This is a genomic window from Pseudomonas sp. GW821-FHT12A04, from assembly GCF_058807755.1.
Window position 1 is genome coordinate 508,184 of record NZ_JBXAQZ010000001.1, and the last position, 115,343, is coordinate 623,526.

Here is a 115,343-nt window from a genome sequence, read left to right on the forward strand (position 1 = left end):
CGACAGCCCGCTATCACCCGCTCAAGAGCCGCTACAGCGAAACCCCAGTGCTGGTCATCGATACCGAGGCCGACCCCTACGAGATCCTCGACGCCGCCCGACAACGCATACGCGCCGCCAGCGACCTGCTCGAAACCCTTTATTGCACGTGCTTCAAACAGGCCGAAGCGAGCGACATCCCCAAAATCGTCGGCGCCCTGTACCTGCTGACCCAGGACGGCAACGACCTGCTCGACATCGCCCGGCAGCGCCTGCCGAAATTCACCGGCTGAAGCCCCACCACAACCTCCTGTGGGAGCGAGCTTGCTCGCGATGAACGATAACGCGGTGAGCCTGATGAAAAACAAAATACCCGATACCCAAGAACAGCTCGAACAAGCAGCCTACGACGCATGGTTCAAAGCCCAAGTACAAGCCGGCCTAGACGATTCCCGTCCCTGCATTCCAAATGAAGAAGCCAAACGCTTGATGGCAAACAAACGCGAAAATTTGCGCAAGAGATAAGCCCGTCAGCAACGCCCTATCAAAGCTTCGGCAAGGTCCTACAAAACAAGACACCTTGTCGCCTATCGCATCTAACAACGAAATTTTACTGTCTCCCCATCGCTGCAAAATCAGCGATCAGGTTTGGTCACCTGAGAACAACGCACACATGTGTGCCATCATTCGCGCCGCGGACATCTATGTCCTCGTAGTGCATTGCTATGGCGGCTGTGTGCGGGACGCCTTCGGGCGAGCCGAGTTGTTGTTCTCGGTTGACCAAGCCTGCGCACAGTCCGCCTCCCATCGTTTGGTCACGGTGCTGGCGGTTACTTAACAACAAACCGAGTAATTCATATGCAAACTCTGAATCCGTTTCCAAATCGCTACCGTCCACTCCAATCCAACCTCACCGATTCCCCGGCCCTGATCATCGACACAGAGGCCAACCCGCAAGACATCCTCGAAGCCGCCCTCCAGCGTATCCGGGCCTCTAGTGACCTGCTGCAAACCCTGCACTGCCAATGCTTCAAACACGGCGACCTCAAAGACATCCCGCACATCACCCACGCCCTCTACCTGCTGACCCAGGACGGCTGCGACCTGCTCAAAGTCGCCCAGCAACGCATGCTGAACTGGAAAGCCCCGGCCTGACATCGAGTGAAGATCAGTTCCCATGTTCTGCATGGGAACGATGAAGTCAGTCGCTCCTTCCTCTCGCGATCGGCAACCAATAAGATCCGACCAAGCCCAACCGGACACCCCGCAATGAACCTCGCCCCCAACTTCCCGGACGATCACGCCATGCAACTGCTCATGCAGTTGCTGCACGAAGCAATCGGTCTGCCCGACCGCAAAACCATTAGCCTCAACACCTCGATCAACTTTGATCTGGGCTGCGAAGGCGCTGATGCTCGGCACCTGATGGAAGCACTGGAAGAACAGTTCGCCATCGACTTCTTCGACTACGACACCTATCGCTACTTCCAGCCTGAAGGCTTTGATGTGTTTCTCAAGCGACGGGCGAAGGGGCGTGGCGATAAGGTTCCACTGACTATCGAAATGCTTTACCAAGCGATAAAAGCGCAACGCTGGGATACGCGAAAACTGGAAGGGATCAGCTGAACGCGTAAGTGTCATTATTCTGGCCGTTTGAAGCCTTTTCAGCCGGAATAATGGTAGCTGCGCATCACATCGTCCGAATCGCACCCACAAAAAAACCGCCCCGAAGGGCGGTTTTTTCATTAGCTCAATCCAACACTTACAGCTTTGGACCAGCAGCCTTGATCGCGTCGCTCACTTCGAACTTCTTGAAGTTCTCGATGAACAGGCCGGCCAGTGCTTTGGCGGCTTCGTCGTAGGATGGCTTGTCGGCCCAGGTGTTGCGTGGGTTCAGCAGGCCAGTCTCAACGCCCGGTACGGCCACTGGCACGTCGAGGTTGATGGTGTCCAGGTGCTCGGTCTCGGTACCGATCAGCGCGCCGCTCTGGATCGCTGCGATCACGGCACGGGTGGTCGGGATGTTGAAGCGTTTGCCGACGCCGTAGCCACCGCCAGTCCAGCCGGTGTTGACCAGGTAGACCTTGGAGCCGAAGCCGCGGATGCGCTTGATCAGCAGCTCAGCGTATTCGCCGGCCGGACGCGGGAAGAACGGCGCACCGAAGCAGGTGGAGAAGGTCGACTTGATGCCGCTGCCCGAACCCATTTCGGTCGAACCGACCAGCGCGGTGTAACCGGACAGGAAGTGGTAAGCCGCTTGTTCTTCGTTGAGGATCGACACTGGCGGCAGTACGCCGGTCAGGTCGCAGGTCAGGAAGATCACAGCGTTCGGCTCGCCACCGAGGTTCTTCTCGGAGCGCTTGGCAACGTGCTCCAGCGGGTAGGCGGCGCGGCTGTTCTGGGTCAGGCTGACATCGGCGTAGTCGGCGTGCTTGGCGTCGTCGATAACGACGTTTTCCAATACCGCGCCGTGCTTGATGGCTTTCCAGATAACCGGCTCGTTCTTCTCGGACAGGTCGATGCACTTGGCATAGCAACCGCCTTCGATGTTGAACACAACGCCTTCGCCCCAGCCGTGCTCGTCGTCACCGATCAGGTAACGGCTTTCGTCGGCCGACAGGGTGGTTTTACCAGTGCCGGACAGACCGAAGAACAGGGTCACGTCGCCTTCTTCGCCGATGTTGGCGGCGCAGTGCATTGGCAGTACGTCGGCAGCCGGCAGCAGGAAGTTCTGCACCGAGAACATGGCTTTCTTCATTTCACCGGCGTAACGCATGCCGGCGATCAGCACTTTCTTCTGTGCGAAGTTGATGATCACGCAGCCGTCGGAGTTGGTGCCGTCACGCTCTGGCACGCACTCGAAGTTGGCAACGTTGAGGACCTGCCACTCGTCACGACCCGCCGGGTTGTACTGAGCCGGGTTGATGAACAGGCAACGGCCGAACAGGTTCTGCCAGGCAGTCTGGGTGGTCATCTTCACGGCCAGGTAGTGCTCGGAAGCCGCACCTACATGCACGTGGGAAACGAAATGCTCTTGCGCGTTGTTGAATGCCTCAACGCGAGCCCACAGGGCGTCGAACTTGTCGGCCGGGAACTTGCGGTTGATCGGGCCCCAGGCGATGGCAGCCTGGGTGCTTGGCTCTTCAACGATGAAACGGTCGACTGGCGAACGGCCGGTACGGTGACCGGTACGAACAACCAGTGCGCCGGTATCGGCAAGCTCGCCTTCACCGCGATTGAGGGCTTCTTTAACCAGATCATCAACACTCAGATCGGTGTACACGGCATTGTTGGCTTGCGTCATGAGGTTCCCCGTCGGCCAGTGGCCGAGTGCTCCAAACGTTTTTGTAGTAGAAAGTCGTGCACTACTACCGCGAAAAAAGTGGGCCGGATTATGCCAGAAAAGCCCAAAAAGAGTAGGCCCCTCCTGTCGTAACGGCGTTAATCCGGCGCAAGGCAGTGAATTTACCTGCGCTGAACCGTTTTAGTGACGGGTATCTGACGGCGTCTCGATACCCGCGCCTGCGAACAATTGAGTGACATCGGCCGCGTCAAACAGGTAGCGCTGGTTGCAGAACTGGCAATCGATTTCGATGTTGCCACCGTGTTCGTCCACCAATTGCTGCGCGTCTTCCATACCCAGACTGACCAGCGCATTGGCCGAACGTTCGCGCGAGCAACTGCAACGGAAGCGCAGCTTCTGCACATCGAACAGACGCACCTGCTCGTCGTGGTACAGGCGATGCAGCACGGTTTCGTTGTCCAGGCTCAACAGCTCATCGGCGGTCAGCGTACCGCCCAGGGTGGTGATGTGCTGCCAGCTGGCAGCGCGTTCGTCTTCGTCTTTCAAACGATCGGCCGGCAGTTGTTGCAGCAACAGGCCACGGGCACGACGACCATCGGCGTACAGCCAGAAACGCGTGCCGACTTGCTGGGACATGACGAAATAGTTGGTGAAGCATTCGGACAGGGTGGCGCCGTCGAGGTCGACGATGCCCTGGTAGCGCTGGCCCTGTTCCGGGTCGATGGTCAATGCCAGGACGCCTTCAGGCATCAGGTCGGCCAGGGTGGCATCGGCAGCGATGCGATCCGCGTCGTAACGGGCCAGGCCACGGATGTCGCGCTCGCTGGAGCACTCGATCATCAGCAGCGGGATCGGGCCTTCGGAGCGGGCTTGCAGAATCAGCAAGCCATCGAACTTCATCGTGCCGACCAGCAACGATGCGGCCGCCATCAGCTCGCCGAGCAGTTGCGCGACCGGCTGCGGGTAGGCGTGTTTGGCCAGGACTTCGGCGTAGCTGAGCTCCAACGAAACCAGCTCGCCACGGGTGTCGCTGTCATCGAAGATGAAGCGTTGTGTGAAGTCGTTATCCGCGTGATCGGTCATAGGTCTGGGTATCTGAAGTAGTGAAAATGGTTACAGGAAACAAGAAATTTACCTTGCGCGACCACTCGGGTGCGCAACGTTCAGCCATGAAAGGCATTTTATGAACAATCCGGGCCTGATCCAAGCAGGTGGAACAAGCGCTGATGGGTTCCGGGTCGTTTCCCGCCCTGCACTGCTGGCAATGTGGTTATGGCCTACAGATCAGAGACTGTGTGTGATTTTCGACGAGCGGCGATATCGTCCATGCGATGCACTGCTGGCGAAGCACAGATATGGATGCGCACCGGGTCAATTGCAAGTCTTGGCCTGAAGGCGCCGTGAAACCTGGCGAGTGTCGCGCACTCGACCGCGGGCAATCCACGCTCCCACAGAAATGACACAAACCCTTGTGGGAACGGGCTTGTCCGCGATAGCGGCCTGGCAGTCGCCCGAGAAATATCTGTATTAGTCGTCGTTACTGCTGCCACGAAACTTGAACAAATCCCGCCGCTGTTTCTTGCTTGGCTTACCGTCGGTGCTCACGCCCAGGGCTCCGGCCTTTCTTTGCGCTGCGGCCTCTTCGCGCTTGGCGATGCTGGTCAGGGTCTCGGCATACAAGGTCTGCGCCTGCGGCGCGCCGCGGCGAACGATCGATAACGCCTGGACCACCACTGTGCGCTCCTCGAAACCGGTGCGAATCACAAACTCATCGCCGACCCGTGGCTCTTTACCCGGCTTGCAGCGCTCGCCCCGGCAATGCACCTTGCCGCTTTCAATCGCTGCCTTGGCCAGGGCGCGGGTTTTGTAGAATCGTGCAGCCCACAACCATTTATCGAGGCGGACTTTGTCGTCCTCTTCGTTTTTTTGTGCCATGGAATTTCCTCATTCTGAAATATTGGTGAACTGTACTACCGTTTCTGACGTACCAAGAATTTCACCGTCTCGGATTACAATGCTGACATTCCATAACCTCCTTGCGAGGCTGGAAATCCGGGCCGTAGATATCTGTCGCCTTTTAATCATTATTCTGCGTGAATACCGCGAATCCGGCCGCGTGCGGCCCGAGCGGTTTCTACCGGTTGAGCACTATTGAAGACATTTGACCATTTGACCGTTGTCGGTCTGCGCGAGTGGGTGGCGCTCCCGGATTTGGGAGTCGCCGGCCTTCGGGCAAAAATCGACACCGGTGCCAGCACCTCAAGCCTCCACGCCACCGAAATCGAGCCGTTCGAGCGCGATGGTGAGCAGTGGGTGCGTTTTACCGCCCACCTGGGTTCCGTCGTACAACTGCGCCACCGACGCTGCGAAGCACCGCTGGTGACGATGAAAACCATTAAAAGCTCAAACGGTCACGCGCAGGTGCGATACGTGATCAGCACTACCCTGGCCCTTGGTGATCGGGTCTGGCGGGTCGAGTTCACGCTCGCCTGCCGCAAGTCCATGCGTTATCGCCTGCTGCTCGGCTCCAAAGCCCTGATTCACGGCCAGTTGGTGGTCAATCCGGGCATCAAGTACGTACAAGACAAGCCGGTGTTCCCGGTATCTACCTCCTCCACAGGTGTTGCATGAAGATCGCTGTGCTGTCGCGGAATCCGCGTCTGTATTCCACCCGTCGTCTGGTCGAAGCCGGTACCGAGCGTGGCCATGAAATGGTGGTGGTCGACACTTTGCGCGCCTACATGAACATCGCCAGCCACAAGCCACAGATCCACTACCGCGGCAAACCGCTGGAGGGTTTCGATGCGGTGATTCCACGGATCGGTGCATCCGTGACCTTTTATGGCTGTGCAGTGCTGCGCCAGTTCGAAATGATGGGGGTATTTCCGCTCAACGAATCGGTGGCCATTGCCCGTTCCCGGGACAAGCTGCGTTCGCTGCAATTGTTGTCCCGTCGCGGGATCGGCTTGCCGGTGACCGGGTTTGCCCACTCCCCCGATGACATTCCCGACCTGATCGAAATGGTCAACGGTGCGCCGTTGGTGATCAAGGTGCTGGAAGGCACCCAGGGCATCGGCGTGGTGCTGTGCGAAACCGCCACGGCCGCGGAATCGGTGATCGAGGCGTTCATGGGCCTCAAGCAGAACATCATGGTTCAGGAGTACATCAAGGAAGCCGGTGGTGCGGACATTCGCTGCTTCGTCGTCGGCGACAAGGTGATTGCAGCGATGAAGCGCCAGGCCAAACCCGGCGAATTTCGCTCCAACCTGCATCGCGGTGGCAGCGCGAGCCTGATCAAGATCACCCCGGAAGAACGCATGACGGCGTTGCGCGCAGCGAAGGTCATGGGGCTGGCGGTTGCAGGCGTCGACATCCTGCGCTCCAATCACGGGCCGTTGGTGATGGAAGTTAACTCGTCGCCGGGCCTGGAGGGAATTGAGACCACCACCGGGAAGAATGTGGCGGGGATCATCATTGAGCATCTGGAGAAGAATGGCGGGCCGAATATGACTCGGACCAAAGGGAAGGGTTAAACCTCAAGCCTTGTGGCGGCAGGGATGCCGCCATCGCGAGCAAGCTCGCTCCCACAGGGTTTTAGCCAAAATCACTGTGGAAGCGGGCTTGCCCGCGAAGGGGCCGTCAGCTCCACTGAAAAATCAGGCCTTAAACGGCATCCCGCGGCAGCAGCAACCCCAACGGCAACCGCACCCGAGCTTCCAGCCCACCGCCCGAGCGGTTACGCAGCTCAACGTTACCGCCATGCATCGAGGCAATCCGCTTCACGATCGCCAATCCCAACCCGGTGCCCTTGCCACCCCGGGCACGGTCACCGCGGGTGAACGGGTTGAAAATCGCCTCCAGCTCCGAAGGATCGATCCCGGCACCACGGTCCATGACACTCAGCACTACATATGGTGCGCTGGTGTCCCCGGACACATACGCCGCCACCTCCACACCGCTGCCGGCATGATGCAGCGCGTTGCCGATCAGGTTGTTCAGCAGTCGCTTCATCGATACCCGACGCAGCGGAAACGGCTGGATAGGCTCCAGGCGCAGCCGCACTTTTTCTTCGCTCTGGTTATACGGCGCGGCAACTTCACGGACCAGGTCGCTCAGGTCGACCTCTTCCACCGACTCGTCGCGCCCGTCACGAATGAACGCCAGGAACTGATCGAGAATCGCATCCATGTCTTCGATGTCACGCACCATGTCGTCGGTCAGGTCCGTGTGATCGCCCATCAACTCCAGGGACAGACGCAATCGCGTCAACGGCGTGCGTAAATCATGGGAAACCCCGGCCAGCATCAGTTCACGCTCGCGACCGGCCTGTTCGACGTCTTCAGCCATCTGGTTGAAGGCGCGGTACACCTCGGTCATCTCGCTCGGCGTATCGCTGATTGGCAGGCGCACACTGCGGCCCTGGCCAAGTTGCCGCGCGGCATACACCAGACGCTTCAAAGGTTGGTTGAGCTGGCTGACGAAGATCCAGGCCGAAGCGGTGGACAGCAGGCCAATAGCGAGGAACCAGCCCAGCACGTTCCAGATTTTCTGGCCGCGCAACGGATGAGGATAAAGCGGTACTTTCAGCCAGCCATCACCCAGGCTTGGCGCCCGGACCCACAGCGCCGGTGGCGAATGCATGCGCAGCCGGACTTCAGTGTCGGCACCCAACTCCGCCTGCATCTGCCGCTGGTAGATCTCGCTGTAAGGCCAGTGCTGTTCGCCTTCTGGCACGCCGGCACCCACCACCCGGATCAAGGTCGCGGCCTCGGCGATCTTGCCGCGGTTTTCTTCATCGGCAGCCCAATAGGCGCGCAGCGTCAGGGCGACACCGTGGCTGTACTGGCGGTCCACCAGCACGTCTTCGTTCATCAGCAGATAAACCAGGGTCAGCGCCTTGGAGAAGAGTACGACGATGAGCACCAGCCAAAGGGTGCGGGAGAAGAAGCTCTGGGGAAACCAAACGGGGGTTTTCATGGATAACCGTTAAACACTTGCAGGAGCGAGCGATGCTCGCATATTGCGGATCGCGAGTCTGCGGACAGGATCGATTGATCCGATGTCCGCGTGACCCGCTCCTACAAATCGCCAATCACTTGGTGGCGGTACCATCCGGTACAAACACGTAACCCACGCCCCAGACAGTCTGGATGTAACGCGGTTTGGACGGATCGGGCTCGATCATCCGGCGCAGACGGGAAATCTGCACATCGATGGAACGCTCCAGGGCATCCCACTCGCGGCCACGGGCCAGGTTCATCAATTTGTCGCGGGTCAGCGGTTGACGCGCGTTCATCACCAGGGCCTTGAGTACAGCGAACTCACCGGTGGTGAGCATGTGCACTTCTTCGCCGCGCTTGAGCTCGCGGGTAGCCAGGGACAATTCATAGTCACCGAAGGTCACGCTTTCGTCTTCGCTGCCTGGCGCGCCCGGCACCGGAGCCGACTGGCGACGCAGGACCGCTTTGACGCGAGCCATCAGCTCATCGGGGTTGAACGGCTTGGCCAGGTAATCGTCGGCACCCAGCTCCAGGCCCTTGATGCGGCTCAGCTCATCGCCCTTGGCGGTCAGCATGATGATCGGAATCTGGTTGTTCGCGCCGCGCAGACGGCGGCAGGCGGTCAAGCCGTCTTCACCGGGCAGCATCAGGTCGAGTACGACCAGGTTGAACACTTCGCGCGCCAGCAGGCGATCCATTTGCTCAGTGTTCGGTACGGCGCGGGCGCGGTAGCCCTTGCTGACGAAAAAACGCTCCAGCAGGCTGCTGAGCCCAGGATCGTCGTCAACAATAAGAATTTTTTCGCCTTCAGCAGTTTGTGCAGTGCTGCTCATTGGATGCTCCTTTGATCTCGGCGCGCATTATGGCGTAGCTGCCGTTATACGCACCGTGTGCATTGTTAGCAGATTTTTCCTTTAGTGCCAGAAAACCGGCCATTTCACCTGCAACCCGCGATGTCCCCGAATGCCGGAACGCTGGTTATAATGCGCGGCCTTTTGTGTCAGGCAACATCAGACAGGTACTACAGACGGACACCATTTTTTTTCATGGCGCCGGCAGTAATTGTTCGATTTCACGGGTCAACGGGATACCTTTTGATCCAGGTAGCGGCGCAGGCCAGGCCGCTCAACCAGACTCGCCCAGGCCCTATCTCTGCGCCTGCGAGCCTGCTTTCACAATTTGTCAGGTGGTTTTATGGACAGCATCAACAGCCGCATCGCCGAGGAACTCGGTGTACGCCCACAACAGGTCGAAGCGGCCGTCGCGCTACTCGATGAAGGCTCTACCGTTCCCTTCATCGCCCGTTACCGGAAAGAAGTGACCGGCAGCCTCGACGATACGCAATTGCGTCATCTGGAAGAGCGCCTGCGCTACCTGCGAGAACTCGACGAACGGCGTATCAGCATCCTCGCCAGCATCCAGGAGCAGGGCAAGCTGACCCCGCAACTTGAACGCGACATCAAGCTCGCCGACACCAAGACCCGTCTCGAAGACTTGTACCTGCCGTACAAGCAGAAGCGCCGCACCAAGGGCCAGATCGCCCTGGAAGCAGGCCTGGGCGAGCTGGCCGACGGCCTGTTCAACGACCCGTCCCTGAGCCCGGAAACCGAAGCCGCACGTTTCATCGACGCGGAAAAAGGCGTGGCCGATGTGAAGGCTGCCCTCGAAGGCGCCAAGTACATCCTGATGGAACGCTTCGCCGAAGACGCCGGCCTGCTGGACAAGCTGCGCAGCTACCTCAAGCAGGAAGCCACCCTCAGTGCCCGCGTGATTGCCGGCAAGGAAGAGGAAGGCGCCAAGTTCCGCGATTACTTCGAACACGACGAACCGCTCAAAAGCATGCCGTCGCACCGCGCGCTGGCGATTTTCCGTGGCCGTAACGAAGGCATCCTCAGCTCCGTGCTGAAAGTCGGCGACGAACTGCCGGGCACCATGCACCCGTGCGAAGGCATGATCGGCCAGCAATTCGGCATCCAGAACCAGAACCGCGCTGCCGACAAATGGCTGGGCGAAGTAGTGCGCTGGACCTGGAAGGTCAAGCTCTACACCCACCTGGAGACTGACCTGTTGGGTGAGCTGCGCGATGGCGCGGAAACCGAAGCGATCAACGTATTCGCCCACAACCTGCACGACCTGCTGCTGTCGGCCCCGGCCGGCCCGCGCGCCACCTTGGGCCTCGACCCGGGCCTGCGTACCGGTTGCAAGGTCGCCGTGGTCGACTCCACCGGCAAGCTGCTGGATCACGCCACGGTTTACCCGCACGTGCCGCACAACAAGTGGGACCAGACCCTCGCCGTGCTCGCCGCCCTGTGCGCCAAGCACTCGGTGGACCTGATCGCCATCGGCAACGGTACCGCCAGCCGCGAAACCGACAAGCTGGCCGCTGAACTGATCAAAAAATACCCGGCCATGAAAATGACCAAGGTCATGGTTTCCGAGGCCGGCGCATCGGTTTACTCCGCCTCGGAACTGGCTTCCAAGGAATTCCCGGACCTGGACGTGTCGATCCGTGGCGCCGTGTCGATTGCCCGTCGCCTGCAAGACCCGTTGGCCGAGCTGGTGAAGATCGATCCGAAATCCATCGGTGTCGGCCAGTACCAGCACGACGTGTCGCAGCTGAAACTGGCCCGCGGCCTGGATGCGGTGGTCGAGGACTGCGTGAACGCCGTCGGCGTCGACGTGAACACGGCTTCCGTGGCACTGCTGGCGCGGATCTCCGGCCTCAACGCGACCCTGGCGCAGAACATCGTCAGCCACCGCGATGAGCACGGCGCATTCAAGACTCGCGCAGCCTTGAAGAAAGTCGCGCGCCTGGGTGAAAAAACCTTCGAACAGGCCGCAGGATTCCTGCGCGTCATGAACGGCGAAAACCCGTTGGACTCGTCGGCAGTTCACCCGGAAGCCTATCCGCTGGTTCAGCGCATCGCCGCCGAAACCGACCGTGACATCCGCTCGCTCATTGGCGATGCCGCGTTCCTCAAGCGTCTCGATCCGAAGAAGTACACCGATGAAACCTTCGGTTTGCCGACCGTGACCGACATCCTCCAGGAACTGGAAAAACCCGGTCGCGACCCGCGCCCCGAGTTCAAGACCGCCGAGTTCCAGGAAGGCGTCGAAGACCTCAAGGACCTGCAACTGGGCATGATCCTCGAAGGCGTGGTGACCAACGTGACCAACTTCGGCGCCTTCGTCGATATCGGTGTGCATCAGGACGGTTTGGTGCACATCTCTGCGCTTTCGGAGAAGTTCATCAAGGATCCTCGCGAAGCGGTGAAGGCCGGTGACGTGGTGAAAGTGAAGGTCATGGAAGTCGACATCCCGCGCAAACGCGTAGGCCTGTCGATGCGCATGAGCGACACCCCGGGCGAGAAAATCGACGGTGCCCGCGGCGCACGTCCGGGTTCGGCGCCACGCCAATCCCAGAACACCGCACCGCGCAAGGAAACCACGGCAGCGGCCCCGAGCAACAACGCCATGGCTTCGCTGTTCGCCAATGCCAAGCAGCTGAAGAAACGTTGATGGACATTCCCGCCGGGCTGACCGAAAGCGCGTTTTTCAAGCTGCTGGGCTGCCGCTTGCACAGCCTGGAAACCGGGGTGGCGCAAGTCGCCCTGGGGCTGGAGCCCGAGCTGCGCAATCGCGGTGGCAAGCTGCACGGCGGGGCCTTGTTCAGCCTGGTGGACATTGCCATGGGGCTGGCCTGTTCCAGCACCCACGGCTTTGACCAGCAGAGCGCGACCATCGAGTGCAAGATCAACTACATTCGCGCCGTCTCTGACGGCGAGGTGATGTGCACGGCACGGGTGATTCATCCGGGCCGCCGCACGTTGGTGGTCGAGGCTGATGTGACGCAGGGCGACAAACTGGTCGCAAAAGCACAAGGCACGTTCGCTGTCCTGTAGCTAGTCGTCATCAAATTGAGTTAATTTCGGCGCTGTGACCACAGTGTCGGAATTTCCTGTGGGAGCGGGCTTGTGGCGAGGGGGCTTGCCCCCGTTTGAGTGCGTAGCACTCACAATATCTTGGAACATCAGAGGTTTTGGGGCTGCTTCGCAGCCCAACGGGGGCAAGCCCCCTCGCCACAGGTCCACTCCCACATCGATTGCGGCGAGATCCAAAACCAGGCGAAAACGCCAGTTTTAACTTCACCCTTGTAGACCGTCTTGCCCACCCCCATATTGGGGCGACTGACGCGTGAAGGAATCCAACTTGAGCGAACTTCTCAACCGCCGCCTGGCCCTGCTCGGCGAGCGCGCTAACCTCTCTCTGCTCGAACAGTGCCTTCACGGCATCGAACGTGAATGCCTGCGCGTGACCGATGAAGGTCGCCTGGCGCAAACGCCGCACCCGGAAGAATTGGGTTCCGCGCTGACCAATGAACAGATCACCACCGACTATTCCGAGTCGCTGCTGGAGTTCATCACCCCGGCCCTGCCCGATCCTGCCGATACGTTGGCGAGCCTGGACAGCATTCACCGCTTTGCCTACAGCAAGCTCGGCAACGAGTATCTGTGGAGCCCATCGATGCCGTGCCCGTTGCCGGCCGAGGAAGATATCCCGATCGCCTATTACGGCACGTCCAATATCGGGCAGCTCAAGTACGTCTACCGCAAGGGTCTGGCCCTGCGTTACGGCAAGACCATGCAATGCATTGCCGGCATCCACTACAACTTTTCCCTGCCGGAAAAACTCTGGCCTTTGCTCAAGCAGGCCGAAGGCTTTGTCGGCACCGACCGCGACTTCCAGTCATCGTCCTATATCGCGCTGATCCGTAACTTCCGCCGCTACAGCTGGCTGCTGATGTACCTGTTCGGCGCCTCGCCGGCACTGGACGCCGGCTTCTTGCGCGGTCGTTCGCACCAGTTGGAACAACTGGACCCGCAGACCTTGTACCTGCCGTACGCCACCAGCCTGCGCATGAGCGACCTGGGTTACCAGAGCAACGCCCAGGCCGGCCTGACGCCGTGCTACAACGATCTGAACAGCTACACCGACAGCCTGCGCAAAGCGGTGGCCACGCCGTATGCGCCATACGTCGAAGTCGGCACCCACCAGGATGGCGAGTGGGTGCAGCTCAACACCAACATCCTGCAGATCGAAAACGAGTACTACTCCAACATCCGCCCCAAACGCGTGACCTACACCGGCGAGCGCCCTATCCAGGCACTGATGGCCCGTGGCATCCAGTACGTCGAAGTACGCTGCCTGGACATCAACCCGTTCCTGCCGATGGGCATCGACCTTACCGAGTCACGCTTCCTCGATGCGTTCCTGCTGTACTGCGCGCTCAACGATAGCCCGCTGCTCACCAGCACCAGTTGTGGCAACGCGACTTCGAACTTCCTCAGCGTGGTCAAGGAAGGTCGTCGTCCGGGCCTGCAACTGCAACGGGATGGCCAGCCGGTCGACCTGAAGGAATGGGCCGGCGAGCTGCTGGAAAAAATCGCCCCTCTGGCGGCGATGCTCGACCAGAGCCATGGCGGCGATGCCCACAGCAAGGCGCTGGACGCCCAGATGGCCAAGGTCCAGGACCCGTCCCTGACGCCGTCGGCCCAGGTATTGGCGGCGATGGCCGAACACAAGGAAAGCTTTGCCCAGTTCTCCCTGCGCCAGAGCCAGGCCCATGCCGAGTTCTTCCGCAGCGAGCCGTTGCCGGCTGAGGAACAGGCGCAGTTTGAAGAGCGGGCGCGTTCGTCGCTGGCTCAGCAGGCTGAGCTGGAGCAGAACGAAGTCGGTGATTTCGATGTGTTCGTCGGAGCGTACCAAGCGAGCATTCTGGCGATCAGTAACTAACCTTCGAAGGTCCTGCGGACCTTATCGCGAGCAAGCTCGCTCCCACAGTGGATTCTCGGTGTGACCACAATCGTGCAAACACCATTAAACCCTGTGGGAGCGAGCTTGCTCGCGATGACCGCGTAGCGGTCGCTCCTCAAGTTGTCCTCTCATAAGCTAATTCGAAAAAGTTATTTATTTTCGAATTCTTAGATCATTTAGTCTCTTTCTCACGCCGACACTCGGTCGCCTGACAAGGAGCTTTCTGATGAAACTGACTTTCCCTCTACGCTTGCTGGCGGCCGCGTCCTTGGCTACCGCGAGTTTTTTTGCCCAGGCGGCCGACTTCACCGTCGCCTACCAGACCACCGTTGATCCGGCGAAAGTCGCCCAGGCTGACGGCGCCTACGAAAAGGCCACCAAGGCCGATATCAGCTGGCGCAAATTCGACAACGGTGCCGATATCATCGCCGCCATCGCCTCCGGCGACGTGCAGATCGGCTACCTCGGTTCAAGCCCCCTGACCGCCGCCATCACTCGCAAAGTCCCGGTAGAAACCTTCCTCATCGCTACCCAGATCGGCGCCGCCGAAGCCTTGGTCGCCCGCGACGGTTCCGGGATCAAGACCCCGCAAGACCTGATCGGCAAGAAAATCGCCGTGCCGTTTGTATCCACCGGCCACTACAGCCTGCTCGCCGCGCTGAAGCACTGGAACATCGATCCGTCGAAAGTCACCGTTCTCAACCTGGCTCCACCCGCGATCATTGCCGCCTGGAAACGCGGTGACATCGACGCCACGTACGTTTGGGATCCGGCCCTCGGTGTCGCCAAGGAAAACGGCAAAGTGCTGATCACTTCCGGCGAGCTGGCCAAGTTCGGCGCACCGACTTTCGATGCCTGGATCGTGCGCAAGGATTTCGCCGAGAAGCACCCAGAGATCGTCACCGCGTTCGCCAAAGTGACTCTGGACGCCTACGCCGATTACCGCAAAGACCCGCAAGCCTGGCTCGCCAATCAGGGCAACGTCGACAAGCTGGTAAAGCTGTCTGGAGCCAAGGCCAGTGACATTCCATTGCTGCTGCAAGGCAACGTCTACCCGCTGGCGGCTGACCAGGTGCTCACCCTCGGCGCGCCGACCACCAAAGCCATCACCGACACCGCGGCGTTCCTCAAGGAACAAGGCAAGGTCGAGGCCGTGCTGCCGGACTACGCGCCGTACGTCAGCGCCAAGTTCATCACCAACTGATCGGGAGTCAACGCGATGGCCTTGCTACAGCTGGAGCGCATCAGCGCACAGTACCCCGGCAACCCGGAACCGGTGTTGGCGGATATCTCCCTGAGCCTGGGGCCCCGGCAATTGCTGGTCGCCATCGGCCCGTCCGGCAGCGGCAAGACTTCGCTGTTGAACCTGATTGCCGGTTTCGTCGAACCCAGCGCCGGGCGCATCACCCTCGACGGCGCGCCCGTCAAAGGCCCGAGTGCCGAGCGCGGCGTAGTGTTCCAGGACGACGCGCTGCTGCCATGGCAAGACGTGCTGGCCAACGTCGGGTTCGGCCTGGAGCTGGCCGGTATCGCCCGGGAAAAACGCGAAGCTCGCGCCAGGGAAATGCTCGCCCTGGTCGATCTGTCCGGTTTTGAACAGCGCCGCATCTGGCAGCTTTCGGGCGGCCAGAAGCAGCGTGTCGGCCTGGCTCGCGCCCTCGCCGCCGACCCGCGCGTGTTGCTGATGGACGAACCTTTCGGCGCCCTCGACGCCTTTACCCGCGAGCAGATGCAGGAACTGTTGCTGCAAGTCTGGCAACGCACCGCCAAGCCGGTGTTCCTGATCACCCACGACATCGAAGAAGCCGTGTTCCTCGCCACCGACCTGATTTTGTTGGCGCCCAACCCGGGGCAAATCGTCGAACGCCTGAGCCTCGATTTTGGTCAGCGTTATGCCGCCGGTGAGTCGGCCCGCTCAATCAAGTCCGACCCGCGTTTTATCGAAACCCGCGAACACGTACTCGCCAAAGTGTTCTCCCAACGCAGCGCCGCCCAGCGGCAGGAGCGCGCATGAGCAGTTACGAAATTCCCGTCGCGGCGATAACGCCAGGCTCAGCCGTAATTCCGGCAAGTCGCCGTTTGAGCACTCGCTGGATCAGTGTGCTGACGCTGGTCGTTCTCGTTGCTATTTGGTGGGCCGTGACGGCGACCGGCTTGATCGAGCCGCTGTTCCTGCCACCACCTTCCGCCGTGCTGCAAAAAGGCTGGCTACTGGCGACCTCGGGTTATATGGATTCAACCCTGTGGCAGCACCTGGGCGCGAGTCTGAGCCGCATCGGCCTGGGCCTCGGCTTTGCGATTCTCACCGCCGTGCCGGTGGGAATCGCCATCGGCGCCAACCGTATCGCCCGTGGTGTGCTCGACCCGCTGATCGAGTTCTACCGGCCGATTCCACCGCTGGCCTACCTGCCACTGATCGTGATCTGGTGCGGTATCGGTGAATTGTCGAAAGTGCTGCTGATCTACCTGGCAATCTTCGCCCCGATTGCCATTGCCACCGCCACCGGTGTGCGCACGGTCGACCCGGCCAAACTGCGTGCCGCACAGTCGCTCGGCGCAACGCGCGTACAGTTGATTCGCCACGTCATTTTGCCGAGTGCCTTGCCGGACATCCTGACCGGTGTGCGCATTGGCCTCGGCGTGGGTTGGTCGACGCTGGTCGCCGCCGAACTGATCGCCGCCACCAGCGGACTGGGCTTCATGGTGCAATCGGCCGCACAGTTTTTGGTCACCGATGTGGTGGTACTCGGGATTCTGGTGATCGCACTGATCGCCTTCGCGATGGAGATGGGCCTGCGTGCCCTGCAACGCAAACTGGTGCCGTGGCATGGTCAGGCCCACTGATTACTGAATAAACCTGTGGGAGCGGGCTTGCTCGCGAAAGCGGTGTATCAAGTGACATAAATGTTGAATGACACGCCCTCTTCGCGAGCAAGCCCGCTCCCACAAAAAGCACGGCCCCCCGGATTTAAGAGAACCACCATGAGCCACCTGACCATCGTCTCCCTAAGCTCCGCCCTCGGTGCACAGATCAGCGGCATCGATATCAGTCAGCCGCTGAACGTTGAACAGCGCGATGCCATCGAACAGGCCCTGCTCAAGCATCAGGTGCTGTTCTTCCGTGACCAACCGATCACGCCACAGCAACAGGCGCGATTCGCCGCGAATTTCGGCGACCTGCACATTCACCCGATCTACCCCAATGTGCCGGAACAACCGGAAGTGCTGATCCTCGACACCGCCGTCACCGACGTGCGCGACAACGCGATCTGGCACACCGACGTGACCTTCCTGCCGACCCCGGCCATGGGCGCGGTGCTCAGTGCCAAGCTGCTGCCGGAGTTTGGTGGCGACACGTTATGGGCCAGCGGGATTGCCGCCTATGAAGCCCTGTCGACGCCGCTGAAAACCTTGCTCGAAGGTCTGACCGCCACCCATGACTTCACCCGTTCGTTTCCGCTGGAGCGCTATGGCAACACGCCCCAGGCACTGGCCCAGTGGGAAGAAGCACGGCGCAAGAATCCGCCGCTGTCGCACCCGGTGATCCGCACGCACCCGGTAAGCGGGCGCCGCTCGCTGTTCGTCAACGAAGGTTTCACTTCGAAGATCAACGAGCTGTCGGAAACCGAGAACGAGGCGATTCTGAAGTTCCTGTTCGCCCATTCAACGCGGCCGGAATTCACCATTCGCTGGCGCTGGCAGAGAGACGACATCGCATTCTGGGATAACCGCGTGACCCAGCATTACGCGGTGGATGACTACCGGCCGGCGCGGCGGGTGATGCAGCGGGCGACGGTGTTGGGGGATGTACCTTTCTTTCGGTGAACAGCCAGTTTTTGTACTGACCTTGATGGCCCCATCGCGAGCAAGCTCGCTCCCACAGGTTCGGCGGTGTTCACAGGCTTTGTGTACGACACGGACACTGTGGGAGCGAGCTTGCTCGCGATGGGGACGGAACTGACGCCGACAAGTTACTCCGCCGTCGAAGGCTTCTCCCAAAGATTGATCCCGCCCTCCTGGGCAAACCGGTCAATCTCCGCCAGTTCCTCTGCACTAAAGCTCAGGTTCTTCAACGCCCCGACGTTCTCGATGATTTGCTCCGGCCGGCTCGCGCCAATCAAGGCCGAAGTGATCCGAGGATCGCGCAGGGTCCAGGCCAGCGCCAGTTGCGCCAGGCTCTGGCCACGACGCCTGGCGATTTCGTTGAGTGCCCGCACTTGGGCGATGTTGGCCTCGGACAAGTGCGACGCCTGCAACGAACCACCCCCCGGACGATTGACCCGTGCATCCGTCGGCACGCCGTTGAGGTATTTGTCGGTCAGCAATCCCTGCGCCAGCGGCGTGAAGGCAATCACGCCAGTGCCGAGTTCGTCGGTGGTATCGAGCAGGTCTTTTTCCACCCAGCGATTGAGCAGGTTGTAGGCCGGCTGGTGAATCAGCAGCGGCACTTTCCACTCTTTGAGCAACGTCGCCATTTCGCGGGTTTTCACCCCGGAATAAGACGAAATGCCGATGTACAGCGCCTTGCCCTGCTGCACCGCAGTGGCCAGTGCGCTGGCGGTTTCTTCCAGCGGGGTGTCCGGATCGAAGCGGTGGGAATAAAAGATGTCGACGTAGTCCACGCCAAGGCGTTGCAGGCTCTGGTCGAGGCTGGCCAGCACGTACTTGCGCGAACCGCCGCCCTGACCGTAAGGGCCGGGCCACATGTCCCAACCGGCCTTGCTGGAAATGATCAGCTCGTCGCGGTACTGCTTGAAGTCTTCGCGCAGTAAACGGCCGAAGTTGATCTCGGCGCTGCCATACGGCGGGCCGTAGTTGTTGGCCAGGTCGAAATGGTTGATGCCCAGATCGAATGCCGTGCGCAACAACGCGCGCTGGGTATCGATCGGCGTGCTGTCGCCGAAGTTGTGCCACAGGCCCAACGACAGCGCCGGCAGCACCAGGCCGCTGTGGCCCACGCGGCGGTAAGGGATAGAGTCGTAGCGGTTTTCGGCAGCGGTGTAAGTCATCGAATCCTCTCTTGTCTGTCTTGAATCTGGTATCGACTGCTTTGCCAGTCGCCCAGCATACGCCCGGACAGACGCCAGAAAACCCCGGATTCGACTAATGGCTGAAACGTTTCACATGCTCCCCATTTACCAGCTACCGGGCCTGCGCAAACACCTCTCCCAACCAATCCACAAATACCCGAACCCGTGGCGACATGTGTCGATTGTGTGGATAAAGCACTGACACCGGCATTGGCGGCGGCGGTGTCTCGGTGAGGATTTCCTTCACCAGCCCCTGGGCGATCTGCGTTTCCATCCGGTAATGCGGGCACTGGATCAAGCCCAGTCCGGCGATGGCCGAGGCTGCGTAGATTTCGGCGCCGAACACCGAAACGGCGCCATCGATGGTCACTTCCCTGAGTTCGCCGTCCACCATGAATTCGAACGGGAACAACTTGGCGGTGGTGCGTGAGACGTAGTTCACCGCGCGGTGGTTCTTCAGGTCGTCGAGGCTTTTTGGCTCGCCGTTTTTACGCAGATAGGCAGGGCTGGCGCAGGTGATCTGGCGTAGGTTGGCGACACGTTTTCCGATCAGCGCGGAGTCGCTCAAAGTGCCGGCGCGCAGCACACAGTCGACGCCTTCGGCGATCAGGTCGACAAAGCGGTCAGCCTCGCTGATGGACAGCTCGATGTCGGGATAACGCGCCATGAATTGTGGCAAAGCCGGGATCACGAAGTGCTTGGCCAATGTCCCGTGCAAGTCCACCCGCAACCGCCCCTTCGGTGCCACACCGCGAAACGCCAATTCCGCTTCTTCCAGCTCTGCCAGCAGTTGCACGCAACGCAGGTAGTACGCCTCGCCATCCAGCGTCGGACGAACTTTACGCGTGCTGCGCTCCAACAAACGCGTACCCAGCCAGGCCTCAAACTGATTCAAGGTGTGGGTCAGCGTCGCGCGAGGCAGGTTCAGGTCATCGGCAGCCTGCGTGAAGCTGCTGCGCTCGTAGATCCGCACAAAAACCTTCATCGCTTTGACTTGATCCACAGCTCACTCCAGGTACTCGATTGTTGGCGATTATTGAACAGTCAAGGCAACTCTCGTGCATTTATCGCCCTGAGTAAACATGTGAAATTGGCTTCACACCCCATCAACAGGAACACCAACATGGCTCATCAGACTCCGAAAGTTGCCATCGTGACCGGCGCCTCCCGCGGCATTGGCGCGGTCATCGCCAAACAACTGGCCAGCGAAGGTTTCGCCGTTGCCATCAACTACGCCAGCAGCGCCACCGAAGCGTCGAAACTGGTGGTGGAGCTGCGTCAGGCCGGTTGCCAGGCCCTGGCGATCAAGGCCGATGTAGCCAACGCCGACGACGTACGCCGGATGTTCGACGAGGTTGAAACCCAGTTCGGCAAGGTCGATGTGTTGGTGAACAACGCCGGCATCCTCAAAGTGCTGCCGCTGGCGCAACACAGCGACGAACTGTTCGAGCAGAACTTCAACATCCACGCTCGCGGTACCTTCAATACCCTGCGTGAAGCGGCGACCCGCCTGAACAGCGGTGGCCGGATCATCAACTTCTCCAGCAGCACCGTCGGCATGAACCTGCCGGGCTACGCGGTGTACATCGCCAGCAAAGCGGCAGTGGAATCTCTGACTCGAGTGTTCGCCAAAGAGATGCGCGGCCGCAACATCACCGTCAACGCCGTGGCCCCTGGGCCCGTGGCCACCGACTTGTTCCTGCATGGCAAGAGCGAAGAACAGATCCAGACCTTCGCCAAAATGGCGCCGCTGGAGCGTCTGGGGCAGCCGGAGGACATTTCCCGTGTCGTGTCGTTTCTGGCGGGGCCGGATTCGGGTTGGGTCAATGGGCAGATTTTGCGGGTGAATGGCGGGTTGGTTTAACTGAGTTCACACTGAGACCGCAGCGTCCCCAATCGCGAGCAAGCTCGCTCCCACAGGGGATCTCCTTTGAGCACAAATTTTGTGAGCAACCAAGATCAATGTGGGAGCGAGCTTGCTCGCGATGGCTGCCTCCAAAGCAATGCACATCTGAAGGGCGGGACAGTTCATGCACACCACCATCATCATCACCTTCGGCCTGATTCTCCTGGCGCTGATGCTCTACATCGGCGAGAAAGTCGGCTTCACCCGCCAGACCCTGGCCTACGGTTTTATCCTGCTGTGGCTGGCGCTGACGCTGATCAATGGCGCAGTCGGCATAGTGCATGCCGGCCAGCCATTGAGCAGCGAACTGGTGGTCGGTAGCGCCGTGTTCGGTGTCCCGGTGGCGGCGCTGGTGTTGTTCATGGTGTTGACCACCGAAACGTGAAGGCCTTGATCAACGCACCAGATGCAGGAACTGCATGTGCCGTTCGTACTGGTCGAGGATGTCGTTGATGATCTGTTCCTTGGAGTAGCCCACCAGATCGTAATCCTGACTGCCCTCGCTCAAATGCACTTCGGCCCGGTAGTAGCGGCGATTGTTGAGTTGCTTGGAACCCATGCCGCCACGGGCAAACGATGGCGTGAAATAGCCGCGCATCTGCACCTGATAAACGAACGGATGCTGGTCGCCATGGCCGATTTCCAGGCTGACGCTGTCATTGGCCGGGTCCGGGTGTGTCGCTACGTGCAAACCCTTTTCGGTGAACACGGCAGACACTTCTTCAATCGCCGGACGCACCGTCGTATCGAGGAAACGGTAGACCTCATCCCGCGACGGGAAATGCACCGCCTGACTCAGGCGCTGGCGCCAACCGCCCCGCCGTGAACCGGACACCGGTGCCAAGGAATGCATCTGCGCAATCTGCTTCTGCGATTCCAGATAAAACGCCTTGTGCAGCCCCCACATCATCAACAGCAAGATCAGCGAGAACGGCAACGAGGTCAGGACCACCGCCGACTTCAACGCATCGATACTGCCAGAAAACAGCAGCGCGCTGGTCACCAATGCGGTCATCGCGCCCCAGAAAACCCGCAGCCATTTCGGCCCGTCTTCATCAGGATTGCCGCCCTTGGCGGACAGCGTCGACAGCACCACGGTGCCGGAGTCGGCGGAGGTGACGAAGAACACGAAGCTGATGAACACCGTGACCGCAATGACGGTTTTGCTCCACGGGTAGGTTTCCAGCAACAGGTAGAGCGTCATCGACGGATTGTCGATGGCCGACATGCCGAGCGCGCTCATGCCGTGGTTGAGCACTTGATCGATGGCGCTGTTGCCGAAGATCGACATCCACGCCAGGGTGAAGCCGAGCGGAATCAGCAGCACGCCGAAGACGAACTCGCGGATGGTGCGACCACGGGAAATCCGAGCGATGAACAGGCCCACGAACGGTGACCATGCTATCCACCAGGCCCAGTAGAACACTGTCCAGCCGCCCAGCCAGTCGCTGGGTTTGTCGTAGGCGTAGAGGTCGAAACTCTTCATCGGCAAGGCGCCGAGGTAATCGCCAAGGTTCTGGATCAGGGTGTTGAGCAGGTGCTGCGTGGGGCCGGCGAACAGCACGAACAGCAGCAGCGCACAGGCCAGCAGCATGTTGATGTCGGACATGACTCGCACACCCTTGTCGACGCCGGACACGGCAACGATGATCGCAGCGCCCATCATCAAGGTGATCAGGCCGACCTGAACCCATTGGGTGTGGGCGATGCCGAACAGGTAGTCCAGGCCCGAGTTGAGGTGCAACACACCGAAGCCCATATCGGCACCGAGGCCGAACACCGTGGCGATGATGCCGAAGCCATCCACCGCGTAGCCGATGGGGCCATTGATGCGCTTGCCGATCAGCGGATACAGCGCCGAGCGCAGGGCCAGTGGCAGGTTATGCCGGTAGGCAAAGTAGGCCAGCGCCATGCCGACAAAGGCGAACACGCCCCAGCCATGCAGGCCCCAGTGCAGAAACAGAATCTGCATCGCCTGGCGCGCAGCATCTGCCGTACCGGCCTCACCCTGGGGCGGTTGCAGCATGTGGGTCAGCGGCTCGGACACACAGAAGAAAAACAGGGTGATGCTGATCCCGGCGGCGAACAGCATGCCGGCCCAGGACAAATAACTGAATTCGGGTTCGTCGTGGTCGGCACCGAGCTTGATCTTGCCGTAGCCGGACAAGGCGGTGACCACCACGAAGACCAGATACAGGGTCATCGCCAGCAGGTAATACCAGCCAACCGTGTTGGCCGCCCAGTTTTGCGCCGCCAGCAACCAGGCACCGGCCTGCTCAGGCATGGCGATGACAACGACACCAAACAACAGAATAAAGCTTGCCGAGAACCAGAACACCGGCGGATTCATGCGGATCAGGCCGCTTGGAGGGATGGACGATGCACTCATGTTCGGTGCACCTCGAAGGGGTAAAACGTGGCTGTAGAAATCGGACTCAGCAAAGGCAAGCCTCCTGTTGTGAGCGGGCAGCGAACCGCCGGTTTAACTTGAATGAACGTTCAAGTTAAACATGGATAGGGGGCTAAGGACTAATCGCAGGGCTCGGCGGTACTGGTATTACGCTAGCTCAAGGGAGGGTTCGGCGCAGGATCAGATCAGGGCCACTGGCTCGATTCGGCTTGAAATCCAATCGCGAGCACGCTCGCTCCCACAGTTGACCGCGTCCCCCTGTGGGAGCGAGCTTGCTCGCGATGAGGCCTGAGAAATCAGTGGAGATTTAGAGGCCTACTTCTGCGCCCCATCATCATGCTGCAGATTTGCCTGGGTCAGGTTGCTGCCCGCCGGCACGCTGCGGGTCAGCCAGACGTTGCCGCCAATGGTCGAACCCTGGCCGATGGTGATCCGCCCCAGAATCGTCGCCCCGGCATAAATCACCACGTCATCCTCGACTATCGGGTGTCGTGGCTGGCCTTTCTGCAACTGACCGTCTTCGTCCGCCGGGAAGCGCTTGGCGCCCAAAGTCACCGCCTGATAGATCCGCACGCGCTCGCCGATGATCGCGGTTTCGCCAATCACCACACCCGTCCCGTGGTCGATGAAGAAACTGCGGCCGATCTGCGCTCCAGGGTGAATGTCGATGCCGGTGGCCGAGTGAGCGATTTCCGCGCTGATCCGCGCCAACAGCGGCAACCCGGCGCGATACAAATGGTGGGCCAGACGATGGTGAATCACCGCCAGAATCCCCGGGTAGCACAACAGCACTTCATCGACACTGCGCGCCGCCGGGTCACCGTGATAGGCAGCCAACACGTCAGTGTCCAACAGGCTGCGCAACCCTGGCAACGCGAGGGCGAAGTCCTGAATGATCTGGATGGTTTTGGCTTCGACTTCAGTCTCGGCCTGGGCACTGTGGCGCGCGGCGTAGCGCAATTCGAGCCGCGCTTGGGCCAACAGCGCATTCAGCGCCACATCGAGGGTGTGGCCGACGTAGAAATCTTCGCTCTCTTCGCGCAGGTCAACCGGCCCCAGGCGCATCGGGAACAACGCACCGCACAGCGCTTCGAGAATCTCCGCCATGGCTGCGCGGGACGGCAATTCGCGACCGCCCTGCTCGCCGCTGGCCCGGCCGTTTTGTGCACGCCACTGTTCACGTGCCGTGCGCAGCTGGCTGACGATGGTCTGCAATTGCCAATGGCTGGAACGCTCACTCACGGTAAAAACTCCTCACGGGCGGCCGGACTGTCTGGCCGCACTGACGGCGATTACTTTACGGCAAGGGTCGCAAGGCAAATTAAGAACCAATAGTGCTGTGCTCAGTTCGATTGGCTATAAGCGATTGACGGTTGCCCCGGCTTTTGGGCGTGCCTATAGTCCTGAGATCTTCAACCGCCAGTACGGACTCATGATCAAACAACAGCTCGCCCGCTTTAACCGCCTCGACCTGCTCGGTCAGCCCACCGCCCTGGAAAAACTCGAACGCCTGTCGACCTGGCTGGGCCGCGACCTGTACGTCAAGCGCGATGACCTGACGCCGCTGGCGATGGGCGGCAACAAGCTGCGCAAACTCGAATACCTGGCCGCCGATGCCTTGGCCCAGGGTGCCGACACCTTGATCACGGCGGGCGCGCTGCAATCGAACCACGTGCGCCAGACCGCCGCCATTGCCGCAAAGTTGGGGCTGGGCTGCGTAGCCCTTCTGGAAAATCCTCTGGGCACTGACGACAGCAATTACACCGGCAACGGCAACCGCCTGCTGCTCGACCTGTTCGATGCCAAGGTCGAATTGGTGGAAAACCTCGACAACGCCGACGAGCAACTGCAAGCCCTGGCCAACCGACTGTGCAGCAACGGCAAGAAGCCGTACCTGGTGCCGATCGGTGGTTCCAATGCCTTGGGCGCCCTGGGTTACGTGCGCGCCGGGCTGGAACTGGCCGAGCAGATCAAGGACACCGGCCTGACCTTCGCCGCCGTGGTCCTGGCCTCGGGCAGCGCCGGTACCCACAGCGGCCTGGCACTGGCCTTGAGTGAAGCGCTGCCGGATCTGCCAGTGATTGGCGTGACGGTTTCGCGCAGCGATGAAGATCAGCGACCAAAGGTTCAAGGTCTGGCCGAACGCACCGCCGAGTTGCTGGGCGTCAGCCTGCCGGAGGCTTTCAAGGTCGAGTTGTGGGATGAGTATTTCGCCCCGCGTTATGGCGAGCCGAATGCCGGCACACTGGCAGCGGTGAAACTGCTGGCGAGTCAGGAAGGCTTGCTGCTGGACCCGGTCTACACTGGCAAGGCCATGGCGGGCTTGCTGGACGGGATCGGCCGTCAGCGTTTCAACGAGGGGCCGATTATCTTCCTGCACACCGGCGGGGCACCGGCGCTGTTTGCCTACAAGGATTTCCTGTAGGAGCGAGCTTGCTCGCGATGGACGACAGGGCACCGCGGGGTGTCAGGTTGCCAGCGTTATCGTTGACGTCCATCGCGTGCAAGCACGCTCCTACAGTAAAAACGAAATCCATTCCAAAATGGAATAACCAGAAGATTAATTATTATTTTCCAATCTAAAAACGCCATCATATAGTCATGCTACAGGCGAATTTCCCGAGAGACGCATACGCTGCTTTAAGGCAGGATAGCGCTGTCGCTTAATTCCCGATTTCGCCAAATTTTCGCAAAAGCGTCTTCCATAAGAAAACACAGGGGCTTGTCATGAATTTTTCCGCACTACGTCGCAATCTGCTGGTGGGTTCGCTGGGCCTGGCACTGAGCGCCGGCCTGATTGGCCAGGCGGTTGCCGGTGAGCAACTGCAACAAATCAAGGACAAAGGCGTGATCAACGTCGGCCTGGAAGGCACCTACCCACCGTTCAGTTTCGTCGACGCCGACGGCAAACTGGCCGGCTTCGAAGTCGAGTTCTCCGAAGCCCTGGCCAAAGAGCTGGGCGTGAAGGTCAAGCTGCAACCGACCAAATGGGACGGCATCCTCGCGGCCCTGGAATCCAAGCGTCTGGACGCAGTGATCAACCAGGTGACCATCTCCGAAGAGCGCAAGAAGAAGTATGACTTCTCCGAGCCGTACACCGTTTCCGGTATTCAGGCGCTGGTGCTGACGAAGAAGGCCGCCGAGCTGAACATCAAGTCCGCCGCCGACCTGTCTGGCAAGAAAGTCGGCGTAGGCCTGGGCACCAACTACGAGCAGTGGGTGAAAGAAAATGTGCCTAAGGCTGACGTCCGCACCTACGAAGATGATCCAACCAAGTTCCAGGACCTGCGTGTCGGCCGCATCGACGCCATTCTGATCGACCGCCTGGCCGCGCTCGAATACGCCAAGAAAGCCAAGGACACCACCGCCGCCGGTGATGCGTTCTCCCGTCAGGAAGCCGGTATTGCCCTGCGCAAAGGCGAGCCTGAGCTGCTGGCAGCTGTGAACAAAGCCATCGACAAGCTGCGCGCCGACGGTACGCTGAAAAAGCTTTCGGAAAAATACTTCAGCGCTGACGTCACTCAATAATGGAAGAAGCTTTTCAACTCGCACTGGACTCCGCGCCCTTTCTGCTCAAGGGCGCGTATTACACGGTCATCCTCAGCCTGGGCGGGATGTTTTTCGGCCTGGTGATGGGGTTCGGTCTGGCGCTGATGCGCCTGTCGCGCTTCAAACTGGTGAGCTGGATCGCCCGCATCTACGTGTCGTTCTTTCGCGGCACGCCGTTGCTGGTGCAACTGTTCGTGATCTATTACGGCTTGCCGCAATTGGGTCTGGAACTGGATCCGCTGCCAGCGGCCCTGATCGGCTTCTCGCTGAACATGGCCGCCTACGCCTGTGAAATCCTGCGTGCCGCAATCAGCTCCATCGAGCGCGGCCAGTGGGAAGCGGCTGCCAGTATCGGCATGACCCGCGCGCAGACCCTGCGCCGGGCCATCCTGCCGCAGGCGATGCGCACCGCATTGCCGCCGCTGGGCAACAGCTTCATTTCGCTGGTCAAGGACACCGCGCTGGCCGCGACCATCCAGGTGCCGGAACTGTTCCGTCAGGCGCAGCTGATCACCGCCCGCACCTTCGAAATCTTCACCATGTATCTTGCCGCCGCACTGATCTACTGGGTCCTGGCCACGGTGCTGTCGCACCTGCAGAACCAGTTGGAAGCGCGGGTCAATCGGCACGACCAGGAGTCCTGACCCGATGATTGTCGTGGAAAAACTGACAAAGCAGTTCAAGGGTCAAATCGTGCTCAACGGCATCGATCTTGAGGTCAAGGAAGGCGAGGTGGTCGCGATCATCGGCCCTAGCGGTTCGGGCAAGACCACCTTCCTGCGCTGCCTGAATTTTCTGGAAGAACCCACCAGCGGCCGGATCAAGGTCGGCGATATCGAGGTCGATACCAGCCGTCCCCTGAACCAGCAGCAGAGCCTGGTGCGGCGTTTGCGCCAGCACGTAGGTTTCGTGTTCCAGAACTTCAACCTGTTCCCCCATCGCACCGCCCTGGAAAACGTCATCGAAGGCCCGATCGTGGTCAAGAAGACCCCACATGCCGACGCCGTTGCCCTGGGTAAGAAGCTCTTGGCCAAGGTCGGCCTGGCGGGCAAGGAGGACGCTTACCCGCGTCGCCTCTCCGGTGGCCAGCAACAGCGCGTGGCGATTGCCCGGGCGCTGGCGATGGAGCCGGAAGTGATCCTGTTCGATGAGCCGACCTCGGCCCTCGACCCGGAGCTGGTGGGCGAGGTATTGGCGACCATCCGCGGCCTGGCCGAAGAGAAGCGCACCATGGTGATCGTTACCCACGAAATGGGCTTTGCCCGGGACGTGGCCAACCGTGTGGTGTTTTTCGACAAGGGTGTGATCGTCGAGCAAGGCGAAGCGAAGGCATTGTTTGCCAACCCGAAAGAGGAGCGGACAAAACAGTTTCTCAGCAAGTTCCTGAATAACACCCACAACTAACAACCCTGCTCAACAATGGTCATCTTCCATGGACGGAAGTGACACCCCTGAAAAAAATACCTCATCAATACCAAACTAAACCCATCTATTCTATATACATATCTTGTACGCGCGCGCGGTACATATATATGCATCGCAACAATTAACCCCCCCTATCTCCAGCATGTTCCCTTCGCAGCACCTGGCCAGCAACGCCCGCCGAGCCGCCCGACTTCAGCCACTTTCAGCGGACAAATTCGACGCAGCGGCATGGTTTACTTACTTTGCACCGTAGGAACTTTCTGAATAACATCGCGCATCACCCACAACTAATAAATCTTATTGACACTTGCTCCCCCTGACTCTTATCTAGTCTCCGATCAACATCACTCTTCACGCCAAAACTCATTATTTCAATTAAAAGTAATGAATGGTTTTGCTGTTCGATATTTAGTTTTTGAATTCCCAGAAACGGACTTCGCTGCAAGACTTCAAGGAGACTTCATGAAAAGCACCTCGAACAAATCCGCGCTTGTGGCCCCGACCTTGGCGCAATCCAACAAGACCGGCATCAACGTCACTTGCGCGGCGCACCTGCTGATCGATGTGGCGCCCTACCCCGCCATGGACGAAGGCGACCTGATCGAACTGTTCTGGGACAACTGCTACGTGGCCTCCCGCGTGCTGACGGCCAGCGATGTCGGCCAACCGGTGCAGCTGCGGGTGCCTGAAAGTTTTGTCGCCAACGGGACCTCGCGCATTCACTACCGGGTCATGCAGGTGGGTCGAGACCCGGTGATTTCGGCCAGCCGAAACGTGCAGATCAAACTCGACTGCCCAGGCGGCCAACCCTCCGCACTGTGCGGCGATGAAAACCAGTGCCTGGCACCGGTGAGCATTCCCGAGGCGATTCGCCGTCAAGGGGTCAATCCGAGCCAGGTCAAGCGCGGTGTTCCCTTGACCATCGAGCCGTATCTGAACATGGCCGTCGACGACGAAATCACCCTGCGCTGGGGCGATGTGCGCATGGATCTGCCACGGCTCAAGGCCATCGATGTGGGTCAGCCGATTCAGGTCTGGATACCGCCGGCCATCATCCTCGAAGCCGGTGAAGACCTGCGGCTGGAAGTGACGTACTGCATTCTCGACCGGGTGGGAAACAACTCCCGCTGGGCGCCAGCCCGTACGCTGAAAATCGGTTGCGCCAATCCTTATCTGAAAGTCCCCCCGAAAAAAGTGCTCAAGGCCGCCGAACCCCGCAAGCAATGAATACCGCTTCTGTGGCGAGGGGGCTTGCCCCCGTTGGGGTGCGAAGCGCCCCCAAAACCCTGCAATTGAGTCCATTCAAATAAATCGTGGAGAAAGGTTTTGCGACTGCTGCGCAGTCGAACGGGGGCAAGCCCCCTCGCCACAGGGATTGCGTTCGCCCATGGGAACACCCTTCTATACATATTCCTAAAAGTTAGTTCATAAAATATTTATACGCGTTTAGGGTATATACACCGGACCACCGGACATCCTTGTTTTCATGCGCCGCCACAAGCGGCGCTTCCATAAGATGTGAGGTAGGTATGGTCCGGAACACAATCACCCCAGTGCAGATCGCCAGGGCATTGCGTGCAGCCAAGGAGCGGCACTGATGTCCAGTCTGGCAGATGCAATCGTCCAGAGTGACCTGGACATCGCCCCGCTGTTGTTGCCCGCACAAATCTTGCGCAACGACGCTCAAGCCATCAAGGCGGCCCACGAACTGGCGCAAGTCGCCCGCCAGCAAGCAGCCAAACGAGACCAGCAGCGCAAGCTCCCATGGTCGGAAATCGAGCAGTTCACCCGCAGCGGCCTGGGCAGTATTTCCATCCCCCGCGAGTACGGTGGCCCGCAGGTTTCGTTCGTCACCCTGGCCGAGGTCTTCGCGATCATTTCCGCCGCCGACCCGGCGCTTGGGCAGATCCCGCAAAACCAGTTCGGCATTCTTAATCTGGTGCTCGGCAGCGCCACCGAAGCGCAGAAACAACAACTGTTCAAAAGCGTCCTGGAAGGCTGGCGCATCGGCAATGCCGGGCCGGAACGCGGCACCAAAAACACCCTGGAACTGAAGGCGCGCATCACCGCTGACGGCGTCCTCAATGGCCAGAAGTTCTATTCCACCGGCGCACTGTTCGCGCACTGGGTCGCGGTCAAAGCGTTGAACGACGATGGCAAGCAAGTGCTGGCGTTCATCCGTCGTGGCACACCGGGATTGCGCATTGTCGATGACTGGTCCGGTTTTGGTCAGCGCACCACCGCCAGCGGCACGATTTTGCTCAACAACGTGCAGGCCGATCCCGAACTGGTGGTGGATAACTGGCGGATCAATGACACGCCGAACATCCAGGGTGCCGTCTCGCAGCTGATTCAAGCGGCCATCGACGCCGGTATCGCCCGAGGCGCCATCGACGACGCTATCGACTTCGTGAAAACCCGCGCCCGGCCATGGATCGACGCCAAGGTCGAGCGGGCCAGCGATGACCTGTACGTGATCGCCGATATCGGCAGGTTGAAAATCGAACTGCACGCCGCCGAAGCGCTGCTGCGCAAGGCCGGGCAAGTGCTCGATGACGTCAGCGCCGCACCACTCACCGCCGATTCCGCCGCCCGCGCCTCGATTGCCGTGGCCGAAGCCAAAGTGCTGACCACCGAGATTTCGTTGCTGGCCAGCGAAAAGCTGCTCGAACTGGCCGGCAGCCGCGCGACCCTCGCCGAATTCAACCTCGACCGCCACTGGCGCAACGCCCGGGTGCACACCCTGCACGACCCGGTGCGCTGGAAGTATCACGCGGTCGGCGCCTATCGCCTCAACGGCACGCTGCCTAATCGCCATTCCTGGATCTGACGACCAGACATCTGGAGAAACATATGACAAGTTCTCACCACGTCGCGGTCATCGCCAGCGATGAACAAGCTCTGATCGTCGCCAGCGACCTCGCCGAAGACTTCAAACGCGACAGCGCCACACGCGACCGTTTACGCCGCTTGCCACACCCGGAACTGGAAGTGTTTTCCCGATCGGGCCTGTGGGGCATCAGCGTGCCGAAAGAGTATGGCGGCGCCGGCGTTTCCAACGTCACCCTGGCCAAGGTCATCGCCTTGATCGCCCGGGCCGACGGCTCCCTGGGGCAGATCCCGCAGAACCATTTCTATGCCCTCGAAGTACTACGGGTGAACGGCAGCCACGAGCAGAAGCAACGCCTGTACGCCGAAGTTTTGGCCGGTCAACGCTTCGGCAATGCGTTGGCCGAACTCGGCACTAAAACCGCACACGATCGCGTCACGAGCCTGACTCGCGACGCCAGCGGCTATCGCATCAATGGTCGCAAGTTCTACGCCACGGGCGCGATCTACGCCCAGCGCATTCCCACCTCGGTGGTGGATGAAAACGGCGTGCAGCAACTGGCGTTCGTCCCACGCAACAGCAAGGGCCTGAGCGTGATCGACGACTGGAGCGGCTTTGGCCAGCGCACCACCGGCAGCGGTTCGGTGGTGTTCGAAGATGTCTACGTCGCAGCCGAAGATGTGATCCCCTTTCAAAGCGCTTTCGAGCGCCCGACTCCGGTCGGCCCGCTGGCGCAGATTCTCCATGCCGCCATCGACACCGGCATCGCCCGCGCCGCGTATGAAGATGCGCTGCATTTCGTGCGCACGAAAACCCGGCCCTGGATCGACGCCACCCACGAAAAAGCCACGGACGATCCGCTGACCCTCAAGAGCTTCGGCCACCTGAGCATTCGCCTGCACGCCGCCGAGGCGCTGCTGGAACGTGCCGGTGAATTGCTCGACAAGGCCCAGGCCGACACGCAGGCCGAGACCGTCGCGGCCGCCTCGATTGCCGTCGCCGAAGCCCGCGCCCTCAGCACCGAAATCTCCCTGGCCGCCGGCAGCACACTGTTCGAACTGGCCGGCAGCCAGGCGACCCTGATTGAGCACAGCCTGGATCGCCACTGGCGCAACGCCCGGGTGCACACCCTGCACGATCCGGTGCGCTGGAAGTACCACGCTGTCGGCAATTACTACCTCAACGATGAAAACCCGCCACTGCGGGGGACCATTTGATGACCGCCGCGAAAAAGAAGATCCTGCTCAACGCGTTCAACATGAACTGCATCGGGCACATCAACCACGGTTTGTGGACGCACCCGCGCGACACATCAACCTGCTACAACACCCTCGAGTACTGGACCGAACTGGCGCAGCTGCTGGAGCGCGGGCTGTTCGACGGCCTGTTCATCGCCGACATCGTCGGGGTCTACGACGTCTACCAGAACTCGGTGGACGTGCCGTTGAAAGAGTCGATCCAGTTGCCGGTCAACGACCCGCTGCTGCTGGTCTCGGCCATGGCGGCGGTAACGAAAAACCTCGGTTTCGGCCTGACCGCCAACCTCACCTACGAAGCGCCGTATCTGTTCGCCCGCCGCCTGTCGACCCTGGATCACCTGAGCCGTGGGCGGGTCGGCTGGAACATCGTCACCGGCTATCTCGACAGCGCCGCCAAGGCCATGGGCCTGAGCGAACAGGTCGAGCATGACCGTCGTTATGACCAGGCCGACGAGTACCTGGAGGTGCTTTACAAACTCCTGGAAGGCAGTTGGGAAAACGGCGCGGTGCTCAACGATCCACGGCAACGGATCTACGCGCAGCCGGACAAAGTGCACAAGGTCGAGCACAAGGGCGAGTTCTATCAGGTCGAGGGTTATCACCTGTGTGAACCCTCGCCCCAGCGCACGCCGGTGCTGTTCCAGGCCGGCAGCTCGGATCGTGGCTTATTGTTTGCCGGGCGACATGCCGAGTGCGTGTTCATCAGTGGCCAGACCAAGGCATCGACCAAGGCGCAGGTGGACAAGGTGCGCGCCAGCGCCGTCGAAGCCGGGCGCAATCCCGAGGACATCAAGGTGTTCATGGGCCTGAACGTGATCGTTGGCGCCACCGAGGAGCTGGCCTGGGCCAAGCACGCCGAGTACCTGAGCTACGCCAGTGCCGAGGCCGGCGTGGCGCACTTCTCGGCGTCCACCGGGATCGATTTTTCTCAGTACGAAATCGACGAGCCAATCCAGTACGTGAAAAGCAACGCCATCCAGTCTGCCACCAAGCATCTGCAAAACAACGACTGGACCCGACGCAAATTACTCGAACAACACGCCCTCGGCGGTCGCTACATCACCGTGGTCGGTTCACCGCAGCAAGTGGCGGATGAACTGGAATCGTGGATCGCCGAGACCGGGCTGGATGGCTTCAACCTGACCCGCATCGTCACGCCGGAAAGCTATGAGGACTTCATCGAGCTGGTGATCCCCGAGTTGCAACGGCGGGGCTCTTACAAGACCGCGTACGACGACGGGACCTTGCGCGAAAAGCTGTTTCAGCGGGAGGCGCATCTACCTGAGCAACATACCGGCTCTGCGTTTCGACGCTAAAAGCATCGCGAGCAAGCTCGCTCCCACAGGGATTGTGTGAACACCCGAGATCCACTGTGGGAGCGAGCTTGCTCGCGAAGAGGCCCGAACAGACACCACAAACTTAATGCACTGACTGGATAACTCATCATGAAAAAGCACTACCTCTCTCACCCAGTCAAAGCACTGGCCCTGGCCCTCGGCCTGTTCAGCTCGGTGACCTTCGCCGCCGAAGCCCCGCTGAAAATCGGCACCACCGCCGCCTTCGCCATCCCCCTGGAAGCAGCGGTCGAAGAAGCCGGCAAACAAGGCCTGAAGGTCGAACTGGTGGAGTTCAGCGACTGGATCGCGCCGAACGTCAGCCTGGCTTCAGGCGACATCGACGTGAACTACTTCCAACACATCCCGTTCCTGGAAAACGCCAAGGCCGCTTCGGGTTTCGACCTGGTGCCTTTCGCGCCGGGGATCATCAACAACGTCGGCCTCTACTCGAAGAAATACAAAAGCTTCGACGAACTGCCCCAAGGCGCCAGCGTGGCCATCGCCAACGATCCGATCAACAGCGGCCGTGGCTTGCAGCTGCTGGCCAAGGCAGGGCTGATCACCCTCAAGCCCGGCGTCGGCTACAAGGCCACCGAAGAAGACATCATCGCCAACCCGAAGCACATCAAGATCCTCCAGGTCGAAGCCGTGCAACTGGTACGTGCCTATGACGATGCCGATCTGGTGCAGGGCTACCCGGCCTACATTCGCTTGTCGAAAACCTTCGACGCGGGCTCCGCGCTGCTGTTCGACGGCCTCGATCACAAGGAGTACGTGATTCAGTTCGTGATCCAGCCCAAGAGCAAAACCGACCCGCGCCTGATCAAATTCGTCGACATCTACCAGCACTCACCGGCTGTGCGCGCCGCGCTGGATAAAGCCCACGGCAAGCTCTATCAAGCCGGCTGGGAAAGCTGAGCATGACCGCCGCCATCCAACGGCGACTGGAGATTCCAGAGCCGCAAAGCGCAGAGCGCACTGAGCTGCATCCCGAACTCAACCATGCCCACGTACGCTTCATCGGCCTGGGTAAAACCTACAACGGCCAGCAAGGACCGGTGGCCGCGTTGCACGGCATCGACCTGGCGATCCAGCGCGGCGAAGTGTTCGGCATCATCGGCCGCCGCGGCGCCGGCAAGTCGTCGCTGATCCGCACCATCAATCGCCTGGAACAGCCGAGCAGCGGTCGGGTGCTGATCGATCAAGTGGACATCGGCGAGTTCGATGAAGACCGACTGGTGGCGCTGCGACGGCGCATCGGCATGATCTTCCAGCACTTCAATCTGATGTCGGCCAAGACCGTTTGGCAGAACGTCGAACTGCCTTTGAAAGTCGCTGGTGTGCCCAAGGAACAACGCGAGCGCAAAGTCCGTGAACTGCTGGAACTGGTGGGTTTGCAGGCCAAACACAAGGCTTACCCGGCGCAGTTGTCCGGCGGGCAGAAACAGCGCGTGGGCATTGCCCGGGCGCTGGTGCATGACCCGCAAATCCTGCTGTGTGACGAAGCCACCTCGGCACTGGACCCGGAGACTACGCAGTCGATTCTCGGCCTGCTGCGCGAGATCAATCAACGCCTGGGCCTGACCATTGTGCTGATCACCCACGAGATGGCGGTGATCCGTGAAATCTGTGATCGGGTGGTGGTGCTGGAGCACGGGAGAATCGTCGAGCAAGGCCCGGTCTGGGAAGTGTTCGGCAATCCACAACATGAGGTCAGCAAGACATTGCTGGCGCCGTTGCAACACGCATTGCCGCATGAACTGCAAAGCCGTCTGTTGGCGCAATCGAGTGCCTGCGACGCCGCTGTGGTCCTGCGCTTGCAGTTCACCGGCAGCCAACGCAACGAACCGGATCTGGCGGCACTGTTCAGCGCCCTCGGAGGCCGCGTGCGATTGTTGCAAGGCGGCGTGGAACGGATTCAGGGCCATGCGCTTGGGCAACTGCTGCTGGCGGTGACCGGCTCGTCCCTCGATGCCGAGGAGTTGTGTCAGCGCGCCTCTCATTGGGCGCAACAGGTGGAGGTACTGGGTTATGTGGTTTGATCGCCTGCTGCAGGGCTTTATCGACACCTTCCTGATGGTCGGCGTGTCGTCATTGATCGCGCTGTTGGCGGGCATTCCGCTGGCAGTGATCCTGGTCACCAGTTCCAAGGGCGGCATCTACGAAGCGCCAGCGCTGAACCGCGCTTTGGGCGCATTCGTGAACTTGTTCCGCTCGGTGCCTTTCCTGATCCTGATGGTCGCTTTGATTCCGTTCACCCGGCTCATCGTCGGCACCACTTACGGCGTGTGGGCCGCGGTGGTGCCGTTGACCATCGCCGCTACGCCTTTCTTTGCGCGCATTGCCGAAGTCAGCTTGCGCGAGGTCGACCACGGCTTGGTCGAAGCGGCGCAAGCCATGGGCTGCCGGCGCTGGCACATCGTCTGGCATGTGTTGTTGCCGGAAGCGCTGCCGGGGATTGTTGGCGGGTTCACCATCACCCTGGTGACGATGATCAACTCCTCGGCCATGGCCGGGGCGATTGGCGCCGGTGGACTCGGCGACATTGCCTATCGGTATGGATATCAGCGGTTTGATAGCCAGATCATGTTGACGGTGATTGTGCTGCTGGTGGCGTTGGTGGCGGTGATTCAGCTGGGTGGGGATCGGTTGGCGCGGGGGTTGAACAAGCGCTAAGCACGTTGCGAACACCCTTTGTGGCGAGGGGGCTTGCCCCCGTTCGACTGCGCAGCAGTCGCAAAACCGGCGTACTCGTTGTTTCTGACATACTTCATTGCATGGTTATGGGGGCGCTTCGCACCCCAACGGGGGCAAGCCCCCTCGCCACAGGTGATCACCCCCCCTGACAGGGAAGTTTTCGTACAGGGAAATCAGCCATTCCGCAGGCCTATTCCCTTTCCTTTGCAGGAAGTTTCCTAGATCATTTCGCTCGCTTGCGCCTGCCAAATCCGGTGGCTAGTCTCGGTCCGTCACTGCTCATCAGTGATCGGGTTTAGTAGCCCGGAACAATAGGCGCATAGCGATTCCATGCTCATGTCCGGCAAATTTTGCCGCATGCAGAATATGGTGGCTGTGCGTGGGGCACCTTCGGGTGCACCGGTTTTCCTATTGACCGGCCTACTAACCTGCGTACAGCCGCCACCCAATCGTTTAGTAGGCGATAAGTGATGGCTCCCATGCAGCAATAGGAGCAACACTCATGGAAAAATCCGTACCCGATCCTCCTCCCGAAAATCCCGACAACGAAACCATCACCGAAGACCCGCTCAGAGATCGCTCCGTGCTTTATCGGGCCATCGATTTCTACCTCACCGGCAAGCAACCCGCACCGCCCGATGAACTGCGCTTCTACAACGTCAGCAAAGACGTGAGCTTCGAAGACACCCAGCTCTATGTTGCCGATCTGCTGCGCTGTGCTTCGGTCACGGCGTATCAGTGTGCCGATCAACTCAAGGGCGCCGACCGTGCGATGGTGTACTCGATCTGGCATTTGCTGGAGATTGCCAAGGCAATGGTTGATCACTCCATTGAATGTCTGGGGATGAAAAAGGGCTGAACCATCTGTTGTCAGTACCAACGCCATCGCGAGCAAGCTCGCTCCCACAGTTGATCCTCAGTGCAGACCAAATTTGTGCACGGCGCGAATCATTGTGGGAGCGAGCTTGCTCGCGATGGGCTGCGAAGCAGCCCCCGGCATGATGGCGTATATTCGACCCATCCCACTTGCCCGCGCAGCCGACCATGAAGCAAACACCCGACGACCTCGAACAGATCACCGCCACCACCCTGGGCCATTACAACGCAGTGGCCGAAGACTTCCGTGAAGGCACCCGCGATCACGACGTCAGCCAGAACATCGATGCCCTGCTGCGGCACATTCAGGGCGAGGCGCCTTTCGACATTCTCGATTTCGGCTGCGGGCCGGGTCGGGATTTGCAAACCTTCACCCGCATGGGGCACAGGGCTGTCGGCCTCGACGGTTCGGAAAAACTCGCGCAGATGGCCCGTGAGGACAGTGGTTGCGAGGTCTGGCAGCAGGACTTTTTGAAGCTTGATCTGCCGGCCGAGCGTTTCGACGGGATCTTTGCCAACGCGGTGCTGTTTCATGTTCCGCGTCAGGAATTACCACGGGTGTTGAAGCAGTTGTGGGGAGCGCTGAAACCGGGTGGGGTGTTGTTCAGTTCCAATCCCCGTGGCGAGAATCAGGAAGGCTGGAACGGGCCGCGTTATGGGTCGTATCACGACCTGGCGGCCTGGCAGCATTTGTTGATCGAGGCGGGGTTTGTGGAGCTGGAGCATTACTACCGGCCAACAGGGCTGCCGCGGGAGCAGCAGCCCTGGTTGGCGAGTGTCTGGCGTAAAGCTGTGTAGCCCATTCGGACGCCATCGCGAGCAAGCTCGCTCCCACAGTGGATTGCGGTCAACCTGTGGGAGCGAGCTTGCTCGCGATGAGCGCGAAGCGCTCGCTTTTTAAACAGCGTCTTTCTTCGGCTCGCGAATCTTGTACCAGGCCACATACAGCGCCGGCAAAAACAGCAGCGTCAGCAAGGTGGCGATGACGATCCCGCCGATCATCGCGTAGGCCATCGGCCCCCAGAACACTTCCCGGGCAATCGGGATCATCCCCATGCTCGCCGCCGCCGCAGTCAGCAGGATCGGCCGGCGCCGATGTTCGGTGGCCTGCACCACTGCATCCCACGGCGCATAGCCCTTCAGTTCGTATTCCTCGATCTGGGTCACCAGGATCACCGAGTTGCGAATGATGATACCGATCAGCGCCAGAATCCCGAGGATCGCCACGAAGCCCATGGGCGTGCCTGTCGGCACCAGCGCGATCACCACGCCGATCAGCCCCAGCGGCGCGACGCTGGCCACCAGGAACAGCTTCTGCACGCTGTGCAGCTGGATCATCAGGAAGGTCGCCATCAAGAACAGCATCAGCGGCACAACTTTGGCAATCGGTCCCTGGGCCTTGCCGCTTTCCTCCACCGTACCACCGGTGGCGACCTTGTAGCCCGCCGGCAATTTGGCAGCGAAATCGTCGATGGACGGCTTGAGGATTTTCACCAGGTCCGTCGGCTGGATCTCGTCGCGTATCGCCGCCTTGATGGTGATGGTCGGCAGGCGATCGCGACGCCACACCAGCGGCTGCTCCAGTTCGTAGCGCACCGTGGCGAACGCCAGCAGCGGTATCGACGTGCCGCTTGGCGTGACGATTTGCAGGTTCTGCAGGGTTTCCGGCGTACCGCGTTCGGAATCCACCGCGCGACCGACCACGTTGATCAGGTAAATGTCGTCATCGACCTGGGTCACTGACTGGCCGCTGACGATGCCGTTCATCAGGTTGGCCACATCCTCCGAAGACAACCCCAACTGCCGCGCCTTGTCCTGGGCGATGTCGATCCGCAGCACTTTGCCCGGTTCGTTCCAGTCGTAGATGATCTCGCCAATGTGCGGGTTCTTGTCCAGCTCAGTGGCCAGGTCGATGGCATGTCGGCGCACCTGGTCGACGTCCTTGCCGCTGACCCGGTACTGGATCGGACGCCCTACCGGCGGGCCCATTTCCAGTGCCTGGACATAACTGCCGATGCCAACGAAGTCGTTGCGCAAGCGCTCGCGAAGCTTCTGCATCATGGCCTCACGGGTATGGCCTTTGCTGACGATCACCAACTGCGCGTAGAACGGGTTTTGCAGTTGCTGGTCCAGTGGCAGATAGAAGCGGATAGCACCCTGGCCGACGTAGGTGCTCCAGCGCACGATGTCCGGATCGTCCTTGAGCGTGGCTTCAAGGCGATCGACGGCCCGGCGGGTTTCGTCGATCGAGGCGTTTTGCGGCAGGTTCAGGTCCACCAGGATTTCCGGCCGATCCGAAGACGGGAAGAACTGGTTCTGCACGTAGCGCATGCTGAACACCGCCAGTACAAAGCACAGTACGGTGATGCCAATGGCCCACCAGCGATTGCGCATGCACCACAGCAGCCCGCCGTTGAACGCCTTGCCGATACGCCCGGGTTCGCCTTCATGGGGTTTCACGTTGGTACTGAGAATGTGCACGCCGATCACCGGCGCAAACAATACCGCCACCACCCACGACACCAGCATCGCGCAGGCAATCACCGCAAACAGGGTGTAGGTGTATTCACCGGCCGAGCTGGCGTTCAAGCCGATCGGCACGAAGCCCGCCACCGTCACCAGCGTGCCGGTGAGCATCGGGAACGCCGTGGAGGTGTAGGCGAAGGTCGCCGCCTGCTCCTTGGTCTCGCCCAATTCCAGACGCGTGACCATCATTTCCACGGTGATCATCGCATCGTCCACCAGCAGGCCGAGGGCGATGATCAGTGCACCGAGGGAAATCCGCTGCATGGTGATGCCGCTGTATTCCATGAACACGAACACCATCGCCAGCACCAGCGGGATCGAGCACGCCACCACCAGCCCGGCGCGCACGCCAAGGCTGACGAAGCTGACCAACAGTACGATCACCACGGCCTCGAACAACGCGCTGGTAAAGCCGCCAACGGCCTCCTCCACCACTACGGCCTGGTCGGAGACGTTGTCAATGCCGACACCGACCGGCAGGTCGGCGGTCAACTGGTCAATACGGGTGTGCAGGGCCTTGCCGAACGCCTGGACGTTGCCACCCTTCTGCATGGCAATCGCCAGGCCGATGGCCGGTTTGCCGTTGAAGCGGAATTCCGGCGAGGCCGGATCGACGTAGCCGCGGCTGATTTCGGCAATGTCGGCCAGACGATAGAAGCGGTCATTGAGCTTGAGGTTGACCTCGGCCAGGTCTTTCTCCGAAGCGAACTGCCCCGAAGTGCGCACCGAAATCCGCTCCGGCCCGGCCTCGATGACACCCGCCGGGGTCACGGAGTTCTGGGTTTGCAGGCTCTGCACCACCTGACGCTGATCGATGCCCAGCGCAGCGAGTTTGCGTGTGGAGAAGTTCAGGTACAGCACTTCGTCCTGCTGGCCGACCATTTCGATCTTGCCCAGCCCCGGCACGCCGCGAATTTCCATGCGGGCCTGTTCCACGTAGTCGCGCAACTGACGCATGGTCAGGCCGTCGGCGGTGAAGGCGTAGATCGACCCGAAGACGTCACCGAACTCGTCGTTGAACGACGGCCCCTGTATGCCTTGCGGGAATTGGTATTTGATGTCGTTGATCTTCTTGCGCACCTGGTACCAGATTTCCGGGATGTCCTTGGCACTGGTGGTGTCGCGCAGGTTCACGTACACCGTCGATTCGCCGGGGCGCGTGTAGCTTTTCACATAGTCGAGGGAGTCGAGCTCCTCGAGCTTCTTCTCGATCCGGTCAGTGATCTGTTCGAGGGTTTCCTCCTGGGTCGCCCCCGGCCATTTGCTCTGGATCACCATGGTCTTGATGGTGAACGAAGGGTCTTCTTCGCGCCCCAGGTTGAAATACGAGAACACACCCATCAACAACGCGACGAACATCAGATACCAGATGAACGACTGATGCTTGAGGGCCCATTCCGAGAGGTTGAAAGGCCCTTTCATTGACTGTCCTCGTCGATTTTCACTTGTTGCCCCGGCTTGAGGCTGTTCACACCGGCACTGACCACCCGCTCGCCGTTCTTCACGCCGCCAGCCAGCACCACGGTGCTGTCGGTACGGCTGATCACGGTGATGTCACGGGGGGAGACGGTTTTATTCTGTGCATCAATCACCCAGATGCGTGGCTTGCCATCGACCTCCTGCAGCGCGGTGACAGGCAACTCGATACGCGGCTTGATCGCCGAGCTCAGGGTGACGCTGATGGCTGTGCCGAGGCGAAAGCCATCTGGTGTTTCAGCCAGGCTCAGGCGGGCGCGACGGGTGCGTGTGGCGCTTTGAGCCTGAGGTTCGATTTCACGGATGATGGCGGTGGTGTTGATGCTCGGATCCAGCTGCGCAGCGACCAGAAACACCACATCGCTGGGCAGTTGATCGACCAGGGTATCGGGCAGGTCGATCACCGCTTCCTTGATGTCCGGTTGCGCCAGAGTCACCACTTGCTGACCGGCCGTTACCACTTGCCCGGCCTCGGCGCTCCATTGGGTGACCACGGCTTTATGGTCGGCGCGCAGCTCGGTGTAGCCCAGTTGGTCCTTGCTCTGGTTGACGGCCGCCCGGGCCTGATCGAGGGAGGCCTGGGTGGTTTTGAGGTCCGTGTTGGCCTCGTCGAGTTGCGCTTGCGCGCCGACCCCACGATCAAACAAGGCTTGCTGGCGCAGGGCACTGGCCTTGGCATTGATCAGTTGCGCCTGAATTTTCGACAGGTCGCCCTGGGCCGAACGCAATTGGTTCTGCTGGTCGGAAGGGTCGAGGGTGGCGAGCAGCGTCCCCTTCTCCACCTCGGCGCCGACATCGACGTTACGGCTGGCGATTCGCCCGTCCACGCGGAAGCCGGTATTGCTTTCATAGCGCGCCTGGATGCTACCGGCGAAGCGGCCCAGGTCCTCTTCGCTCAAGGTCTGGACCTTGATCGACAACACCGGCCGTACCGGCGCCGGCGGCGGTTCGTTTTTGGAACAGGCGCTCAGCACCAGCCCGATGGACAACGCCCATAAAGGCTTCATGGCTTGGCTCCCCACGTCAGATCCTTGTAAGTGTTTTCGGCAATTTCGACTTCCATGTCCGGGTGCAAGAGTTGTCCGCCGGCGATGATGACTTTGTCCCCGTCCTTCAACCCGCCGCTGATGATGACCTTGCCGGTCAGGTAGCGGCCGACCGTGACTGAATGCAATTGGGCCTTGCCCTTGTCGTCGACAATCCAGACAGCGGGGGCACTGATGTTTTTGGTCAGCGCCGACCACGGCAACTCGATGACCGACTTGCCCGATCCGCTGGCCGTGGCACTCACCACCGAACCCAACTGCATGCCGTCGGGCAGTTTGTCGAGGCCGACCTTGACCTGCACGGTTCCGGATTGCGCCGACACCGCCGGGGTGATTTCGCGTACGGTGCCAGTGGTTTTGATCGCAGGGTTATCGACCAGGCTGAGGACAATGGTGTGATCTCTCGGCTTCTCGGCCAGCAGCGATTCATAGACGTTGAACACCGCATCCCGGTCGCCGTCACGGGCCAGGCTGAAGATCGGCATCGTCGCCTGCACCACCTGGCCGACTTCCGCCTGGCGCTCGGTAATGATCCCCGGTGCATCGGCGATCAGCGCCGTATAGCTCAACTGATCCTTGGCATTGGCCAACTGCGCCTTGGCAGCGCTCAGGGCGCTCTGGCTGCTGTGCAAGGTTGCCTGGGCCGAGTCGTATTCGCTCTGGCTGGTGTAACCCTTGGGCAGCAATTTTTGCTGACGCACGAACGCCGCCGCACTTTGCGTCACCCGCGCCTGTTCGGCGACGACTTGCGCCTGGGCCGAATCGACATTGGTCTGCAAATCCTTGGGGTCGAGCCGGGCCAGCACTTGCTTGGCGGTCACTCGATCACCGACGTCGACCGAGCGCTGGATGATCTTGCCACCCACGCGGAAAGACAGCTCCGTCTGTACCCGGGCCTGGATATCACCGGTGAGGGTAACCGGGACCGCGTAATCGGCCGGCTTAACGACTTGCACGAACACCCGTGGCAGGTATTCCTGCACGGGTTTTTTCTCGTCGCAAGCCGTCAGCAGGGTGACGACACTCAAGGCCATGACTACTTTAAATCCGGGAACCACCATGCAAACTCCTTGGCCTTTTCCATGTACAACTCGACAGAGAGCTTAGAACAGGATTGGAACCTTGCACGAGCGTCTTATGAAGAAAAAGCTCACACTCTTTCAGCCCTGAAACACTTGCCATAGACGCGTGTGCATGCCTGACAATGAGCCCCGGTCGATCCCCCCTCAGGAACCCAAATGCTCAAGACCCTCGCGGTGGCCAATTACCGTTCGATCAACAAACTGGTGATCCCGCTGGGACGGCTGAATCTGATCACCGGCCCCAACGGCAGCGGCAAGTCCAACCTGTACCGTGCGCTGCGCCTGCTGGCGGAAACCGCCCACGGCGGGGTGGTCAATGCCCTGGCCCGTGAAGGTGGCCTGGATTCGACCTTCTGGGCCGGCCCGGAAACCATCTCCCGGCGCATGCGCACTGGCGAAGTCGCCATCGAGCCCACCGTGCGCCAGGGCGTCAAACGCCTGCGCCTGGGGTTTGCGGGAGAGGATTTCGGCTACTCGATCAGCCTCGGCCTGCCCGATTCCAACGGCCATTTCATGCTGCCCGGACGCAGCACGCCGATACCGTCTTACTTCAGCCTCGACCCACAGATCAAACGCGAATGCCTGTGGGCCGGAGCGTTCTATCGCCCGGCCAGTCTGCTGGTCGATCGTGACGGCCCGATGATCCGTGCCCGCGCCGATCGAAAGTGGGATGTATTGGCGCAGCACACGCCGACTTTCGACAGCCTGTTCGATCAGGTCGGCAGCCTGCGCAGTTCGCCTGAAGTGCTGGATATGCGCGAGTCCATCCGCCGCTGGCGCTTTTACGATCACTTTCGCAGCGATTCCGACGCCCCGGCGCGACAACCGCAACTGGGCACCCGCACGCCGGTGCTGCACCACGACGGACGCGATCTGGCGGCGGCCTTGCAGACGATCATCGAAATTGGCGACCCCGAGGCCTTGCGGGCGGCGATCAGCGACGCCTTCCCCGGTGCACGACTGAACATCGAACCTCTGCCGGGTGGGCGCTTCGCCATCGAGTTCTTTCAGGAAGGTTTGTTGCGGCCGCTGTCGGCTGCCGAGTTGTCGGACGGAACGTTGCGTTACCTGCTGCTGGTCGCGGCGCTGCTGACGCCACGCCCGCCGACGCTGATGGTGCTGAACGAACCGGAAACCAGCCTGCACCCGGATCTGCTGCCGGCGCTGGCGCGCTTGATCATCCGCGCGTCCGAGCAGTGTCAGGTATGGGTGGTGTCCCACGCCCGACGTTTGATTTCGGCGTTGCAGGAGGACCCGGAGTGCAATTGCATCGTGCTGGAGAAGAACCTCGGACAGACCGGGATTGTCGGGCAGCGGATGCTGGATGAGCCGGCGTGGTATTGGCCGGAGTGAACGGCGCGTAATTTGACGGGAGATGGAAGACGTCTATTTTCCCTTGCGCCGTAGGAAGGATCTTTTTTTCGAAACGCCTCTCCAAGGACGAACCACTTTTGGCCAGACTCCCGGCCAAAATCTCACAAGGACGAGAACATGGCAGACGTACAACCGCCGCAACGGCTGGATCCGCAGGACATTCTGAAACTCTTGATGGCGTTGCGCAGGGCATTGGAGGCCAGGCCGGCCTGAGCAATTCAGAGTCAACTGGCTCCCTGTGGAGGGGGCTTGCCCCCGTTGGGCTGCGAAGCGGCCCCAAACAGATCTCCCGCGCTCCCCTGGGCGAATGCTGCGGCCCGACAAGCCCCCTCGCCACAGTTAAATCGAGCACCCATAAAAAAACGCCGACGCTAAATCAGCCGTCGGCGTTTGAAACCTTGAAGGGGTTTGCTTCGCGAATCAGAACGCAGGCAGTACCGCGCCGCTGTACTTCTTCTCGATGAAGGCTTTCACTTCCGGGCTGGTCAGGGCTTTGGCCAGTTTCTGGATGGCAACGCTGTCCTTGTTGTCCGGACGGGCCACCAGGAAGTTCACATAAGGCGAATCGGCACCTTCGATCACCAGGGCGTCTTTAGCCGGGTTCAGACCCGCTTCCAGCGCGTAGTTGGTGTTGATCATGTCCAGGTCGACCTGATCCAGCACACGCGGCAACATCGCGGACTCAAGCTCCTTGAACTTGAAGTTGTGCGGGTTCTTGGCGATGTCTTTCGGCGTGGCCAGGGCGTTTTTCGGGTCTTTCAACTCGATCAGGCCAGCTTTCTGCAGCAGGATCAGGGCACGGCCGCTGTTGCTGCCTTCGTTCGGGATGGCGATGGTCGCGCCGTCTTTCAGTTCAGCCAGGGTTTTGACTTTCTTCGAGTAGCCGCCGAAGGGTTCAACGTGAACACCGATCACGGTTTCCAAGTGAGTGCCTTTGCCTTCGTTGAAGCTCTTCAGGTACGGCAGGGTCTGGAAGTAGTTGGCGTCCAGACGCTTCTGATCGACCTGCACGTTCGGCTGAACGTAGTCGGTGAAGACTTTGATTTCCAGGTCCACGCCTTCTTTGGCGAGGGTTGGCTTGATCAGCTCGAGAATCTCGGCGTGTGGAACCGGGGTCGCGGCAACCACCAGTTTCTCGCCAGCCTGGGCCAGGCCCGCGGTCAGGGCAGCCGCCAGTGCGGTGAACAACAGAACCTTTTTCATGCAGTGTCCTTATCGAAAATCACAGTCGCTTGTGGCGACGGCTTGAACATGAGAGTGCCAGTGAAGTGCTATCGCTGGCGTAAAGCGGACAATACCGGGATTTTTTATTCCCGAACAATAACTTTTATTCAAGTTGATATTCCATTTTGAAAAAATCTAGATCTCTGCTCATCGTTGTTCAAACACCGCGCAGCTTGATGATCTGCTCGCCAATCTCATGGGTGAATGACTCCAGAGCGTCCAGCGCATCGCTTCGAAATTTCTGGGCACTGAAACCCTCAGTCAGTGATGGCCAGTAGTCTTGAAGCAATGCGTCGGCTTTGGCAGCGTACTTTTCCGAATTCGCGACCACGAATGCTGATTTGGCAGCGATACCCACCCCACTGGTGACCGTTTTTGCCGTCAACACGTTGTTCAGCCGGCTCTGTAATTTGACCGTGTTTCTCAATGCCTCACTTGCCGTAGAAACAGCGCCGTGTAGACGCCGCCCCACCGCCACCCGCGCTGCCCCTCGCTGTGCAGCCACCACGTCTGCCAGGGAGCCGACACTTTTCGTCAACGCAAAGCCAATGCCTTTACTGCCAATTTTTGCAACCGCGGTGGCCCCCAACGACACCACTCCCAGCGCCAGCGACGAGTAGGTCAATATCTGGGCGCCAAGGCTATCCGGGGCCAGTTCATCGACAACCGCGGAGGCAATTGAAACTGTCGCGGAAATGACCTCCAGGGTTAAAAAGGCCAAGGCGTTGGCCGAGATCGGCACGAGTGGTGCGGTTGCGCCCATGGTCACGACGGTGAGGGCAATCGCGGCGGCGGCCAGGGCGGCAGTCACTCCGATTTTCACCCATCCCAGGGTCGGGATATGCCCGGTGGGATCCTTGAGATTGACCGGATCCCCCAGACAATAGGCATAGGCATTGAGGCCGCCACCCTCAAAGGGGCTCCAACTGTCGGGGCTGTGAAATCGCATCAATCGGGGGTTGTAGGCCCGATACCCCCTGCCGAGCAGGTAACACCCGGTTGAAGGGTCCAGTCGCTCACCCTGAAACCCCAGCAGGGCGCCAAGTCCGCTCGATGCGGGGCGATCACCATAAGGAAGGCAGGACAAAACAGATTCGTCTTGAGATCCAAGGCGAGCAAGGGCGGTGCCCTGACCATCCGTGACAAACAAGACAACATCGTCACCTTGCTGCTCGGCCAAGTACTTGCCGTCGCCTGACAACAGACTGCGTCGATGGTTACCCGCCACTTCGCTGCACAGCGCATGTTCGCTATGGAAAAGCCTGATCAACTCTGCGGATTCGGCAGCCACCGCATGCAATTGATCTTCGCCGTCGAATTGATAGTGCGTGCGACCGCCAGCGCTGGCGACACTTTCGAGCCGACTCAGCGTGTCATACCTGAACGTGCGCCCCTGGTTATCATTGAGCAGATTACCGTTGGCATCGTATTCGAAACTCACTTGCCCGGGCTGATAGTGCGCGTGACTGTGAGTCATTGAACTCAACTGGGTTTTGTCAGGACGATCGTAGGAAAACCTGCACAGGTTCTCCTCACCATCGAACCCCGTACGCACCGTCAACAGGTTGTCGAGGTAGTCGTAGGTGAACGCCTGAAAATCAATGCGTTTTCCCCAGGCATCGATCGGTGCCTGCGTGCCTTCACAGTCATAGCGCGTCAGACGCCCGCGGCTGTCGTAGGCGAAGGTTTCTGTACGTGACTGCGCACCGGACACCAGCGATCGTTGCTGAAGTTTGTCATCGGCCCCAAACGCTTGAATGACCTCCAGGCGAGATCCGTCGCCGAACTGCGAAATACGCTGAATCTCACGACCGAACTCATCGTGAACCAAGGTGGTCGTCAGCGAACGTTTCGAGGCGGTGTCCTCGACACTCAATGTCAGCAACTGGCCCCGGGCACCGTAGGCGTACTTCGCCAGAACCGGTCCCTGCCGTATTTCCACGGGCCGCGCCGCAGCGTCATGGATGTAAGTGGTTTCTACATCGTTGACATCGATAAAGCTGATGGGCAGCCCATTCAATGAATGGGTAGTGGCAGTGCCGAAGCGGCCTTCGCTGGAGATCCACTCCCGGGACTTTTCTTTGCCCGACCTGGAGTACTCAAACCGGCGCTGAATGGCAGGGCTGGAGGTTTCGACGAGTTGCCCGGTCAATGGATCAAATCGATGCCTGGCTGATTCAGCGTGGCCGCCCATCCGCGCGGTCACTGCCCCGTTGAGCATGGGATCAAGGGCGAACCTGAAAACATCGCCCGCCGCCGTCACTTGCTGCAAAGCTTGAGCACCACCCCCCTCATAGGTCCTGGTTTCGGTTCTGCCGCCGACGGTCGTACGAGTGACACGCAACAAACCGTCGTAAGTCCGGGTGCCCAATACGTAGTCATCGGCACTGATTTCGATTGGATGATCACCCGTGCTCAGGGGGTCATACTTTTTTTTTATCGAAGTGCCATCCGGCAGAATCGTCTCGATCAGACGCCCGTAAAGGTCATAACGGAAGCTCGTTTCGAATCCCGCCTCGTTGGTTTGCGTCAGGCAACGCCCAAGTCCGTCGTAGGTAAAAGTCGCGGTGATAGTGACCGCACCTTCGGAGTCGATGCGTTCTTCCCGGTCCGGCTTACCGAACACGTTCAATACAGAACGGGTTTTTCCAGCGCCGTCGAGCCAGCAAGTTCGAGTCAATGAAACCGGGTCAAACACATCGTTTACCGGGACACCGTCAGAACCTACCGTTCTGCATACGCGCCCCCAGCCGTCGTGGCTGTAGGTCGTGGTTGACTCGGTGGCCTTGCCCTCGGACCAGTCCTGGCTGACTTCGCTCACCAGTCGCCCAAAATTGTCGTAGTGGGCCTCATAGGTCAGACGTAATGGTCTGTCGGCTGAATCGAAATCCTGAACCTTGACCTTGGTCGTGCGCCCGACCCCGTCGAGCCAAATCTTGCTCAGCACTCCCCGTATGTTGGTGATGCCGATGGTTGCGCCGTCCTCTGACTGGCTTTCGCCGTAGAATTCAGTGATGCGTGACGCGATATCCGTTCCATCGAATGCCGCTGTCTCGCGAACGACACGGTTCAGATTGTCGTACTTCTTCAACAACTCATTGCCGCCCCCATCCCGAAGCTTGACTTCCTGTCCGATAAATCGGTCATGCCAGACATTGCGATCATGCCTTTCACTACCCACGAACAATCGTTGAAGGGTTTTTACCCAATCTCCATCAATTGAATATTTGAATTCGAGACGGCGGTGACCGTTGTGCCCGGTTTGCGAGCGACTCTTGAGGCGTCCGTAAAATGCATCGCTGGCATCATCGATGTACTCGAATCGAGTATCCACGCATGGCTTGTTGTTCCCGCCTTCAAACAACCTTTCGCTTTGAGGCAACAAAAACCGATGACCGCCTTCGCGCAAGGAGGGCAAGTCGATGTAGGAAAAACGGACAATGACTGTCGGCGCCGGGGCAAAATCAGGTGAAGGCGTGACCGATCGCTCCTTCAATGCCGTGATGAAGCCCAGTGAATTGGGGGGGCAACCCTCGGCACCTTCGGCCGGATAATAGACGTAGTCCTCCCGGGCTCCGCTCGGATTGATCTGGGTTAGCAGATTGCCGAATTCATCATAGGTCGTATGGGTAGTTTCGGTTCGGCGCGTGGCGCTCGCGGAAATATCGACATAACTGACGACAGCTGTTTTCTGCAGTTGGAAATGGGCGGGCTGACCAGAGAAGTCCAGACCGTCAACATCGTGATAAACAACCGTTTTTTGCTGAACCTTGCCGTTGGAAATGGATTTTTCCGAGATCATCAGGTGAAAGCGGTTGTAGGTTCTTTCGATGCGACTCAGTTCAACCGCATTAACACCCTCCCCCGCAACCAGGCGTTCGGTGCAGGAGTAGGTGTAAGGTCCTTTGTGCCCATGCAGATGGTCCCCGTCCTGCACCCAACGAAGTCCCGATTGATAGCCGAGGAAATTTTTGTCGGAGTATTCATAGACACGGGTTATCGTCGGCAACCCTGTACCCGGCACCAGAACACTGCGCCGCACCGCCGGCAAGGCATTGATCGGTGCCCCGAGCGGCAACCGATGCTTCTGAGGAGCGTACTCGATACGCTCGACACTGCCGCCCGGCGCGCGGACATCCGTCATGACCAGAAAACCATCGAGTAACTGGTAATCGAATGACCATGCAAGGTGCTCGGCAGAACCGTGATCAAGGGTTATCTGCCGAAGCCAACCATCACGAACCCGTAAAACAAATTTCAAGCGTCTTGGCGGATGATCAGGCCATACGGTAATGCTGGCGGGTTGATCTTTCGTTTCATGATTCAGGGCCACGACGCGTTGTTGCTGATCGTGAATTTCGTGCAGGACGCGACGGCCCCGTACCAACATGTATTTCAGGTTGATCGAGCGCCCTTCGTTGGAGAAGACATGTTCGGGCAACCATTCATCATAAGTTTCATCCGGCCTGACCAACCTCTCGATCAGACCGTTTTTATGGCTGACAACCAGGTTGTCGCCGTCGAGCGTGACCCGAGTGTCTTGAAGCTTTTTATCCCGGACGATGAGCTGCCCTCTGCTGATGTAGACACGGTAAGAAACACCGCTTGCAAGGGTCAGCTTACGGGTCTTTCGATTGTAGGAGCTCAAGCCCAATGACCAACCGCGTCCCCAACCGAAATCCGTTGTGCGGAAACTATCGAATGAAATACTGAAGGGTATCAGCGGACCGTTGATATTGTTGGCCACCCACCCCGCGAGATTAATGCTGGTACTATAAGAGCCGGTACGGACGTCCACTCCAGACTGTATAAATTCAGAAAAATTGAACGCACTGGATTCCACTTCTGGCATAGCTGTACTCATCATCATTCCTTGACGCTGCAGATACAGTAAAATTAAACAACTTCGATCATCGAAGGGCTTTGGGTGTTCATTGCGACGTCGACTTCATGCCCGTTCCCATACATATCCCGAACAAACATCTTCACCGACAATTGATCGTAGCGAACTGTGGACGCTCCGCCTTTTCTGGCAAAGTGCATCAAAAAAGTGACTTTGCCTTGCTCATCATGGTAGGTCGCAATTTTATCGGCTGTTTCCCACAATGCCTCCGCGCCGTCATTAGACTTGAGCCCATTAAAATAGCCAACGGCGTAATACCCGAGATAGTCAGGATGTTCACTGCGTGCATGCAATACGCCGGCAATCGAGCAATCGACGAATTTTATATGGTGCTGGTCCACTAACAGGTCCAGGACATATCGATCAACCTTGGCAACGTTCTCTGTCGGCTTCCAGTTGGCGGACAGGTGTTTGACCCTGAACTGTTCTTTTCGATAGATCGGCGGTGGCACGGTCCTCAGGCTTATTTCACCGAATTCCGAGGTTTCTTCCGAATAGAACACCTTACCGTCCGAACGGGTAATGGCCGCAATCAGCTTGACGGGGTCGGGTGAGTTGCTGCTGACGTAGAACTCCTTGAGAAAGATGCCTTTCCCCCGCACAACCGGGCCATGCAGTTCACCCGTGTGAGGAAACGGCGCGTACGACAAGCGTCGCTCCAGCATGCACTTCCACACCGGTTCCTCGCCGTCTCGAATGGTGTCTATCGGCAGGGCTTTTCCGGAATAGGCATCCAGCAGTTGAATGCTGTCGAGTTCGCTTTCGGAAATTCCAACTACCTTTTGCCCTTCGTCGACAGCTTGTACAACTACCATCAATCTCAACTGCTGGTATCCGTTGGCGTAAATTATGTTTCCGCCCGAAGTCGAGAAAACCTGAAGTCGTTTGAGGTCTATCCACTCAGGAGAATCAGCCTCTTGAAAAGACTGGGGCGCCATCTCCGGGTCAGCAGGCATATAACCCTCGACAAGGGGATTGATATCTTTCAACTCATCGTCGACACCTGGAGCTATCGCAGCATTATTTCCAACAAACTTCACAGAAAAATCCTTTTTCATATGATATGTAACAACGACGGATATCAATGTATCCAGGGAGAAACTAGAAGATATGTCAAAACCTATTAGCTCACAAAATACAAAATTGTTACAATCACACTGCAAATAGTACAAAATATAACAGCAACAATCAGCGCCCATAAAAAAACCAGGCAACCATCAATTGCCCGGTTTCGTTATAACGCCAATAAACGTACTTATATATTGATGCTTGCGAAATATTCTTTCAGCGCCCGGACTTCAGCGACATCCCCTTGTTGAATAAGTTGATCTATCCATCCTCGTACAAGAACCGCAGATGGACGGACAACCGGCAGATTCAAATGCTCCGGCAAGATTTCGTCACCCGTACTGACCAGTAATGCAAAGTGAATGACGTTCTCCAGTTCCCTGGTATTGCCCGGCCAACTGTGCCGTTCCAGCACAAGCTGCGCCGCTTCGCTGATCAGCGGCACTGGCAAGTCGAGACGCTGGCTGTAGATACCGAGGAAGTATTCGGCCAGCGGCAGGATGTCACCTGTGCGTTCGCGCAGTGCCGGCAGCTCGAGTTGGCCTTCGCTGAGGTAGTGATAAAGGCGTTCATGGAATTTTCCGGCGGCAACCGCCTGGGCCAGATCGATGCTGGTGGCCGCCACCAGACGCACATCCACCGGGCTCGGCTGATGGGCTCCGACGCGGGTGACTTCGTGGTTCTCCAGGGCAGCGAGCAATTTGGTCTGGATCGGCAGCGGCAGGTCGCCGATTTCGTCCAGGTATAGCGTGCCGCCATTGGCCGAACCGAACCACCCGGCGCGACTGCTCGCCGAGCCGCTGTAGCTGCCCGCCGCATAGCCGAACAATTCGGCGTCGGCGTAGGTCGGGCTGATGGCGCCGCAGTTGACCGACACGAACAACCCGCCGCGATCACTGGCGCGGTGGATATGGCGGGCCAGCAACTCCTTGCCGGTGCCGGTTTCGCCACGGATAAGCACTGACACTGAACGCGTGGCCAGTTGCTCAAGGTCTTCACGTAATTGTCGTGAACGCGGATCGACAAACACCAGCGCCTTGGCGCGGATGCTCAGGGGACTTTTTTCCGCATCGGGAAAGGTCAGCAGCGGCTGGCCGAAGGTTTCAAAGCTCATGGCAGACTCCCGCCCAAAACCGCCGGGAGACGGGGGCGTTAAATAAAGAAAGTGTTCAAGCGCGGCGCAGGGCGTGGTGTTCCATGCGGTTTTGCAGTCGATAGAGGTAGGCAAAACCTTGCTCCCAACGCTGGTGACCGGACTTCACGTTGATGTGCCCGGCCCCCGACAGAATCCCCGCCTCGGCGCCCCAGTTACGCGCCAGCTCCAGGGCCCGCGGTGCACTGACGGCGCTGTCGTTGTCGGAGCTGACAACCTGGCTGGGGAACGGCAGCAGATCCGTCGGTATCGGTGCGAAGTTGCGCAACGCCGGCGCGCAAGCCGGGCGTTCGACATCTGCCGGTGCGACGAGCAACGCGCCGCGCACTTGACGCAAAAACTGCACGGGGGCACTCGCGGCCCAATGGGCGACGGTGATGCAACCCAGGCTGTGGGCAATGAGAATCACCGGCGTGCTGTCGGCGGCAATCGCCTCGGCCAGCGCCGCGACCCAGTCTTCACGGCGCGGCGTCAACCAGTCGGCCTGTTCCACCCGTGCGCTATTCGGCAGGCTGTTCTGCCAGTGGCTTTGCCAATGATCTTCTGGCGATCCTTGCCAGCCCGGCACAATCAGGTAGCGAATTGATTCGTTGCGCATGGGGGAGCTCTCCTGCTGCGTGTCTGTTCCAGGTCGAGTATAGGGAGAGGATTTATATTCGTTAAGGAATAAGAAGCTATTTATTAATATCCATATCGAATATTAAATACATAACCTGTGGGAGCGAGCTTGCTCGCGATAGGGCCCGGACATTCAACATCGATGTCGTTTGATCCACCGCCATCGCGAGCAAGCTCGCTCCCACAGCGGTACTGCGGCGTTGCGAAAATCGAGGCAAAAAAAAGGGCCGCACCCTGCCAAGGAGACGGCCCCGGAAAACGAAAATCCGTTAACGCGCAGTAATCACCGACAACCTGGTAATCCCTGCCCGTTCAATCGACGCCATGGCCCGTGCCACTTCGCCGTAATTCACCCCATCGTCCGCCTGCAACTGCACGCGCACCTCGGGGTCCTTGGCCTTCGCCGACTTGAGGTTGAACTCCAGCAAGTCCGGCTGTATCTCGTCCTTGTTGATAAACAGTTTGCCGACACCGTCGATGCTCACCACCAACGGGTCTTTCTGCTCCACCGGCGCCACCGCTTCGGTCTTGGGCAGGTTGATCGGAATGGCGTTGGTCAGCAGCGGTGCGGTGACGATGAACACCACCAGCAACACCAGCATCACATCCACCAGCGGCGTCACGTTGATCTCACTGAGCACCTCATCGGTGTCTTGCGTGGAGAAGGCCATATCAGGACGCCTCCTTCACTTTCTGCACGCTGCCCTGGGCCGCCACTTTGTGCGCCGTCGGGTGGATCAGCACACGGAACGAACTCTTCTGCGCCAGGCTGTAGAAGTCGTGGGCGAAGTCATCCAGGTCCGCCGCCGTCAGTTTCAAACGACGCAAAAAATAGTTGTAAACCAGCACCGCCGGCACCGCGACGGCGATCCCTACGCCGGTGGCGACCAGTGCCGCACCAATCGGCCCGGCGACCGTTTCAAGGCTTGCCGAGCCCGCCGCGCTGATGCCTTTCAACGCTTCCATGATTCCCCACACCGTGCCGAACAGACCAATGAACGGCGAGGTGCTGCCAATGCTCGCGAGTACCGCCAACCCGGTTTCCAGCGACCGGCGCTCGCGCACGATCTGCTGTCGCAAGGCACGCTCCAGACGATCCTGATGATTGATCGCCTGGCTCAGGTCCGCCGCCTGCGGCGCCTCGCCCACCTGGATGGCCGCATAACCGGCCTGTGCAACCCGGGCTGCCGCTCCGGGCCGGGTTTCGCTCAGCTCGGCCGCCGAGTCGAGACTCGAAGCGGCCCAGAACTGTTGATGAAACTTTCGATCCTGTGCCTTGAGGCGACCGAACTGCACGCCCTTGAGCAATGCCAGACCCCAGGTCGCGACGGAAAAAACCACCAGCAGCCAGATCACCGCGCTTTCGATGGATTCAAGTGGAGATGCCAGTAACGTCATGATGTATTCCTCGTGTAAACGTTTCGCGCGAATTTGGTTTCGGTTTAATGAATCTTGAAATCGATGGGCACGCTGACCCAACCGTCCTGGGCGACATCACCCTGTTTGGCCGGCACGAAACTCCAGCGCTTCACCGCGTTCAGCGCTGCTTCGTCCAACGCATCGCGGCCGCTGCTTTTCTGGATCTGGACCTCGCCGGGCTTGCCGCTGGCCAGCACATGCACGCGCAACAGTACCGTGCCTTCCCAGCCACGACGCTGGGCCAGCGAGGGGTATTCCGGCGCCGGATTTTTCAAATAGCCCGCGTTCGCTGAAGCAGGTGTCACGGGAGCTGGAGCCGGGGGAGCAGGTGGCGCAGGAGCCGCTACGGGCGCTGCCGGTTTCGGCGGCGCGGGTGGTTGCTCAACGGCCTTGGGCGCCGGTTTCGGTATCGGCTTGGCAACCGTTTTGGGCTTGGGAACCGGCTTCGGTGGCGGCGGCTTCACAGCCAGTTCGTCTTCCACGGGCGCAGGCGGCTCAACCACTGGCTGGACAGGTTGCGGTGGCGGCTCGACCACCGGTGGCGCCGGACGCGAGAACTCGATGGTCATCGGCGGAATCTGCGGTGGCACGATGGGCAGCACGGTGGTCGGTTGCTGATTGACCCAATAGATCACCGCGCCATGCACCAGCAACGCCAGCAAGCCCAGCACGATCGTTTCCCGTCGGCGAAGGACGCCTTGTGGCGCGCGCTGCAAACGCAACTGGCCCAAGGGCACCCGGTGCGGTCGGCCGAGGTCGACCAGCTCACCACCGGGTGCCAGGCGCCACAGCACTTCATGTGTACCGGCGGCGGTCTGGACATTGCCCATTGTTTAACTCCTTGCGGTCTCTTTGCGGATTACCGGAACGTCGTGCTGAACATCCCCCGACGACGTCCTGGTAGAGCAATCATTGGCTTGAACGCTTAGCGCTGAAAGTAATGTTTAAACTTATGTTTAGACCTTTAGCGAATATATAAAACCATCAACCCACCGCCAGAGCCCGCCGTTCAAGGGCTCCGGCGTAGTGGAAAAAAACCGATGCCTTGCCCGCATTGAAAGTATTCATCCAAGGCATGGTTTTTCGCCGTCAGAAGTCGTATCGACCGGTCACGCCCAGCGTTCGCGGTGTGCCGAGCAGGCCTTCATAACCGCCATTGGCAGCCGTCCACAGCGTCGTGTAGTAGGTTTTGTCGAAGGCGTTTTTCAGCCACAGCGAAACGTCCCACTGCCCCTGGTTGAAGTCGCCGCGAAGTCCGGTGGACAGGTTGACCACCGCATAACTCGGGATCTGCCCGAAGTCGGAGTCTTCCACCGTGCCCACCGCTTTGGAGCGGAACGCATAGCTGGCGGTGACGTACTCTTCGAAGCCGTTGCTCAGGTTCCATTTGTATTCGCCATTGGCGTTGCCGATCCATTTCGAAGCACCGACCACTTGATGGCCGCTGAGGTCGCAGGACGCTGGAGCGCCCGGCGCCAGGCTGACTTCCGGCGGGCACGGCGCGTCCTTGTAGGAGAGGTAGCTGACGTCGTTGTACGAGCCGTTGATGTTCAGCGTCAGGCCACGCAGCGGGATCAGGGTGCTTTCGAACTCCACGCCACGGGAGCGCACGGAGCCGGCGTTCGTCAGGTATTGCACGCGATTGATGGCGTCGTAGGCGTTGGTCTGATAGCCGTTGACCTGGGTCCAGAACAGGTTGGCATTGAGTTGCAGGCGACGGTCCCACAGGGTGCTCTTGAAACCGAGCTCGGCGTTATTGGCGCGCTCGGTGCCGATCAGCAGCGAGTCGGCGCCGGCAACCGCTGCCGTGCCTACCGCCAGATTGACCCCGCCGGACTTTTCGCCATGGGACAAGGTGGCGTATGTGAGCAGGTCGTCGGTGATGCGGTAGCTGAGGTTCAACAGACCCGAAGGGCTGGAGCTGTACTGATTCAGATCGCCGGAGTCGAAGACGCCAGCGCGAGCACGTCGTGCCGCAGCCGCCGCACCGGTAACCGCTGCACCACCCACCGGGGCATCACGGGTGACATTGGCGCTTTTCTCTTCATAGGTGCCACGTAGCCCGGCGGTGAAATCCAGGCGTTCGGTCAGGTGCCAGGTGCCTTGGGCGAACAGCGCAAAGCTGTTGGTTTCGATGTGACCGTTGCCGACGCTGTCGATGTTGTTCAGCGCACCGTTAGGTGTACCGCTCCAGATGTCCGCTTGCGGTCCGTAGAAGGTGAAGGATTTGTTGTCCAGGTCGGAACCGAAGTAGTAGGCGCCGAGCACGTAATCGAAGAATCCACCGGTAGGCGACGCCAGGCGAAACTCCTGAGAGTACTGCTTATCCTCCACCGAAACGCCAGCGTTGTGGAAGGCGGATACGTTCAGACCATCATCGTTGCGCGGGGTGAAATTCCACCAGCGATAGGAGCTGATAGAGGTCAGGGTGAAGTCGCTTGGCAGCGTCCAGTTGGCCTCGACCGAAGTACCGCCCTGATGCACGGTGACGTGCTGTTCGTTGTTCAGGTTGACCTTGCGGTGCGTGCCGTCGACCAGTGTCGCGCCCGCCGCGTTGGCCCGGGTCTGATACAGGTTGGTGCCATTGATGGTTGGGCCGGTGTTGTACAACACACGTGTGCCGGCGCTGGAATCTTCCTCGTTGTAGTCGCCGATCCAGCGCAAGTTGAACGACTCGTTAGGCTTGAACAGCAACTGCCCACGGAAGCCTTCGCGGGAGCCACCGTTCAAATCGTGGCCGTCGAATTCATTCTTGATGTCACCGTCGCTGCGGGTGCGATACGCGGAAAAACGTCCCGCCAGTTCGTCATTCAGCGGGCCGGAAATCGTGCCCTTGGTCTGGAAGTAGCCGTCCTCGCCCACCGAAGATTCGATGCTGCGTTCAGGGGTAAAGGTCGGCGCGCGGGTGCTGATGTTGATCACGCCGGCGGTGGTGTTCTTGCCGAACAAGGTGCCTTGCGGACCACGCAGCACTTCGAGCTGCTCGATGTCCATCAGGTCGAATACGGCCATGCCGGGGCGGCCGAGGTAAACGTTGTCGATGTACAGGCCGACACTGCCTTCCAGGCCATCGCTGGCCGGGTTGTTGCCCAGGCCACGGATCGACACGCTGGATTGGCGCGCATGCATGTAGGCGACGTTGACGCTCGGCACCAGTTGCTGCAGATCCTGGATGCGATAGACCCGCTGGGTTTCCAGAGTCTGGCCGCTGACCACGCTCATCGGCGTCGGCACATCCTGAGAACTTTCTTCGCGGCGGCGAGTGGTGACCGTCACGGTTTCCAATTGCGCGCTGTCGGCCGTGGCGGCCTTGGCCGGAATGGATTCCGGGGTGGCGCTGTCGGCTGCATAGCCTTGGGTCCAACTGGCGCTGCCTGCCAGCAACAAGGCCAGTGGCAGGCGTTTGAGCCGTTGGGGTGAAGAGGTTGAAGCGAGGTGCAACGGACTCATAAGGCGGGGTTCCCGATCAAAGTAAATGCTTTGTTGCTTGCCAGGCCGCCATCGCGAGCAAGCTCGCTCCCACACTGATCCTGTGAACTCCGAAGATCCCCTGTGGGAGCGAGCTTGCTCGCGATAGCGTCAGTTCAGACGCCGTCGATATCCGGCCCTTTCACCGTCTGGCTGACCTGCCCGTTCACCCCCACCGGCACTTCCCCCTTGAGCGTCACCCGGCGCACGATGCGATCCTGGGTCCCGTAGTCATCCACTGCGTAATGCTGGGTGGAGCGGTTGTCCCAGATCGCCACATCACCGGCCTTCCAGCGCCAGCGCACGATGTTTTCCTGGCGGATCACATGGCTCTGCAACAGACCGAACAGGTGCGCCGAATCGGCCTGGGAATAACCCTTGATGCGTTTGACGAAATGCCCCAGCAACAGGCTCTTCTCACCGCTGACCGGGTGCACGCGGACCACCGGGTGCTCGGTCTCGTACACGGTCGAAGTGAAAATCTTGCGATAGCGCTCCAGCTTCTCGGCCGAGACGTCAGGCCTGGTGCCGGCGTAGTCGTATTCGTTGCTGTGCACGGCGACCAGCTTGTCGGCCAGCTCACGCAGCTCCACCGACAACCCGTCATAGGCAGTGGCGGTGTTGGCCCACAGGGTGTCGCCGCCGAAAGCCGGGGCCACCACCGAGCGCAGGATCGAGGCTTTTGGGTAGGCTTCGACGAAGGTCACGTCGGTGTGCCAGGAGCTGGCACGCTGGCCCTCGGCACCGTCCAGCTCCAGCAGAAAGCGCGTGCCTTCGCGCACCGGTACGGTCGGGTGCGCCACCGGTTCGCCAAGCAGATGGGCGAACGCCTCCTGGCGTTGGTCGTCGAGCTGGGTCTGGTCGCGGAAGAAGATCACTTTGTATTGCAGCAGTGCCTGTTGAATGGCTTCAACAGTGGCGGCATCCAGCTCGCCCGAAAGCTGTACGCCACGGATTTCGGCACCGATGCGGCCGGCCACCGGATGGATTTCAAGCGCGTGAACAGCGGGTTGTACTGCGAAAGCGGCATTGCTCATGGGTAGACCCTCATCAGACTGCTTGCGGTTGAACCGGCCGCGAAACACTGCTCTATCTATATTCCATTTAGATCTAATAGATATCTACATGCTTCGTTGACGGAATAAGAGATTGCATTTAAAACCTCAGTCAACCCTCGTCGCAAATGCCTTCGAGCTATTTTTAGGATGCCGGAAAAGCATATGGATCTTCGCCAGTTGCGTTACTTCATCGCCCTCGACGAACACCGCAGTTTCGTGCGCGCGGCCGAGGCCATGGGCATTACCCAGCCGGCCTTCAGCCGCAGCATTCAGGGGCTCGAACACGAGTTCGGCTGCGTCCTGGTGGACCGTGGCAACAAGGATTTGCGCCCCACCCCTGAAGGCCTGGTGGTGCTGCAACATGCCCGCAGCCTGGTGCAGGGTGCGGCGTTGCTCAGTTGCGAAGTGACGCAGATGACCAAGCTCGATGCCGGTGAACTGCGCTTCGGTTGCGGCCCGGCGCCGGCGGTGAAACTGGTGCCGGATGCGGTGGCGCAGTTCATCAACGCGCACCCGAAAGTGCGCACCTGTTTCGAGGTGGATAACTGGGAGAAACTCAGCCGCGCCCTGAGCCGTGAAGAGATCGAATTCTTCATCGCCGACATCCGCCATTTCGAGTCCGATCCGAACTTCCAGACCCAGGCTCTGACGCCCAAGCGCGGCGTGTTTTTCTGCCGGCCAGGGCATCCGCTGCTGGCCAAGGAGAGCCTGTCGACCAACGACATGTTCGATTACCCGCTGGCGACCACGAAGATCCCGCCGGGCATTCGCAAACTGCTGGCAAACCTCAGTGGGCGGGTGGATTTTTCACCGACCATCGAGACCGAGCATTTTCCGGCGCTGGTGAAAGTGGTGCTGCAATCCAATGCCATCGGCGTGGGGACTGAAGAAGCGTTTGTTGAAGACATTGCCCAGGGCTCGCTGGTGCTGCTGCACTGGCGCAACCTGCCGCAGAACATTGAGAGCATGAATGCGCGGTGCGGGATTGTCAGCCGCACGGGGTTCCGGTTGTCACCGGCGGCGCGGGCGATGATCGAGACGTTGGTGGCGGTGGACAGGCAGCAGATGCCCGTTGCGGTTTAGGGCCTCATCGCGAGCAAGCTCGCTCCCACAGGGGACCTCCAGTGTTCACACGGTCAGTGTGGGAGCGAGCTTGCTCGCGATGAGGCCAATGAATTCACTAAAGATTCAGAGCTTCGCAGCAGCCAACTCCGGCGCCACCCAATCACTGACCTTGAACGACTTGCGAATCAGCTTCTGCTGCGAAGCCAGGTCCACGGCATCCTGCAATTTGCCGAGGAACACCGGGTCAAGCGTCGAGGGGAACACCTCGCTCAGTTTCTGATCCTTCAGGTCCTGCGTGAGGATCACCGCCGGATAACTCGCCAACCCCGACACCAACTGAATGTAGGCGTCCTTGTTGCTGTCCTGGGTCAGCCACTCCACGGCCTGCTGTTGGGCCTTGAGCAATTTCGCCACCGCCTCCGGATGCGCATCGACAAACTTTCCAGTCCCTATCAGCACCGCCTGCACGCTGCCCGCACCGCCCAGGTCCTTGGTATTTAGCGGTAACTCGGCCAGCCCCTTGGCTTGCAACGCCGTCAGCCCGGAACCGCCCCACGAGGCATCGATCTGCTTCGCCGCCAGCGCCGCGACCGCCGCGTTGAAGTCGAGGTTGATGACTTTCACATCCTTCTCGCTCAACCCCTGGCTAGCCAGCGCCGCGTCAAAGGACAGCTGGCTGGCGGTGCCACGGAAGATGGCCACGCGTTTGCCCTTGAGGTCCTGCAGGGTCTTGATCCCTGAACCCGGCACCACGCCGAGGTAATGCTTCACCCCGCGCGCCGAGGCGCTGAGCAGTCGCGTATCCAGACCATTGGACTTGCCGATGATGGCCGCCAGATCGCCGAGGTAGGCCAGGTCCACTTGACCGTTGGCGAACGCCTCGTTGATCACCGGGCCTGCGCCCTTGAAGAAGCTCCACTGAATCTTGATGCCTTGATCGGCGAAAGCCTTTTCGAAGATCTGTTGATCACGCAGCACATCCACGACACCGCCACCACTGTGCTGGGTACCGGCACTCAGGTCCGGCACGGCGATGCGGATTTCCTTGAGTTCACCAGCGTTGGCCGTGAAAGCCAGCAGACCCGCCAGGGCCGGTGCGGCGAACAGACTGATGACACGTTTGAAGGGAAGGTTCATGGGTGCGGCTCCTTGAGGCAACGGGCGTTGAGGAGCCGAAAGTAGGCCCAAGTAGAACCAACACTTAAATACTATAAATTCACATTTTTAGACTATTTGGATCTATATCAAGGCCTGCGGACCTCTCCGTGGCGTATGCCTTGGCAGCATCAAAAATATTCTTCGAATGCATTGGATGCAGTGGCTTATGGAGGCCTTAAATGGTTTCGCTTATCTCTCAATAGCATTGATTTTATTTTTTATAGATCAATTTTGCATACGCCTTGAACCCTGTGGGAGCGGGCTTGCTCGTGATAGCGGTGTGTCATCCAGCACATGAGTCGCCTGACATGCCCTCATCGCGAGCAAGCTCGCTCCCACAAAAAAGCAGGCCTGTATTGCAACCCGACAACGGAGGTCACCCATGGCCCGTGTTTCTCTGCTCAGCTTGCCATTGCCCGCGCCGTCGCTTGAAAACAAGCAGCGCTGGCCGAGCCTGAACCATCGGCTGTTGCCATGGTTGTTGCCGACTCTCCTGTTCAGCCTCTGGTGGCTCGCCAGCCGCAATCACTGGATGAGCGAGCAGATCCTGCCTGCGCCAAGCCTGGTCTGGAACAGCGCACTGGAGTTGTCCCAAGGCGAGTTGTGGAGCCATTTGTGGATCAGCCTGCAACGCTTGTTCTGGGGGCTGCTGGCCGGGATCAGCGCAGGCGCTGTTCTGGGTGCGGCACTGGGCTTCAGTCGTCGACTGGAGCGCCTGGTATTTCCAACCTTTGCCGGGTTGGCGCAAGTTCCGACCCTGGCCTGGATTCCATTGTTCATGGTGTTTTTCGGCATTGGCGAAGTGCTGAAACTGGTGGTGCTGATCAAGGCCATCGTGGTGCCGGTGACCCTGCATACACTGGTCGGTGTGCGCGATGCACAACCAAAACTGCGCGAAGCCGCCGCCGTGTTGCGCCTGCCCAGGCACCTGTTGATCCGACGCCTAGTGCTGCCTGCCGCACTGCCGGCATTCATGGCCGGTGTGCGCCTCGCACTGGCCGCCGGCTGGACTTCACTGCTCGCTGTTGAACTGCTCGCTTCCAGTGAAGGCATCGGCTACCTGATGGTCTGGGCGCGGCAGCTGTTCATGCTCGACATCGTGTTCGTGTGCATTGTGGTGATCGGTTTGATTGGTGTGGCGATGGATCGCGGCATCGGTTTGCTGGACAGGAAACTGGTGCACTGGCCGCACCCCGCCACCGCCGAAATCCGTCGCGGGCCGCGTTATCAAGGCTGGCAACGCCTGCAACCGTGGCTGCTGCCACTGGCGCTTCTGGCGTTGTGGCAACTGACCTCGGATCAGCAATGGATCGACGCAAACATTCTGGTCAGCCCGCTGGCCGTCCTGCAGGCCACTCGGGATGGTTTGCTCGACGGCACATTGCTTGGTGGCATGGCCCTGAGCCTGGGCCGAACCCTTGGCGGGTTGCTGCTCGGTGGCGGGCTCGGGTTTGCCTTGGGATTGCTGCTGGGGTTGTCGCGCACCAGTGAACGCGCGCTCGGCCCAACCCTCGCCGCCATCCGTCAGATCGCCATATTCGCCTGGGTGCCACTGCTCACCGCGTGGTTCGGCCTGGGGGAATTGGCCAAGTGGGTGTTCGTTGCCCTCGCCGCCTTTTTCCCGCTGTTTATCGCCACCCAACGCAGCGTCGCCCACCTCTCGCCGCAACTGAACGAGGCCGCGCAGGTGTTGCGCCTGAGTCTGCGTCAGCGCCTGGTTCGACTGGTACTACCGGGCGCGGCACCGGGAATTTTTGCAGGGCTTCGGCTGAGCCTTATCTACGCCTGGCTCGGCACCATTGGCGCTGAATACTTCATGCCGTCCAACGGCGGCATCGGCAGCCAGATGATCGGCGCCCAGCAACTGCTGCGCATGGACCTGATCATGGCCGGCATGCTGCTGGTGGGCCTGACCGGCGCCCTGCTCAACCTCATTGGCCAACGCCTGGAAATCCGCGTCACTCGCTGGAGACACGCATGAACGCACCGATTGTCAGCTTCAATCACGTGGGCAAAACCTTCGACGTCGACGGCTTCACACTTGAGGCCATTCGCGAATTCAACCTGGACATCGCCGAGGGCGAGTTCGTCGCCATTGTCGGCTCCAGCGGTTGCGGCAAATCCACTTTGCTGCGGCTGCTGGTGGGCCTCGATACGCAGTTTCGCGGGCAAATCAGCGTGGACGGAAAAGCCGTCACCGGCATCGGCGGCGAGCGCGGCATCGTCTTTCAGGAACACCGCTTGTTCCCGTGGCTGAGCGTGGCCGACAACATCGGCCTGGGCCTGGTCAACGAGCCATTGAGCGCTGCGCAAAAGCACAAGCGCATCCACGATTTCATCGAACTGGTGGGCCTGGGCGACTTCGCCCGCGCCTATCCGCACCAGCTCTCCGGCGGCATGGCCCAGCGCGTGGCCATTGCTCGCGGCCTGGTGGCCAGCCCACGGATTCTGCTGCTGGACGAACCCTTCGGCGCCCTCGATGCACTGACCCGCCAGCAGATGCAGGACGAACTGTTGGCGATCCGCACCCGGGCAAAAATCACCACCGTGCTGGTCACCCACGATGTCGAGGAAGCGATCTTCCTCGCCGACCGTGTCGTGGTGATGGAGCCGCGTCCGGGGCGGATCAAACAAGTGGTCGACATTGCCCTGCCCCATCCGCGCCAGCGCAGCAGTTTCGACTTCCACCAGTTACGCGAGGAACTGCTTCACGAACTCACCAGCGACGATCACTACCAGCCCCCCGTGCCGGTGCAGGTCCGCGATCTGCCGTTGTCCTTCATTGCCTACTGAAAAAGGAAATTCTTGATGCCGCAACGTCCCAACTTTCTAGTGATCCTGGCCGATGACCTGGGCTTTTCCGACATCGGCGCCTTCGGTGGCGAAATCAACACGCCGAACCTCGATGCACTGGCCAACAATGGCCTGCGCTTGACCGACTTCCACACCGCGCCGACCTGCTCGCCGACCCGCTCGATGCTGCTCACCGGTACTGACCACCACATCGCCGGCATCGGCACCATGGCCGAAGCACTGACCCCGGACCTGATCGGCAAACCGGGTTACGAAGGACACCTGAACGACCGCGTGGTCGCCCTGCCCGAGCTGCTGCGCGAGGCCGGTTACCAGACATTGATGAGCGGTAAATGGCACCTGGGCCTGACCGCAGAACTGGCGCCTCACGCCCGGGGTTTCGAGCGTTCGTTTTCGCTGTTGCCCGGCGCGGCCAACCATTACGGCTTCGAGCCGACCTACGATGAAACGACGCCACGGCTGCTGAAATCCACCCCGGCGCTGTACATCGAAGACGACCAATTCATCGACGAACTGCCGAAGGATTTTTATTCCTCCGATGCCTTTGGCGACAAGCTGCTGCAATACCTCAAGGAGCGCGACCAGACCCGGCCTTTCTTCGCCTACCTGCCGTTTTCCGCGCCCCACTGGCCGCTGCAGGCGCCGGCCGAGGTGGTGGAAAAATACCGCGGGCGCTATGACGCCGGCCCTGAAGTACTGCGACTAGAGCGTCTGGAAAAACTCAAAAAACTGGGGCTGATCGAGGCCGATGTCGAGCCGCATCCGTTGATCCAGTTGACTGCACAATGGGACGCCCTGAACGACGAGCAACGGCAGATCTCCGCGCGGGCCATGGAGGTTTATGCGGCGATGGTCGAGCGCATGGACTGGAACATCGGGCGGGTCGTCGATTACTTGCGCCAGCAGGGGCAACTGGACAACACCTTCATCCTGTTCATGTCCGATAACGGTGCCGAAGGGGCGTTGCTGGAGGCCTTTCCGAAATTCGGCCCGCAGTTGCTGACCTATCTCAACCAGCATTATGACAACAGCCTGGACAACATCGGTCGCGCCAACTCCTACGTCTGGTACGGGCCGAACTGGGCGCAAGTGGCGACCGCGCCGTCGCGGCTGTTCAAAGCCTTCACGACCGAAGGCGGGATCCGTGTTCCGGCACTGGTGCACTACCCGCAGCTGCCGCTCAAGGGCCAGATCAGCCATGGGTTTGGCACGGTGATGGACATCACGCCGACCATTCTTGATCTGGCCGGCGTGCGTCATCCAGGCAAGCAGTGGCACGGCAAACCCGTGGCGGAAGTTCGAGGCAAGTCGTGGCTTGGGTTCTTGTCGGGCGAGACGGCGCAAGTGCATGACGAGCACACCGTCACCGGTTGGGAATTGTTCGGACGACGGGCGATTCGGCAAGGGCAATGGAAGGCGGTCTACATCCCGGGACCGGTGGGGCCGGCGACCTGGCAGTTGTATGACCTGGGCAATGATCCGGGGGAGATTCATGACTTGGCGTCGAGCCAACCGCAGAAGCTCAGTGCCTTGATCGAACATTGGCAGCGGTATGTGGATGAGACAGGGGTGATCTTGAGTGAGTCGCCGTTTCAGCCGGATTGATTCAACCTGAACCACAGCTATCGCGAGCAAGCTCGCTCCCACACTGGCCGATGTGATGCAAAGATCGCATTCACACCGACACACCCTGTGGGAGCGAGCTTGCTCGCGATGAGGCCTTAACAAACAACCATCAAGCCCGAGCCGTACGCACCTTATCCCCGACCAATTCGTCCTTGCGCTCAAACCGGTTGGCCCGCGCAAACGTGCCGAAATCATTAAACCGCACACCCATCTCGCGCATCACCTTGTGTCCCACCGGCACGGTGAGCTGCCGGATGTAGAACGGTTCCTTCACCACAAAGTGATGGATCCCGTGGCTGCTGCCGAAGTTGAAGCAGAACGCCTGCAACGGCCACAGCCACCACGCGTTCAGCACTTGCGTCTGCTGCATCACGTTGCCCGGCTCCACGTCACCGTAGTAGTGCATGTTCGAGCTGATGAAGTGCAGGCAGAACGTGCGCAACACGTTCGGGCCGATGATAACCACTGCCGCGATGTCGATCACCTGCATCACCGACAACGTGGTCGCCGACCACTCGATCGGTGCACCCATCAGATGTGCAACGCCATTCGCTGCGTGGAAACCGAGAAACACGTACCACGCGCCCCAATGCATCAGCGCCAGCGGTGCGTAGACCTTCAGGGTGCGCTGGACGATGCTGATCTTTTGCGCCCAGGTCTTGGCCCGCAGCATGCGGATGAACGACGACATCATGTTGTCGCCAATCATCAAGAATCGCGCGATGCCCCATGGTTCGCCGTTGGTAATGGCGCGTTCTTCCATATCGGTTTCAGAGCCCGACACCTTGTGGTGATTGAGGTGCAGATGGCGGCGAATCCACGGATTGATAGTGCTCGGCCGCGCCAGCCACACCAGCCCCATCATCAGGTTGTGCGGCACCTTCTGCTTGCGGAAGTACATACTGTGGATCAGGTCGTGCTCCAGCTCATGGGTCAACGAGGCAAAAAACGCGTTGAGCAGCAGGCACGCCCACCACGCCATGTGCCCGCTCATGTAGAGCGCCGCTGAGCCGACCATACCAGCGATGGCGAAGGTCAGAATGCCTGCGCCGAGGGCGTCCTGATGCTTGAGAATCGGGTATTGCTCGCGCAGCTCGACGCCTCTGGCCAGCACCACTTCGCGGATATGGGCCGATCGTTGGGCTGCATTCAGTCGTTGGGGGCTTGCAGAAGTACCACTCATGCTTCCATCCTCTGGTTATTGATGGTTGCATCCTGCCTTGGAAACCTCTGCAAGGCGGTAGCCGAGAACGCCAACCTGTTGACCGGAAGCGCCAATCAGCATGACTGAACCGACCTCCCTCGCCAGCTGGACCCGCGCCCTGCGCAAGCAACTCGATGCCCTGGGCATCGACAGCACCGCCCTGTGCCAGCAAGCGGGGCTCGACCCGCAACTGATGGACGACCCGAACGCGCGCTACCCACTGTCGGGCACCACGCACCTGTGGAATCTGGCGGTGCAGGCCAGCGGTGACCCGGCGATCGGTTTGCGGGTTTCGCGTTTCGTCAGCCCGACCACCTTCCATGCGCTGGGTTATGCGCTGGTGGCCAGCGGTAGCCTGCGGGAAGTGTTCGAGCGCATCGTGCGCTATCACCAGGTGGTCAGCGATGCCCTGGAACTGGAACTGACCCGTGCCGAGGATCGCTACCGTTTCAGCCTGAAAATCCCGGCCGGCAACCCCGCCCCGGCCTTCGAAGCCATCGATGCGTTCATGGCGATTTACGTGCGCACCTGCCGCAATCGCCTGGGTCGCGACTACGCGCCACTGGCGACCTACCTGCGTCGCCCGGAGCCGGCGGACGCGCACCAATGGCATAAAGTCTTCCGCTCGCCCATGAACTTCGGCGCCGACGAAGACCGGCTGGAGTTCGCCCTCGTCGACTTCGACAGCCACCTGGATGACGCCAACCCGGAACTGGCCGAACACAACGAAACCGTGCTCAAACGCACCTTGGCACAACTCAAGCCGCTGACCTGGGAGCGCAAGGTTCGCGATGCCATTGAAGAACAACTGCCCGAAGGCGAACCCAGCGCCGAACACATCGCCAAGGCCCTGCACCTGAGCCTGCGCAGCCTGCAACGGCACCTGGCCGATGAAGGCTGCCGGTTCGACACGTTGCTCAACGAAAGCCGCGAAAACCTCGCGCTGCTGCACCTGCGCGACCCGCAGGTGTCGCTGAGCGAAATCAGTTATCTGCTCGGATTTGCCGACACCAGCAGCTTCAGCCGCGCGTTCAAGCGCTGGACGGGGATGACGCCGGGGCAGTTTCGGGATGGGTTGCGATGAATGATCCGGATCCCCTGTGGGAGCGAGCTTGCTCGCGATAGCGGACGGTCAGTCGACACACCTGGAGACTGACACACCGTCATCGCGAGCAAGCTCGCTCCCACAATGGGCCTGCGTAAACAGTTAAATCGAGGCCAGTGCCCGCAATCGCTCGGCATCGAGGATTTCAATTTCGCCGTAACTCAGCCCGATGATCCCCTGCCCCTGCAGTTCCTTGAGAATCTGGTTGGTGGTCTGGCGCGACAGCGACAGCATTGAAGCAAGCTGCTCCTGGGGCAGTTGCAGGACGCGGCGCGCAGGAATGGTCTCGCCATAGCCTTCGGCGATCATCAACAAGCGGTGCGCCAGCCGTGCCGGGGCCGGCAACAGGCTCAGTTGTTCGAGGTTGATGAAGGTCATGCGCAACTTCTGGCTCATCAGCAATGCCAGTTGCCGCCAGTGCTGCGGATGCTCGTCGAGCAGCGCCAGCAAGGTGTTCTGGGGAATGTGCAGCAGCGTGCACTGGCCCACGCCGTACGCATCGTGGGTGCGTGGCTGGCCATCGAACAGGCAGATTTCGCCGAACCAGTGCGGCGGCTCCACCAGGCTCAGCAACGCTTCCTTGCCTTGCTCGCTGACGGCACCGACGCGCACCGCGCCTTCAAGCACCGCGTACAGGCCACAGGGCGGATCGCCACGCTTGAACAGCCGCTGGCCCGGCGACAGGCGCCGCAGCCTGGCCGCCGACAGCAGGCTATCCTGTAGGGAAACAGGCAAATGGCTGAACCACTGACCGCTCATCAGGCGTGGACGCCAGACCTGCATATCCATGAAAACTCCTAGAGATTGTCGCCTGGCTGACAGAGCGGGAAATGGCCCCGGGGCATGATCAATCACCCTACAGGAGAACAAAAATGAAAAGCCTCGTCGACCACCTCAGTCAATACGCTGCCTACCACCGTGACCCGCGCAACATTGCCTCGCACTTTATCGGCATTCCGCTGATCGTGGTCGCCGTCGCGGTGTTGCTGTCCCGGCCGGAGTGGTCGCTGGGGGGCGTGTGGATCTCACCGGCGGTGCTCGTCTCGCTGGCATCGGCGTGGTTTTACCTGCGCCTGGAGTTGCGCCTGGGCGTGTTGATGACCGTGTTGCTCGGGCTGTCCGTGTGGGCCGGTCATGCGCTGGCGCAGCAAAGCACGCTGGTCTGGCTGGGCAGCGGCGTGGCGATGTTCGTGATCGGTTGGGCGATTCAGTTTGTCGGTCATCACTACGAAGGGCGCAAACCGGCGTTCGTCGATGATGTGACGGGATTGATTGTCGGGCCGTTGTTTGTGGTGGCCGAGCTGGCGTTCATGCTGGGGATGCGGCATGACCTGAAAGAGCAGATCGAGGCGCGGGCGGGTGGGGTACGGGTCAATCCGAAACGTGCCGCTGTTTAGATAGCAATCGCGAGCAAGCTCGCTCCCACAGAGGATCTATGGTGCACATAGACCCCCTGTGGGAGCGAGCTTGCTCGCGATGCTTTTGCTTTAGATATTCGCGAGTTTCTGCCAGACCTTCGGCTTGAAGAACAGCGTCTCGCCCTTCGCCAACCCGATCAGGCTGTCGTGATCCTTGACCACTTCGGCCTCGATCAGATCGCTCTGCCCTTCAACCTTCAGCGTCACCCGTGTTGTCGCGCCCAGCGGACGAATGTCCCGCACTTCCGCCGCGTGGTGGTCTTCCAGTTCATGGCGTGACAGCGACACTTCGTGCGGGCGGAACAGCACGTGCCTGTCTTCGCCCAGGTGCAGTCGGTTCGAATCACCGAGGAAGTGATAGACGAAATCGCTGGCCGGGTTTTCGTAGACGTCGCCTGGTGAACCGATCTGCTCGATCACCCCCTTGTTCATCACCACGATACGGTCGGCGACTTCCATCGCTTCTTCCTGGTCGTGGGTCACGAACACTGAGGTCAGGTTGATGTCTTCGTGCAGGCGCGCCAACCAGCGACGCAGCTCTTTACGGACCTTGGCGTCGAGGGCGCCGAAAGGTTCGTCGAGCAGCAGCACTTTTGGCTCCACCGCCAGCGCCCGGGCCAAGGCAATGCGCTGACGCTGTCCGCCGGAGAGTTGTTCCGGGTAGCGATCCGACAGCCAATCCAGCTGCACCATATTCAGCAGTTCGTGGACTTTGGTTGCGATCTGGCTTTCGCTCGGGCGCTGGTTTTTCGGCTTCATGCGCAGGCCGAACGCGACGTTGTCGAACACCGTCATGTGGCGGAACAGGGCGTAGTGCTGGAACACGAAACCGACGTTGCGATCACGCACGTCATGCCCGGAAACGTCTTCACCGTGGAACACGATGTTGCCCTGGTCCGGGGTCTCCAGGCCGGCGATGATTCGCAGCAGCGTGGTCTTGCCGCAGCCCGACGGACCGAGCAACGCGACGAGTTCGCCGCTCTGGATGTCCAGGCTGATGTTGTCCAGCGCCTTGAACGCGTGGAAGTTCTTGCTGACATTACGCACTTCGATCGACATGAATTATTCCTCCGCGGCGCTGGCGCGCAGGCGGTTAATACGGTTTTCGCTCCACTGCTTGAGCAGCAGGATGAAGAGCGCCAGGATCAGCAACAGGCTCGCCACGGCGAACGCGGCCACGTGGTTGTATTCGTTGTAGAGGATCTCAACGTGCAACGGCAGGGTGTTGGTCACCCCGCGAATGTGCCCGGAAACCACCGACACCGCACCGAACTCCCCCATGGCCCGCGCGGTACACAACACCACGCCGTAGATCAGGCCCCATTTGATGTTGGGCACGGTGACGTGCCAGAACATCTGCCAGCCGTTGGCCCCGAGCAGGCGCGCGGCCTCCTCTTCCTGGGTACCTTGCTCCTGCATCAGCGGGATCAGTTCACGGGCCACGAACGGCACGGTGACGAAGATCGTCGCCAGCACGATGCCCGGCAGGGCGAAGACGATCTGGATGTCGTGGTCCTGCAACCATGGGCCGAACAGGCCTTGGGCGCCGAACATCAGCACATAGACCAGACCGGCGATCACCGGCGACACCGAGAACGGCAGGTCGATCAGTGTCACCAGCATGCTCTTGCCGCGGAACGAGTACTTGCTCACGCACCACGCGGCACTGACACCAAACACCAGGTTCAGCGGCACCGAAATCAACACGGCGATGACCGTGAGTTTCAGGGCCGACAGCGCGTCCGGCTCAAAGATCGCGGTGAAGAACGCACCGAGGCCGAGCTTCAGGCCCTGGGACACCACGATGAACAGCGGCAGCAACAGGAACAGCGCAAAAATCAGCCAACCAAGGCCGATCAGGATTCGCCGCGAGGTCGCGCTGCCACGGCGGGCAGCGTTCGAGGAAGCGGCAGCAATAGACGATTGGGACATGGGTGCGCCTCCTTATGGGGTTTCGATGCGCCGCTGCAACAAGTTGATCAGCAGCAACAGGACGAAGGAAACCACCAGCATCAGTACACCAATGGAGGTAGCGCCGGTGTAATCGTATTGGTCGAGCTTGACCATGATCAGCAGCGGCAGAATCTCGGTTTTCATCGGCATGTTGCCGGCGATGAAAATCACCGAACCGTACTCGCCGACCCCGCGGGCAAAGGCCAAAGCGAAACCGGTAAGCCATGCCGGAAGCAGTGCCGGCAGCAGGATATGGCGGAAAACCTGCAAGGGTTTTGCACCCAGGCACGCCGCCGCTTCCTCGACTTCACGAGGAATATCCGCCAATACTGGCTGTACGGTACGTACTACGAATGGAAGTGTCACAAAAGTGAGGGCAAGGGTGATGCCCAGAGGGGTGTAGGCGATCTTGAAACCCAGATCCGCCGCAAACTGACCGACCAGACCGGTAGGGGTGTACAACGCCGTCAGCGCAATACCGGCCACCGCCGTGGGCAATGCGAACGGCAAGTCGATCATTGCATCGATCACTTTTCGCCCAGGGAAGGTATAGCGCACTAATACCCAGGCCAGCAGCGTGCCAATGATGCCGTTGATGATCGCGGCACACAGGGCGGTGCCGAAGCTGAGCTTCAACGCGGCCAGCACCCGTGGCGCCGAGATGATTGCCCAGAACTGATCCCAGGTGAGTTGAGCGGCATGCACGAACATCGCCGCCAGTGGTATGAGCACAATCAGGCTGAGGTACACCAAGGTGTAGCCCAGCGTCAGCCCGAAGCCGGGTATGACGGGGGAAATACGACGCGACATAAAAGTCCTTGGTTGAGAACGCACTGAGCCCCGGAGGTGAATCCGGGGCTCGTTGATGGCTATTTAAGATTACTGCGCCTGATAGATCTGGTCGAACACCCCTCCATCGTTGAAGAATTTCGGCTGTGCGGTTTTCCAGCCGCCGAAGTCCTTGTCGATGCTCACCAGCTCCAGTTTCGGGAACTGCTGGGCGTACTTGGCAGCCACGTCCTTGTCACGTGGACGATAGAAGTTCTTCGCCGCGATTTCCTGGCCGGCCGGGCTGTACAGGTGCTTGAGATAGGCTTCGGCGATCTGCTCGTTGCCCTTTTTCTCGGCATTTTTGTCGACTACCGCCACCGGCGGCTCAGCGAGGATCGACAGCGAAGGCACGACGATGTCGAACTTGTCGGCGCCACCCTCTTCTTTCAGGGCCAGGAAGGCTTCGTTTTCCCAGGCCAGCAATACGTCGCCCTGGCCGTTGTTGACGAAGGTAATGGTCGAGCCGCGGGCGCCGGTATCCAGCACTGGCACGTGCTTGAACAGGGTTTGCACGTATTCCTTGGCCTTGGCTTCGTCGCCGCCATTGGCTTTCAGGCCATAGGCCCAGGCCGCGAGGAAGTTCCAGCGCGCACCGCCGGAGGTTTTCGGATTCGGTGTGATCACCGAGACATCATTCTTGATCAGGTCGCCCCAGTCCTTGATGCCTTTAGGGTTGCCCTTGCGCACCAGGAACACGATGGTCGAGGTGTAAGGCGTGCTGGCGTCCGGCAGGCGCTTTTGCCAGTCCGCCGGCAGGGACTTGCCAAGCTTGGCGATTTCGTCGATATCGCCGGCCAGGGCCAGGGTCACGACGTCGGCACGCAGGCCATCGATCACCGCCCGACCCTGCTTGCCCGAACCGCCGTGGGATTGCTGGATTTTCACGGAGTCACCGGCGTGGTCCTTTTGCCAGAACTTGATGAATTCGGCGTTGTAGTCCTGATACAGCTCGCGGGTCGGGTCGTACGACACGTTGAGCAGCTCATAGTCCTTGGCAACGGCGGAACCGGCAAAAAGGGCGCTGGCCAGGGCGGCCAAAGCGAAATGACGAATCGACGACATGGTGAAAGCTCCTGGAATTCTTGGATTGTTGGCTTTTTCTTATGGGATATCGCGTTGCCTGATTCGCCTCAGCCCGACTTGTTGCCCGGCTGCTGCAAACGGAATTTTTCCTTGCGTTCGATCTGCACCACCTGGGCGTTGTGCACGGTGATTTCCACGGCGCCAAAGCGCAGATCGCGCAGGGCACTCTGGATTTCACGCAGGATGGTGGCTTCGTCTTGACCGTCGACGCTACGCAGGGATGCGCTCATATTGCTGCTCCTTCAACTGAGAGGTTGCCTCGCAGTGTCGGCACTGCTTGCGGCTTGAGAGCAATACTAGAGAGGTGTAGATATTCTTAAAAAGACTATTTAAGAATGTTTATATAACCAGAAGAAATTAACTGTGGAGACAAGAGCTTGAGGTGAATCACCCTCTTTCAGGCACACCAAAAAAACCCTGTGGGAGCGAGCTTGCTCGCGATGAGGGAGTTTCATTCACCAGAAATGTCGACTGATATTCCGCTATCGCGAGCAAGCTCGCTCCCACAGGTTTTGCTCCTACACGATCACCGGCTCATGCATCCAGTCAAGCTGCTCCGCCGGTACCGGCCGCCCGAACCAGTAGCCCTGACCCAGATCGCAATCGTGTTCGAGCAGAAATTCCGCCTGCTCAGCCTGTTCGATCCCCTCGGCATGCACCTGCATGCCCATGCTCTGGGCCAGCGCAATGATCACCCGCGAGATCGCCGCATCATCCTCATCCCACGGCAATCCGGCGACGAAGCCCTGGTCGATTTTCAACTTCTGCACCGGCAGACGCTTGAGCCGCAGCAGCGATGAGTAACCCGTGCCGAAGTCGTCGATGGCCAGGCGCACACCCAGCTCGCGCAGGCAATGCATCTGCTCCAGCGCGACTTCCGGGTCTTCCATCACCGCGCTTTCAGTGACTTCCAGCTCGAGAAACGCCGGCTCCAGCCCGGTTTCGCGCAGGACCTGCGCCACCTGCTGATACAGCTCACGACGGGCGAACAGACGCGAAGAAACGTTGACCGCGACGAACGACAGCACCACCCCGTCCTGCTGCCACTGGCACATCTGCCGGCACGCCTGCGCCATGACCCAGGCGTCGATTTCTGCAATCAGACCGGTTCGTTCGGCGACCGGAATGAATTCCGCCGGCGACACCAGGCCCCGCTGCGGGTGCTGCCAACGCACCAGCGCCTCGACGCCGATCAGGCGACGGCTCTTGAGGTCGTGAACCGGCTGGTAATAGACCCGCAGCTCTTGTCGGTCCAGGGCGCGGCGCAATTCGAAGGCGATCTCGACCCGTTGCTGGGCGTGGGCCGTCAACTCTTCGGTGTACAAGGCATAATCATTGCGCCCCGCGCTCTTGGCCTTGAACAGTGCAGAGTCGGCATTGCGCAGCAGTTGCTCGACGCTCAACGCATCGCTGGGGAACAGGCTGATGCCGATGCTGGTGTTGATGGACAGCTGGTGCCCATCAATAAGGAACGGCTCTTTAAGGCCCTCGATGATCCGCTGGGCCAACGCAGCGGCCTGAACCAGTTGCGGACAGCTTTCGGCAAGTATGGCGAACTCATCCCCGCCCAACCGCGCCAGGGTGACGCCCGGACCGAACATGGCCCCCAGGCGCTCGGCCACAGCCTTGAGCAACTGGTCGCCAATGGTATGCCCGAGGCTGTCGTTGATCATCTTGAAGTGATCGAGATCGATCATCAGCAGCGCGCAGCCACGCTTGTGGACCTGTGCCGAGGCCAGGGCCTGTTCGGCGCGGTCGGTGAACAGCAGGCGGTTCGGCAGGTCGGTCAGCGGATCGTGGTGCGCCAGGTGCATCAGTTCGTGTTCTGAATTCTTGATTGCACTGATGTCGGAAAACACCGCCACATATTGGCTCGGCTGGCCGTAGTCGTCGTGGATCAGGCGGATCGTTTGCCATTGCGGGTAAATCTCGCCGCTTTTGCGCCGGTTCCAGATTTCTCCACTCCACTCCCCGACACTGGCGAGCGTGGCAAACATCACCTGATAGAACTCCGGAGAGTGTCGCCCGGACTTGAACAGGTTGGGCCGCTGCCCCAGCACGTCCTCACACCCGTAACCGGTGATTTCCATGAACGCCCGGTTCACATGGACGATCAGACCTTCCCGATTGGTGACCAGCACGCCTTCGCGGGTGCAGTCGAACACGGCTGCCGCCTGGCGCAAGCGCATGCGGTCGGCGTCGCGCTCACGCAGTTTGGCGCCGATACCCAGACACCGCAGCAGCCGCGCCCGGGCAATGAAGATCAACCCGGCACTGAACAGCACCCAGACATAACCGTTGATCAGTTGCCATCGCAATCGCTCGGCAGAGCTATCGAAGAAACTGTTTAATAAATAGCCACTGATCTGCAGCCAAACCACAGAAAGCAGCAGATAGAGCAGCGCTGCACGCAAGGCATCGCGATAGGTGGCAGACATCCGGCGATCCATGTCCCTACAAAAAGGTTGGAATTATAGTTTAAAGACACATCCAGCCACTCTTATCTGAAAGGGTGACTGGTTTTCTGTGTGGGCTTAGTGATAATGCAACGGCTGTTTTTTCTTTATCGAGGGCCCTACAGCCTATGTGGTACGAAGGTTTTCTTGGCTTGTCGCCCTGGTCGCTGGTAGCAGTCACCCTGCTGATGACCCACGTCACGATCATCGCCGTCACGGTCTATCTGCATCGTTACTCGGCTCATCGCTCTCTGGAGCTGAATGGCGGCCTTAAGCATTTCTTCCGTTTCTGGCTGTGGCTGACCACGGCGCAGAACACCCGCGAGTGGACTGCCATCCACCGTAAGCATCACGCCAAATGCGAAACCGTCGATGACCCGCACAGCCCGGTCATCAAGGGTTTGTCCACGGTGCTGCGCAAAGGCGCCGAGCTGTACCGCGCCGAAGCGGAAAACCCCGAGACGCTGCGCATCTACGGCAAGAACTGCCCCGAAGACTGGATCGAGCGCAACCTCTACAGCCGCTTCCCGCTGCTGGGCATCGCGATCATGGGCGTTATCGACCTGCTGCTGTTCGGCACCATCGGCATCACCATCTGGGCCATCCAGATGATGTGGATCCCGGTGTGGGCCGCCGGCGTGGTCAATGGCCTGGGCCATGCCATCGGCTACCGCAACTTCGAATGCCGCGATGCGGCGACCAACCTGGTGCCTTGGGGCATCCTGATTGGCGGCGAAGAACTGCATAACAACCATCACACCTACCCTAACTCGGCAAAACTGTCGGTGAAGAAGTGGGAGTTCGACCTGGGCTGGGCGTGGATTCAAGTCTTCAGCTTCCTGCGCCTGGCCAAGGTTCAACGGGTTGCGCCGATTGCCCATCGCGTCGAAGGCAAGGGCAACCTGGACATGGACACCGCCATGGCGATCCTCAACAACCGCTTCCAGATCATGGCCCAGTACCGCAAATTGGTGATCGGCCCGCTGGTCAAGCAAGAGCTGGAAAAAGTCGATCACTCGGTACGTCACCAGTTCCACCGGGCCAAACGCCTGCTTTCGCGGGAGACCAGCCTGCTGGATGACAAACATCATGTACGCATCCAGAACATGCTCGAGCACAGTCAGGCGCTGAAGGTAATTTACGAAAAACGCCTGGCCCTGCAACAGATCTGGGTCAAGACCAGCTCAAATGGTCACGACATGCTGGCGGCCATCAAGGACTGGGTACACGAAGCCGAAGCCAGCGGGATTCAATCCCTGCGCGACTTCGCCGATCAGTTGAAGACCTACTCCCTGCGCCCTGCCGCCGTCTGAAAAAACCTGTGGGAGCGGGCTTGCTCGCTCCCACATGGTTATGTGGCGTGCCATCAGTACCGCCCGGCGGGAGCAAGCTTCCTCGCCACACAAGGCGGGAACTTCATCCCAAAAGCCCTATCTCAAAGACACTTCGCCATCCCCGGCGGGCTTGGTGTTGGCCGCTGTCGAACGCGCGGCATGCCCTTTGAGATTTGTGTCGATGGCCCCAAAAAACCTGCAAGACTCATCTCCGTCGCATTGGCCCGAGGCCGCGCAGCCCCTGATAGCGCTAATGCACGCCCAACGCGAAGTCGCACGCCTGAGCGAACGCGAACAGTTGTTCAGCACCTTGCTGATGAGCGTCAATGCAGTGCTGTGGGCATTCGATTGGGAAACCCGCAAGGTGCTTTACGTCAGCCCCGCCTATGAACGGATCTTTGGCCGTTCGGCCGATCTACTGCTGGCCGACGGCAATCAATGGTGCGACAGCATTCACCCTGACGACCTGGACTATGCCGAACGCAGCCTTGCCGAAGTGCTGGACAAAGGCGCCGTCGAAGACCGCGAGTATCGAGTCATCGCCGCAGACGGCCAGGTGCGCTGGCTAAGCGACAAATGCTACATCAACCGCCAGCCCGAGCCGGGGCAACCGGTGATCATCGTCGGCATCGCCGAAGACATCACCGACAAGAAGCAGATGGAAACCGAGCTGCATCGCCTGGCCACCATCGATGCGCTGACCCAGAGCAGCAACCGCCGTCATTTCTTCGAATGCGCCCACCGCGCGTTCGCACACACCCGGCAACAGGGCGAGCCGCTGTCGTTTCTGATGCTGGACATTGATAACTTCAAGACGATCAACGACACCTACGGTCATCAGGAAGGCGACAACGTGTTGCAACGCATTGCCGAAAGCGGCCGCGCAGCGTTGCGTCGTGGCGACCTGTTCGGGCGTATTGGCGGTGAGGAGTTTGCAGCGGTGTTTCCCGGGTGCACGCCACAGATGGCCCTGCAAGTGGCTGAACGCTTGCAACAACAGATTCAGCGATTGAGTTTCAACCATGAGGGCCAGACGTTCGGCATCACCGTCAGCCAGGGCCTGACCAGCCTGACCGCCGCGGACGAAAACGTGGAAAACCTGTTTTCCCGGGCCGATGCGGCGATGTACCAGGCCAAGCGCGAGGGAAAGAACCGGATTGTCACTGCCTGACAGGATCACCACAGAACCCTGTGGGAGCGAGCTTGCTCGCGATGGCGGACTATCAGTCGACATTGATGTTGTATGTCAGCCCCTCATCGCGAGCAAGCTCGCTCCCACAGGGGTTGGTGGTGTACTTACTTTTTGCGCAAACGCATCAACTCCGGCAAGCCGATCTTGAGCAACCTCGCCGTCCGGCTCTTCGCCAGCGCCTCGATGCCCTCATGCTCGGTCAAGCGTGCCATCTGCGCCGCCATGTTCATCACCAGCGCTTCGCGCGAGTAAACCCCGCCACCGAGCTGGTAGGCCGCCGCAATCAGCTCGCGCAACTCCAGTGGCAGACGCCAGCGCGTGCGCAAGGCCGAACCATAGGCCGCGCCAAATTCAACCAGCGCTTCGCCCACTTCCTCCTGCTCGTCCAGTTCGCCACCGGCCTGTTTCCATTCCTGCAAACACCGCAGCAACGCCAGATCGCCGAGACGATGCAACATGCCGGCGCAATAGCAGCGCTCCTGATCCAGATCGAGCAAGCGCGCCAGGGTTCTCGCGTATTCGGCGGTGTGCAGGGACAGATCCCAGTAACGCTCGGCATAGTCGGCCAATTGCGGATCGCTGAGCCGGGCACTGCGCTTGAGCGCCAACCCGAGAATCAGGTTCATGCTCTGCCCGGTGCCCAGGCGATGCAGCGCCTGGGACAGGGTTTGCACAGCGGTGCCGTGGTGCTGGGCCGCGCTGTTGGCGGCGGCGATCAGCACAGCGGTAACCTGCGGATCGGTGCGGACTTCGTCTTCCAGCACCGTCAAATCGAGGCCATTGGGATTGAGGCTGCGCTTGACCGCCACTTGCACGTCGGTCATCAGCGGCGCACCGTCAGCCAATTCCCGTCGACGCTCCAGAAACACCGACAACGTCATGCCCGGTGCCAGCGACGGCACTTCGCACGAGACTTCTTCGCCAGCGTTCAGCAGCAGCCCCTGCAATCGATGGGTCAGGCTTTGCATATTCAGGGGCTTGGTCAGGTACGCGGCCGGCGCCAGCGGCAAGGCCTCGCGCACGCTGGCACTGTCGTTGCGACTGCTCATCAGAATGAACGGCATGGGCGGATTGCGTTTGCGCTGGCGGATGCTGCGCAGGACATTCAGGCCATCGACGCCGGGCAACTCCCAGTCGGCGATCACCAGGTCATAGGGGTTGGCAGCCAATAGCTCCAGCGCTTGCTGACCATCGGCGCACAAATCCAGCCGCGCATCGCAGCGTACGTTCAACAACACTTCCTTGAGCAAATCCCGGGACCAGGGGTCGGCCTCGGCGATCAGGACTCTTGGAACGGCGGGTAAAATGACGGTTGTCATACAGCTCTCCCTGGCAATGCGCAAACCTTAGCCAATGCAAGCCATCCGATACAGCGCTAATGGGCGGGATGTGTTTCAAGGGGCATGAAAAAACCCGCCGAAGCGGGTTTTTTGTGGATCAGGTCACACCGGGGATCAGAGCTCGGAGAAGCACTCTTCGATGATCGCCAGGCCTTTGTCCAGTTGCTCGTCCGGCGAGGTCAGCGGTACCAGGACGCGCAGAACGTTGCCGTAGGTGCCGCAGGACAGCAGGATCAGACCCTTGTCGCGAGCCTTGGCCACAACGGACGCCACGGCTGCGGCGTTCGGCTTGTGGCTGTCGCCATTTTCGAACAGCTCGACCGCGATCATCGCGCCCAGGGCACGGACTTCACCGATCACCGGGTACTTGGCCTGGATGGCCTTCAGGCCGGTTACCAGACGCTCGCCAACAGCCTTGCAACGATCCAGCAGGTGTTCTTCTTCGAACACTTCCATCACGGCCAAGGCCGCGGCGCAAGCGATCGGGCTACCGGCGTAGGTGCCGCCCAGGCCGCCTGGAGCGATGGCGTCCATGTATTCGGCCTTGCCGCACACACCGGCCAGCGGGAAGCCGCCAGCGATGGATTTGGCGAAAGTGGTCAGGTCGGCAGCAACGCCCATCTGTTCCATCGCGAAGAAAGTACCGGTACGGCCAGCGCCAGTCTGTACTTCGTCAGCGATCAGCAGGATGCCGTGCTGGTCGCACAGGGCACGCAGACGCTTCATGAATTCTTTCGGAGCGACGTAGAAACCACCTTCGCCCTGAACCGGCTCGATGATGATCGCAGCGATGTCTTTCGGCTCGGCGTCGTTCTTGAAGATGCGTTCGATGGAAGCGATCGAATCGTCGATGCTCACGCCGTGCAGTTCGTTCGGGTACAGCGCGCGGAAGATGCCGCCTGGCATCAGGCCCATGCCGGCCGAGTAAGGCACGACTTTACCGGTCAGGCCCAGGGTCATCATGGTGCGACCGTGGTAGGCGCCGGTGAAGGCGATCACGCCGGCACGGCCAGTGGCGGCACGGGCGATCTTGATGGAGTTTTCCACGGCTTCGGAGCCGGTGGTCACCAGCAGGGTTTTCTTGTCGAAATCACCTGGGACCTTGGCGTTGATTTTTTCGCACACTTCCACGTACGGCTCGTAGGCCAGTACCTGGAAGCAGGTGTGGGTCAGCTTGTTCAGCTGCTCGGTCACGGCGGCGATGACTTTCGGGTGCACGTGGCCGGTGTTCAGTACGGCGATACCGCCGGCGAAGTCGATGAATTCACGACCTTCAACGTCGGTTACGGTCGCGTTCTTCGCGGAATCGGCGAAGATCGGGTGAATCTGGCCAACACCACGTGGAACAGCAGCGGTACGGCGGGCCATCAAAGAAGCGTTAGTCTTGCGCATACATTCCTCATTCACCGCTCATCGGGCGGCGTGGTTCAAGGATTAAGCGGCGGGGAACAACGGCGGCAGCATGCGATGATCGACTGCCACTGCGTTCCCGGCCACCGAGAAAATTCCGGTTTGAAGCGGCGCAAAGGGACAGCGCTCTCGTGCCCTTTGCGCTTGAAGCAATGCTCTTCCGGGGTTAGATGCCCAGGCAGAGGTATTTGATTTCCAGGTAATCTTCGATGCCGTACTTGGAGCCTTCACGGCCCAGGCCCGAGGCCTTGATGCCGCCGAACGGCGCGACTTCGTTGGAGATCAACCCGGTGTTGACGCCGACCATGCCGTATTCCAGGGCTTCAGCCACACGGAACACACGGCCCAGATCACGAGCATAGAAGTACGAGGCCAGACCGAACTCGGTGTCGTTGGACATCGCGATCACGTCGGCTTCGTCTTTGAAACGGAACAGTGGAGCCAATGGACCGAAGGTTTCTTCCTTGGCCACGGCAGCGTTGTTCGGCACGTTGGTCAGGATAGTCGGCTCGAAGAAGTTGCCTTCCATCGGCTTGCCACCCGCCAGCACGGTCGCGCCTTTGCTCAAGGCATCGGCGATGTGTTCTTGCACCTTGGCCACGGCTTTTTCGTCGATCAGCGGGCCAGTGGTAGTGCCTGCTTCCAGACCGTTGCCGATCTTCAGTTTGGCGACAGCCACTTTCAACTTCTCGGCGAATGCGTCGTAAACACCGTCCTGGATGTACAGGCGGTTGGCGCAGACGCAGGTCTGGCCGTTGTTGCGGTATTTGGAAATGATCGCGCCTTCGACGGCCTTATCCAGGTCCGCGTCGTCGAACACGATGAACGGCGCGTTGCCGCCCAGCTCCAGGGACACTTTCTTGATGTCCTTGGCGCATTCGGCCATCAGTTGACGACCGATTTCGGTCGAACCGGTGAAGGACAGCTTGCGCACGATCGGGTTGCTGGTCAGCTCGGTACCGATATCGCCGGCGCTGCCGGAAACAACGCTGAACACGCCAGCCGGAATGCCGGCGCGCTGGGCCAGTTCGGCCAGGGCGAAAGCGGAGTACGGGGTTTGCGAAGCAGGCTTGAGCACCATGGTGCAACCGGCGGCCAGGGCCGGGCCGGCTTTACGGGTGATCATCGCAGCCGGGAAGTTCCACGGGGTGATTGCAGCGGTCACGCCGATTGGCTGCTTGATCACGATCAGGCGCTTGTCTGGCTGGTGGCCCGGAATCACGTCACCGTAGATACGCTTGGCTTCTTCGGCGAACCATTCGATGAAGGAAGCGGCGTAAACGATTTCGCCCTTGGCTTCGGCCAATGGCTTGCCTTGTTCCAGGGTCATCAGGCGAGCCAGGTCTTCCTGGTTCTCGATGATCAGCTCGTACCAGCGACGCAGCTTGGTCGCACGTTCTTTGGCGGTCAGTGCACGCCAGGCCGGCAGCGCTTTGTCGGCAGCTTCGATCGCACGGCGGGTTTCGGCAGCGCCCATTTTCGGCACGGTGCCCAGAATTTCGCCCGTTGCCGGGTTGTTGACCTTGATCGTCTGACCATTGTCCGCATCGACCCACGCGCCATCGATGAAGGCTTGCTGGCGGAACAACTGGGTGTCTTTAAGCTGCATGTCGGCTTTCCTTAACAGCACCGCAACGAATGCGGAGCAAATTATGATTGTAGAAAGGCGCCTCGATAGGCTGCCGTCAGGGAAATCATTCACCGGGCTGAAGCACATAAATAGCGCACTGATTGAACTCGTGCGGTTCAGCACCCAGACAAGAGCGTTTGAAATCTCAAACGAATCCTAGGATCAAAGGGGGTAAAGGACAATAGGCTGTTCGAAAAAAAGAACGAAAACGACGCTTTTGCCCATTTTTTCTGATCAACGTAGCAAACGCGCGTTACAGCTTTAAAAAAACGCAGGCGATTCAGCAGCATGGACGCCCGCAGCGCATATGAGTATCATGGCGCCCGCTGCACCAGTAGCTCAGCTGGATAGAGTACTGCCCTCCGAAGGCAGGGGTCGTGGGTTCGAATCCCGCCTGGTGCACCATACCGCTGTTACAAGAAAGCCTCGGGCCTTATGGGTCTGGGGCTTTTTTGTGGGTGATTGCAAGCTTCGCGCCTAATGATCAATGCTGTTTTTTTCAAACAGCCGGCCAATGTCTCTCGCGCTATGCAGCACGCGTTCGACCTTGATCTCGTCGTCCGCCAAACAGTAGAAGATCAGATATCGGCCATGGGGAAGCATTCGCAATCCCTTGGCGCAATCGTCTCTTGAAACACCCAGATTCGGTTGTTCGATTAATCGCGCGCACTGCATGCGTAGCTCGCCCACAAACGTCCGGGCCCGTTCAGGATTGTCCCGGGCGATAAAACGAGCGACTTGCAGCAGATCGTCCCGTGCCAATGCAGAGAAAAGCACTTGCCTCATGGACGGTGTTGCTCTGCTTCTACCTCATCAATCAGCGCATCAAGCTCGGCAAACATTGTATCGGCAGCGACGGCCGGACGCGGATCGTTGCGGCTCGCCGCAATGGCTTCACGAAGTTCGGCAGCGTGCAGCCGATCCAGCAGCTGTTGATAGGCCGCGTGCGGTAAAAGATAGGCGGCTGGACGGTTGTGGTTGAGCACGGCAACAGGCTCGGAACCGGCTTGCTCGATTACAGTACTCGGGCTGCGCTTGAGCTCGGTGATGCTGACCGAACGACTTGCAAGTAGCTGCTCCATGGCGGCTCCAAAGGTACGTAAAAAAGTACCTGATAGTGTGCCATTTTCAGCATGGGGGTCAACGAGTCTCCGACCGGTGCTGTCCTGGCCCACAAAAAAACCGCCGAAGCGGTTTTTTTTTTCATTCTGTAGTCCAGTCGAACTCGTCGTACTCATCATCATCCTCGTCGTCCTCGAAAAACTCCTCTTCAAGGTCGTCGTCTTCAACAACATCCTCTTCCGGCTGATTCAGCAGAAAATCCTTGCGACTCTCGGTAATCGCTCGCCGCAGTTCTTCACCCTTTTGCGGGCAGTTGAGCATTTGGGCGATGCGGTCGATTTTTTTTGCCACGGCATCCTCCAACGCATCGGCTATAGCACTGATAGTGCGCGCTTTCGGGGGTGGATGCCAAATCCCCGGAATGCCGCGCACTTCAGTTTTCTGCAAATCCGCTGGGGCAATCAGCCTTTAGCGGTGATAGCGCCGCACCACGCTGCTGTTTTTCAGGACGTGGCCTTTGATTTTGTCCAGCAGTTGCGCGCGGGTCAGGCCGGCGGGCAAGGCGTCCGGGGGCAGATCCAGAGCGTAGATCTGGATGATGTAGTGGTGCGCGCTGTCGCCAACGGGCGGGCAAGGGCCGACATAGCCGGTGGTTGCCTTGCTGTTGGTACCGGCGACGCCCTCGAGGCCGGGTTTGCTCCCGGCGCCGGCCGGGATCTGGTGGGTGCCGGCCTTGATGCCGTAATGCACCCACTGATCGATGCCCTGGCCCTGCTGGCCGTCAGGGTCGTGCATGACGATGGCGTAGCTTTGGGTGGCTGCCGGGCCGGCGTTCCAGTTCAATGCCGGGGAAATGTTATGCCCGCCGCAGCCCGCGGAATCGCTGGCAGCGGCCGACGTGAACAGGCGGTCATCGGAGACTCCAGGAATGTTCAGGGTGAAACGTTCCTGGGCCTGCGCCGGGAACTGCACGCAAAGGGCGACTGCCAAGGCCGCAAGCCAAGGGTTCATTGAGGTCAATCGGGGCATACCGGAGCACCTTGTACGTGTTGGGCCGTCGTCGGCGTGCAAACTATAGCCGGACCGTTCACGCCGTGGCAGGGGCAATTGGCTGAACCTCGCGATAAGTACCAGACTCATAAGTGAAACGTCTGTCTGGAGAGCAATCATGACTCTGCATCGCGTTGCGCGTGTTGCCAATGTGCCCGAAGACCGGGGTCTGGAAGTGCAGGTCCAGGACAGCAAAATTCTGCTGTTGCGGGCCGGCGAACAACTGCGCGCTTATCAGGCCGAATGCCCGCATGCCGGAGCCCCGCTGGCGGACGGCGCGATATGCCACGGGCGCCTGACGTGTCCATGGCACAAGGCGCAGTTTCGGGTCGAGGATGGCGGGCTGTGCGAACCCCCAGCCCTGGACAGCCTCAAGCGCTATCCCCTTGAAGTCCGTGACGGCGACATCTGGGTCGGCGACCAGCCGATGCCGGACGCCCACGCGCCACCGGCCGACGATCCACGAACCTTCATCATTGTCGGCGCTGGCGCGGCAGGCACGGCGGCGGCGGCGTGTTTGCGCGAGAAAGGTTTCGGCGGCCGGTTACTGTTGATCGACCGCGAAGCCGACGCTGGATACGACCGCACGGCGCTAAGCAAATACGTGATCGCCGGGGAGATGCCGCTGCACGAAGTCCCGCCGCTACGCGATGAGGATTTTTACCGCGAGCAGCGGATCGAACGCCTGCGAGGCGAAGTGGCAAGCCTGGACGCGCCAAACCGGACGCTGCGGCTGACTGACGGCCAATCACTGACATACGACGCCGCGCTGCTGGCCACCGGCGGCGTACCCAACCCGCTGACGCTGCCCGGCGCCGACCTGCCGCAAGTGTTCGTCCTGCGCTCCAAAGCCCATGCGCAGCAGATTCTGGACAGCGCCAGCGCCGGCCAGCGGGTGGTGATCATCGGCGACAGCTTTATTGCCATGGAATCCGCCTCGTCCCTGCGCCAGCTTGGCCTGCACGTGACCGTACTGGTCCGCCACGAGGTGCCGCTTGCCAAACAGTTCGGCGACACGGTCGGCAAGGCCATTCGCGCACGACATGAAGCTCATGGCGTCGTGTTTCATACCCAGGGCAATGCGGTACAGATCGAAGGGACGGACAAGGTCGAAGCCGTGCGCCTGGACAACGACCAACGCCTGGCAGCCGATCTGGTGCTGGTCGGCATCGGCGTGACGCCAGCCACTGCGGCCTTTACCGGGTTACCGAAGGAGCAGGATCACTCGCTGCATGTCGATGGCGCAATGCGCGTGGCCGACGGCCTCTGGGCGGCTGGCGATATCGCAACGTTCCCGCTGAACAACAAATACCTGCGCATTGAACACTGGCGACTGGCCCAACAGCAGGCGCGGATCGCCGCGGCCAATATGCTGGGCGGTGACGAGCATTACCTCGACGTGCCGTTTTTCTGGACCTGGCATTTCGGTAAAACCTATGACTACCTCGGCCACTCCGAGGCCTGGGACGAAGTCGAGTTCAAGGGCGACCCTTACAACCCGCCGTTCATAGGCCTGTTCGGAAAAAACGGCGTGGTGTCGGCGGCGGTAGCCTGCGAGATGGACCGGGCAATGGCGATGCTCGCCGAGCGGATGAAACAACCGCTGCCATGGGAAGAGGCATGGCACCTGATCCGTGACGTTCCCTAGAGTTGCCAGACAGCAAAACGCCCGGCGCCTGCGCGATGCAGAGGCCGGGCGTTGCGGGGTAAACGGCCGCCGTTATTCGGTGGCGCCAGCATCCGCAAACTTGCTCATCACAAAACCGGCAAACTCTTCGACGGTCATTTTCTGGCCGTTGAAGTCCACCTGATTGTTGGCGTAACGCAAGTTGGTGACGATGTTATTGCCGTCCAGTTTTGCCAATTGGCTGCCGACCGCCATGCTGCTGAACATGTCCGCGGTGGCGGTGGCCTGATCGGCAATCAGCTTGGCGTCGGTCTGACCGTCGATTTGCGATTGCACGGTGAGCACATCGATCAGCATGGGTTTGGACACTTGCAGCTTGAAGTCCAGCAGCGCGATCAGCTGTCTGACCAACTGATCGGTCGGCAGATCGATAGCTTGTGGCTTGGTCAGATCGAGCACCATGTTGGCGCGGCTCTCACCATTGGCGGTGTTGAACGACAGGTTTTCCAGGGCCACTTGTGGTCCGGCCGCCAGCAGTTTTTCCAGGCTGGACTTGAGCAGCGCCTCTTCGGCTTCGGTCAGTTTCAGCTCCGGTGCCGGCAGACCGGCCGCCGTTGCTTCGGCCACCGCCCTTTCATACGGCTGCAGTTTGCTCTGGTAAATCTGCATCAACGACAGGGTCGCCGGAATGTCGAGGTTCTTCAGGCTCATGGCCAGCGAACCGGAACCAATGGTCTTGCCGTTCAGGGACACTTCGCCAACCTTGTAATCGGCACGCCCTGAGGCGTTGCTGCCCTTTTCTTCAGTCAGGTTTTTCATCTCGAATTTCTTGAAGTCCAGCACCGACTGCTTGACGCCAAAAGTCGATTTGCCGCTGGCCAGTTCAACGACGTTTTCGCCGGTGTAGAAACCGTAGGTACTTTTTGTCAGGTTGCTGGCCAGGGTCAGGCCATTGAATTCAACCTGCACCGGCGTCTGGTCTTCGGACACGGTGGTCACCTTCAGGCTGTCCATGTAGCCGTTGGCCTTGACCTTCTGCGCCTTGGCGCTGGCGTCGACGTCCATTTTCAAGCCGGAGAACTTCATGCTCGACTTGTCATCCAGTGCCATTTCCAGCGGCTGCAACTCGAAGGTGCCATTGGTAGCGTTGTCATAGCCGATATTGACCACGCCGGTCAGCGGGGACTTGTCCTTGGCGGCGGCAAACCACTTCTCGGTGAACGGGGTCTTTTCCAGCTCGTAGTGACTGGTCGCCAGGACCGGCAGCCACTTGAGCGACATCAGGCGCGAGAACGGCAACGGGCCGTGTTCGATGTGATCGACAAACAGCAACTCGACCGGCGCTTCGCCGAACATTTCGCCTTCGCCCTTGAGGCGATAGTGCGCGGTGCTGCTGAACACATGACGCTCCAGCGACACCAGCTCCAGCGACGCCGTGCCGTTGGAACCAACCATCGCCGCCTGCAGTTCCTTGTTGGCATCGGCTATCGAGGTGTTCAGCACACCTTCGATCCTGGTGCTGGTGAACCAGGCCCCACCTGCGCTGATGGCACCGATTGCGACAACAATTCCCAGTAGCACGCCTGCTGATTTATTCATGTATGACCCGTTCAGTGTCCGTTGTTGAAAGTGAGGTCGTCTTCCCTGAACCCATGACGGGTTGCGGCTCGACTGTGCTGAAAGTGGAAAGCAGATTAGCACCAGGGGCGACGAACGGCCCAATGATTAAAGGTGAAAGAGTGTCTTGGGGTTGTTCACAGGGTTGGGGATTATTTGTGCCTATGCAATCGCCTTCGCGAGCAAGCCCGCTCCCACATGAGAATGCATTCCAATGTGGGAGCGGGCTTGCTCGCGAAGGCGTAGGTACAGCCAATATCGATATCTCAGGAATACTGGACTTCAATCTCATCCAGCTGATGATCAAAGCTTTTGAGCCGCGCAGTCCAGGTGTACACCAGCACTTCGAAGTCACGGTTGATCACTGCCCCGCCCGTCACTTCCGCGCGCGGGTCGCAGACGTCCAGTTGATAGCGTTCGCGGGCCATGGCCGTGGCGACATCGGCCAGTTCGCGGGCATTGCTGAGCCAGTGCCGACCGTCGTCAGCCACCTGCCGGTCTAGTGCCAGGCACTGTTTTTTCAGGCTCTCGAGGCTTTTTTCCAGCGGCGTGCCGGTCAATTCGCCCATGACTTCCTGAAAGGTGCGCCCCGGTTGCCAGTAACTGCCCCAGAAATAGCGGTCGAACACCGTTTCGACACGACGCAACGCCACCTTGGTGTCCCAGATCAGGACCAGGGTCTTGCCCTGTTCGAGTTGTCTTTTCTTGATGCGTTGATTCTGGACCGAGGCCCAGGCCACCACCGCAATGGACATCACGGCAATCAGCGCGGCGGCACTGTCGAGGAACGCCATGGCCTTGTCGATCTGGTGGGCCAGCATGATGCCGTAGAAATAGGTGGCCGACAGCAGCACCAACGCCACGATGGCGCACCAGAAGCCGAGAGCATAAGGGTTTTTCATTATTGGTTTCCCCCTGACCTGCGCGAGCCTTGTGCGAAGAAAGGGCGCTTTTGCACCGGGCGCCCCTCCAACACTTCAAAGCATAGCAACGGCCTCAGGGTTTGCCGGAGTTCGACGCTTGCGTTCGTCCGCTTTCCCAACCGCCGCCCAAGGCGAGGAACAAATCGATCTGGCTGGCGGCAACCTGGGTGTTAGCGGCCGCCAGCTGCGCCGTGACGTCGATGTAGGTGCGGGTGGCTTGCAGGTCGGCCAGGAACGAGGCGCGGCCGGCCTGGAAGAAGCGGTGGGTCTGGTCGGCCGCCAGTTTTGCCGATTGCTCGGCATCGGCCAGTGCATCGCGGCGTTGCAGCAATGCCGTGTACTGGGCAAGACCGGTCTGGGTCTCGCGAATGGCGTTGAGCACCACCCCGTCGAAATGCGCCAGGGTCGCCTGGGTCACCGCTTCGGCTTCGCGGATGCGCGCCCGGGCGCCGTTGGTCGGCACGCTCCAGGTCAGCGACGGACCGAAGCCCCAGCGGTTGGTAGACGGGTCGCCGAGATCGTCCAGGATACCGACGGTACCGATGGTCGCGCCGATGCTGATGTTCGGGTACAGCTCGCCCGTGGCGACGCCGATACCGGCCGTCGCGGCCGCCAGTCGCCGCTCAGCCTGCCGTACATCGGGACGACGCTTGAGCAACGCGGCGCCATCGCCCACCGGTACCAGTTGCGCGATTTTTGGCAGCTCGTCGCAGGTGGCGGTGCCGGCCGGCAGTTGGTCCACCGGCTTGGCCAGCAACATCGACAAGCGGTACAGCCCGGCCTGGCGCGACGCTTCATAGCGCGGCATGTCGGCGCGCAGGGATTTGAATTGGGTCTGCGAGCGGGTGACCTGGGTTTCGTCGCCACGCCCGGCATCGCGCAGGCGCTGGATCAGCGTCGTGCTCTGGGCTTGCAGGTCCAGGGAATGCTGGGCGATTTCCCGCTCTTCATTGGCTGCACACACCTGGGTGTAGGCGCGAACCACGTCGGCCACCACGGTGATGCGTGCAGTATCGGCAGCTGCCTGTGTCGCATCGGCATTGGCCTTGGCCGCTTCGATACCGCGTTGCAAGGTGCCGAACAGGTCGAACTGGTACGACGCGCTGATGCCGATATCGCCGATGTTGGCCACCGGCACTTTTTCCGGTATCAAGAACGCTTGGCCAGACTCCTGCAAGCGCTGGGCGCCCATCTGCACCCCGCCGCTCCAGCCGCCCGCCGCTTCGGCCTCATCAACCTGCGCACGAGACCGCGACAGGCTGGCCGCCGCCACGCGCAAATCGGTGTTGGAGGCCATGGCCTGCTGCACCAACTGGTCGAGTCGCGGGTCCTTGTACAGGCGCCACCAATCGGCCGGCACCGGCGCGGACACCACCGTTTTACCGTCGACCGCCAGATCGCCTTGGAAGTCTGGACGATGGACAGCCGCCTCTTCGGGCAGATGATAATCCGGCCCGACCACCTGACACGCCGACAGCATCAAACCTAATCCGGCGACCGCCAAACCCGAGGCCTTGCTCATTGCGCGGGCTCCCGTTGCTGATCGTCGATGATCGATACCGTGGCGGTGCGCCCGGCGATCATGCGGAAATCATCCGGCACGTCATCGAAGGCGATCCGCACCGGAATCCGCTGGGCCAGCCGCACCCAGCTGAAGGCCGGGTTGACGTTGGGCAGCAGGTTATTGCCGCTGGTGCGGTCGCGGTCTTCGATACCGGCGACGATGCTCTCCACATGCCCGCGCAGGCGCGCATTGTCGCCGATCACCCGGATGTCGACGCTCTGCCCGATATGAATGCCGTTCAGTTTGGTTTCTTCGAAATAGCCGTCGATGTGGAACGAGTTGCTGTCGACCACCGACAACACGGGCCGCCCGGCGCTGACGAATTCCTGGGTCCGTGGCGCACGGTCGTTGACGTAGCCGTCCACCGGGCTGCGGATCACCGAGCGGTCGAGGTTGAGCTGCGCGCTGTCCACCGCCACCTGGGCTTCCATCAACGCCACTTGGGCACGAGCCACTTTCGATTGGCTTTCTTCCAGCTGCTCACCCGGCACCAGGTTGCCAAGACCCTTGTTCCGCTTGGCCTCGCGCTGGGCCTGGGCCAGGGTTTCTTCACGGTCGGCGACTGCCGCTTTCGCCTGGCGCAGGGCCAGCTTGAAGCGGTCCGGATCGATGCTGAACAGCACCTGGCCGCGCTTGACCAACTGGTTGTCGCGCACCTCCACTTGCTGGATCAGCCCGGAGACATCCGGCGCGATTTGCACGATGTCGGCGCGGATGTGCCCGTCGCGGGTCCAGGGCGCGAACATGTAATACATCACCATGCGCCAGACCACGACCACGGCGAAGCTCACGATCAGCAGGGTCAACACCACGCGACCCAGGGTTAGAAACGGTTTTTTCATGTCATCAGGTATCGACTGAGTGAGTCCACGGCGCCAAGCAGCAAGGCGTAGAGGGCCACGTTGAACAATGCCCGGTGCCAGACCAGACGGTAAAAGTGCAGGCGCGTCAGCACCCCGTGCACCAACAGGTACAACACATACGTAATGCCCATCAGCACCAGCAGCGTGGGCAGGAATACCCCGCTCAGATCCAGGTCACCGATCATAAGGGCGCTCCATCAATGCCATGGGGAAGCGGTTCTTCGGGCTCGGCGGAACCGACGAATTCGACGCCGGGCAACAGTGCCAGGCGCAGGCCGCTCAGGGCGTGCAGCAGATGCCGACGGGTTTCATCATCGCCGGCACCGCTGAGGGCGCGACGCGTGCGGTCGAGGGTCATCAGCAACGGGCTCGGTGCCTGCAAGCGCTCACCGGCCTTGAGACAGGCCTTGAAGTACTCGCCAACCTCGGCCACCACCTGGCGCAGCAGCACCTGCGGCACACCAAGGACCCGCGGCGTATAAGCGAGCAGGTCCAACAGATTCAGCGCCACCCGCACTTCCCGCAGCGCCACGCCGGAGTCCTGGCCGGTCATGGCCAGGCGCGGCAGGTGCTGCATCAGCCGATCGAGCATCCGTATGCCCAGAAGCCGATGCTCAGACAACGTGGCCGGCTCGGAGAGGCCGACAATGTCACGCCAGCTGAAACGGGTCAGGCGCTTGGCTGCCAGTTCGGCACCGAACGGCCGGGCGATCAGGGTCCAGATGAACGCGAACAGCAACCCCATGGGGCCGGCCAGGTTGGAGTTGGCGAAACTGAGGAAGTCCGCGTCGTAAGCGCCCTGAATGCTGATGAAGGATGAGGTGTTGACCAGGGTCAGCAGCATGCCCAGGTAAAACTGCGGCTTGACCGTCAGGGTGCCGACACAAATGAACGGCACGGCAAACGCCAGTACCAGCATCGGAAAGTCATGCAGGTTGGGCAGCACCAGAAACAGATAAAGGCTGGCGAACACCACCGACATCGCCGTCCAGAAAAAGAACCGGTAAATCTGCGGCGCGGGGTCGTCCATCGAGGCAAAGAAACTACACGCCACCGCCGCCAGGATCACTGCGCTGCCGCCATCGGTCCAGCCGAGCAGAATCCACAGCACCGAAGCGACGATTATCGCGGTGACGGTGGAAGCAGCGGAATAAAACATCAGGCCGCGATCCAGAAACGGGGACAGCCGCCCCAGCCGCCAATGCCGATACACCGCGCGCCAGTTGTCCTGGCTTTCGCACTGGATGGCGTACTGCAGGCTGCGGCAGTCCTGCCACAAATCGATCCACTCGCCGAGACGGTAAATGGCGTTGGAGAACAGCAGTTGCTTGCGGTCATCCAGCGCTTCGGGAGCCGGTTGCAGGGCCTCGAGTTTATCCTTCAGTGCCTGCCAGCGGGCGAGGTCGGCATCCTTGTGCTCGAGCCACTCGGTGGTGGCCGTCAGCAATGGCGCGAACTTGTCCACAAGCTCGGGGGTGCGCCGTTCCAGGGCGTAAAGCGCATCGTCGAGGGCATCGATCACTGGCAGCAGGTGAATCATCCGTCCGCGCAACTCCTTGGTGTTGCGTACCGTCTGCGGACGCGAGCCTTCGTGGGGCAACTGGCCGATCATCAACTCCAGGGAGTTGAAGGTAGCGACCATCGATGCCCGCAACGCGCTGACCTCTTCAGGCTGCACGTTGCGGCTGAGGAAGCGCAGGCTGTAGGTCGATGCATCGGTAAACCATTTGCTCACCGAATCATTGAACACCGGCGCCAGGCGCCGGGGCCAGAACATGGCACCGACCACTGCCGCCACGGCGATGCCCAGAAAGATTTCTTCGGTCCGCGCTTCGGCCACGTCCCACACCCCCAGCGGGTTGTTCACCACCGGCAGGGCGATCAGCGGCAAGGTGTAACCGGCGAGCATCAAGGCGTAGTTGTTGGCCGTGCGCAAATGCAGGGACAGAAACAGCAGCGTCCCGGTCCACAGTGCAATCACCACCACCAGCACGTAGGGGCTCTGCACGAACATCGGCACGAACAAAACCGCAGCAGCAGCGCCGATAAAGGTGCCGACCGCCCGGTACAGCGCCTTGGAACTGGTAGGACCGAGAAACGGACTGGAAACGATGTACACCGTAGCCATCGCCCAATACGGACGCGGCATTTGCATGAGCAGGGCGATGTACAGCGCGATCATCGATGCGGCGAAGGTGCGGACTCCGTAGAACCAGTCCCGCGCCGGGGGCATGCCAGAGAAAAATCCGCTCAAGAGTTGGCCACCGATGGCGGCGTGGCCGCTTCAAATGCTCTCAGTACCCGCAGCGTAGCTTCCAGATCACTCTGGTCAATGCCTTCAAGGACTTCGTGGCGCAAGCGCACCAGTTCCACTTCGACCGCCTGCACCAGCTCCCGACCGGTTTCGGTCAGGCTCAGGCATTTGGCGCGGCGGTCCTGTGCATCTTCGGTGCGGCAGACGTAGCCACCATGGCACAACTGATCGAGCAGGCGCACCAGCGACGGGCTCTCCATCCCTGCTGCCTGGGCCACCGTCACTTGGCGCACACCCTCGCCCAGCCGCCCGATCATCAACAACGGAACGGCGCAGGCTTCGGAGATTCCATAGTTGGCCAACGTGGTCTGGCAGATTTTGCGCCAGTGCCTGGCGGCCACCACCATGGCACTGCTGATGTTCATCTGGAGAACGGCAAGGTTATTCGGCACGAGGGAAAACACACACTGTTAGTTTGCTAACTATCAATATCGCATTGGAGGGGATTTTCCGTCAAGTTTTGAAACAATTGCGTAACAGCGACCTGCCGAGAACCATCAACGTTTCCTGGCACGCTCGTACACTTCACTTCGTTCCCGCTTTCCTACTGCAACGACAGAAACGACGACGCGCTCATCTATCACCTCGTAGACGAGTCGGTAGCCAGATGACTTCAATTTGATTTTGTAGCAGTCGGGCATGCCATGGAGTGAGTCAGACGGGATTCGAGGCATTTCGAGCCGTTCGGCCAACTTCTTTTTGAATTGCTCACGCAACGTATGCCCCAGCTTGTCCCACTCTTTGCGTGCAGATGGCAGAAATTCGAGCTTATAGGTCATCCAGCGTTACCGGAATTGGCGTTTCATGACGACGAGAACGCACGATTTCCGCCAACTCCAAATCGTCGAGACGCTCCACCATGGCCTCGAAAACATCTGCCGGGACCATGTAGCCCATGACACGATTGTGATTGAGTACTGCGACGGGCCCTCCATGGGCGCCATTCAAAACGGCAGAGGGGTTTTTCTTCAGTTCAGACACGCTGACAGCCATATCAGCCAAAACACTTTGCATAATTAAGACCTCAAATAAGGTCTTAATTCTGGTCAATTATTGTGATCAGAGCAACCTCGGCGGACCGCCGCCTATCAGTTATTTACACCCCCCGCCCCTTCCTCAACATCACATCCAGTTGATCCACCACCTCGGCCCAATCCGCGTCATCGAGAATCTCCTCCCGCAGAAGTTCCGCCTGGCTCGGGCTCCAGAAAAACGCATCCGCAAGGTGCAGCTCCGGTTTGAGCGGTGAATGGGTGGCGATGAATTTATCGATGCTTTCGGCGTCGTCCGGCAGGCCGAGTTGTTTGAACAGGGATGGAAGGTTGTGGGTCGGGCTTTCCATGTCGAACTCCTGGGGACCAATTCAAGGACCGCTGCGCGGTCATCGCGAGCAAGCTCGCTCCCACAGGTTAATCGCAGTTCCTGTGGGAGCGGGCTTGCCCGCGATGACGTCAGCATTGACGAAACAAAACTCAATGACTCAATTCCCGCACCTCGGCATGCGGCACCATTTTCAGAAACTCGGGCATGTCCATGCGCACCAGGTTGACGTGGTTTCCAGCCTCCAGATAGATGTCTTTTTGTCGGGTCAGCAGCGGATCGATGACCACCTCCAACCCATAGGACTCACCCAGCGCCGGTACGGCACCGCGTTCGCAATCATCGAACAGGTGCGCGAGGTTGCTTTCGCGGGAAACCTGCCACTCACCGCTGCTGCGGACTTTGCTCAGGTCAAGGTGGCGGCTGGCGGGCAGCACGGCCATCAGGTAATGCCCATGGTGATCGTCGAGGATCACCGATTTGGCCACCCGTTCGGCAGGAATACCTGCGACCCGCGCCGTTTCAAGGCTGCTGGCCGAGTGTGGGTGGCTGACGATGTCATATTCGCATTGAGCCTTTTCCAGGCTTCGCTGCACGGTTCTTGCCATACGCATGATGCACCTCGGTGTCCGCCATGATCGCTTGCGGACGATGATTAAAGCTTGGCTTGCGTAGTAAAAGTCTAGGCCCGTCAGCGCGTTCCGGTGGGAAATCCGCTCATCGGCTGCCGACGGTAATTGAGCAAAATTCATACCGGCCGAGGCTCAACTAAACTGTATTCAGAGCCACTTCACGACTCTCCCGGAGGGTCAAGTGAACATGCGTTGCTGTGCAGTTGCGTTGCTATTGGCGTTGAGCGGATCGGCCTGCGCCACCGACACAGTTGTGTTGCTGGTGCCCAACCCCATCGGGATCTGGCTGATCACCTTCGGCCTAGCGTTCCTGATCGCCGAGGCGGCCCTGCCCAATTACGGCGTGATCGGCCTGGGCGGCATCGTGATGTTCGTGATCGGGGCGGTGATCCTGTCCAACACCGAAGTGCCCGTGCCGTTGATGATCGGCCTGGGCCTGGTCAGCGCGCTGTTGCTGATCTACCTGGTGATTCACGCCATGAAGACACGACCGCGCGACATCGTCAGCGGTGATGCTGGGCTGCTCGGCAGCGTGACGGCGGTGACGTCATTACAGACCGGTAACGCCTATGGCGGCTGGATTCATCTGCAGGGAGAACGATGGCAAGTGCTTAGCGCGACGCCGCTGCAACCCGGGCAGCGGGTGCGGGTGGTGGGGCGCAAGGGTTTGCTGCTGCAAGTGGCCGCGGCTGACGCGGCGCCGGGCGGAGAATAGTCATGGGTTTGCAATTGGGTCTTGTCGCGCTGCTATTGTTGATCATCGCACTGGCAGGGGCGACGTTCCGCATCCTGCGCGAATACGAGCGCGGCGTGGTGTTCCAGCTCGGGCGCTTCTGGCAGGTCAAGGGCCCTGGCCTGATCCTGCTGATACCGGTGGTCCAGCAAATGGTAAGGGTCGATTTGCGCACCGTGGTGCTGGACGTGCCGCCGCAAGACGTGATCACCCGCGACAACGTGTCGGTCAAGGTCAACGCAGTGCTGTATTTCCGCGTGCTCGATCCGCAAAAGGCGATCATCCAGGTCGAAGACTTTCTGATGGCCACCAGCCAATTGGCGCAAACCACGCTGCGGGCGGTGCTGGGTAAACACGAACTGGACGAACTGCTGGCCGAACGCGAACGCTTGAATCTGGACATCCAGCAAGTGCTCGACGCCCAGACCGACGCCTGGGGCATCAAGGTCGCCAACGTCGAGATCAAGCACGTGGACCTCAACGAATCGATGATCCGCGCCATCGCCAAGCAGGCCGAAGCCGAACGGGAACGGCGAGCCAAGGTAATCCATGCCGAAGGCGAATTGCAGGCCTCGGAAAAACTCATGCAAGCCGCCGAAATGCTGGGCCGCCAACCGGGGGCCATGCAGCTGCGTTACATGCAGACCCTGAGTTCGATTGCCGGCGACAAGAGCTCGACCATCGTCTTTCCACTGCCGATCGAGTTGCTCAAGGGCATGGCGGACTTGTCGTCGAAACCTTGAACACCGACCGGTTCAAGGCCGGGGCAGCACCGCGGATTCACCGATCCAGGTCAACAGTCGATCAAGACAGGCCTCCACAGACTGTATCCCGGTGTCGAGCACCAGCGCCGCATCGACCGGTGCCTGATACGGTGCGGACACCCCGGTAAACCCGGTCAATTCGCCGCGTCGGGCGCGGGCATAGTGACCTTTTGGATCACGTTGCTCGCACACCGCCAGGGTCGCACTGCACCAGACTTCGCGATAATCGTCACCGAGCCGCCGGGCGAACACATCGCGCAACTCCACCAGGGGCGCGATCATCGCCAGGATCACGATTTGTCCGTTCTCCACCAGCAACGATGCCAGTTCGCTGGCGCGACGGATGTTCTCCTGACGATCGCTGTCGCTGAAGCCCAGGTCTCGATTGAGCCCCACCCGCAGCCCGTCACCATCGAGCACCACGCTCTGCAGTCCGCGGGCAAACAACTCGGCGTGCAGCGCTTGCGCAAGGGTCGACTTGCCCGCCGCCGGCAGGCCGGTCAGCAGGATAGCCGCGCCGCGATGACCGTTGCGCCGCTCCCGCTGAGCTCGGCTGATGCTGGCAGTCGGGGCTTTCACATCAACGTGCTGGGGCATGGGTCACCGGCACCGTAATATCACCTGCCGCCCAGGCTGCTTCACGATTGGCCAGGGCCGTGGCGATGGACTGGACCTGTGTCGATTGCACCTGATCCGGCAACGGATCGAGGCCGGCGCTGGCGAAAATTTGCCCGTAGGCATTGCGCAGGTCGGCGTAGGACAGGTCGCGACGCAGATCGGCCTGCAAGGTATTGAGTTCGCCCTGGATCAGATCCAGTTCACCGATGCCATCCGCCTGGTGGCGGTTGCGCAACTGACCGACGATTTGCCCGTCGATGTCCGACAATTGCTGGTTGGTCTTGAACTGGCGCAAGGCCTCGCGGTAGTTGGCATTGGCCACATACAACTGCGCCAGCACCGCAATCGACATCGCCTGACGGCGCGCGGTGGCGACTTCCTCACCGGCCTTGGCCACGTCGATCGCCGCAGGCGCCGAGATCACATTGAACAGGTTCCAGGTGACCTTGACGCCGTAATCGGCCCAGCCCTGCTCCACCAGGAACGAGTTGCTGTCGTAATGTCCGCCAGCGGAGAACTCCAGGCCCGGCAGCAGGCGCAACATGGCTTTGCGGGTCTCGGCAGCGCTGATGCGGGTCTGATAATCCTGTTCACGCAGTTCCGGACGGCTGGTCAGGGCTTCCTGTTCAAGACTGGCCAGATCGACCTTGAGTTCGGGAATCTCATAACCGTTATCGGTCGCCAAGGTCAGCTCCGTGCCCATCGGCAGGTTGATCAGGGTCGCCAGTTCGGTCTTCGCCAGTGACAACGCACGGCGTTGCTCTTCCAGTTGGCGGGTCGCTTCGATCAGCGAGCGTTGATAACCGAGGGCTTGCACCGGATCGCCAATGCGTTGCTGGCTCATGCTCTGGCTGTCGTTGCGCGCGGTTTCCACCCGTGCCATCAGGCTGTCGATCTGCGTGAGCAGGCGTTCGGCGGCCATCGCCCGCCAATACGCCGAGCGTACGTCCTGGACGATGGTGTTGATCACCTTGCGTCGGCGCTCCTGAACGATCAGGCGCTGGTCGCCCTGCTGCTTTGCACTGATGTAACTGACACCAAAATCGAGCACGTTCCAGACCATCGTCAGGTCCGCTACATCACGGTCGCGGTCCTGGGAGGTCGAAGGCTCCAGGGACTGCGTGCCGGTCCGCACGCTCTGGCTACTGGAGGCATTGACGTTGTTGCGGCCCACGTATCCGGCGTCCAGCGCCATGCGCGGCAGCATGTCGAAACTGGCGAGGTCGAGCTGACGCTTGGCCAGGGCCTCCTCCATGATTTTCAACCGGCCTTCGAGGTTGTACTTCACCGCACGGGCCATGGCCTGGTGCAGGGTCAATGGGCCGCCAAGAGGCTCCTGCCCCTTATACATGCTTTGCAGGTCACTTTTGGCCCGCTGCTCACTGACACTGCGTTCGATCGGCTCACTGGTGACTGCGCATCCGCTGATCGCCAGTGCCAGCAGGCTGGCGCCGAATAACTTATGACTTCTATTCATCCTTGCATCGCCCCTGGGTGCCGCATCACAAGTGGAGGTTTTCATCAGGCCTGCATTTCGCTGATGCCGGCCAGTTTCAAAGTGGCGGCCAGGTTATCCACCTGCTGCTGCTCGTTGTCTTTGAGCTGTTGCAATTGCTGGCCCAGGGTCGGTGCGCCAAACACCCCGCGCAGGCCCTGGGAAACATCGCCGGACTTGATCGACTGGCTGCCAAAGGCGTTCAACGAATCGCGTTCGCTACTGCTGTCCTGATTGAACAGGCTCGATAGCGTGCTGGTGCTGAACACACCGCCATCGCCGCCGCCGAAACCGAGGAAACCATGCCCCGAGCCATCGCCTCCGCTGTCATTGCTGCTGAAAACCTGTGCGATGAAACTCGGGGCCAATGCACCGTGGTTCATGAAAATATCGCCCAACGGCCGGATACCGTTGCCGATCACCCGTTGTTCGAACAACGGCTGGAAGGTCAATGGTGAGCTGAGGTTGCCCGTCGGAGGCGTGAAAATGGTCGGTTGCAGCGGCACGTTGGGCACATCGGTCAGCGTCACCGGGGGGTTGCTGCGCAAATCCGGGTCTGCCGACACGAAAACGACCGAGGAAGTTGGCACCGTGTTGATGACAAAATTGTCGGAATAGCTCACGCCGCTGCCACTGTTGCCGGCCATGTCGCTGATACCGGCATAGTCGATGCTGATCACGTTGCTGGCGATATTGACGTTGGCGGTCGGTGTCAGGGTCGCGGTCCAGGTCTTGCCGCCATCGCTGCTGCTCAGGTCGGACAAGGTGCCGTTGGCAATACTGATGTCGGACAAATCAAAACCACTGACCGCTTCGTTGAAGGTGATGGTCACCTGCGAAGTCTGACCCACGCCCAGGTTCGGATTGGCGACCACGACGGTGGCGCTCGGCAGTTCGCTGTCGAGGGTGTAATTGTTCGACACCGCCACCGTGTTGCCAGTGTTGCCCACCAGATCTGTGACGTTGCGGGTGTCCAGGGCGATGAAGTTGCTTGGGTCGGTGACATTGGCCGTCGGCGTGAACGTCGCCGTCCAGGTCTTGCCGCCATCGCTGCTGCCGAGATTGCTCAGGTCGCCGTTGGTCACGCTCAGATCGGACAGGTCGAAGTGGCTGACGGCTTCGCTGAAGGTGAAGGTCACCGTAGTGGTCTGGCCGATACCGAGGTTCGGGTTGGCAACCACGATGTTCACCGTTGGCCGGGTCGCATCAAGCGCGTAATTGTTGGAGATGGCGATACTTGCGCCGAAGTTGCCGGCAACGTCCTGCACGCGACCGGTGTCGAGCACGATCAGGTTGGTTGTGTCGTTGATATTGGCGGTCGGCGTCAGGGTCGCGGTCCAGGTCACGCCGCCATCGCTGCTGCTCAGGTTCGACAACACACCATTGGCAACGCTGATGTCCGACACATCGAAACCGCTCACCGCTTCGCTGAAGGTGATGGTCACCGTGGTGGTTTCACCGATGCCAAGTTGCGTGTCTGCAACCACGATGGAGGCGGTCGGCAGCGCGGTGTCGATGGCAAAATTGTTCGAGTCGGTAGTGCCCGTCCCCGCGTTGCCCGATGCATTGACCACGCCGCTATTGTCCAGAGTGATCAGGTTGGAGCTGTCAGCGATGTTGGCGGTCGGCGTGAAGGTTGCTGTCCAGGTAATGCCGCCATCGCTGCTGCTGACGTTGCTCAATGTACCGTTGGCGATGGTCAGGTCAGCGTTGCTGAAACCGGTCACCGCCTCGCTGAACGTGATGGTCACCAGGGTCGTTTCGCCAGCCTTGAGCGCCGTGTCGGCGATCACGATGCTGGCGGTCGGCACACTGGTTTGCACCAGGTAATTCGCCGAGTTGGTCACCCCGCTTCCGGCGTTGCCAGCCGCATCGGTGACACCGGTGTTGTCCAGGGTGATCAGGTTGGTGGTGTCGGTGATGCTGGCGGTCGGCGTGAAAGTCGCCGTCCAGGTGACGCCGCCGTCGCTGCTGCTCAACCCGTTCAGAGTGCCGTTGGCGACGCTCAGATCGGAACTGTCCAGACCACTGACCGCTTCGCTGAAGGTAATGGTCACCAGGGTCGTTTCGCCGGGACGCAGGTCGGTGTCGGCCATGACAATGGTCGCGGTCGGGCGTTGGCTGTCGATCGCGTAGTTGTTCGAATCCGTGGCCCCGATGCCGGCATTGCCTGCCGCATCCTGAACACCGCTGTTATCGAGCTGGATGAGGTTGCCGGTGTCGGCGATACCCGCCAGCGGTGTCAGAATGGCCGTCCAGGTGATGCCGCCGTCGCTGCTGCTCACCGCACTCAAGGTGCCATTATCGATGGTCAGGTCGGCGTTGGTGAAACCCGTCACCGCCTCGGAGAAAGTGATGGTCACCAGCGAGGTTTCGCCGACGCTCAGGGCCGTGTCGGCGACCACGATGGTGGCGGTCGGACGCTCGGTGTCGATGGCGTAGTTGTTGGAATCGGTGGTACCGCTGCCCGCATTGCCGGAGGCGTTCTGCACGCCGCTGTTGTCCAGAGTGATCAGGTTGGAGCTGTCAGCGATGTTGGCGGTCGGCGTGAAGGTTGCCGTCCAGGTGACGCCGCCATCGCTGCTGCTCACCGCGCTCAGGGTACCGTTGGCAATGCTCAGGTCGGCGTTGCTGAAACCGCTCACGGCCTCGCTGAAGGTGATGGTCACCAGCGAGGTTTCGCCGACGCTCAAGGCCGTGTCGGCGACCACAATGGTGGCGGTCGGCAACACGGTGTCGATGGTGAAATTCGCGGAATTGGTCGTACCCGTACCGACGTTGCCTGCCAGGTCCGCGACGCCGGAGTTGCCCAGGGTGATCAGGTTGGTCGTGTCGTTGACCGCGACGGTCGGCGTGAACGTCGCCGTCCAGGTGATGCCGCCGTCGCTACTGCTCACCGCACTCAACGTGCCGTTGGGAACGGACAGGTCATCGTTGCTGAAACCGCTCACAGACTCGGAGAAGGTGATGGTTACCAGCGAGGTTTCACCGGCACTCAGCGTCGGGTCGGACAGCACAATGGTTGCGGTCGGGCGCTGGCTGTCGATCGAAAAGTTGTTCGAATCGGTGGTGCCGCTGCCGACGTTGCCCGCCCCGTCGACCACACCGCTGTTGTCCAGGGTGATCAGATTGGTGGCGTCGGTGATGTCAGCCGTCGGAGTAAATGTCGCGGTGTAAGTGATGTTATCGCTGGTGCTGAGATTGCTCAGAGTACCGTTGCTCACCGTCAGATCGGCCGTGGTAAAGCCGGTCACCGCCTCGGAGAACGTGATGGTCACCACTGATGTCTGACCCACCGCCAGCGCCGAGTCCGCGACCACAATGGTGGCGGTCGGGCGCACGGTGTCGATCACGTAGTTGTTGGAGTCGGTGGTGCCGCTACCGGCGTTGCCCGAGCCGTTTTGCACACCGCTGTTATCCAGGGTGATGACGTTACTGGTGTCGGAGATGGCATTGGTCGGCGTAAAGGTTGCGGTCCAGGTGATGCCACCATCACCGCTGGTCACGGAGCTCAAGGTGCCGTTGGCGATGGTCAGGTCGGCGTTGCTGAAACCGCTCACCGCCTCGGAGAAGGTGATGGTCACCAGCGATGTTTCACCGACGCTCAACGCACCATCGGCCACGACGATAGTGGCCGTCGGCAGCACCGTATCGATGGTGTAGTTACCGGAGTTGGTAGTGCCGCTGCCGGTGTTGCCCGCCAGATCGCTGACTCCGGTGTTGTTCAGGGTGATCACGTTGCTCGAGTCATTCACGCCGACGGTTGGGGTGAAGGTCGCGGTCCAGGTGATGCCACCGTCGCTGCTATTCACCGAGGTCAAGGTGCCGTTGGCGATGCTCAGGTCAGCGTTGGTGAAACCCGTCACTGCCTCGGAGAAGGTAATGGTCACCAGCGAGGTTTCACCGGCACTCAGGGTAGCGTCGGCCAGGACAATGGTCGCAGTGGGTCGGACCGTGTCGATAGCGTAGTTGTTGGAATCGGTGGTGCCGCTGCCGGCGTTCCCCCTCAGATCAGCCACGCCGGTGTTGTCCAGGGTGATCAGGTTGGTCGTGTCGTTGATGCTCGCCGAAGGCGTGAAGGTTGCCGTCCAGGTGATGCCGCCGTCGCTGCTGCTCACCGCTGTGAGCGTACCGTTGGCGATGGTCAGGTCGGCATTGGTGAAACCACTCACCGCTTCGCTGAAGGTGATCGTCACCAGCGAGGTTTCGCCGATTCTCAGTGCCGTGTCCGCAACCACAATGGTTGCCGTCGGGCGCACGGTGTCGATGGCGTAGTTGTTGGAGTCGGTGGTGCCGCTGCCCACGTTACCGCTGGCGACAGCCTGCACACCGGTGTTGTCCAGGGTGATCAGGTTGGTCGTGTCGGTGATGCTGGCAGTCGGGGTGAATGTCGCGGTCCAGGTGATGCCACCATCGCTGCTGCTCACCGCTGTGAGTGTACCGTTGGCGATGGTCAGGTCGGCGTTGGAGAACCCACTGACGGCTTCGCTGAAAGTAATGGTCACCAGCGACGTTTCACCGATTCTCAACGCATTGTCGGCGACCACGATGGTCGCTGTCGGCAGCACCGTATCGATGGTGTAGTTGCCGGAGTTGGTGGTGCCGCTGCCTGTGTTGCCCGCCAGATCACTCACTCCGGTGTTGTTCAGGGTGATCACGTTGCTCGAGTCATTCACGCCAACGGTAGGGGTGAAGGTCGCAGTCCAGGTGATGCCACCGTCGCTGCTGCTGACGGAGGTCAAGGTGCCGTTGGCAATCGTCAGGTCGGCGTTGGTGAAACCGCTCACCGCCTCGGAGAAGGTGATGGTCACCAGCGAGGTTTCGCCCGCGGTCAGCGTTGTATCGGCCAGCACAATCGTGGCAGTCGGACGAACAGTATCGATGGCGTAGTTGTTCGAATCGGTGGTGCCACTCCCGGCATTGCCCGCCAGATCGCTGACTCCGGTGTTGTTCAGGGTGATCAGGTTGGTCGTGTCGTTGATACTCGCGGAGGGCGTGAAGGTCGCGGTCCAGGTGATGCCGCCGTCGCTGCTGCTGATCGCGCTCAACGTGCCATTGGCGATGGTCAGGTCGGCGTTGGTGAGTCCGCTGACCGCTTCGCTGAAGGTGATGGTCACCAGCGAGGTTTCACCGATTCTCAGCGCCGTATCCGCGACCACGATGCTGGCCGTCGGGCGCACGGTGTCGATCGCGTAGTTGTTGGAGTCGGTGGTGCCGCTGCCGGCGTTGCCCGACAGATCGCTGACCCCGGTATTGTCCAGAGTGATCAGGTTGGTCGTGTCGGTGATGCTGGCGGACGGGGTGAAGGTCGCCGTCCAGGTGATACCGCCATCGCTGCTGCTCACCGCAGTGAGCGTACCGTTGGCGATGGTCAGATCGGCGTTGGTGAACCCGCTCACCGCTTCGCTGAAGGTGATCGTCACCAGCGAGGTTTCGCCGATTCTCAGCGCCGTGTCCGCCACCACGATGGTCGCGGTTGGACGGAGCGTATCAATCGCATAGTTGTTCGAATCGGTGGTGCCGCTCCCGGCGTTGCCCGCCAGATCGTTGACCCCGGTGTTGTTCAGGGTGATCAGGTTGGTCGTGTCATTGACGCTGGCCGTCGGGGTGAAGGTCGCGGTCCAGGTGATGCCGCCATCGCTGCTGCTCACCGCCGTGAGCGTTCCGTTGGCAATCGTCAGGTCAGCATTGGTGAACCCGCTGACCGCTTCGCTGAAGGTAATGGTCACCAGTGAGGTTTCACCGATTTTCAGCGCCATGTCCGTAACGACGATGGTGGCCGTCGGGCGCACAGTGTCGATCGCGTAGTTGTTCGAGTCGGTGGTGCCGCTCCCGGCATTGCCCGCCAGATCGTTGACCCCGGTGTTGTCCAGGGTGATCAGGTTGGTCGTATCGGTGATGCTGGCGGTTGGGGTGAAGGTCCCCGTCCAGGTGATGCCGCCATCGCTGCTGCTCACCGCCGTGAGCGTACCGTTGGCGATGGTCAGGTCGGCGTTGGTCAAACCGGTCACGGCCTGATCGAAGGTGATGGTCACCAGCGAAGTTTCGCCGACTCTCAGCGCATTGTCTGCCACGACGATGGTCGCGGTCGGGCGTACGGTGTCGACCGTGTAGTTATTGGAGTTGGTGGTGCCGACGCCGGCGGTACCCAGACCGTTGATCACACCGGTGTTGTCCAGGGTAATGACGTTGGTCGTATCGGAAATACTGGCGGACGGCGTGAACGTTGCTGTCCAGGTGATGCCGCCATCGCCGCTGCTTATCGCACTCAAGGTGCCGTTGGCGATGGTCAGGTCCGCATTGGTGAAACCGGTCACGGCCTCGGAAAAAGTGATCGTCACCAAGGACGTTTCGCCGATGCTCAGTGTGGTGTCAGCAACCACGATGGTCGCGGTCGGTGGTGGCGCATACGCGGTGTTGAGTACACCCCCGTCGTTGTAGATGGTCGCGAAGGAGGTCGGCGAGGTGCCGGTTGTACCTCCGCCCTGCGCGGTACCACCCGCACCACTGGCCGCGGCATTACCGGCCAGGGCGGCGAAGTTGGCGGCCGTCATCAGCAGCGTGCCTTTGTTCCAGATCGCACCGACGCCCCGGCCGCCCAGGCCGCCATTGCTGGCATTGCTGCCTTGGCCACCGCCACCGCCACCGCCGCCACCAGCGCCAATGTTGTTGCTGATGGTCGACGTGCCGATGACGGTGATGGTGCCGCTGCTGGCGTTGTAGATCCCGCCCACCGCGTTGCCGCCGGCGCCACCCACCTTGTCCCAACCGGCCCCGCCGCCGCCACCACCAATGGAAATCGTGCCATTGGTGGCCGTCGCACCGTTACCACCGTTGCTGTAATAGGAAACGCCCAGCCCGCCGGCCCCGCCAGTGGTGGTACCGCCACGACCGCCCATGTGGGTGGCGTCATAACCGCCGCCGTAACCACCGACGCCACCGCTGCCCGCCTGGCCGCCCAACGTGCCGGTGCCCGGCCCTGCCGAACCGCCATGCCCGCCGCCCTGGCCGCCCAGACCGCCGCCGCCACCGCCGCCGCCGCCGTAAAAAGCGCCCGTGACACCGCCGCCGCCACCGCCACCGGAAGCCCCGTTGGAGGTCACGGTAACGTTGTTCAGGGTCAGAATCCCGGCGTTGAAAATACCTCCGGCCATCGCGCCCGTGGCACCGTAGCCACCGTTGCCGCCATTGCCCGACACCAGGCCACGGGTGATCACCAGGCCATCGAGCGTGACGATACTGCCTGAGCTCACTTCAATCACTCGGGTCCTGTACTGACCATCGAGAATCACATCCGCCGCACCGTCGTTGTTCAAGTCGCCATCAACGGTGACGTTCTTGTTGATCAGCAATTCGGAGGTCAACTGCACCGTCATGCCACTGCTGAAGGTGACGATATCGCCGTTCTGCGCCGAGGCGAGGGCGGCACGCAACGAGCCGACGCCCGTATTGGCGTTGTTGGTGGCGGTCCAGGTGGCCAGGCCCCACTGATAGTCGCTCATGGCCGTGGTCGAGAGGACGTTGGCGCTTTCGATGTTGCCGGTGGCGATTTCCAGATCCCAGTCGCCGCCCACGCCGGTACGGTTGCTCGAAGCCGCTACATCGCGGCCGGTCATTTGCGCCAGCGAGTCGACAAAGCTCAGGCCACGCTCGCCTTCGGCGGTGTAGCAGCCGTAGATCAGGATGTCGCCGCCAGCGTTGATGTCCTTGCCGATTTCCGCCAGCACCGCGCTGCGAGCGGCGACGTTGTCAGCCGACAGATAGCTGTCGCCCAGCCACAGGTCGCCAGCGTTGCCGTGGGCGATGATCTGCACCGAGCTGATGCCCTGATGCTGATCGAGGTAGTCGGCAATTTGTTGCAGTCCATCCTTGCCCGTGTCCAGCTTCACGATCTGGGTCCCGGGGGCTACGCCCCGGAGCAGGCTGTCGGCATCTTTCACCCGAGAGTCGACGAACACCACGCTCTGCCCTGGCACCGCAACCGGGCTGACAGCCGGCGCGGCATCGGTCTGGCCGTGGGTGTCCTTGCTGGTGGTCGGGTGATCGGCAGTCGGTGTCTTGGCGGCATCGGCTGTGGAATGGCTATCGGCCTGGGCCGCGGTATCGGCCACCGTGGCGGCGACGGCGCCGTCGAACAGCATGCGTGGTTCAAGGGACATGATCATGGGCGCCGCTGGCGTCCGTTGACCTTCGGTTGCCCGTGACGTTGCCTTTACCCCGCCAAAAATGGTCCACCACATGCTGCTCACCCGGATTCGAACGAATATACGTAAGGCATCAATGAAAAACGCCGCGATCAAATGTTCGCGGCGTCGGACTTCATACGAATGACATTGGCGGCGCTGGCAGAGCCATCGAGCCAAAAGGACAAGTCTGAGTATTGCTTGAACAGATCCGGCGGCAGGATGGTGCGTCGTGCCTGCACGGCAACCTTGGGTCTGACCTTGTGCAGGCCAGTCACCCCCAGGGCTTGATCGAATTCCGGGGCGTCGTACGCCAGGTGTTCGAAGTCGTGCTCGAACCAGGGTTCGTCGATAAAGTCGTAGACCAGCCGCAGCACCCGCTCCGGAGCCTGGGTCAGCAGGTCATAGTCGATGATCAGCAAGGAGTCGGCATGCTCGCCGTAATAGGCTTCCTTAAGCGCCGCCCAGGCAAAACCCACCAGGCGATTGCGCTGGGCCAGGGTTTCGCAACGGCTGTAGACGGTGTTGCGCTCGACGGCATCGCCGAAGAGTTTGGTGTTTTCATAGGGATTGGCGCGGTACAGACGCTCGATGCTGTCCATGACCCAGGCGACGTTGCGCACGCAGGCAATGACCTTGGCCTTGGGAAACAGATCGCTGATGGCCGGCAGGCGCGAACTCCACAACCGATTGGTGTCGAACACCACCGATTTGTCGGCCTTGTCGGCGTAAAAGGAATCAAACAGGCCGCGCAACAGGCGACGGCGCATATCGGTGTCGATAACGGCACCAAACTCGCTGCCGGCGCTGCACTGCTCCAGAACACCGGAAAACAGGGAACCGACGGGGCTGGTCATTCCGGCATGGAAACGCGGATTCTGCAACAGGATTGCAGAAAGCAGGGTCGACCCCGAGCGCGGCAAACCGGAAATGAAATGAAAATGGTGCAAGTCCATTCACCGTATTTGATAGTCCTTTTGTAGGACAAAGCGTAGTCGATCGATAAAGCTTCGACTAGTGGTCTTTTGATATCAATTTGAAGCTAAATCGACTTGATACCGAGCTTTTCGTAAACAGCGAAGGACATTAGCGACGACAGCGTGGGAAGCGCGTCCATCGGACAAACACAACCTCGCCACGACACCCACAATCTACGTCTACGCTGTGGCGTGGCGTGACCGAGCCACGTAAAGAAAAGGAGTCGACACCCCCAGGTGTCTGGCAGCCGCGTGGCGCGCCAACCACCAACCTGAAGGATGAGGATTAATGGAAGTATTTATCGGCACTATCCAGCCTTTCGCCTTTGATTTCGCCCCCCAGAACTGGGCCCTTTGCAATGGCCAGACGTTAAGCATTTCGCAATGGAGTGCATTGTTCTCGCTGATTGGCGTGAACTACGGCGGCAACGGCCAGACCACCTTCATGCTACCCAACCTGCAAGGTCGATTACCGATGGCCCAGGGCACCGGCACCAATCTCAGCCCGCGCACCATTGGCGAGATTTCCGGTACCGAAAACGTCACCGCGACCATCGGCAACATGCCCAACCACACCCACCAGATGTCCGGACTGACCGCCACCACCACCCTGCAACTGGCCAACCCGCCGAGCAATCCCGTAAACGTGCCAACGGCAACCAACGCCTTCATCGGCGCTTCGAGCGGCGGACCGGGGACGGCGAACATCTACTCCGATCAACAAGGGGCAACGGCGGTGGCGCTCCAGGGCGTGAGCACCACCGTCACCGGAGAGATTGCCTCCACTGGCGGGACCCAGCCCATGAGTGTGATGAACCCGTTCCTGGTCATCAACTTCAGCATCGCCCTGCAAGGGTATTTTCCATCGCGTGGCTGAAGGTTCGCCGGGGGCCGCGCGCCCCCGGCACTGTTCACTTTTCGGAGGCAGATCATGTTGCAAGCGGTTCAAAGTCATCATTTCCAGACCCTGCTGGGCCAGACCGTTGTCCTTCGCCTGCCCGACGGCGGCGAATTGCCGGTGCAGTTCGAACACCTCGAAGAGTCACCCCGCGCCCGCATGCGCAACAGTGAGCGCATGCCGTTCAGTGTAGAGTTCAACAGCCTGGTCCCGACCGATTTTGTGGACGGTTTATGCACGCTGCAATTGCCGGAACTGGGCAAAGTGGAAAACATTTTCGTTTCCCGGGTGCCGTCGATGGGACGTGATCCGCAGCGAGGCTACTTCTACATCGCCTTCAACTGACCCTTTTCTGGCTCGCAGTGCCCTCAGCCTTGCGGATACCACACCAGCCTTTGTGCCGCGACGTTGTACTCCTGCACTGCAAAGCCCAGCGTCAGGTAATGCTCAAGCGCATGGGGATTGCTGGCCCAGACCACCGTCGCCACCGGGCAACGAATCTGTTGGGCGGCCTTCTGCACCCCCTGCAATACCGCCCGCCCATACCCCTGCCCCCGCGCCGCCGGGATGAAGGCCAGATACAGCACGCGAATCTCATTCGGTCCGAAATCAGTGCTCAACGCGCCGATCGCAGTGCCGAGTTTCTCAACCACGTAATGCATGGCATTGGGGAAGTTTTCACCCAGTCCTTGCTCCTGTACCTGGAATTGCTGGGCCACAATCTGCTCGACCACCTCCACGCTGTCGTCGATCCATTGCAGGTCCGGTCGGGCCGATTGATACAGGCGCTGCAAAAAAGGCCCATCGCTTGCTCGCGAAGGCCGCACCACCAAACCTTCGGCTGCCACAGCACTGCTGTTCGCCATCGTCGCACTCCTTAAAAACCGCTTTCCCTGACCCCCAGCGCCGCCATGCGTCGCCAGGCGACCCCCAATAACGACTCGCCGCTGCCCTGCAACACCACCACGCCGCGCAACGGCTGCACCGGCGTCGGCGCCGGTTCGAGGGTACTCAATCGCGCGCCATACTGCGCCTGTACCGGCTCGGCTCGTTGATACTGATCGCGACGCACGGCAATCGGTCCGTGGTGATCGGAGGTCAGTGCCTCCTGATCGACAAACGCCACGCCGTTGGTGTCGATTTCGCTCAGTTGCACCGCAATCGCCGGATGCATCGGATCATCGGCGATAAACCGTCCAGTGGCGCCCGGTGCCACGCGCCAGAGTTCTGCCTCGGCCAGATAGCCACGCAAGCGCACGCCGTCCTCGACCACCCGCGCCAGCGGCTCCCGGGTCGACAGCCAGCGCCCCACCGCCCATTGCGGCAGCAGATCTCGCACGGTGCCGGCATGGGGGGCGCGCAATAGCAATCGCTCGCGCTGAGCCGCCAGCCCCCGGTACTCGGCGACCGCTTCGGCCAGGCGCTGCTCGACGATTGAGGCATCGGAGGCCGTTTCGCTGCGGCTGGCCTGACGGCGCATTTGCAATTGCTGAATCTCGATTTCCCGGCGCGCAATGGTCTGGCGCGAATCGAGATCCGGTGACTCCAGTTCGATCAGGACATCACCCTGCACCACCGACTGCCCGTCATGCACCTTCACGGCTTTGATCCGTGCCGCCACCGGCGCATGCAAGGTGTTGACCCGGCCCGCTTCCAGCATGGCCGGCACCTCGACAGCACTGCGCCACGGCAGGATGAGCACCAGCAACAGCCCGAGCAATGCCAGGCTGCTGAGCAGCACCCGCGGTCCATGCGCCTGCTCGCGGCGGCCCCACCACTGGCGCCATTCACTCATGGTGGGCAGAAAGATGAACCAGACCAGCTCCACCAGCATCAGGAAAATCCCCAACACCTTGAAGAACAGGTGATAGACCGCCAGAGCGATCCCGAAAAACAATGCCGCGCGCCATAACCACGAGCCATACCCCCAGATCAGCAAACGCCGTTGCATTGTCGGCGACCAAGGCTCCGGCGCCGCTGCGCCGTAGCCGAACAAAAACTCGCGCAGGCGCCAGCGGCACAGGGCAAACGCCCGACCTTGCAGGTTATCGACCTGCCAGAAATCGCTGAGCAAAAAATAACCGTCAAAACGCATGAATGGGTTGAGATTGACCACCAGTGTGGTGATCCACGTAGCACTGGCGAGCATGAACGCGGCGGTGCGGGCGGGACCGTCGGGCAACAACGACCAGGCCAGCAAGGCAATGCACGCCAACAGCAACTCCGCCAGCACGCCGCCAGCGCCAATCAGTAACCGGGCCTTGCGATCATTGACCCGCCAGGCATCGCTGACATCGGTATAAAACATCGGCAGCAGCACCATGAACGCCACGCCCATGCTCTGTACCCGGCACCCGGCGCGCTTGGCCATGAACGCGTGACCGAATTCGTGGCAGAGCTTGGCGAAGAACAGGGCCACGCCAAACGCCACTGCACCGCCAAGGCTGAACAGATGCGGAAACGTCGCGATAAATCGCTGCCAGTCACGCGACACCAGAAACACCCCCGCCCCCAGCACGGCGGGTAATCCGTAGCGCAGCGCTCGCGGACCGAAGCGCTCCAGCCAAGGCCAGACACGGTTGAGAAAACGCTCGGGGCGCCACAACGGAATTCGAAAAAACAGGTACTGATGCAACAACACTTGCCACAGGCTCCGGCGCTGGGCATCCGCTTTAACGCTGTAGCTCGCACGCTGCTGGGGGTCGAGGGCGGTAATCAGGTCGTGGCTGCGCAAAAAAACCAGCAATTGCTCCAGATCCGTACCGTCCAGCGCCAGCCCCGGCTCACGATTGGCCGCTTGCAGGACCTGCTCGGGTTCACCCAGCGACCAGTGACGTAACAAACGCATCGCCGTCGTACCGAGCTTGAAGTAACGCCCCCGCACCGGGTCGGCCAGCGTCCAGCTGGGCGCACCGTCCAGCGCCGGCGCTGCCGGGGACAGTTGCAGGTCGGCACGCAGGCCCGGCAGGCTCATTTACAAGCCCACGCTCTGTCGCAAACCGGCCAACGGTCGACGCAGCAGGTACAACCCCAGCGGCGCCCGGTCACCGAAGATTTTCGCCGTGCCGCGCAATCCGATGCGCGGGGGTGGCGCGTCGAAATTCGCATCCAGCCGATAAGCCAATTGCCCGCCCGCCGTAGGTTGCGCTTCATAAGCCGAACGTTCGAGTCTGGCCAGATGCCGTTGCAGCGGGTCACTGTCGAGAAACAAGGCGACTTCAGCGCCGGGCTCCAGGGATATCGCGTCCCCCACAGCCAGCTCGATACGCAATTGCGCCTGGGTCGGATCGGCGATCTCCATCAGCCGCTCGCCGGTCTGCACCGGCTTGCCGGTCCAGCGTTCGGCATCGGCAAATACCGCGATGCCATCGCGCTCGGCGCGCACTTCGCTGCGCTTGAGCAGTTCACGGGCGTAGTCGCGCTCGGCGCGTTTCTGTTCAACCCGGGCGGCCAGCAAATCCAGTTTCGAGCTGGACTCGGCATCGGCGAACGAACGCTGGGAGTTGGCCTTGAGTTCCGCCTCGGCAACCCCGAGGGCGCGTTCGGCGACATCGGCCTGAGCCTTGAGCGTGGTGCTTTCGAAGCGCAGCAGCAATTCGCCGGTCCTCACCGTCTGATTGGGCTTGACCAGGAACTCGGCAATGACACCGTCCAGCGGTGCCGCCACCACCCGACCGCCCAGCGGCACCACTTCAGCCGGTGCCAATACGGACTGGCGCACCGGGATCAACAGCCCGAGCAATAGCACTGCAACCAGCAAGCCCTGGCGTTTGCGGGTCCAACGCAGACGCCAGGGCTTGCGCGGTTGCAACGCCTGCCAGGCGTGGCTGTAGGTATCACCCAGTTGCGCCAGCAGCACCTGTTCGGCAGGGTTCCACGCAACGTCCCGGGCCAGCCACAACCCACCGAACACCTTGCCCTGACGATCGACCAGCGGCAGCCAGAACACCTGCGCCGCCGACAGGCTTTGCCATTCAGCCCGCAGCGACTCGCCGAGGACATCGGCGGCAACGACCCGCGCCTGCTGCAATTGTTCGCGTTTGAACAACTGAGCCACCGCCTGCTCGACGAACGCTACAAAGGGTGAGTTCGGCTCCACCGCGCTGACACCGGTCACGGCCTGCACCTTCCCGGCGATCAACAGTGCCGCATGGCGAAAGCCAAACAATGCCTGTCCATCATTGACCAGGCTGTAAGCCAATTGGGCGGACGTTTGGGCTGCGCGGGTCTGGCGCTCAAGATCAAGAAAACGTGCGAATACCTGTTCGGCACCGCCGCTCACAGGCGCGTTCACTTGAACTCCGCGAAATGCGCAGTGCCGCTCATGCCCGCCAGCAACCCGCTGGCGTCGGGCACGCTGGCCACCAGCAGCAGGGTCTGGCTGCCTTCATCGATTCGTGCGCCCAGGCGTTTGACTGTCGCATCCAGCGGCTTGCCGGTTTCATCGGGGACAAAACTGAAGGTCTGGCCGGGCTTGAGTCGGGCCATCCAGCGCGAGGGCACCAGCAAATGGATTTCCAGGGTGCGATTATCGACCACGTCCAGCAAGGGTGCGCCGGCAGGTACGCTTTCATAGCGCTGTACCTTGCGCTCGACGACCTGGCCATCGAACGGCGCCTGCACGCTGCAACGCTTGACCTGCACTTGATACACCTGGGACTGCGCCTGGGTTTCGCTGACCTTGGCCTCGGCACGTGCCACTTCGAAACGCCCGACCGAATTCAGCGCGGCCAGTCGCCGGTTGTGCGCCAGTTCTTCACCCGCGCCACGGCTGGCCGCTTGAGCGGCATTGAGCTGCGCCTGATAGGCCGAGCAATCGAACCGCGCCAGGGTATCGCCCTTCTTGAACGATTCCCCCTCACTGAACGGCAATTCGACTATCCGCCCGGGCACCTCACTGGCCAGTACGGCCTGGTCCCGGGCCCGCAGTACACCGCGGGCCTCGGCGCTGGTCGCAGTACTGGCACCCGCATCCATTTGCGCAAGCGGGTCGTCTGCCCCAGGCGTTTGCGCCTGGACAGCGCTCGCGACGAGGACCGATCCCAACCCCAACACACAGAAAATCCGCATGACCGCACTCCCTTTCGGATCAACCGAGTCTACGGCAGCGGTGACTAGCGTCAAGCAGATGGCCATCATTGCCTGCGTATTAACGCTGCGCCGTCACGGCCAACGGATACACCAACTCCCAACCCCCACCCAACGCCTTGTACAACCCGACGGCCGCCAGCGACACGCCGGTCGAGCTCTCGA

Annotated in this window: 100 protein-coding genes and 1 tRNA gene (2 of these 101 running past the window's edge); 43 read left to right on the forward strand and 58 right to left on the reverse strand. The window is 60.4% G+C overall.

The features are described from left to right. The 4 genes from AC1RS8_RS02165 to AC1RS8_RS02180 form a co-directional block, all read left to right on the forward strand. A protein-coding gene (locus tag AC1RS8_RS02165) for a hypothetical protein (RefSeq protein WP_407515117.1) crosses the window boundary here: on the forward strand, positions 1-272 show its 3' portion. It extends 19 nt beyond the left edge of the window; 272 of the gene's 291 nt are visible here — the last part of the coding sequence; its start codon lies off the left edge, out of view; its stop codon occupies positions 270-272. Positions 273-312: 40 nt separating this feature from the next. After that, a complete protein-coding gene (locus tag AC1RS8_RS02170; RefSeq protein ID WP_489339565.1) occupies positions 313-504 on the forward strand; it encodes an antitoxin PaaA2 family protein in 192 nt (63 codons plus the stop codon). A gap of 333 nt (positions 505-837) precedes the next feature. Then, on the forward strand, positions 838-1,134 hold the full coding sequence (locus AC1RS8_RS02175; RefSeq protein ID WP_489339564.1) for a hypothetical protein: 297 nt from the start codon (positions 838-840) through the stop codon (positions 1,132-1,134). A 114-nt stretch (positions 1,135-1,248) separates the two neighbouring features. Further along, the gene (locus AC1RS8_RS02180; protein WP_489339563.1) at positions 1,249-1,605 is read left to right on the forward strand and encodes a DUF1493 family protein; all 357 of its coding nucleotides are present in this window, start codon (positions 1,249-1,251) and stop codon (positions 1,603-1,605) included. Between the two features lie 136 nt (positions 1,606-1,741). Here AC1RS8_RS02180 and AC1RS8_RS02185 read toward each other — a convergent pair whose 3' ends face one another. From AC1RS8_RS02185 to AC1RS8_RS02195, 3 genes are all read right to left on the reverse strand, one after another. Beyond that, positions 1,742-3,283: a phosphoenolpyruvate carboxykinase gene (locus AC1RS8_RS02185; RefSeq protein ID WP_489339562.1), complete on the reverse strand. Its 1,542-nt coding sequence runs from the start codon at positions 3,281-3,283 to the stop codon at positions 1,742-1,744. Between the two features lie 180 nt (positions 3,284-3,463). Further along, entirely contained in the window at positions 3,464-4,366 is a 903-nt protein-coding gene (gene hslO, locus AC1RS8_RS02190; RefSeq protein WP_489339561.1) for an Hsp33 family molecular chaperone HslO, read from the reverse strand. 444 nt (positions 4,367-4,810) lie between these two features. After that, a complete protein-coding gene (locus AC1RS8_RS02195) occupies positions 4,811-5,218 on the reverse strand; it encodes an RNA-binding S4 domain-containing protein (protein WP_340312551.1) in 408 nt (135 codons plus the stop codon). A 216-nt stretch (positions 5,219-5,434) separates the two neighbouring features. On the opposite strand from AC1RS8_RS02195, the gene rimB reads away from it, so the two are divergent. Both rimB and rimK read left to right on the forward strand, forming a co-directional pair. Beyond that, positions 5,435-5,914, forward strand: coding sequence for a retropepsin-like aspartic endopeptidase RimB (gene rimB / locus AC1RS8_RS02200; protein ID WP_007983163.1), 480 nt, complete (start codon positions 5,435-5,437; stop codon positions 5,912-5,914). Next, positions 5,911-6,816, forward strand: coding sequence for a 30S ribosomal protein S6--L-glutamate ligase (rimK, locus tag AC1RS8_RS02205; protein ID WP_007972871.1), 906 nt, complete (start codon positions 5,911-5,913; stop codon positions 6,814-6,816). Before rimB ends, rimK begins: the two co-directional genes overlap by 4 nt. A 130-nt stretch (positions 6,817-6,946) precedes the next feature. Here rimK and AC1RS8_RS02210 read toward each other — a convergent pair whose 3' ends face one another. Beyond that, positions 6,947-8,260 carry an ATP-binding protein gene (locus AC1RS8_RS02210; protein WP_057712466.1) on the reverse strand — a complete coding sequence of 438 codons (1,314 nt, stop codon included), beginning with the start codon at positions 8,258-8,260 and terminating at the stop codon, positions 6,947-6,949. 115 nt (positions 8,261-8,375) lie between these two features. Continuing rightward, entirely contained in the window at positions 8,376-9,116 is a 741-nt protein-coding gene (ompR, locus tag AC1RS8_RS02215) for an osmolarity response regulator transcription factor OmpR (RefSeq protein WP_007983158.1), read from the reverse strand. Between the two features lie 361 nt (positions 9,117-9,477). Between ompR and AC1RS8_RS02220 the strand changes: the two genes are divergently transcribed. The 7 genes from AC1RS8_RS02220 (at position 9,478) to tauD (ending at position 17,922) form a co-directional block, all read left to right on the forward strand. Next, positions 9,478-11,802 (forward strand): Tex family protein, encoded by a 2,325-nt coding sequence (locus AC1RS8_RS02220; protein ID WP_489339560.1) that lies wholly within the window; start codon positions 9,478-9,480, stop codon positions 11,800-11,802. After that, complete coding sequence (locus tag AC1RS8_RS02225; RefSeq protein ID WP_489339558.1) at positions 11,802-12,185, forward strand: PaaI family thioesterase; 384 nt, start codon at positions 11,802-11,804, stop codon at positions 12,183-12,185. The genes AC1RS8_RS02220 and AC1RS8_RS02225 overlap by 1 nt, the downstream gene beginning before the upstream one ends. A gap of 307 nt (positions 12,186-12,492) precedes the next feature. Then, positions 12,493-14,076: a glutamate--cysteine ligase gene (gene gshA, locus AC1RS8_RS02230; RefSeq protein ID WP_489339557.1), complete on the forward strand. Its 1,584-nt coding sequence runs from the start codon at positions 12,493-12,495 to the stop codon at positions 14,074-14,076. 247 nt (positions 14,077-14,323) lie between these two features. After that, entirely contained in the window at positions 14,324-15,301 is a 978-nt protein-coding gene (gene tauA, locus AC1RS8_RS02235) for a taurine ABC transporter substrate-binding protein (RefSeq protein WP_046040783.1), read from the forward strand. Positions 15,302-15,316: 15 nt separating this feature from the next. Continuing rightward, entirely contained in the window at positions 15,317-16,111 is a 795-nt protein-coding gene (gene tauB, locus AC1RS8_RS02240; protein ID WP_489339556.1) for a taurine ABC transporter ATP-binding subunit, read from the forward strand. Beyond that, entirely contained in the window at positions 16,108-16,941 is an 834-nt protein-coding gene (gene tauC / locus AC1RS8_RS02245; protein ID WP_223502487.1) for a taurine ABC transporter permease TauC, read from the forward strand. Before tauB ends, tauC begins: the two co-directional genes overlap by 4 nt. 138 nt (positions 16,942-17,079) lie before the next feature. Next, positions 17,080-17,922 (forward strand): taurine dioxygenase, encoded by an 843-nt coding sequence (gene tauD / locus AC1RS8_RS02250; protein ID WP_489339555.1) that lies wholly within the window; start codon positions 17,080-17,082, stop codon positions 17,920-17,922. Between the two features lie 146 nt (positions 17,923-18,068). Here tauD and mgrA read toward each other — a convergent pair whose 3' ends face one another. Both mgrA and AC1RS8_RS02260 read right to left on the reverse strand, forming a co-directional pair. Next, the gene (gene mgrA, locus AC1RS8_RS02255) at positions 18,069-19,106 is read right to left on the reverse strand and encodes an L-glyceraldehyde 3-phosphate reductase (protein ID WP_489339554.1); all 1,038 of its coding nucleotides are present in this window, start codon (positions 19,104-19,106) and stop codon (positions 18,069-18,071) included. 133 nt (positions 19,107-19,239) lie between these two features. Further along, positions 19,240-20,130: a LysR family transcriptional regulator gene (locus AC1RS8_RS02260; protein ID WP_150812045.1), complete on the reverse strand. Its 891-nt coding sequence runs from the start codon at positions 20,128-20,130 to the stop codon at positions 19,240-19,242. 120 nt (positions 20,131-20,250) lie between these two features. Between AC1RS8_RS02260 and AC1RS8_RS02265 the strand changes: the two genes are divergently transcribed. Together AC1RS8_RS02265 and AC1RS8_RS02270 are read left to right on the forward strand one after the other, a co-directional pair. Then, positions 20,251-20,991: an SDR family oxidoreductase gene (locus tag AC1RS8_RS02265; protein WP_489339553.1), complete on the forward strand. Its 741-nt coding sequence runs from the start codon at positions 20,251-20,253 to the stop codon at positions 20,989-20,991. Positions 20,992-21,157: 166 nt separating this feature from the next. Next, a complete protein-coding gene (locus AC1RS8_RS02270; protein WP_150812047.1) occupies positions 21,158-21,418 on the forward strand; it encodes a hypothetical protein in 261 nt (86 codons plus the stop codon). 9 nt (positions 21,419-21,427) lie between these two features. Here AC1RS8_RS02270 and betT read toward each other — a convergent pair whose 3' ends face one another. Together betT and epsC are read right to left on the reverse strand one after the other, a co-directional pair. Next, positions 21,428-23,383 (reverse strand): choline transporter BetT, encoded by a 1,956-nt coding sequence (betT, locus tag AC1RS8_RS02275; protein WP_191626061.1) that lies wholly within the window; start codon positions 23,381-23,383, stop codon positions 21,428-21,430. A gap of 375 nt (positions 23,384-23,758) precedes the next feature. After that, positions 23,759-24,685: a serine O-acetyltransferase EpsC gene (gene epsC / locus AC1RS8_RS02280; protein WP_090452493.1), complete on the reverse strand. Its 927-nt coding sequence runs from the start codon at positions 24,683-24,685 to the stop codon at positions 23,759-23,761. 190 nt (positions 24,686-24,875) lie between these two features. Here epsC and AC1RS8_RS02285 point away from each other — a divergent pair, with 190 nt between their 5' ends. The 13 genes from AC1RS8_RS02285 to AC1RS8_RS02345 all read left to right on the forward strand — a co-directional run bounded on the left by AC1RS8_RS02285 (position 24,876) and on the right by AC1RS8_RS02345 (position 38,214). After that, positions 24,876-25,868, forward strand: coding sequence for a D-cysteine desulfhydrase (locus tag AC1RS8_RS02285; RefSeq protein WP_489339552.1), 993 nt, complete (start codon positions 24,876-24,878; stop codon positions 25,866-25,868). A gap of 302 nt (positions 25,869-26,170) precedes the next feature. Continuing rightward, on the forward strand, positions 26,171-26,971 hold the full coding sequence (tcyJ, locus tag AC1RS8_RS02290; RefSeq protein WP_090452489.1) for a cystine ABC transporter substrate-binding protein: 801 nt from the start codon (positions 26,171-26,173) through the stop codon (positions 26,969-26,971). After that, positions 26,971-27,636: a cystine ABC transporter permease gene (gene tcyL, locus AC1RS8_RS02295; protein ID WP_007983131.1), complete on the forward strand. Its 666-nt coding sequence runs from the start codon at positions 26,971-26,973 to the stop codon at positions 27,634-27,636. The genes tcyJ and tcyL overlap by 1 nt, the downstream gene beginning before the upstream one ends. A gap of 4 nt (positions 27,637-27,640) precedes the next feature. Beyond that, a complete protein-coding gene (gene tcyN / locus AC1RS8_RS02300) occupies positions 27,641-28,396 on the forward strand; it encodes an L-cystine ABC transporter ATP-binding protein TcyN (protein ID WP_489339551.1) in 756 nt (251 codons plus the stop codon). Positions 28,397-28,879: 483 nt separating this feature from the next. Then, positions 28,880-29,644, forward strand: a complete 765-nt coding sequence (locus AC1RS8_RS02305; RefSeq protein ID WP_493162284.1) for a hypothetical protein — start codon at positions 28,880-28,882, stop codon at positions 29,642-29,644. A gap of 370 nt (positions 29,645-30,014) precedes the next feature. Continuing rightward, positions 30,015-31,247 carry an SfnB family sulfur acquisition oxidoreductase gene (locus tag AC1RS8_RS02310; RefSeq protein ID WP_489339548.1) on the forward strand — a complete coding sequence of 411 codons (1,233 nt, stop codon included), beginning with the start codon at positions 30,015-30,017 and terminating at the stop codon, positions 31,245-31,247. A 23-nt stretch (positions 31,248-31,270) separates the two neighbouring features. Continuing rightward, the gene (locus AC1RS8_RS02315) at positions 31,271-32,464 is read left to right on the forward strand and encodes an SfnB family sulfur acquisition oxidoreductase (protein ID WP_489339547.1); all 1,194 of its coding nucleotides are present in this window, start codon (positions 31,271-31,273) and stop codon (positions 32,462-32,464) included. Continuing rightward, entirely contained in the window at positions 32,464-33,822 is a 1,359-nt protein-coding gene (locus tag AC1RS8_RS02320) for an LLM class flavin-dependent oxidoreductase (RefSeq protein WP_489339545.1), read from the forward strand. Before AC1RS8_RS02315 ends, AC1RS8_RS02320 begins: the two co-directional genes overlap by 1 nt. Before the next feature lie 129 nt (positions 33,823-33,951). Next, positions 33,952-34,761 (forward strand): MetQ/NlpA family ABC transporter substrate-binding protein, encoded by an 810-nt coding sequence (locus tag AC1RS8_RS02325; RefSeq protein ID WP_493162287.1) that lies wholly within the window; start codon positions 33,952-33,954, stop codon positions 34,759-34,761. A 2-nt stretch (positions 34,762-34,763) separates the two neighbouring features. After that, positions 34,764-35,885 (forward strand): methionine ABC transporter ATP-binding protein, encoded by a 1,122-nt coding sequence (locus AC1RS8_RS02330; RefSeq protein ID WP_489339543.1) that lies wholly within the window; start codon positions 34,764-34,766, stop codon positions 35,883-35,885. Further along, positions 35,875-36,519: a methionine ABC transporter permease gene (locus AC1RS8_RS02335; protein ID WP_057712488.1), complete on the forward strand. Its 645-nt coding sequence runs from the start codon at positions 35,875-35,877 to the stop codon at positions 36,517-36,519. Before AC1RS8_RS02330 ends, AC1RS8_RS02335 begins: the two co-directional genes overlap by 11 nt. A 523-nt stretch (positions 36,520-37,042) precedes the next feature. Next, on the forward strand, positions 37,043-37,399 hold the full coding sequence (locus AC1RS8_RS02340; protein WP_493162290.1) for a DUF6124 family protein: 357 nt from the start codon (positions 37,043-37,045) through the stop codon (positions 37,397-37,399). Between the two features lie 185 nt (positions 37,400-37,584). Next, positions 37,585-38,214 carry a class I SAM-dependent methyltransferase gene (locus AC1RS8_RS02345; RefSeq protein ID WP_090452475.1) on the forward strand — a complete coding sequence of 210 codons (630 nt, stop codon included), beginning with the start codon at positions 37,585-37,587 and terminating at the stop codon, positions 38,212-38,214. 99 nt (positions 38,215-38,313) lie between these two features. Here AC1RS8_RS02345 and AC1RS8_RS02350 read toward each other — a convergent pair whose 3' ends face one another. From AC1RS8_RS02350 to AC1RS8_RS02360, 3 genes are read right to left on the reverse strand one after another with little or no spacing between them, the layout of a single operon-like run. After that, positions 38,314-41,364, reverse strand: a complete 3,051-nt coding sequence (locus AC1RS8_RS02350) for an efflux RND transporter permease subunit (RefSeq protein ID WP_057712490.1) — start codon at positions 41,362-41,364, stop codon at positions 38,314-38,316. Next, positions 41,361-42,425, reverse strand: a complete 1,065-nt coding sequence (locus AC1RS8_RS02355) for an efflux RND transporter periplasmic adaptor subunit (protein ID WP_489339541.1) — start codon at positions 42,423-42,425, stop codon at positions 41,361-41,363. Before AC1RS8_RS02355 ends, AC1RS8_RS02350 begins: the two co-directional genes overlap by 4 nt. After that, a complete protein-coding gene (locus AC1RS8_RS02360) occupies positions 42,422-43,525 on the reverse strand; it encodes an efflux RND transporter periplasmic adaptor subunit (protein ID WP_057712492.1) in 1,104 nt (367 codons plus the stop codon). The genes AC1RS8_RS02355 and AC1RS8_RS02360 overlap by 4 nt, the downstream gene beginning before the upstream one ends. Positions 43,526-43,702: 177 nt before the next feature. Between AC1RS8_RS02360 and AC1RS8_RS02365 the strand changes: the two genes are divergently transcribed. Continuing rightward, positions 43,703-44,899 carry an AAA family ATPase gene (locus AC1RS8_RS02365; RefSeq protein ID WP_489339540.1) on the forward strand — a complete coding sequence of 399 codons (1,197 nt, stop codon included), beginning with the start codon at positions 43,703-43,705 and terminating at the stop codon, positions 44,897-44,899. Positions 44,900-45,340: 441 nt separating this feature from the next. On the opposite strand, the gene AC1RS8_RS02370 is transcribed toward AC1RS8_RS02365, so the two are convergent. The 10 genes from AC1RS8_RS02370 to AC1RS8_RS02415 form a co-directional block, all read right to left on the reverse strand. After that, positions 45,341-46,123, reverse strand: coding sequence for a MetQ/NlpA family ABC transporter substrate-binding protein (locus tag AC1RS8_RS02370; RefSeq protein ID WP_007972924.1), 783 nt, complete (start codon positions 46,121-46,123; stop codon positions 45,341-45,343). Positions 46,124-46,301: 178 nt separating this feature from the next. After that, a complete protein-coding gene (locus AC1RS8_RS02375) occupies positions 46,302-50,996 on the reverse strand; it encodes an RHS repeat domain-containing protein (protein ID WP_489339539.1) in 4,695 nt (1,564 codons plus the stop codon). A 44-nt stretch (positions 50,997-51,040) separates the two neighbouring features. Next, on the reverse strand, positions 51,041-52,087 hold the full coding sequence (locus AC1RS8_RS02380) for a hypothetical protein (RefSeq protein WP_139212592.1): 1,047 nt from the start codon (positions 52,085-52,087) through the stop codon (positions 51,041-51,043). Positions 52,088-52,302: 215 nt separating this feature from the next. Continuing rightward, the gene (locus AC1RS8_RS02385) at positions 52,303-53,229 is read right to left on the reverse strand and encodes a sigma 54-interacting transcriptional regulator (RefSeq protein WP_102670657.1); all 927 of its coding nucleotides are present in this window, start codon (positions 53,227-53,229) and stop codon (positions 52,303-52,305) included. Positions 53,230-53,284: 55 nt separating this feature from the next. After that, positions 53,285-53,866 (reverse strand): alpha/beta hydrolase, encoded by a 582-nt coding sequence (locus tag AC1RS8_RS02390; protein WP_090452457.1) that lies wholly within the window; start codon positions 53,864-53,866, stop codon positions 53,285-53,287. A gap of 289 nt (positions 53,867-54,155) precedes the next feature. After that, the gene (locus tag AC1RS8_RS02395; RefSeq protein WP_349734809.1) at positions 54,156-54,557 is read right to left on the reverse strand and encodes an ExbD/TolR family protein; all 402 of its coding nucleotides are present in this window, start codon (positions 54,555-54,557) and stop codon (positions 54,156-54,158) included. A gap of 1 nt (position 54,558) precedes the next feature. Further along, on the reverse strand, positions 54,559-55,284 hold the full coding sequence (locus AC1RS8_RS02400; protein WP_057712499.1) for a MotA/TolQ/ExbB proton channel family protein: 726 nt from the start codon (positions 55,282-55,284) through the stop codon (positions 54,559-54,561). A gap of 44 nt (positions 55,285-55,328) precedes the next feature. Continuing rightward, positions 55,329-56,135 carry an energy transducer TonB gene (locus tag AC1RS8_RS02405; protein WP_489339538.1) on the reverse strand — a complete coding sequence of 269 codons (807 nt, stop codon included), beginning with the start codon at positions 56,133-56,135 and terminating at the stop codon, positions 55,329-55,331. Positions 56,136-56,394: 259 nt separating this feature from the next. Beyond that, on the reverse strand, positions 56,395-58,755 hold the full coding sequence (locus AC1RS8_RS02410) for a TonB-dependent receptor (RefSeq protein WP_489339537.1): 2,361 nt from the start codon (positions 58,753-58,755) through the stop codon (positions 56,395-56,397). Positions 58,756-58,889: 134 nt separating this feature from the next. Next, positions 58,890-59,810 (reverse strand): TauD/TfdA dioxygenase family protein, encoded by a 921-nt coding sequence (locus AC1RS8_RS02415; RefSeq protein WP_090452452.1) that lies wholly within the window; start codon positions 59,808-59,810, stop codon positions 58,890-58,892. A gap of 183 nt (positions 59,811-59,993) precedes the next feature. Here AC1RS8_RS02415 and AC1RS8_RS02420 point away from each other — a divergent pair, with 183 nt between their 5' ends. Then, entirely contained in the window at positions 59,994-60,914 is a 921-nt protein-coding gene (locus AC1RS8_RS02420; protein WP_090452450.1) for a LysR family transcriptional regulator, read from the forward strand. Positions 60,915-61,019: 105 nt separating this feature from the next. On the opposite strand, the gene AC1RS8_RS02425 is transcribed toward AC1RS8_RS02420, so the two are convergent. Continuing rightward, positions 61,020-62,033 (reverse strand): ABC transporter substrate-binding protein, encoded by a 1,014-nt coding sequence (locus AC1RS8_RS02425; RefSeq protein WP_154861275.1) that lies wholly within the window; start codon positions 62,031-62,033, stop codon positions 61,020-61,022. A gap of 403 nt (positions 62,034-62,436) precedes the next feature. Here AC1RS8_RS02425 and AC1RS8_RS02430 point away from each other — a divergent pair, with 403 nt between their 5' ends. From AC1RS8_RS02430 to AC1RS8_RS02440, 3 genes are read left to right on the forward strand one after another with little or no spacing between them, the layout of a single operon-like run. After that, positions 62,437-64,035: an ABC transporter permease gene (locus AC1RS8_RS02430; protein WP_489339536.1), complete on the forward strand. Its 1,599-nt coding sequence runs from the start codon at positions 62,437-62,439 to the stop codon at positions 64,033-64,035. Beyond that, entirely contained in the window at positions 64,032-64,847 is an 816-nt protein-coding gene (locus AC1RS8_RS02435; protein WP_489339535.1) for an ABC transporter ATP-binding protein, read from the forward strand. The genes AC1RS8_RS02430 and AC1RS8_RS02435 overlap by 4 nt, the downstream gene beginning before the upstream one ends. A 15-nt stretch (positions 64,848-64,862) precedes the next feature. After that, positions 64,863-66,473 carry an arylsulfatase gene (locus AC1RS8_RS02440; RefSeq protein WP_090452443.1) on the forward strand — a complete coding sequence of 537 codons (1,611 nt, stop codon included), beginning with the start codon at positions 64,863-64,865 and terminating at the stop codon, positions 66,471-66,473. A 130-nt stretch (positions 66,474-66,603) separates the two neighbouring features. On the opposite strand, the gene AC1RS8_RS02445 is transcribed toward AC1RS8_RS02440, so the two are convergent. Beyond that, complete coding sequence (locus AC1RS8_RS02445; protein ID WP_057712508.1) at positions 66,604-67,677, reverse strand: fatty acid desaturase; 1,074 nt, start codon at positions 67,675-67,677, stop codon at positions 66,604-66,606. A gap of 100 nt (positions 67,678-67,777) precedes the next feature. On the opposite strand from AC1RS8_RS02445, the gene AC1RS8_RS02450 reads away from it, so the two are divergent. After that, entirely contained in the window at positions 67,778-68,782 is a 1,005-nt protein-coding gene (locus tag AC1RS8_RS02450; RefSeq protein ID WP_150812069.1) for an AraC family transcriptional regulator, read from the forward strand. A 123-nt stretch (positions 68,783-68,905) separates the two neighbouring features. Here the strand turns inward: AC1RS8_RS02450 and AC1RS8_RS02455 are convergent, their stop codons facing one another. Next, positions 68,906-69,592 carry a Crp/Fnr family transcriptional regulator gene (locus tag AC1RS8_RS02455; protein WP_489339534.1) on the reverse strand — a complete coding sequence of 229 codons (687 nt, stop codon included), beginning with the start codon at positions 69,590-69,592 and terminating at the stop codon, positions 68,906-68,908. Between the two features lie 83 nt (positions 69,593-69,675). On the opposite strand from AC1RS8_RS02455, the gene AC1RS8_RS02460 reads away from it, so the two are divergent. Then, entirely contained in the window at positions 69,676-70,200 is a 525-nt protein-coding gene (locus AC1RS8_RS02460) for an Mpo1 family 2-hydroxy fatty acid dioxygenase (protein WP_090452436.1), read from the forward strand. 90 nt (positions 70,201-70,290) lie between these two features. Here AC1RS8_RS02460 and AC1RS8_RS02465 read toward each other — a convergent pair whose 3' ends face one another. The 6 genes from AC1RS8_RS02465 to dibA form a co-directional block, all read right to left on the reverse strand. Continuing rightward, positions 70,291-71,280 (reverse strand): sulfate/molybdate ABC transporter ATP-binding protein, encoded by a 990-nt coding sequence (locus AC1RS8_RS02465; RefSeq protein WP_057712512.1) that lies wholly within the window; start codon positions 71,278-71,280, stop codon positions 70,291-70,293. Positions 71,281-71,283: 3 nt separating this feature from the next. Beyond that, positions 71,284-72,153, reverse strand: coding sequence for a sulfate ABC transporter permease subunit CysW (cysW, locus tag AC1RS8_RS02470; RefSeq protein WP_007972954.1), 870 nt, complete (start codon positions 72,151-72,153; stop codon positions 71,284-71,286). Positions 72,154-72,165: 12 nt separating this feature from the next. Then, the gene (cysT, locus tag AC1RS8_RS02475; protein ID WP_007972956.1) at positions 72,166-72,984 is read right to left on the reverse strand and encodes a sulfate ABC transporter permease subunit CysT; all 819 of its coding nucleotides are present in this window, start codon (positions 72,982-72,984) and stop codon (positions 72,166-72,168) included. A 69-nt stretch (positions 72,985-73,053) separates the two neighbouring features. Further along, a complete protein-coding gene (locus AC1RS8_RS02480; protein WP_102672718.1) occupies positions 73,054-74,067 on the reverse strand; it encodes a sulfate ABC transporter substrate-binding protein in 1,014 nt (337 codons plus the stop codon). Between the two features lie 68 nt (positions 74,068-74,135). Beyond that, positions 74,136-74,318, reverse strand: a complete 183-nt coding sequence (gene oscA / locus AC1RS8_RS02485; protein WP_056726967.1) for a sulfur starvation response protein OscA — start codon at positions 74,316-74,318, stop codon at positions 74,136-74,138. 288 nt (positions 74,319-74,606) lie between these two features. After that, a complete protein-coding gene (gene dibA / locus AC1RS8_RS02490; protein WP_489339533.1) occupies positions 74,607-76,526 on the reverse strand; it encodes a phosphodiesterase DibA in 1,920 nt (639 codons plus the stop codon). Positions 76,527-76,672: 146 nt separating this feature from the next. Here dibA and desA point away from each other — a divergent pair, with 146 nt between their 5' ends. Together desA and AC1RS8_RS02500 are read left to right on the forward strand one after the other, a co-directional pair. After that, positions 76,673-77,857, forward strand: a complete 1,185-nt coding sequence (gene desA / locus AC1RS8_RS02495) for a delta-9 fatty acid desaturase DesA (protein ID WP_057712516.1) — start codon at positions 76,673-76,675, stop codon at positions 77,855-77,857. Positions 77,858-78,059: 202 nt separating this feature from the next. Then, the gene (locus tag AC1RS8_RS02500; RefSeq protein ID WP_489339532.1) at positions 78,060-79,049 is read left to right on the forward strand and encodes a GGDEF domain-containing protein; all 990 of its coding nucleotides are present in this window, start codon (positions 78,060-78,062) and stop codon (positions 79,047-79,049) included. A gap of 125 nt (positions 79,050-79,174) precedes the next feature. Here AC1RS8_RS02500 and AC1RS8_RS02505 read toward each other — a convergent pair whose 3' ends face one another. From AC1RS8_RS02505 to gabD, 3 genes are all read right to left on the reverse strand, one after another. Then, entirely contained in the window at positions 79,175-80,389 is a 1,215-nt protein-coding gene (locus AC1RS8_RS02505; protein WP_489339531.1) for an HDOD domain-containing protein, read from the reverse strand. 135 nt (positions 80,390-80,524) lie between these two features. Beyond that, entirely contained in the window at positions 80,525-81,802 is a 1,278-nt protein-coding gene (gene gabT, locus AC1RS8_RS02510; protein WP_489339530.1) for a 4-aminobutyrate--2-oxoglutarate transaminase, read from the reverse strand. A gap of 184 nt (positions 81,803-81,986) precedes the next feature. After that, a complete protein-coding gene (gabD, locus tag AC1RS8_RS02515; RefSeq protein ID WP_489339529.1) occupies positions 81,987-83,429 on the reverse strand; it encodes an NADP-dependent succinate-semialdehyde dehydrogenase in 1,443 nt (480 codons plus the stop codon). Between the two features lie 349 nt (positions 83,430-83,778). Here gabD and AC1RS8_RS02520 point away from each other — a divergent pair. Next, a tRNA-Arg gene (locus AC1RS8_RS02520) sits at positions 83,779-83,855 on the forward strand. A 72-nt stretch (positions 83,856-83,927) separates the two neighbouring features. On the opposite strand, the gene AC1RS8_RS02525 is transcribed toward AC1RS8_RS02520, so the two are convergent. Genes AC1RS8_RS02525 through AC1RS8_RS02540 form a run of 4 tightly spaced genes read right to left on the reverse strand, consistent with a single transcriptional unit; the run spans position 83,928 to position 85,541 of the window. Continuing rightward, positions 83,928-84,236 (reverse strand): type II toxin-antitoxin system RelE/ParE family toxin, encoded by a 309-nt coding sequence (locus AC1RS8_RS02525; protein ID WP_090452424.1) that lies wholly within the window; start codon positions 84,234-84,236, stop codon positions 83,928-83,930. Next, positions 84,233-84,694, reverse strand: a complete 462-nt coding sequence (locus AC1RS8_RS02530; RefSeq protein ID WP_489339528.1) for a type II toxin-antitoxin system Phd/YefM family antitoxin — start codon at positions 84,692-84,694, stop codon at positions 84,233-84,235. The genes AC1RS8_RS02525 and AC1RS8_RS02530 overlap by 4 nt, the downstream gene beginning before the upstream one ends. After that, positions 84,654-84,944 carry a hypothetical protein gene (locus AC1RS8_RS02535; RefSeq protein WP_223508440.1) on the reverse strand — a complete coding sequence of 97 codons (291 nt, stop codon included), beginning with the start codon at positions 84,942-84,944 and terminating at the stop codon, positions 84,654-84,656. Before AC1RS8_RS02535 ends, AC1RS8_RS02530 begins: the two co-directional genes overlap by 41 nt. Positions 84,945-84,980: 36 nt before the next feature. After that, positions 84,981-85,541 carry a YbhB/YbcL family Raf kinase inhibitor-like protein gene (locus tag AC1RS8_RS02540; RefSeq protein ID WP_218495467.1) on the reverse strand — a complete coding sequence of 187 codons (561 nt, stop codon included), beginning with the start codon at positions 85,539-85,541 and terminating at the stop codon, positions 84,981-84,983. A 139-nt stretch (positions 85,542-85,680) separates the two neighbouring features. Between AC1RS8_RS02540 and AC1RS8_RS02545 the strand changes: the two genes are divergently transcribed. After that, the gene (locus tag AC1RS8_RS02545) at positions 85,681-87,210 is read left to right on the forward strand and encodes an FAD-dependent oxidoreductase (RefSeq protein WP_489339527.1); all 1,530 of its coding nucleotides are present in this window, start codon (positions 85,681-85,683) and stop codon (positions 87,208-87,210) included. A gap of 72 nt (positions 87,211-87,282) precedes the next feature. On the opposite strand, the gene AC1RS8_RS02550 is transcribed toward AC1RS8_RS02545, so the two are convergent. The 11 genes from AC1RS8_RS02550 to AC1RS8_RS02600 form a co-directional block, all read right to left on the reverse strand. Further along, complete coding sequence (locus AC1RS8_RS02550; protein WP_090452416.1) at positions 87,283-88,788, reverse strand: YdgA family protein; 1,506 nt, start codon at positions 88,786-88,788, stop codon at positions 87,283-87,285. 284 nt (positions 88,789-89,072) lie between these two features. Continuing rightward, the gene (locus AC1RS8_RS02555; protein ID WP_057712526.1) at positions 89,073-89,708 is read right to left on the reverse strand and encodes a hypothetical protein; all 636 of its coding nucleotides are present in this window, start codon (positions 89,706-89,708) and stop codon (positions 89,073-89,075) included. Between the two features lie 94 nt (positions 89,709-89,802). Further along, positions 89,803-91,251: an efflux transporter outer membrane subunit gene (locus AC1RS8_RS02560; protein WP_489339526.1), complete on the reverse strand. Its 1,449-nt coding sequence runs from the start codon at positions 91,249-91,251 to the stop codon at positions 89,803-89,805. Further along, on the reverse strand, positions 91,248-92,135 hold the full coding sequence (locus AC1RS8_RS02565; RefSeq protein WP_090452412.1) for an efflux RND transporter periplasmic adaptor subunit: 888 nt from the start codon (positions 92,133-92,135) through the stop codon (positions 91,248-91,250). The genes AC1RS8_RS02560 and AC1RS8_RS02565 overlap by 4 nt, the downstream gene beginning before the upstream one ends. Then, positions 92,132-92,341, reverse strand: a complete 210-nt coding sequence (locus AC1RS8_RS02570) for a DUF1656 domain-containing protein (protein ID WP_007987399.1) — start codon at positions 92,339-92,341, stop codon at positions 92,132-92,134. The genes AC1RS8_RS02565 and AC1RS8_RS02570 overlap by 4 nt, the downstream gene beginning before the upstream one ends. Then, positions 92,338-94,410 (reverse strand): FUSC family protein, encoded by a 2,073-nt coding sequence (locus tag AC1RS8_RS02575; protein ID WP_057712529.1) that lies wholly within the window; start codon positions 94,408-94,410, stop codon positions 92,338-92,340. Before AC1RS8_RS02575 ends, AC1RS8_RS02570 begins: the two co-directional genes overlap by 4 nt. Continuing rightward, a complete protein-coding gene (locus tag AC1RS8_RS02580; RefSeq protein ID WP_046040691.1) occupies positions 94,407-94,835 on the reverse strand; it encodes a MarR family winged helix-turn-helix transcriptional regulator in 429 nt (142 codons plus the stop codon). Before AC1RS8_RS02580 ends, AC1RS8_RS02575 begins: the two co-directional genes overlap by 4 nt. A gap of 132 nt (positions 94,836-94,967) precedes the next feature. Next, positions 94,968-95,249 (reverse strand): type II toxin-antitoxin system RelE family toxin, encoded by a 282-nt coding sequence (locus AC1RS8_RS02585; RefSeq protein ID WP_057399135.1) that lies wholly within the window; start codon positions 95,247-95,249, stop codon positions 94,968-94,970. Continuing rightward, complete coding sequence (locus AC1RS8_RS02590; RefSeq protein WP_079246689.1) at positions 95,239-95,484, reverse strand: type II toxin-antitoxin system Phd/YefM family antitoxin; 246 nt, start codon at positions 95,482-95,484, stop codon at positions 95,239-95,241. The genes AC1RS8_RS02585 and AC1RS8_RS02590 overlap by 11 nt, the downstream gene beginning before the upstream one ends. 82 nt (positions 95,485-95,566) lie before the next feature. After that, entirely contained in the window at positions 95,567-95,812 is a 246-nt protein-coding gene (locus AC1RS8_RS02595; RefSeq protein ID WP_015092958.1) for a DUF2789 domain-containing protein, read from the reverse strand. A 130-nt stretch (positions 95,813-95,942) separates the two neighbouring features. Then, complete coding sequence (locus AC1RS8_RS02600; protein WP_007975646.1) at positions 95,943-96,404, reverse strand: aminoacyl-tRNA deacylase; 462 nt, start codon at positions 96,402-96,404, stop codon at positions 95,943-95,945. A 199-nt stretch (positions 96,405-96,603) separates the two neighbouring features. Here AC1RS8_RS02600 and AC1RS8_RS02605 point away from each other — a divergent pair, with 199 nt between their 5' ends. Together AC1RS8_RS02605 and AC1RS8_RS02610 are read left to right on the forward strand one after the other, a co-directional pair. Further along, complete coding sequence (locus AC1RS8_RS02605) at positions 96,604-97,137, forward strand: NfeD family protein (protein ID WP_057712531.1); 534 nt, start codon at positions 96,604-96,606, stop codon at positions 97,135-97,137. Between the two features lie 2 nt (positions 97,138-97,139). Next, the gene (locus AC1RS8_RS02610) at positions 97,140-97,898 is read left to right on the forward strand and encodes a slipin family protein (protein WP_057399130.1); all 759 of its coding nucleotides are present in this window, start codon (positions 97,140-97,142) and stop codon (positions 97,896-97,898) included. 12 nt (positions 97,899-97,910) lie between these two features. Here AC1RS8_RS02610 and cysC read toward each other — a convergent pair whose 3' ends face one another. The 4 genes from cysC to AC1RS8_RS02630 form a co-directional block, all read right to left on the reverse strand. Further along, positions 97,911-98,516, reverse strand: coding sequence for an adenylyl-sulfate kinase (gene cysC / locus AC1RS8_RS02615; protein WP_489339524.1), 606 nt, complete (start codon positions 98,514-98,516; stop codon positions 97,911-97,913). Next, positions 98,500-100,014, reverse strand: coding sequence for a TolC family protein (locus AC1RS8_RS02620; protein ID WP_057712533.1), 1,515 nt, complete (start codon positions 100,012-100,014; stop codon positions 98,500-98,502). The genes cysC and AC1RS8_RS02620 overlap by 17 nt, the downstream gene beginning before the upstream one ends. 44 nt (positions 100,015-100,058) lie before the next feature. Then, the gene (locus AC1RS8_RS02625; RefSeq protein WP_493162314.1) at positions 100,059-108,197 is read right to left on the reverse strand and encodes an Ig-like domain-containing protein; all 8,139 of its coding nucleotides are present in this window, start codon (positions 108,195-108,197) and stop codon (positions 100,059-100,061) included. Between the two features lie 131 nt (positions 108,198-108,328). Then, a complete protein-coding gene (locus AC1RS8_RS02630; RefSeq protein ID WP_422775614.1) occupies positions 108,329-109,165 on the reverse strand; it encodes a sulfotransferase family protein in 837 nt (278 codons plus the stop codon). A 316-nt stretch (positions 109,166-109,481) separates the two neighbouring features. Here AC1RS8_RS02630 and AC1RS8_RS02635 point away from each other — a divergent pair, with 316 nt between their 5' ends. Both AC1RS8_RS02635 and AC1RS8_RS02640 read left to right on the forward strand, forming a co-directional pair. After that, on the forward strand, positions 109,482-110,069 hold the full coding sequence (locus AC1RS8_RS02635) for a phage tail protein (RefSeq protein WP_057712536.1): 588 nt from the start codon (positions 109,482-109,484) through the stop codon (positions 110,067-110,069). A gap of 54 nt (positions 110,070-110,123) precedes the next feature. Next, a complete protein-coding gene (locus AC1RS8_RS02640) occupies positions 110,124-110,435 on the forward strand; it encodes a DUF6916 family protein (protein ID WP_489339522.1) in 312 nt (103 codons plus the stop codon). 23 nt (positions 110,436-110,458) lie between these two features. Here the strand turns inward: AC1RS8_RS02640 and AC1RS8_RS02645 are convergent, their stop codons facing one another. The 5 genes from AC1RS8_RS02645 to AC1RS8_RS02665 all read right to left on the reverse strand — a co-directional run. Then, positions 110,459-110,956: a GNAT family N-acetyltransferase gene (locus tag AC1RS8_RS02645; RefSeq protein WP_218495488.1), complete on the reverse strand. Its 498-nt coding sequence runs from the start codon at positions 110,954-110,956 to the stop codon at positions 110,459-110,461. 11 nt (positions 110,957-110,967) lie between these two features. Further along, complete coding sequence (locus AC1RS8_RS02650; protein WP_489339521.1) at positions 110,968-113,064, reverse strand: efflux RND transporter periplasmic adaptor subunit; 2,097 nt, start codon at positions 113,062-113,064, stop codon at positions 110,968-110,970. Beyond that, positions 113,065-114,384, reverse strand: coding sequence for an efflux RND transporter periplasmic adaptor subunit (locus tag AC1RS8_RS02655; protein WP_489339520.1), 1,320 nt, complete (start codon positions 114,382-114,384; stop codon positions 113,065-113,067). Then, positions 114,381-115,160 carry an efflux RND transporter periplasmic adaptor subunit gene (locus tag AC1RS8_RS02660; RefSeq protein ID WP_057712541.1) on the reverse strand — a complete coding sequence of 260 codons (780 nt, stop codon included), beginning with the start codon at positions 115,158-115,160 and terminating at the stop codon, positions 114,381-114,383. The genes AC1RS8_RS02655 and AC1RS8_RS02660 overlap by 4 nt, the downstream gene beginning before the upstream one ends. A gap of 79 nt (positions 115,161-115,239) precedes the next feature. Continuing rightward, positions 115,240-115,343, reverse strand: partial view of an efflux transporter outer membrane subunit gene (locus AC1RS8_RS02665; RefSeq protein ID WP_489339519.1) — the final stretch only. Its footprint extends 1,474 nt past the window's final position; the window shows 104 of its 1,578 coding nt (coding positions 1,475-1,578); its start codon lies beyond the right edge, outside the window; it ends in the stop codon at positions 115,240-115,242.

Coding starts and splice junctions, on each gene's coding strand:
- AC1RS8_RS02170 (WP_489339565.1), top strand. CDS start 313: ATGAACGATAACGCGGTGAGCCTGATGAAAAACAAAATACCCGATACC.
- AC1RS8_RS02175 (WP_489339564.1), top strand. CDS start 838: ATGCAAACTCTGAATCCGTTTCCAAATCGCTACCGTCCACTCCAATCC.
- AC1RS8_RS02180 (WP_489339563.1), top strand. CDS start 1,249: ATGAACCTCGCCCCCAACTTCCCGGACGATCACGCCATGCAACTGCTC.
- AC1RS8_RS02185 (WP_489339562.1), bottom strand. CDS start 3,283: ATGACGCAAGCCAACAATGCCGTGTACACCGATCTGAGTGTTGATGAT.
- hslO (WP_489339561.1), bottom strand. CDS start 4,366: ATGACCGATCACGCGGATAACGACTTCACACAACGCTTCATCTTCGAT.
- AC1RS8_RS02195 (WP_340312551.1), bottom strand. CDS start 5,218: ATGGCACAAAAAAACGAAGAGGACGACAAAGTCCGCCTCGATAAATGG.
- rimK (WP_007972871.1), top strand. CDS start 5,911: ATGAAGATCGCTGTGCTGTCGCGGAATCCGCGTCTGTATTCCACCCGT.
- AC1RS8_RS02210 (WP_057712466.1), bottom strand. CDS start 8,260: ATGAAAACCCCCGTTTGGTTTCCCCAGAGCTTCTTCTCCCGCACCCTT.
- ompR (WP_007983158.1), bottom strand. CDS start 9,116: ATGAGCAGCACTGCACAAACTGCTGAAGGCGAAAAAATTCTTATTGTT.
- AC1RS8_RS02220 (WP_489339560.1), top strand. CDS start 9,478: ATGGACAGCATCAACAGCCGCATCGCCGAGGAACTCGGTGTACGCCCA.
- AC1RS8_RS02225 (WP_489339558.1), top strand. CDS start 11,802: ATGGACATTCCCGCCGGGCTGACCGAAAGCGCGTTTTTCAAGCTGCTG.
- tauA (WP_046040783.1), top strand. CDS start 14,324: ATGAAACTGACTTTCCCTCTACGCTTGCTGGCGGCCGCGTCCTTGGCT.
- tauB (WP_489339556.1), top strand. CDS start 15,317: ATGGCCTTGCTACAGCTGGAGCGCATCAGCGCACAGTACCCCGGCAAC.
- tauC (WP_223502487.1), top strand. CDS start 16,108: ATGAGCAGTTACGAAATTCCCGTCGCGGCGATAACGCCAGGCTCAGCC.
- tauD (WP_489339555.1), top strand. CDS start 17,080: ATGAGCCACCTGACCATCGTCTCCCTAAGCTCCGCCCTCGGTGCACAG.
- mgrA (WP_489339554.1), bottom strand. CDS start 19,106: ATGACTTACACCGCTGCCGAAAACCGCTACGACTCTATCCCTTACCGC.
- AC1RS8_RS02265 (WP_489339553.1), top strand. CDS start 20,251: ATGGCTCATCAGACTCCGAAAGTTGCCATCGTGACCGGCGCCTCCCGC.
- AC1RS8_RS02270 (WP_150812047.1), top strand. CDS start 21,158: ATGCACACCACCATCATCATCACCTTCGGCCTGATTCTCCTGGCGCTG.
- betT (WP_191626061.1), bottom strand. CDS start 23,383: ATGAATCCGCCGGTGTTCTGGTTCTCGGCAAGCTTTATTCTGTTGTTT.
- AC1RS8_RS02285 (WP_489339552.1), top strand. CDS start 24,876: ATGATCAAACAACAGCTCGCCCGCTTTAACCGCCTCGACCTGCTCGGT.
- tcyJ (WP_090452489.1), top strand. CDS start 26,171: ATGAATTTTTCCGCACTACGTCGCAATCTGCTGGTGGGTTCGCTGGGC.
- tcyL (WP_007983131.1), top strand. CDS start 26,971: ATGGAAGAAGCTTTTCAACTCGCACTGGACTCCGCGCCCTTTCTGCTC.
- tcyN (WP_489339551.1), top strand. CDS start 27,641: ATGATTGTCGTGGAAAAACTGACAAAGCAGTTCAAGGGTCAAATCGTG.
- AC1RS8_RS02305 (WP_493162284.1), top strand. CDS start 28,880: ATGAAAAGCACCTCGAACAAATCCGCGCTTGTGGCCCCGACCTTGGCG.
- AC1RS8_RS02310 (WP_489339548.1), top strand. CDS start 30,015: ATGTCCAGTCTGGCAGATGCAATCGTCCAGAGTGACCTGGACATCGCC.
- AC1RS8_RS02315 (WP_489339547.1), top strand. CDS start 31,271: ATGACAAGTTCTCACCACGTCGCGGTCATCGCCAGCGATGAACAAGCT.
- AC1RS8_RS02320 (WP_489339545.1), top strand. CDS start 32,464: ATGACCGCCGCGAAAAAGAAGATCCTGCTCAACGCGTTCAACATGAAC.
- AC1RS8_RS02325 (WP_493162287.1), top strand. CDS start 33,952: ATGAAAAAGCACTACCTCTCTCACCCAGTCAAAGCACTGGCCCTGGCC.
- AC1RS8_RS02330 (WP_489339543.1), top strand. CDS start 34,764: ATGACCGCCGCCATCCAACGGCGACTGGAGATTCCAGAGCCGCAAAGC.
- AC1RS8_RS02335 (WP_057712488.1), top strand. CDS start 35,875: ATGTGGTTTGATCGCCTGCTGCAGGGCTTTATCGACACCTTCCTGATG.
- AC1RS8_RS02340 (WP_493162290.1), top strand. CDS start 37,043: ATGGAAAAATCCGTACCCGATCCTCCTCCCGAAAATCCCGACAACGAA.
- AC1RS8_RS02345 (WP_090452475.1), top strand. CDS start 37,585: ATGAAGCAAACACCCGACGACCTCGAACAGATCACCGCCACCACCCTG.
- AC1RS8_RS02350 (WP_057712490.1), bottom strand. CDS start 41,364: ATGAAAGGGCCTTTCAACCTCTCGGAATGGGCCCTCAAGCATCAGTCG.
- AC1RS8_RS02355 (WP_489339541.1), bottom strand. CDS start 42,425: ATGAAGCCTTTATGGGCGTTGTCCATCGGGCTGGTGCTGAGCGCCTGT.
- AC1RS8_RS02360 (WP_057712492.1), bottom strand. CDS start 43,525: ATGGTGGTTCCCGGATTTAAAGTAGTCATGGCCTTGAGTGTCGTCACC.
- AC1RS8_RS02365 (WP_489339540.1), top strand. CDS start 43,703: ATGCTCAAGACCCTCGCGGTGGCCAATTACCGTTCGATCAACAAACTG.
- AC1RS8_RS02370 (WP_007972924.1), bottom strand. CDS start 46,123: ATGAAAAAGGTTCTGTTGTTCACCGCACTGGCGGCTGCCCTGACCGCG.
- AC1RS8_RS02375 (WP_489339539.1), bottom strand. CDS start 50,996: ATGCCAGAAGTGGAATCCAGTGCGTTCAATTTTTCTGAATTTATACAG.
- AC1RS8_RS02385 (WP_102670657.1), bottom strand. CDS start 53,229: ATGAGCTTTGAAACCTTCGGCCAGCCGCTGCTGACCTTTCCCGATGCG.
- AC1RS8_RS02390 (WP_090452457.1), bottom strand. CDS start 53,866: ATGCGCAACGAATCAATTCGCTACCTGATTGTGCCGGGCTGGCAAGGA.
- AC1RS8_RS02395 (WP_349734809.1), bottom strand. CDS start 54,557: ATGGCCTTCTCCACGCAAGACACCGATGAGGTGCTCAGTGAGATCAAC.
- AC1RS8_RS02400 (WP_057712499.1), bottom strand. CDS start 55,284: ATGACGTTACTGGCATCTCCACTTGAATCCATCGAAAGCGCGGTGATC.
- AC1RS8_RS02405 (WP_489339538.1), bottom strand. CDS start 56,135: ATGGGCAATGTCCAGACCGCCGCCGGTACACATGAAGTGCTGTGGCGC.
- AC1RS8_RS02410 (WP_489339537.1), bottom strand. CDS start 58,755: ATGAGTCCGTTGCACCTCGCTTCAACCTCTTCACCCCAACGGCTCAAA.
- AC1RS8_RS02415 (WP_090452452.1), bottom strand. CDS start 59,810: ATGAGCAATGCCGCTTTCGCAGTACAACCCGCTGTTCACGCGCTTGAA.
- AC1RS8_RS02420 (WP_090452450.1), top strand. CDS start 59,994: ATGGATCTTCGCCAGTTGCGTTACTTCATCGCCCTCGACGAACACCGC.
- AC1RS8_RS02425 (WP_154861275.1), bottom strand. CDS start 62,033: ATGAACCTTCCCTTCAAACGTGTCATCAGTCTGTTCGCCGCACCGGCC.
- AC1RS8_RS02430 (WP_489339536.1), top strand. CDS start 62,437: ATGGCCCGTGTTTCTCTGCTCAGCTTGCCATTGCCCGCGCCGTCGCTT.
- AC1RS8_RS02435 (WP_489339535.1), top strand. CDS start 64,032: ATGAACGCACCGATTGTCAGCTTCAATCACGTGGGCAAAACCTTCGAC.
- AC1RS8_RS02440 (WP_090452443.1), top strand. CDS start 64,863: ATGCCGCAACGTCCCAACTTTCTAGTGATCCTGGCCGATGACCTGGGC.
- AC1RS8_RS02445 (WP_057712508.1), bottom strand. CDS start 67,677: ATGAGTGGTACTTCTGCAAGCCCCCAACGACTGAATGCAGCCCAACGA.
- AC1RS8_RS02450 (WP_150812069.1), top strand. CDS start 67,778: ATGACTGAACCGACCTCCCTCGCCAGCTGGACCCGCGCCCTGCGCAAG.
- AC1RS8_RS02455 (WP_489339534.1), bottom strand. CDS start 69,592: ATGGATATGCAGGTCTGGCGTCCACGCCTGATGAGCGGTCAGTGGTTC.
- AC1RS8_RS02460 (WP_090452436.1), top strand. CDS start 69,676: ATGAAAAGCCTCGTCGACCACCTCAGTCAATACGCTGCCTACCACCGT.
- AC1RS8_RS02465 (WP_057712512.1), bottom strand. CDS start 71,280: ATGTCGATCGAAGTGCGTAATGTCAGCAAGAACTTCCACGCGTTCAAG.
- cysW (WP_007972954.1), bottom strand. CDS start 72,153: ATGTCCCAATCGTCTATTGCTGCCGCTTCCTCGAACGCTGCCCGCCGT.
- cysT (WP_007972956.1), bottom strand. CDS start 72,984: ATGTCGCGTCGTATTTCCCCCGTCATACCCGGCTTCGGGCTGACGCTG.
- AC1RS8_RS02480 (WP_102672718.1), bottom strand. CDS start 74,067: ATGTCGTCGATTCGTCATTTCGCTTTGGCCGCCCTGGCCAGCGCCCTT.
- oscA (WP_056726967.1), bottom strand. CDS start 74,318: ATGAGCGCATCCCTGCGTAGCGTCGACGGTCAAGACGAAGCCACCATC.
- dibA (WP_489339533.1), bottom strand. CDS start 76,526: ATGTCTGCCACCTATCGCGATGCCTTGCGTGCAGCGCTGCTCTATCTG.
- desA (WP_057712516.1), top strand. CDS start 76,673: ATGTGGTACGAAGGTTTTCTTGGCTTGTCGCCCTGGTCGCTGGTAGCA.
- AC1RS8_RS02500 (WP_489339532.1), top strand. CDS start 78,060: ATGGCCCCAAAAAACCTGCAAGACTCATCTCCGTCGCATTGGCCCGAG.
- AC1RS8_RS02505 (WP_489339531.1), bottom strand. CDS start 80,389: ATGACAACCGTCATTTTACCCGCCGTTCCAAGAGTCCTGATCGCCGAG.
- gabT (WP_489339530.1), bottom strand. CDS start 81,802: ATGCGCAAGACTAACGCTTCTTTGATGGCCCGCCGTACCGCTGCTGTT.
- gabD (WP_489339529.1), bottom strand. CDS start 83,429: ATGCAGCTTAAAGACACCCAGTTGTTCCGCCAGCAAGCCTTCATCGAT.
- AC1RS8_RS02525 (WP_090452424.1), bottom strand. CDS start 84,236: ATGAGGCAAGTGCTTTTCTCTGCATTGGCACGGGACGATCTGCTGCAA.
- AC1RS8_RS02530 (WP_489339528.1), bottom strand. CDS start 84,694: ATGATGATGAGTACGACGAGTTCGACTGGACTACAGAATGAAAAAAAA.
- AC1RS8_RS02540 (WP_218495467.1), bottom strand. CDS start 85,541: ATGCCCCGATTGACCTCAATGAACCCTTGGCTTGCGGCCTTGGCAGTC.
- AC1RS8_RS02545 (WP_489339527.1), top strand. CDS start 85,681: ATGACTCTGCATCGCGTTGCGCGTGTTGCCAATGTGCCCGAAGACCGG.
- AC1RS8_RS02550 (WP_090452416.1), bottom strand. CDS start 88,788: ATGAATAAATCAGCAGGCGTGCTACTGGGAATTGTTGTCGCAATCGGT.
- AC1RS8_RS02555 (WP_057712526.1), bottom strand. CDS start 89,708: ATGAAAAACCCTTATGCTCTCGGCTTCTGGTGCGCCATCGTGGCGTTG.
- AC1RS8_RS02560 (WP_489339526.1), bottom strand. CDS start 91,251: ATGAGCAAGGCCTCGGGTTTGGCGGTCGCCGGATTAGGTTTGATGCTG.
- AC1RS8_RS02565 (WP_090452412.1), bottom strand. CDS start 92,135: ATGAAAAAACCGTTTCTAACCCTGGGTCGCGTGGTGTTGACCCTGCTG.
- AC1RS8_RS02570 (WP_007987399.1), bottom strand. CDS start 92,341: ATGATCGGTGACCTGGATCTGAGCGGGGTATTCCTGCCCACGCTGCTG.
- AC1RS8_RS02580 (WP_046040691.1), bottom strand. CDS start 94,835: ATGAACATCAGCAGTGCCATGGTGGTGGCCGCCAGGCACTGGCGCAAA.
- AC1RS8_RS02585 (WP_057399135.1), bottom strand. CDS start 95,249: ATGACCTATAAGCTCGAATTTCTGCCATCTGCACGCAAAGAGTGGGAC.
- AC1RS8_RS02590 (WP_079246689.1), bottom strand. CDS start 95,484: ATGCAAAGTGTTTTGGCTGATATGGCTGTCAGCGTGTCTGAACTGAAG.
- AC1RS8_RS02595 (WP_015092958.1), bottom strand. CDS start 95,812: ATGGAAAGCCCGACCCACAACCTTCCATCCCTGTTCAAACAACTCGGC.
- AC1RS8_RS02600 (WP_007975646.1), bottom strand. CDS start 96,404: ATGCGTATGGCAAGAACCGTGCAGCGAAGCCTGGAAAAGGCTCAATGC.
- AC1RS8_RS02610 (WP_057399130.1), top strand. CDS start 97,140: ATGGGTTTGCAATTGGGTCTTGTCGCGCTGCTATTGTTGATCATCGCA.
- cysC (WP_489339524.1), bottom strand. CDS start 98,516: ATGCCCCAGCACGTTGATGTGAAAGCCCCGACTGCCAGCATCAGCCGA.
- AC1RS8_RS02620 (WP_057712533.1), bottom strand. CDS start 100,014: ATGAATAGAAGTCATAAGTTATTCGGCGCCAGCCTGCTGGCACTGGCG.
- AC1RS8_RS02625 (WP_493162314.1), bottom strand. CDS start 108,197: ATGATCATGTCCCTTGAACCACGCATGCTGTTCGACGGCGCCGTCGCC.
- AC1RS8_RS02635 (WP_057712536.1), top strand. CDS start 109,482: ATGGAAGTATTTATCGGCACTATCCAGCCTTTCGCCTTTGATTTCGCC.
- AC1RS8_RS02640 (WP_489339522.1), top strand. CDS start 110,124: ATGTTGCAAGCGGTTCAAAGTCATCATTTCCAGACCCTGCTGGGCCAG.
- AC1RS8_RS02645 (WP_218495488.1), bottom strand. CDS start 110,956: ATGGCGAACAGCAGTGCTGTGGCAGCCGAAGGTTTGGTGGTGCGGCCT.
- AC1RS8_RS02650 (WP_489339521.1), bottom strand. CDS start 113,064: ATGAGCCTGCCGGGCCTGCGTGCCGACCTGCAACTGTCCCCGGCAGCG.
- AC1RS8_RS02660 (WP_057712541.1), bottom strand. CDS start 115,160: ATGCGGATTTTCTGTGTGTTGGGGTTGGGATCGGTCCTCGTCGCGAGC.